The 96,424-nt window shown below is 42.2% G+C and carries 85 protein-coding genes, 1 tRNA gene and 1 other RNA gene; 44 read left to right on the top strand and 43 right to left on the bottom strand.

The genetic code is table 11. From position 1 onward, the window contains the following. Positions 1-367: 367 nt before the first annotated feature. Positions 368-1,531 carry a tyrosine-type recombinase/integrase gene (locus tag ACGF7G_RS07760; RefSeq protein ID WP_387464577.1) on the top strand — a complete coding sequence of 388 codons (1,164 nt, stop codon included), beginning with the start codon at positions 368-370 and terminating at the stop codon, positions 1,529-1,531. A gap of 15 nt (positions 1,532-1,546) precedes the next feature. On the opposite strand, the gene ACGF7G_RS07755 is transcribed toward ACGF7G_RS07760, so the two are convergent. Then, positions 1,547-1,623 (bottom strand) — tRNA-Arg (locus tag ACGF7G_RS07755). A 195-nt stretch (positions 1,624-1,818) separates the two neighbouring features. On the opposite strand from ACGF7G_RS07755, the gene folD reads away from it, so the two are divergent. Then, positions 1,819-2,694 (top strand): bifunctional methylenetetrahydrofolate dehydrogenase/methenyltetrahydrofolate cyclohydrolase FolD, encoded by an 876-nt coding sequence (folD, locus tag ACGF7G_RS07750; RefSeq protein WP_133816101.1) that lies wholly within the window; start codon positions 1,819-1,821, stop codon positions 2,692-2,694. Beyond that, a complete protein-coding gene (gene ybcJ, locus ACGF7G_RS07745) occupies positions 2,694-2,906 on the top strand; it encodes a ribosome-associated protein YbcJ (protein ID WP_387464574.1) in 213 nt (70 codons plus the stop codon). The genes folD and ybcJ overlap by 1 nt, the downstream gene beginning before the upstream one ends. 70 nt (positions 2,907-2,976) lie before the next feature. Here ybcJ and cysS read toward each other — a convergent pair whose 3' ends face one another. Next, entirely contained in the window at positions 2,977-4,362 is a 1,386-nt protein-coding gene (gene cysS / locus ACGF7G_RS07740; protein WP_133816099.1) for a cysteine--tRNA ligase, read from the bottom strand. Positions 4,363-4,631: 269 nt separating this feature from the next. Between cysS and ppiB the strand changes: the two genes are divergently transcribed. From ppiB to purK, 4 genes are all read left to right on the top strand, one after another. Continuing rightward, complete coding sequence (gene ppiB, locus ACGF7G_RS07735) at positions 4,632-5,126, top strand: peptidylprolyl isomerase B (RefSeq protein ID WP_387464573.1); 495 nt, start codon at positions 4,632-4,634, stop codon at positions 5,124-5,126. A gap of 10 nt (positions 5,127-5,136) precedes the next feature. Continuing rightward, positions 5,137-5,859, top strand: a complete 723-nt coding sequence (lpxH, locus tag ACGF7G_RS07730) for a UDP-2,3-diacylglucosamine diphosphatase (protein ID WP_387464571.1) — start codon at positions 5,137-5,139, stop codon at positions 5,857-5,859. A 148-nt stretch (positions 5,860-6,007) separates the two neighbouring features. Next, positions 6,008-6,538 carry a 5-(carboxyamino)imidazole ribonucleotide mutase gene (gene purE / locus ACGF7G_RS07725; protein ID WP_387464570.1) on the top strand — a complete coding sequence of 177 codons (531 nt, stop codon included), beginning with the start codon at positions 6,008-6,010 and terminating at the stop codon, positions 6,536-6,538. Beyond that, positions 6,535-7,602 (top strand): 5-(carboxyamino)imidazole ribonucleotide synthase, encoded by a 1,068-nt coding sequence (gene purK, locus ACGF7G_RS07720; protein WP_387464568.1) that lies wholly within the window; start codon positions 6,535-6,537, stop codon positions 7,600-7,602. The genes purE and purK overlap by 4 nt, the downstream gene beginning before the upstream one ends. Positions 7,603-7,704: 102 nt before the next feature. Here the strand turns inward: purK and ACGF7G_RS07715 are convergent, their stop codons facing one another. Continuing rightward, on the bottom strand, positions 7,705-8,328 hold the full coding sequence (locus tag ACGF7G_RS07715; RefSeq protein WP_387464566.1) for a riboflavin synthase subunit alpha: 624 nt from the start codon (positions 8,326-8,328) through the stop codon (positions 7,705-7,707). 268 nt (positions 8,329-8,596) lie between these two features. Between ACGF7G_RS07715 and ACGF7G_RS07710 the strand changes: the two genes are divergently transcribed. Then, positions 8,597-8,743, top strand: coding sequence for a hypothetical protein (locus ACGF7G_RS07710; RefSeq protein WP_387464565.1), 147 nt, complete (start codon positions 8,597-8,599; stop codon positions 8,741-8,743). Between the two features lie 195 nt (positions 8,744-8,938). Here the strand turns inward: ACGF7G_RS07710 and serS are convergent, their stop codons facing one another. Then, positions 8,939-10,207 (bottom strand): serine--tRNA ligase, encoded by a 1,269-nt coding sequence (gene serS / locus ACGF7G_RS07705; protein WP_387464564.1) that lies wholly within the window; start codon positions 10,205-10,207, stop codon positions 8,939-8,941. Positions 10,208-11,718: 1,511 nt separating this feature from the next. Between serS and ACGF7G_RS07700 the strand changes: the two genes are divergently transcribed. From ACGF7G_RS07700 to ACGF7G_RS07690, 3 genes are all read left to right on the top strand, one after another. Further along, on the top strand, positions 11,719-12,606 hold the full coding sequence (locus ACGF7G_RS07700) for an outer membrane protein OmpK (RefSeq protein WP_387464563.1): 888 nt from the start codon (positions 11,719-11,721) through the stop codon (positions 12,604-12,606). Positions 12,607-12,661: 55 nt separating this feature from the next. Further along, a complete protein-coding gene (locus ACGF7G_RS07695; RefSeq protein WP_387464561.1) occupies positions 12,662-13,936 on the top strand; it encodes a CynX/NimT family MFS transporter in 1,275 nt (424 codons plus the stop codon). Positions 13,937-13,997: 61 nt separating this feature from the next. After that, positions 13,998-15,053 (top strand): LLM class flavin-dependent oxidoreductase, encoded by a 1,056-nt coding sequence (locus ACGF7G_RS07690; protein WP_387464559.1) that lies wholly within the window; start codon positions 13,998-14,000, stop codon positions 15,051-15,053. A 105-nt stretch (positions 15,054-15,158) separates the two neighbouring features. Here the strand turns inward: ACGF7G_RS07690 and ybbP are convergent, their stop codons facing one another. Then, positions 15,159-17,591, bottom strand: coding sequence for a putative ABC transporter permease subunit YbbP (ybbP, locus tag ACGF7G_RS07685; protein ID WP_387464558.1), 2,433 nt, complete (start codon positions 17,589-17,591; stop codon positions 15,159-15,161). Then, on the bottom strand, positions 17,588-18,274 hold the full coding sequence (ybbA, locus tag ACGF7G_RS07680) for a putative ABC transporter ATP-binding protein YbbA (RefSeq protein WP_133816079.1): 687 nt from the start codon (positions 18,272-18,274) through the stop codon (positions 17,588-17,590). The genes ybbP and ybbA overlap by 4 nt, the downstream gene beginning before the upstream one ends. On the opposite strand from ybbA, the gene tesA reads away from it, so the two are divergent. The 5 genes from tesA to ACGF7G_RS07655 all read left to right on the top strand — a co-directional run bounded on the left by tesA (position 18,245) and on the right by ACGF7G_RS07655 (position 22,043). Then, positions 18,245-18,877 (top strand): multifunctional acyl-CoA thioesterase I/protease I/lysophospholipase L1, encoded by a 633-nt coding sequence (tesA, locus tag ACGF7G_RS07675; RefSeq protein WP_387464581.1) that lies wholly within the window; start codon positions 18,245-18,247, stop codon positions 18,875-18,877. The two genes, ybbA and tesA, sit on opposite strands and share 30 nt — an antisense overlap. 50 nt (positions 18,878-18,927) lie before the next feature. Next, a complete protein-coding gene (locus ACGF7G_RS07670) occupies positions 18,928-19,713 on the top strand; it encodes an SDR family oxidoreductase (RefSeq protein ID WP_021323825.1) in 786 nt (261 codons plus the stop codon). A gap of 71 nt (positions 19,714-19,784) precedes the next feature. After that, on the top strand, positions 19,785-20,642 hold the full coding sequence (locus ACGF7G_RS07665; protein WP_387464555.1) for a co-chaperone YbbN: 858 nt from the start codon (positions 19,785-19,787) through the stop codon (positions 20,640-20,642). Between the two features lie 22 nt (positions 20,643-20,664). After that, complete coding sequence (locus tag ACGF7G_RS07660) at positions 20,665-21,585, top strand: SPFH domain-containing protein (RefSeq protein WP_133816076.1); 921 nt, start codon at positions 20,665-20,667, stop codon at positions 21,583-21,585. Between the two features lie 2 nt (positions 21,586-21,587). Further along, on the top strand, positions 21,588-22,043 hold the full coding sequence (locus ACGF7G_RS07655) for an NfeD family protein (RefSeq protein WP_387464553.1): 456 nt from the start codon (positions 21,588-21,590) through the stop codon (positions 22,041-22,043). On the opposite strand, the gene cueR is transcribed toward ACGF7G_RS07655, so the two are convergent. Then, on the bottom strand, positions 22,037-22,438 hold the full coding sequence (gene cueR, locus ACGF7G_RS07650) for a Cu(I)-responsive transcriptional regulator (protein ID WP_387464551.1): 402 nt from the start codon (positions 22,436-22,438) through the stop codon (positions 22,037-22,039). The genes ACGF7G_RS07655 and cueR overlap by 7 nt on opposite strands. A 142-nt stretch (positions 22,439-22,580) precedes the next feature. On the opposite strand from cueR, the gene copA reads away from it, so the two are divergent. From copA to ybaK, 3 genes are all read left to right on the top strand, one after another. Continuing rightward, on the top strand, positions 22,581-25,316 hold the full coding sequence (gene copA, locus ACGF7G_RS07645; protein ID WP_387464549.1) for a copper-exporting P-type ATPase CopA: 2,736 nt from the start codon (positions 22,581-22,583) through the stop codon (positions 25,314-25,316). A gap of 185 nt (positions 25,317-25,501) precedes the next feature. After that, positions 25,502-26,305, top strand: a complete 804-nt coding sequence (locus tag ACGF7G_RS07640) for a TraB/GumN family protein (RefSeq protein ID WP_387464548.1) — start codon at positions 25,502-25,504, stop codon at positions 26,303-26,305. A 190-nt stretch (positions 26,306-26,495) separates the two neighbouring features. Further along, a complete protein-coding gene (gene ybaK, locus ACGF7G_RS07635) occupies positions 26,496-26,972 on the top strand; it encodes a Cys-tRNA(Pro)/Cys-tRNA(Cys) deacylase YbaK (RefSeq protein ID WP_387464547.1) in 477 nt (158 codons plus the stop codon). A gap of 59 nt (positions 26,973-27,031) precedes the next feature. Here ybaK and ushA read toward each other — a convergent pair whose 3' ends face one another. Further along, entirely contained in the window at positions 27,032-28,690 is a 1,659-nt protein-coding gene (gene ushA, locus ACGF7G_RS07630) for a bifunctional UDP-sugar hydrolase/5'-nucleotidase UshA (RefSeq protein ID WP_387464546.1), read from the bottom strand. A 255-nt stretch (positions 28,691-28,945) separates the two neighbouring features. Between ushA and ACGF7G_RS07625 the strand changes: the two genes are divergently transcribed. Both ACGF7G_RS07625 and ybaL read left to right on the top strand, forming a co-directional pair. Beyond that, entirely contained in the window at positions 28,946-30,163 is a 1,218-nt protein-coding gene (locus tag ACGF7G_RS07625) for an MFS transporter (RefSeq protein WP_387464544.1), read from the top strand. 241 nt (positions 30,164-30,404) lie between these two features. Further along, the gene (gene ybaL, locus ACGF7G_RS07620) at positions 30,405-32,111 is read left to right on the top strand and encodes a YbaL family putative K(+) efflux transporter (protein WP_387464542.1); all 1,707 of its coding nucleotides are present in this window, start codon (positions 30,405-30,407) and stop codon (positions 32,109-32,111) included. Positions 32,112-32,325: 214 nt separating this feature from the next. Here ybaL and ACGF7G_RS07615 read toward each other — a convergent pair whose 3' ends face one another. The 10 genes from ACGF7G_RS07615 to apt all read right to left on the bottom strand — a co-directional run bounded on the left by ACGF7G_RS07615 (position 32,326) and on the right by apt (position 44,370). Beyond that, entirely contained in the window at positions 32,326-32,937 is a 612-nt protein-coding gene (locus tag ACGF7G_RS07615) for a LysE family translocator (protein WP_387464541.1), read from the bottom strand. 967 nt (positions 32,938-33,904) lie between these two features. After that, entirely contained in the window at positions 33,905-35,215 is a 1,311-nt protein-coding gene (locus tag ACGF7G_RS07610; RefSeq protein ID WP_387464539.1) for an inosine/guanosine kinase, read from the bottom strand. Between the two features lie 96 nt (positions 35,216-35,311). Next, entirely contained in the window at positions 35,312-36,415 is a 1,104-nt protein-coding gene (wzz(fepE), locus tag ACGF7G_RS07605) for an LPS O-antigen length regulator Wzz(fepE) (protein ID WP_387464537.1), read from the bottom strand. A 163-nt stretch (positions 36,416-36,578) separates the two neighbouring features. Further along, on the bottom strand, positions 36,579-37,568 hold the full coding sequence (gene hemH, locus ACGF7G_RS07600; protein WP_387464535.1) for a ferrochelatase: 990 nt from the start codon (positions 37,566-37,568) through the stop codon (positions 36,579-36,581). Positions 37,569-37,745: 177 nt separating this feature from the next. Continuing rightward, positions 37,746-38,390, bottom strand: coding sequence for an adenylate kinase (adk, locus tag ACGF7G_RS07595; protein ID WP_387464534.1), 645 nt, complete (start codon positions 38,388-38,390; stop codon positions 37,746-37,748). Positions 38,391-38,574: 184 nt separating this feature from the next. Further along, positions 38,575-40,467, bottom strand: a complete 1,893-nt coding sequence (htpG, locus tag ACGF7G_RS07590; RefSeq protein ID WP_387464579.1) for a molecular chaperone HtpG — start codon at positions 40,465-40,467, stop codon at positions 38,575-38,577. A gap of 282 nt (positions 40,468-40,749) precedes the next feature. Further along, entirely contained in the window at positions 40,750-41,355 is a 606-nt protein-coding gene (gene recR, locus ACGF7G_RS07585; protein ID WP_387464532.1) for a recombination mediator RecR, read from the bottom strand. Then, complete coding sequence (locus tag ACGF7G_RS07580; RefSeq protein WP_021323842.1) at positions 41,355-41,684, bottom strand: YbaB/EbfC family nucleoid-associated protein; 330 nt, start codon at positions 41,682-41,684, stop codon at positions 41,355-41,357. The genes recR and ACGF7G_RS07580 overlap by 1 nt, the downstream gene beginning before the upstream one ends. A 55-nt stretch (positions 41,685-41,739) precedes the next feature. Continuing rightward, complete coding sequence (gene dnaX / locus ACGF7G_RS07575) at positions 41,740-43,722, bottom strand: DNA polymerase III subunit gamma/tau (RefSeq protein ID WP_387464530.1); 1,983 nt, start codon at positions 43,720-43,722, stop codon at positions 41,740-41,742. Positions 43,723-43,818: 96 nt separating this feature from the next. Beyond that, positions 43,819-44,370 (bottom strand): adenine phosphoribosyltransferase, encoded by a 552-nt coding sequence (gene apt / locus ACGF7G_RS07570; RefSeq protein WP_133816052.1) that lies wholly within the window; start codon positions 44,368-44,370, stop codon positions 43,819-43,821. 143 nt (positions 44,371-44,513) lie between these two features. Between apt and priC the strand changes: the two genes are divergently transcribed. Then, positions 44,514-45,056 (top strand): primosomal replication protein PriC, encoded by a 543-nt coding sequence (gene priC / locus ACGF7G_RS07565; protein ID WP_133816051.1) that lies wholly within the window; start codon positions 44,514-44,516, stop codon positions 45,054-45,056. A 21-nt stretch (positions 45,057-45,077) separates the two neighbouring features. Next, entirely contained in the window at positions 45,078-45,245 is a 168-nt protein-coding gene (gene rsmS / locus ACGF7G_RS07560) for a pleiotropic regulatory protein RsmS (RefSeq protein ID WP_074524823.1), read from the top strand. Positions 45,246-45,363: 118 nt separating this feature from the next. Here rsmS and ACGF7G_RS07555 read toward each other — a convergent pair whose 3' ends face one another. Further along, positions 45,364-45,801, bottom strand: coding sequence for a DUF1284 domain-containing protein (locus ACGF7G_RS07555; protein WP_387464527.1), 438 nt, complete (start codon positions 45,799-45,801; stop codon positions 45,364-45,366). A 125-nt stretch (positions 45,802-45,926) separates the two neighbouring features. Here ACGF7G_RS07555 and ACGF7G_RS07550 point away from each other — a divergent pair, with 125 nt between their 5' ends. Together ACGF7G_RS07550 and ACGF7G_RS07545 are read left to right on the top strand one after the other, a co-directional pair. Then, entirely contained in the window at positions 45,927-46,691 is a 765-nt protein-coding gene (locus tag ACGF7G_RS07550) for a hypothetical protein (RefSeq protein WP_387464526.1), read from the top strand. Between the two features lie 31 nt (positions 46,692-46,722). Beyond that, positions 46,723-47,628 (top strand): DMT family transporter, encoded by a 906-nt coding sequence (locus tag ACGF7G_RS07545; RefSeq protein ID WP_387464525.1) that lies wholly within the window; start codon positions 46,723-46,725, stop codon positions 47,626-47,628. On the opposite strand, the gene ACGF7G_RS07540 is transcribed toward ACGF7G_RS07545, so the two are convergent. The 4 genes from ACGF7G_RS07540 to acrR form a co-directional block, all read right to left on the bottom strand. Further along, positions 47,625-48,173 carry a biotin transporter BioY gene (locus tag ACGF7G_RS07540; RefSeq protein WP_387464524.1) on the bottom strand — a complete coding sequence of 183 codons (549 nt, stop codon included), beginning with the start codon at positions 48,171-48,173 and terminating at the stop codon, positions 47,625-47,627. The genes ACGF7G_RS07545 and ACGF7G_RS07540 overlap by 4 nt on opposite strands. A 38-nt stretch (positions 48,174-48,211) precedes the next feature. Continuing rightward, positions 48,212-48,841, bottom strand: a complete 630-nt coding sequence (locus ACGF7G_RS07535; protein WP_387464522.1) for an energy-coupling factor transporter transmembrane component T family protein — start codon at positions 48,839-48,841, stop codon at positions 48,212-48,214. Then, complete coding sequence (locus ACGF7G_RS07530; protein WP_387464520.1) at positions 48,838-49,512, bottom strand: energy-coupling factor ABC transporter ATP-binding protein; 675 nt, start codon at positions 49,510-49,512, stop codon at positions 48,838-48,840. The genes ACGF7G_RS07535 and ACGF7G_RS07530 overlap by 4 nt, the downstream gene beginning before the upstream one ends. A 414-nt stretch (positions 49,513-49,926) precedes the next feature. After that, positions 49,927-50,568, bottom strand: coding sequence for a multidrug efflux transporter transcriptional repressor AcrR (gene acrR / locus ACGF7G_RS07525; RefSeq protein ID WP_387464519.1), 642 nt, complete (start codon positions 50,566-50,568; stop codon positions 49,927-49,929). A 129-nt stretch (positions 50,569-50,697) separates the two neighbouring features. Between acrR and ACGF7G_RS07520 the strand changes: the two genes are divergently transcribed. From ACGF7G_RS07520 to ACGF7G_RS07510, 3 genes are all read left to right on the top strand, one after another. Further along, on the top strand, positions 50,698-51,891 hold the full coding sequence (locus ACGF7G_RS07520; protein ID WP_133816042.1) for an efflux RND transporter periplasmic adaptor subunit: 1,194 nt from the start codon (positions 50,698-50,700) through the stop codon (positions 51,889-51,891). Between the two features lie 18 nt (positions 51,892-51,909). Next, positions 51,910-55,059 carry an efflux RND transporter permease subunit gene (locus ACGF7G_RS07515; protein ID WP_133816041.1) on the top strand — a complete coding sequence of 1,050 codons (3,150 nt, stop codon included), beginning with the start codon at positions 51,910-51,912 and terminating at the stop codon, positions 55,057-55,059. Between the two features lie 1,058 nt (positions 55,060-56,117). Next, entirely contained in the window at positions 56,118-56,321 is a 204-nt protein-coding gene (locus tag ACGF7G_RS07510) for an HHA domain-containing protein (RefSeq protein WP_011147992.1), read from the top strand. Positions 56,322-56,400: 79 nt separating this feature from the next. Here the strand turns inward: ACGF7G_RS07510 and ffs are convergent. Then, positions 56,401-56,497: signal recognition particle sRNA small type (ffs, locus tag ACGF7G_RS07505), an RNA gene on the bottom strand. A gap of 130 nt (positions 56,498-56,627) precedes the next feature. Continuing rightward, positions 56,628-57,074 (bottom strand): YbaY family lipoprotein, encoded by a 447-nt coding sequence (locus ACGF7G_RS07500; RefSeq protein ID WP_387464517.1) that lies wholly within the window; start codon positions 57,072-57,074, stop codon positions 56,628-56,630. A gap of 251 nt (positions 57,075-57,325) precedes the next feature. Between ACGF7G_RS07500 and tesB the strand changes: the two genes are divergently transcribed. Continuing rightward, positions 57,326-58,189 (top strand): acyl-CoA thioesterase II, encoded by an 864-nt coding sequence (tesB, locus tag ACGF7G_RS07495; protein ID WP_133816039.1) that lies wholly within the window; start codon positions 57,326-57,328, stop codon positions 58,187-58,189. Positions 58,190-58,263: 74 nt separating this feature from the next. Here the strand turns inward: tesB and amtB are convergent, their stop codons facing one another. The 5 genes from amtB to ACGF7G_RS07470 form a co-directional block, all read right to left on the bottom strand. Beyond that, complete coding sequence (amtB, locus tag ACGF7G_RS07490) at positions 58,264-59,547, bottom strand: ammonium transporter AmtB (protein ID WP_387464516.1); 1,284 nt, start codon at positions 59,545-59,547, stop codon at positions 58,264-58,266. A 22-nt stretch (positions 59,548-59,569) separates the two neighbouring features. Next, on the bottom strand, positions 59,570-59,908 hold the full coding sequence (glnK, locus tag ACGF7G_RS07485) for a P-II family nitrogen regulator (RefSeq protein ID WP_133816037.1): 339 nt from the start codon (positions 59,906-59,908) through the stop codon (positions 59,570-59,572). Positions 59,909-60,085: 177 nt separating this feature from the next. Beyond that, entirely contained in the window at positions 60,086-61,870 is a 1,785-nt protein-coding gene (locus ACGF7G_RS07480; RefSeq protein ID WP_387464514.1) for a SmdB family multidrug efflux ABC transporter permease/ATP-binding protein, read from the bottom strand. Beyond that, a complete protein-coding gene (locus ACGF7G_RS07475; protein WP_387464512.1) occupies positions 61,863-63,632 on the bottom strand; it encodes a SmdA family multidrug ABC transporter permease/ATP-binding protein in 1,770 nt (589 codons plus the stop codon). Before ACGF7G_RS07475 ends, ACGF7G_RS07480 begins: the two co-directional genes overlap by 8 nt. Positions 63,633-63,718: 86 nt before the next feature. Next, positions 63,719-64,180 (bottom strand): Lrp/AsnC family transcriptional regulator, encoded by a 462-nt coding sequence (locus tag ACGF7G_RS07470; protein WP_133816034.1) that lies wholly within the window; start codon positions 64,178-64,180, stop codon positions 63,719-63,721. Between the two features lie 126 nt (positions 64,181-64,306). Here ACGF7G_RS07470 and ACGF7G_RS07465 point away from each other — a divergent pair, with 126 nt between their 5' ends. Beyond that, the gene (locus ACGF7G_RS07465) at positions 64,307-65,359 is read left to right on the top strand and encodes a PLP-dependent cysteine synthase family protein (RefSeq protein WP_133816033.1); all 1,053 of its coding nucleotides are present in this window, start codon (positions 64,307-64,309) and stop codon (positions 65,357-65,359) included. A gap of 32 nt (positions 65,360-65,391) precedes the next feature. Further along, positions 65,392-66,090: a 7-cyano-7-deazaguanine synthase QueC gene (gene queC / locus ACGF7G_RS07460; RefSeq protein WP_133816032.1), complete on the top strand. Its 699-nt coding sequence runs from the start codon at positions 65,392-65,394 to the stop codon at positions 66,088-66,090. Between the two features lie 28 nt (positions 66,091-66,118). Here the strand turns inward: queC and ACGF7G_RS07455 are convergent, their stop codons facing one another. The 9 genes from ACGF7G_RS07455 to bolA form a co-directional block, all read right to left on the bottom strand. Beyond that, the gene (locus ACGF7G_RS07455; RefSeq protein WP_021323860.1) at positions 66,119-66,526 is read right to left on the bottom strand and encodes a thioesterase family protein; all 408 of its coding nucleotides are present in this window, start codon (positions 66,524-66,526) and stop codon (positions 66,119-66,121) included. Between the two features lie 154 nt (positions 66,527-66,680). Further along, positions 66,681-67,055 carry a ComEA family DNA-binding protein gene (locus tag ACGF7G_RS07450; RefSeq protein ID WP_133816031.1) on the bottom strand — a complete coding sequence of 125 codons (375 nt, stop codon included), beginning with the start codon at positions 67,053-67,055 and terminating at the stop codon, positions 66,681-66,683. 150 nt (positions 67,056-67,205) lie between these two features. Beyond that, on the bottom strand, positions 67,206-69,077 hold the full coding sequence (ppiD, locus tag ACGF7G_RS07445) for a peptidylprolyl isomerase (RefSeq protein ID WP_387464508.1): 1,872 nt from the start codon (positions 69,075-69,077) through the stop codon (positions 67,206-67,208). A 177-nt stretch (positions 69,078-69,254) separates the two neighbouring features. After that, positions 69,255-69,530 (bottom strand): nucleoid-associated protein HU-beta, encoded by a 276-nt coding sequence (gene hupB, locus ACGF7G_RS07440; RefSeq protein ID WP_133816029.1) that lies wholly within the window; start codon positions 69,528-69,530, stop codon positions 69,255-69,257. A 229-nt stretch (positions 69,531-69,759) separates the two neighbouring features. Then, entirely contained in the window at positions 69,760-72,114 is a 2,355-nt protein-coding gene (gene lon, locus ACGF7G_RS07435) for an endopeptidase La (protein ID WP_133816028.1), read from the bottom strand. Positions 72,115-72,323: 209 nt separating this feature from the next. Continuing rightward, a complete protein-coding gene (gene clpX, locus ACGF7G_RS07430; protein WP_133816027.1) occupies positions 72,324-73,595 on the bottom strand; it encodes an ATP-dependent protease ATP-binding subunit ClpX in 1,272 nt (423 codons plus the stop codon). A gap of 138 nt (positions 73,596-73,733) precedes the next feature. After that, a complete protein-coding gene (gene clpP, locus ACGF7G_RS07425) occupies positions 73,734-74,357 on the bottom strand; it encodes an ATP-dependent Clp endopeptidase proteolytic subunit ClpP (protein WP_133816026.1) in 624 nt (207 codons plus the stop codon). Positions 74,358-74,630: 273 nt separating this feature from the next. Next, positions 74,631-75,935 carry a trigger factor gene (gene tig, locus ACGF7G_RS07420; protein WP_387464505.1) on the bottom strand — a complete coding sequence of 435 codons (1,305 nt, stop codon included), beginning with the start codon at positions 75,933-75,935 and terminating at the stop codon, positions 74,631-74,633. Between the two features lie 376 nt (positions 75,936-76,311). Continuing rightward, entirely contained in the window at positions 76,312-76,623 is a 312-nt protein-coding gene (bolA, locus tag ACGF7G_RS07415; RefSeq protein WP_046973837.1) for a transcriptional regulator BolA, read from the bottom strand. A gap of 246 nt (positions 76,624-76,869) precedes the next feature. On the opposite strand from bolA, the gene ACGF7G_RS07410 reads away from it, so the two are divergent. From ACGF7G_RS07410 to ACGF7G_RS07370, 9 genes are all read left to right on the top strand, one after another. Continuing rightward, the gene (locus ACGF7G_RS07410; RefSeq protein ID WP_387464503.1) at positions 76,870-77,448 is read left to right on the top strand and encodes a lipoprotein; all 579 of its coding nucleotides are present in this window, start codon (positions 76,870-76,872) and stop codon (positions 77,446-77,448) included. A 52-nt stretch (positions 77,449-77,500) separates the two neighbouring features. After that, complete coding sequence (ampG, locus tag ACGF7G_RS07405; protein ID WP_387464502.1) at positions 77,501-78,979, top strand: muropeptide MFS transporter AmpG; 1,479 nt, start codon at positions 77,501-77,503, stop codon at positions 78,977-78,979. 241 nt (positions 78,980-79,220) lie between these two features. Then, positions 79,221-79,982: an outer membrane protein OmpK gene (locus ACGF7G_RS07400; RefSeq protein WP_387464500.1), complete on the top strand. Its 762-nt coding sequence runs from the start codon at positions 79,221-79,223 to the stop codon at positions 79,980-79,982. A 364-nt stretch (positions 79,983-80,346) separates the two neighbouring features. Beyond that, on the top strand, positions 80,347-81,273 hold the full coding sequence (gene cyoA, locus ACGF7G_RS07395) for a cytochrome o ubiquinol oxidase subunit II (protein WP_133816021.1): 927 nt from the start codon (positions 80,347-80,349) through the stop codon (positions 81,271-81,273). A gap of 4 nt (positions 81,274-81,277) precedes the next feature. Further along, the gene (cyoB, locus tag ACGF7G_RS07390; RefSeq protein WP_387464499.1) at positions 81,278-83,269 is read left to right on the top strand and encodes a cytochrome o ubiquinol oxidase subunit I; all 1,992 of its coding nucleotides are present in this window, start codon (positions 81,278-81,280) and stop codon (positions 83,267-83,269) included. Further along, positions 83,259-83,873, top strand: coding sequence for a cytochrome o ubiquinol oxidase subunit III (locus ACGF7G_RS07385; protein ID WP_036842423.1), 615 nt, complete (start codon positions 83,259-83,261; stop codon positions 83,871-83,873). Before cyoB ends, ACGF7G_RS07385 begins: the two co-directional genes overlap by 11 nt. Then, positions 83,873-84,205, top strand: coding sequence for a cytochrome o ubiquinol oxidase subunit IV (locus tag ACGF7G_RS07380; protein WP_387464497.1), 333 nt, complete (start codon positions 83,873-83,875; stop codon positions 84,203-84,205). Before ACGF7G_RS07385 ends, ACGF7G_RS07380 begins: the two co-directional genes overlap by 1 nt. 13 nt (positions 84,206-84,218) lie before the next feature. Next, positions 84,219-85,103: a heme o synthase gene (cyoE, locus tag ACGF7G_RS07375; RefSeq protein WP_166295845.1), complete on the top strand. Its 885-nt coding sequence runs from the start codon at positions 84,219-84,221 to the stop codon at positions 85,101-85,103. A 154-nt stretch (positions 85,104-85,257) separates the two neighbouring features. After that, on the top strand, positions 85,258-86,616 hold the full coding sequence (locus ACGF7G_RS07370; protein WP_387464494.1) for an MFS transporter: 1,359 nt from the start codon (positions 85,258-85,260) through the stop codon (positions 86,614-86,616). Between the two features lie 152 nt (positions 86,617-86,768). Here ACGF7G_RS07370 and ACGF7G_RS07365 read toward each other — a convergent pair whose 3' ends face one another. Next, positions 86,769-87,260 (bottom strand): YajQ family cyclic di-GMP-binding protein, encoded by a 492-nt coding sequence (locus ACGF7G_RS07365; protein WP_387464492.1) that lies wholly within the window; start codon positions 87,258-87,260, stop codon positions 86,769-86,771. Positions 87,261-87,394: 134 nt separating this feature from the next. Here ACGF7G_RS07365 and panE point away from each other — a divergent pair, with 134 nt between their 5' ends. Continuing rightward, complete coding sequence (panE, locus tag ACGF7G_RS07360) at positions 87,395-88,309, top strand: 2-dehydropantoate 2-reductase (RefSeq protein WP_387464490.1); 915 nt, start codon at positions 87,395-87,397, stop codon at positions 88,307-88,309. Positions 88,310-88,383: 74 nt separating this feature from the next. Here the strand turns inward: panE and thiI are convergent, their stop codons facing one another. Beyond that, on the bottom strand, positions 88,384-89,832 hold the full coding sequence (gene thiI / locus ACGF7G_RS07355; protein ID WP_133816014.1) for a tRNA uracil 4-sulfurtransferase ThiI: 1,449 nt from the start codon (positions 89,830-89,832) through the stop codon (positions 88,384-88,386). Between the two features lie 196 nt (positions 89,833-90,028). Here thiI and xseB point away from each other — a divergent pair, with 196 nt between their 5' ends. The 3 genes from xseB to dxs all read left to right on the top strand — a co-directional run bounded on the left by xseB (position 90,029) and on the right by dxs (position 93,211). Next, positions 90,029-90,307, top strand: coding sequence for an exodeoxyribonuclease VII small subunit (gene xseB / locus ACGF7G_RS07350; RefSeq protein ID WP_387464488.1), 279 nt, complete (start codon positions 90,029-90,031; stop codon positions 90,305-90,307). Positions 90,308-90,311: 4 nt separating this feature from the next. Next, a complete protein-coding gene (ispA, locus tag ACGF7G_RS07345; protein ID WP_387464487.1) occupies positions 90,312-91,226 on the top strand; it encodes a (2E,6E)-farnesyl diphosphate synthase in 915 nt (304 codons plus the stop codon). Positions 91,227-91,345: 119 nt separating this feature from the next. Beyond that, a complete protein-coding gene (gene dxs, locus ACGF7G_RS07340) occupies positions 91,346-93,211 on the top strand; it encodes a 1-deoxy-D-xylulose-5-phosphate synthase (RefSeq protein WP_387464485.1) in 1,866 nt (621 codons plus the stop codon). 2,434 nt (positions 93,212-95,645) lie between these two features. On the opposite strand, the gene ACGF7G_RS07335 is transcribed toward dxs, so the two are convergent. Together ACGF7G_RS07335 and ACGF7G_RS07330 are read right to left on the bottom strand one after the other, a co-directional pair. Continuing rightward, on the bottom strand, positions 95,646-95,801 hold the full coding sequence (locus tag ACGF7G_RS07335) for a hypothetical protein (RefSeq protein WP_387464483.1): 156 nt from the start codon (positions 95,799-95,801) through the stop codon (positions 95,646-95,648). Between the two features lie 60 nt (positions 95,802-95,861). Then, positions 95,862-96,275 (bottom strand): hypothetical protein, encoded by a 414-nt coding sequence (locus ACGF7G_RS07330; RefSeq protein WP_387464481.1) that lies wholly within the window; start codon positions 96,273-96,275, stop codon positions 95,862-95,864. Positions 96,276-96,424 lie beyond the last annotated feature (149 nt).

Raw genomic sequence — 96,424 nt, 5'->3', positions numbered from 1 at the left:
ACAGAAATTCAAATTAATTATGTCTGATCATCAGAAGAAAAAAGCCAGCCCAAAAATCTGGCTTGCTCAGTATGTGAGGAATTTGCAGAGAAACTAAAGGAGTTAAAATAATGAGACTCATCACTGACAATTATGAGGTGGAAAGCATAACTCTATCCAGAAAAAAAGCCGCTGCTTTCATAGGGATTGATGTGGACACATTATCGCTGTGGTGCAAGATAGGTAAGATAGCTTATATAAAGAAAAACCCCACTAAACCAAACTCACCGTATTTATTTACACGTGTCGCATGTATTGCAGCAATCAACAATTCGATCAAAACTATGCATGTGAGCACGGTAGATGTGACAGAAAAAGGAGATAAACAATGTCAATCTTCCGTAGAGGAAATACATGGTATGGGAACTATACGACGCAAAGCGGCAAAAGAATTAAAGAATCTCTTGGGACAACGGACAAAAAGCAAGCTCAGGAGTTGCACGACAAGCGAAAGGCCGAGTTCTGGCGTATAGATCGCTTGGGTGACTTCCCTGATGTCACTTTTGAAGAAGCTTGCTTGCGTTGGATTGAAGAGAAGGCGGACAAAAAATCACTGGATGACGATAAAGGACGCTTAGAGTTCTGGCTAACTCATTTTGGGGGTTTTAGGTTAAAGGATATAACCGAAGCTAGCATTTATGCTGCGATTAGTAAGATGAAAAATCGTAAAGTTAAGGAACGCTGGGAAAACCGTGTAAAAGCCGCGCAGAAAAAAGGAAAGGAAATCCCTGCATATAAAGAAGTTTCGGTCTCAACGGCAACTAAAGCAAAGCATTTATCATTGATGAAATCTCTGTTAAGGGCAGCCGAACGGGATTGGAAATGGTTAGAGAAAGCACCCGTGATTAAGGTTCCAGCTGTCAGAGATAAGCGCGTCAGATGGTTGGAACCTCACGAAGCACAAAGGTTAGTTGATGAATGCCCGGAGCCGTTAAAATCAGTCGTTAAATTTGCACTGGCTACAGGTCTGAGGCGTTCAAATATCATTAATCTGGAATGGTCTCAAATTGATATGCAGCGCCAAGTTGCATGGATACACCCAGATCAAAGCAAGTCGTCTAGGGCTATAGGGGTAGCCCTAAATGAAACTGCTTGCAAGGCGCTACGTGACCAAATAGGAAATCACCATAAATGGGTTTTTGTCCACACAAAGTCATCAATCAGCCCTAATGGGGCGGTAATGCCGAAAGTCAGGAAGATGCGCGTCGATAATAACACAGCATGGAATGCAGCGCTAAAACGAGCCGGAATAGAAAATTTCCGCTTTCATGATTTAAGGCATACTTGGGCAAGTTGGTTAGTTCAATCCGGAGTTCCATTATCAATTTTACAAGAGATGGGCGGATGGGAATCAGTCGAAATGGTAAGGCGCTATGCTCATTTAGCACCCAATCATTTAACTGAGCACGCGAAACAAATAGATGCGCTTTTTGTTGATTGCGTCCCAAGTTCGTCCCAGTCAAGGAAAATGACAATTGCTAAGCGGGGCTAAGTTATTGAATTTAAATGGTACGCCCTACAGGATTCGAACCTGTGACCTACGGCTTAGAAGGCCGTTGCTCTATCCAGCTGAGCTAAGGGCGCATCTTGGGAGATGAGCTGCATCAGTAATGCTCTGATGCGGGGTGAGATTATACGGGGACAAACCCTTGAGTCAATGGCTTTTCTGCTTATAAATCTCCATCTGTCTATTTTCTGATTATCAATAAAACTGACAGCACGCTCATGTTCTGACAAAATAGGCGTATCCCAATGTTTGATTTATGGATTTATTAGTACATGCCAGCAAAAATTATTGACGGGAAAACGATTGCGCAGACAATCAGAAGGGAAGTCACTGAACGTGTTCAACAACGTGTCGCAGCGGGAAAACGTGCTCCCGGTCTTGCCGTTGTTTTAGTCGGGGAAAACCCCGCTTCTCAGATTTATGTCGCAAGCAAACGCCGTGCCTGTGAAGAAGTCGGGTTTGTCTCCCGTTCTTATGATCTGCCAGATACTACCAGTGAAGCAGAGTTACTGAACCTTATCGATCAACTCAATAATGATTCAGAAATTGATGGAATTCTGGTGCAACTCCCTTTACCTGCCGGTATCGATAATGTCAAAGTTCTGGAGCGTATCCAACCCGATAAGGATGTTGATGGCTTCCACCCCTATAATATTGGTCGTCTGTGTCAACGTGCTCCCAAGCTGCGCCCCTGTACTCCGCGCGGGATCGCAACGTTGCTTGAACGCTGCGAAATCAATACTTATGGTCTGAATGCCGTCATTATCGGCGCTTCAAATATTGTTGGTCGTCCAATGAGTCTGGAACTGCTACTGGCTGGCTGTACCACCACGGTGACTCATCGTTTTACCAAAGATTTACGCCACCATGTGGAACATGCGGATCTGCTGATTGTGGCTGTCGGTAAACCAAACTTTATCCCCGGTGAATGGATTAAACCAGGCGCTATCGTTATTGATGTAGGTATTAACCGTCTGGAAGACGGTAAGGTCATTGGGGATGTTGATTTTGAAACTGCATCAGAGCGGGCAAGCTGGATTTCGCCTGTTCCAGGGGGTGTTGGTCCAATGACAGTAGCCACGCTTATCCAAAATACCTTGCAAGCCTGCGAGGAATACCACAACGTGGAAAAAACTGAAGGTTGTTAATGGAAATTTTTCATTTAGAAGGCCATCCTCATGTGGAGCTGTGTGCTCTGCTGAAGTTTCAAGGATGGAGTGAAAGCGGTGCAGCCGCCAAAGCAGTTATTGCTGAAGGTCTGATTGAAGTCAATGGTCAGACAGAAACGCGCAAACGCTGCAAAATTATTGCCGGACAAGTTGTTACCTTCAACGGTGACTCTGTTTGCATCAAAGAATAACTAAAATAGGCTCCCCCCAAAAGGGAGCCTATTTTATAAAGTCAGTTCAGTGACTCAAAATATATCTAGCTTACTTACGACGCCAACTCGTTCCCTGCGGGCCGTCTTCCAGCTCAATTCCTATTTCATTCAACTGATTACGGGCAGAATCTGCCAACGCCCAATCTTTGTTTTTACGGGCATCATTACGCTGCTTAATCAGAGCTTCAATTTTGGTAATTTCTTCATCATCATCTTGAACGCCACTATGCAGAAATTGTTCCGGCTCTTGTTCCAACAAGCCTAAAATGCCTGCCAGTTTACGTAACTCAGCCGCCAGGCCATTCGCCGCAACCATATTTTCTGATTTCAATCGGTTGATTTCACGCGCTATATCAAACAAAACCGAATAAGCCTCTGGCGTATTGAAATCATCATTCATTGCTTCATTGAAACGTACTTCAAACACTTCACCCCCTGCCGGTTGTACAGAAGCATCCGTGCCACGCAGAGAAGTATATAGACGTTCAAGCGCAGTGCGCGCCTGTTTCAGGTTCTCTTCAGTGTAGTTAAGCTGGCTGCGATAATGGCCTGACAGCAGGAAGTAACGTACCGTCTCTGCATCGTAATATTCCAGTACGTCACGGATAGTAAAGAAGTTGTTCAGCGATTTGGACATCTTCTCTTTATCCACCATCACCATTCCAGAGTGCATCCAATAATTCACATACGGGCCATCATGGGCACAGGTAGACTGAGCAATTTCATTTTCATGATGCGGAAACATTAGATCAGCACCGCCACCATGGATATCAAAATGATTGCCCAACTGTTTGTTGTTCATGGCAGAACATTCAATATGCCAGCCAGGACGACCAGCTCCCCACGGCGATTCCCAGCTTGGTTCACCCGGCTTAGACATTTTCCACAATACGAAATCCATTGGGTTACGCTTGACATCGGCCACTTCTACTCGTGCACCTGCCTGTAACTGGCTGAGATCCTGACGGGAAAGTGATCCGTAATCCGGATCACTTTCGACGGAAAACATGACATCACCATTATCTGCCACGTAAGCATAATCACGCTTTATCAACGATTCTGTCAGTTCAATAATCTCTGGGATATGACGCGTCGCGCGTGGCTCCAAGTCAGGACGTAAAATATTCAACGTATCAAAATCCTTATGCATTTCTGCCAGCATACGGCTGGTCAGATCATCACAACTTTCATGGTTTTCCGCTGCACGTTTAATGATTTTGTCATCAACATCGGTCACATTGCGCACGTAGGTCAAATCGTATCCCAGATAACGCAGGTAACGGGCAACCACATCAAAGGAAACAAATGTTCTGCCGTGACCAATATGGCACAGGTCATAAATCGTGATACCACACACGTACATCCCTACTTTCCCTGGATGGATTGGCTTAAATTCTTCTTTCTGACGACTGAGGGTATTGAAAATTTTTAGCATCGGGATTTTCCGTAAATTCACTGTACGTGTGATTAAAAATAACGAATTGATAATTCTGGATTTATGCCCTTATCTCATAAATAAATACTCGATATGGCATAGTCCAATAAGATATTGAAACCTGATATTAAGCGCTTTGCAAGGTTGGCGGTCAATATAGCTTACTGAAATTAATAGGTACTGACTCATTATGGTAGATGTGATATAAAAGCCGCCTGGTCCAAATGCCCTAAACCGGGTTAATCAAAACTATTATTAGGATTTCAATTATGGTGACTTTCCATACCAATTTTGGCGATATCGTAATTAATACTTTCGCCGACAAAGCTCCTGTAACTGTTGAAAATTTCTTGAACTACTGCCGCAATAGCTTCTACGATAACACTATCTTCCACCGTGTTATTAACGGTTTCATGATTCAAGGTGGTGGGTTTGAACCTGGTATGAAACAAAAATCGACTGACGAGGCTATCAAAAACGAAGCCAATAACGGTCTGAAAAACAACCGTGGTACTCTGGCTATGGCACGTACCAATGATCCACATTCAGCAACTGCACAGTTTTTCATCAATGTCGTTGATAATGATTTCCTGAACTTCCGTTCTGAACGCCCTGATGGCTGGGGTTACTGTGTATTTGCAGAAGTAGTCGATGGTATGGATGTTGTTGATAAAATCAAAGGCGTATCTACCGGCCGCAGCGGTATGCACCAAGACGTACCACGCGAAGACGTTATCATTGAGAAAGTGACTGTCAGCGAGTAATTCACCACGTATGTGCACACTTTTTATCGCAGATTTACATCTCAGCGAACACGAGCCGGCAATCACTGCCGGTTTTCTGCGTTTTCTGCGTGAGGATGCTAGTCAGGCGGATAGTCTCTATATTCTTGGTGATCTGTTCGATTACTGGATTGGTGATGATGATGATAATCCTCTTCACAGTGAAATTGCCGTTGCATTAAAAACACTGAAACAACAAGGTGTTACCTGTTATTTTATTCATGGCAACCGTGATTTTCTAATCGGTTCCCGCTTTGCTAAAGAAAGTGGGATCATATTGCTACCACAAGAAAAGGTATTGGAACTGTATGGTAAGCGGGTGCTTATCCTACACGGAGATACTTTGTGTACTGATGACAAAGGTTATCAGCAATATCGTAAACGGGTTCATACCCCGTGGATCCAGCGCCTGTTTTTATTATTACCCCTGTTTATCCGTCAGAAAATCGCCGAAAAAATGCGGGCAAACAGCCAATCTATCAACAGCAGAAAATCCGAAGCAATTATGGATGTCAACCAGCAAGCCGTTATTGATGTTGTTGAGCAGTATCAAGCTGACTGGATGATTCATGGACATACTCACCGCCCAGCTGTACATAAAACTCTTCTGCATAACAAAATCGTCTACCGTGGTGTACTTGGTGCATGGCACCATCAAGGTTCAATGTTCAAAGTCACAGACAAATCAATCGATCTTATCTTTTTCCTATTCTGATCGATGGGAGAACACTCACATCCAGGTAGTACAATCAAAGCATAAAGCAACGCAATCGTTTTCCTTAGCTTGCGACCATGATATGATCCGCGGTCTTAAAGCGCTATTTTCGTTCTGGTGGACGTTAAAACACAGGAGCATTTGATTTATGATTGCCCGGCCTGATTCAGCAGGAACAACTCAACACAACGCCAAAATTGCAATCGTCATGGGGTCCAAAAGCGACTGGGCTACTATGCAGCACGCGGCAGATATTCTCACCGCCCTTGATGTCCCCTTTCATGTTGAAATTGTTTCTGCCCACCGTACACCAGATAAACTATTCAGTTTTGCCGAACAAGCTGAACAAAATGGTTTTGATGTCATTATCGCTGGCGCAGGTGGTGCAGCCCATTTACCCGGAATGCTGGCAGCTAAAACGCTGGTCCCGGTTCTGGGCGTACCCGTACAAAGTGCAGCACTTAATGGTGTAGACAGCCTCTACTCAATCGTACAGATGCCAAAAGGTATTCCCGTCGGCACACTAGCGATTGGAAAAGCAGGCGCGGCAAATGCAGCCTTGCTGGCAACACAGATTCTGGCTCGTCATGATAAAGATTTACTGAAACGCCTTACCTACTGGCGTGAAACACAAACTCAGGATGTACTCGATAATCCCGATCCACGGGAGGAAGCATGAAGCCAGTTTGTGTATTAGGTAACGGTCAGCTCGGCCGGATGTTACGTCAGGCAGGTGAGCCTTTAGGTATCACGGTTTATCCGGTTGGCCTGGATGCAGAACCCGAAGCTGTTCCTTACCAAAATAGTGTTATCACCGCCGAAATTGAGCGCTGGCCGGAAACTGCCCTTACCCAGGAACTCGCCCGCCATAAGGCTTTCGCTAATCGGGATATTTTTCCCCGCCTGGCAGATCGTCTGCCACAAAAGCAATTAATAGATAGTCTTGGGCTCGCAACTGCTCCGTGGCAATTACTGTCTGATATCCGCCAATGGCCGCAGCTATTCGCAGAACTCGGTAACTTCGTTATCGTTAAACGCCGTATCGGCGGTTATGATGGCCGCGGGCAATGGCGCATCCGCCCCGGAGATGAAACAGCGTTACCAACCGATATTTATGGTGAATGTATTGCCGAACAAGCGATTCCTTTCTCTGGTGAAGTTTCATTGGTCGGTGCACGCAATGAAAGAGGTGATTGTGTGTTCTATCCATTGACTCACAATCTGCATCAAGATGGTATCTTGCGGGCCAGTATTGCCTTTCCTCAGGAAAACTGCCATTTACAACAGCAGGCTCAGAACATGTTGTCAGCCATTATGCATAAGTTGAAATATGTCGGCGTAATGGCAATGGAGTGTTTTATCGTCGATGATCATTTACTGATTAATGAACTGGCACCACGGGTTCATAACAGTGGTCACTGGACTCAGAACGGCGCTTCCATCAGCCAGTTCGAATTACATCTCCGCGCTATTCTGGATTTACCTATGCCTCAACCAGAAGTTACCGCACCATCAGTCATGGTCAATTTGATCGGTACAGATGTAAATAATCAATGGCTCAGTTTGCCATTAGTACACTTGCATTGGTATGAGAAAGAAGTTCGTCCAGCGCGTAAAGTCGGTCACCTTAATCTTTCTCATTCAGATAAAAACGAATTAAAAGATACGTTGCGAAAACTAATCCCAATGCTGCCATCTGAATATCAGAGTGGTCTGGAGTGGATACAAGAAAAATTAAATTAGCTGTTTATCAGCTAATAGCCCGGAGTTAAATGTGGAAGCGGAAATAAAATAGTTTACCGCTCCACATTCCCACTCGTTCCGAATTATTTCATATTCCTTTGATTATTGTGTTAATTTATTAGCATTAATCGCTCTGGCTAGCGTATCTACAATAGCTCTCGTTGTTTGATCTATTTCATAATTCAGTAAATCGCCAATTTTAATATCACTAAGATTAGTTGCTCTTAATGTTTCCGGAATTAAATTCAATTCTATGGTTTTATTTTCTTCATTTATGCCATTTATTGTTAAACTACAACCATGAAGACCGATAAAACCTTTATGGAAAAAATATTTGATATTATTTTCAGGAATGCTAATAATTAATCGATAGGTTTCTCCAGTTTCGATAAAATCAACGACTTTTGCTACGCCTTCAATATGCCCATACAGACTATGCCCACCATTTTCTTTATGTATTTGATGTGATCTTTCAATATTAACTTTATCTCCCATGCCTAAAAATTTTAATGTGGTCACGTCAGCAGTAAAATCTGAAATATCAAAAGAAACAATATCATTTTTAAATTGTGTCACAGTCAAGCATGTGCCATTAATAGCGACACTCGCACCCACAGAAACATCGTCAAAGAAATGGTTAATATTACTTATGGTCAATGTGCTAAATCCATTTCTTTTATCAAGAGATAATACGGTTTCTTTTCCTTGCACAATTCCAGTATACATAATTACCCCATTTTATTAAATAAAAAAACCATTGAATAATAACTTTTATGTTATCTTGAAATATATTTCTGGTAAAGAGTTATTAATGGTGTTTTCACGACTTATTTTATCAATTTTTTATATATTTATTAGTCGAGTCTGCCCTATACATCATTTGTCAGAAATTTATCATGCAGGATTGCGAATTGACGAAATTCAATCTGAAATCCATCCATATTTACAGGAATTAGAGTTGATTGATTTTTGTAAGATGAATAGGATATCAATAATGGCACATACACCATTTGCTCAAGGAAGAGTTTTCATTGATGAGCGAATTAAAGAATTGTCTCTTATCTATAAAACGAATGAGGCTGGAATTGTTCTGTCCTGGTTTCATAACAATGGTATTATTCCTATTTTTAGCTCTAATTAAGATATTCATTTAAGAGAAAATTTTATGAATCATGCTATTAAGAATAACTCATTGAATAGTTACGATATTAACTATCTAAACTTAGATCTCAGATTGTGTAACGAAAAATCTGGGACTGAGTTTAAAAAATTACCGCAGGATATTCATATTGATTTCCTACGGCATAAATGGTTTTTTTATGCGAGGTAGATTAATTTATAAATACTCGCTATTTATATACTTTAGTAATACTTTAGGAATTTGAATTTGACCATTTTCTAGTTGGTTTTGCTCCAATATAGGTATAATGGCACGAGTCGTTATTCCGGTTGCATTCAAAGTATGGGGAAATGTTATATTTCCGTCACAATTTTTGTAGCGTATTTTCAAGCGTCGGGCTTGATAATCAGTACAGTTGCTACAACTTGTTAGCTCCCCCCATCCCCAACTATCTGAGCCACCTCTACCTAACATCCAAGCTTCCAGATCATATTTTTTGTATGCAGGAGCGCCTAAGTCTCCAGAGCATATTTTTATGACTCTAAAATACAAACCAAGCTGTTTAAAAATCTCAATTTCAAATTCAAGAAGTTGCTCTAACATGGCTGAAGATGTCTCTGGTTCGACGATGCTTACGAGCTCTACTTTGTGAAACATTTTATTTCTATATAGGCCAGCATCTCTTCGGCCACTTGCACCTTCACGTCTAAAACAAGGGGACAGAGCGGTCATACGAATAGGTAATATTGATTCTGGCAGTATACAATCTGAGAATTGTCCAATCAGGGGGATCTCTGCTGTACCTATCATGTATAAACCATCATTTTCAAGAGGAAATAATTCATTTCCTTCTTCGTTCCGCCTGGGGTTAAAGCCCAAACCTTGCATTATTTCAGCTTTCGCCATCAATGGAACACTGACTTGTTCGAATCCATTTTCGATAGCTTGATCTAGCACGAATCGCATCAAGGCGGTTTCTAAACGTGCTAAATTTCCGCGTAGTAATGGGAACCCTGCACCTCCTATTCGTGTACCGGCTTCAAAATCCATTCCTATTCTGGCACCTATTTTTATATGATCTAATGGCTCAAAATTGAATTTTGGTGTTTCGCCATAGACTTTGAATTCAACATTGTGGTCTTCGGTCTTCCCAATGGGAGTGTCGTCGGAATACAGATTGGGTAACCGTATAACGAGGTTATTATATTCGGAAGCAACTTTCTCAAAAATATTTTCTAAAATAGAGATTTCATACTTTAACTGCTTACCACGAATAATGCCTGCATCTCTTTCTGTATCAGGTAATTTTGCAAGATTTTGTGCAAGTTTTTTTGACTCTGCTCGTAATAATTCCAGCTCTTGCTGGATTTTCCTTTTACGATGGTCTAGGGCAATTATTTGGGAGACATCGAAATCAAGACCTCTGTTATTGCAGATTTGTTGGATAAATTCGGGTTTTTCTCGAATGAGTTTAATATCTAACACGATTATTCCTCGGGCATTTATAGGTAGACAGAGCATTCATATTTGTCAATTTTCCTATAGTTGTCAACACAAACGAGAATGTGTGAGTTTATGCCTTATAGGAGTATACGCTTTGCATCGTTTTTCACTGCTTATTCACAGCAATAACTGTGTAGGTAGTTGTCTATCTTAATTAAAGGTGTTTTCCCACTCCATGTTTTTCGGGGGCAGTTATTAAATGAATTTACCGATTTATTTAAACACCATTTGAATAGATGTCGATCGGTAAGCTGTTTTTTTTCGGTGATCCGTTAACTGAGGATAAAAAACAGGTATCCATTAATGCCAGATTTTTAAAAGGTACAGAATAACTAAAAACGGCTTATTCCCTATCATATTTAATGTATTTATCAACGATGTTATCCTTCGTTTATTTTACATTCACCTGTCCTGCTATAACCATTTAAAAGCACGAAAACAGATGTATTAAAGCTTTTATATAAAAGACGGATTTAACTATAAGTGCAGTTTTTTAAATGACATTAACCATTAACAGAAAACTTGAAATAAATCAGCGAGAAAAAGAATATTATCCGAAAAAACATAACGAGGTATCTTTATACCACCAAGCTATTTACGGATTGATTTATGAAGATAAAAGATTTATAAAAACTGTTCATAATTGCCAGTAAAACAACGCCAATAAAGATAAAAAGCGAATATGATTAACATTGGTTAAACGTGAAACACAATATACCATGATGATTAAACTTAATAAAAATAAAGTGTTAAAAGCAGTAAAAACAACGGCTAAAACTTTATTATACCAATTAAAACCAGAGGTTAAAAACCTACCCATCATAAATCTATCAGTGAAAATGAGAAAAAATATTGACTTTATTAATGCTTATATACCCGGTAAAAAGACACATAAGAATATATAATGGGTTATTCAAATAATATATTTAAAAAAAGAACCGGGTTTAATCACGTTTTCAATCAGAGAGTTAATTCTTTATCAGCTAGTTAAATAATTATTCGTGAAAAATAGGAATAACAAAATCCGCAAATAAATGATTTAATCGAATACGAACTTGTTTACTCGCAGAGTCATTATGTTGCATTCATTATGTTAATCCGCCCAATATTTAAATTGTAATTCACTACTGGCCTTAATTCCACTATGATATAGAAAATATTAATTCATTGTTGTCATTTCTATGACTATCTCTCATTATAAATAAAATCATAAAATTCAGTGACCTAAGTCACAATTACATAAATATTTCCACACAACAATAAATTAACAATATTCTTTCCGATCTGGAACAAAAAGTTAAATAAAAAAACATTGCTAACTAAATAATCAATATATTAGCGATACTAAAAAATAACTAAAGTTAGAATAATCTTATCTTTCTACACGGTTCACCATTCATCAATAAAATCAAATCTTCCTTTGACAAAACCGTCTCATTAGATCAATGCTATCGCTATTATTAGTCCTATAACGTATAAAAAGGGGAACCCTCGTGTTATTTGCCGGGAAAGCCCACCATCCTAAAAACTGCCCACCGTTTTTTTTCACTTTAGGGCTCTCTTCTCCATTTTCTTGTGCCGCTTATCTGGCAATGGCCTGGTATTGGATCAACACCAGATTAAAACAGAGAGAATTATCTTCAATATTGTTATTACTACCGGCAATCAATCAAGCTCAGGCAAGTGATTTTGTTAATTTTCAATCTGTTGATACCAGCCTTTATATGCAATTTGAAAACCGGGTCGATCCCAGAAAAACGATCTCACCCATTTTAGAGGCTTTCGGTGACTACAGTGTCGGAGATATGTACGTCTATAGTATTTGGCAAAATTCACTGCAAAGCGATTATACCGGTGATAAAAGCACCTACTATTACAAACTTGTACCAAGAGTGAGCTTTAGTAAAGTGACTGGTCATGACATTTCTTTTGGGCCGTTAAAAGATATTCTGTTCGCTCAATGGGTTGCTAAAACCAAAAGTATGGATTATGACTACTTTCCAGGTATCAGCATTGACTGGCAAGCAGACTGGATTAGCTGGTTACGTACAATTTTTTATTTTGAGAATAACGCCAAGGGGAGCTGGAACGATCAGCGAATTCATGTTGACTATGGAATTCCCTTCAATAATCGTTTAGGTGATTTCCGGGTTGTCGGGACTTTTGATTATACATTAGGCTTACATGGACAACCCGAAACTATCGATTTCAAACCCGAGTTGCACTATGATTTAGGAAAATTTCTAGGCAATCAACCAGGTCACTTATGGACTGGCATTGTCCTGAACCCAATAAAAAATAAATACAAAACAAAAGATACTCCTTATTATCGAACGGATCAATTTAGCTACGGGATCTTTATTCGATATAGTTTTTTCTGATACCGAAATAAAATATCAGAAATTTTTGATGACCTTTATCCATTATGGAGTCAAGATGCCCATTCAACACGACAGGTTCGGACGTACTTATCAGTGGCTCCTGCTGATACTTTTGGGTCTGGTTTATTTTTTGGTCACCGCAACGACATTTACCTCATTGGGCGTTGTGTTACCCAGCATGATCAAGGAATTACGCTGGAGTTGGACTGACGCAGGTTTGGGATTCACTTTACTTGGCCTGTCATGTGGGCTGTCCAGTTACCTTCCGGCGATACTTATTCGCCATACGAGTGTCCGGGCCACTTTGCTGATCGGTACGCTAATCTTCATCACTGGTTTTTACATCCTCTACAACACCCACAGTATCACCGCCTATTTCACCGGCACAACACTGCTGGGGATCGGTTTTAGCCTTATGGCTACTGTTCCCGGAACTTATGTCATTAGCCGGCTTTTTGAAAAACAATCGCTGGCCTTTGGTATCTATTTCACCATTGGTGGATTAGGTGGAGTGCTTGGTCCATGGATCTATTTCCTGGCAACAGTATTCTGGGGAAGCTGGCGCATGCACTGGGCGATTTCCGGGGTATTACTGACCCTGTTTAGCCTGTTGACTATTTTAGTGATGCGCGAAGGCAAAAAGGAACATGCCCATGCTGAACAAGTCAGTAGAAATCAACAAGATCAACCCCCTTCCAGCATCTATCGCACCAAGGAAATCTGGAATGCCCGGCAGGCACTGCAAACCTGGCAATTCTATGCCATTGCGGCAGCTTATACCTCTTTCTTACTGTGCGGAATAACCGTTAACAGTTTTGCTGTAGCCCATATCACTGAAAACGGATTCAGTGAGTCTGTTGCAGCCTCGTCACTCAGTATTCTGGCTTTTATCAATGCATTTTCAAGATTTGCCGGAGGAGCTGTTGGTGAATGGCTTGATCCCAAAAAACTGCTTATCGGCAGTCTGTCGATCATTATCTGTGGTCTTATCGCACTCAGTGCGGCCTCTTCATGGACATTTTTAATCCTATTTACTTTATGTATTGGCATCGGTTATGGCATGACTTTTCTGGCATCCAGCCTATTACTGTTCAATTACTTTGGGCGTAAGCCTTACCTGGAATTGTTCTCGGTGGTGAACCTGATATCCACTGTCGCGTGTTTCGCTCCTTTCCTGGTAGGAGCGATTAAAGATTATTCAGGTAGTTTTACACCCGCATTCTTTATTATTGCCATACCCGTATTTACCATTCTGATTATCACATTCACGATGCAACCACCTTCACAAATAGTGAAGAAACACTCTGATAACAGTACTTTGCTTAACTGAATTTAAAAACAAAATGGACCTGAAAAGGTATTCCTTACAACACAAAAACAAGGAATTGATGATGGCAAAAAAAGAATTCGGTGTATTTCTGCCCATAGCTAAAGGTGGGTGGATTATTTCTAAAAATACACCACCACTGGATGCTTCTTATCAGCAAAACCGTGAAGCCGCTATTCTGGCTGATCAAATCGGCCTGGACTTCATTATGTCCATGAGTAAGTGGCGTGGCTTCGGCGGTGAGACCGAACATTGGGGTTGTTCGCTGGAATCCGTCACGATGATGGCTGGCATTGCCGAAGTGACTCATCATGCCAAACTTATCGCGACCATGCACGCCGGTCTGCATAATCCCGCAGTGACAGCCAAGATGATCGCCACACTGGATCAGATTAGTCATGGACGCGCCGGGTTGAATATTGTTTCCGGTTCATTCAAAGATGAATTTGAACAAATGGGAGAATGGGATAGTGATTTAGATCATGATCAACGTTATGCAATGACTGAAGAATGGACACAATTAATCAAACGGCTTTGGTGCGAAAAGCAGGTTGATCATCAGGGCGAGTTCTTTAATTTGAAGAATTGTGTTTCTGAACCCAAACCTGTTTCCGTTCCACGTCCTTATTTGGTTTGTGCCGGTCAATCAGAACGTGGGCTGCGTTTTAGTGTACGTAATACTGATGTGTGTTTCATTGGCGGCAAAGATGAAGAAGAGACACAGCAAATAAGCCTAATGGCCAAACGTATTGCGGCAGAATACGGTACAACCACCAAAACCTTTTGTATGTGTACAATTATCTGCGCCGAAACAGATGAAGAAGCTGAAACTCTGGCTCAGTTCTATCGTGATGGCCTGGATATCGACGCAGTTAAAAGCATGATGCATAGTTTCGGCGTCGATGTTGGTGAAAAAAGCAATGCTATGGTTGAACGATCCCAAAATGCTTTTATGACCCACACGGCTATCGGCAACCCAGAAACTTGTCTCAGACAATTGTCAGATTTGCTGCGTGAATGCGAGCTGGATGGAGTGATGTTGATCTTCCCTGATTATGTCGAAGGTCTCACGACTTTCGGCGCAAAAATCCTACCACAACTCAGAACCGAATTTGCTTAAACAACGATAAACAGATCAGCAAATAATACGGTTTCTCCCCTGGGAATGGGTTCACCCCATATCGGCGATCTTACCCATTCCCCGGATGTTACAAATATCGCCTTTTTACCCCTGAACCCGCCGATGTAATCCCGTTCCCCGTAACAGCCGGATCCCCAGCCAACTACCACACAATGAAAGCAGCAGGCTGCTGATGATTGGCAGTAAGAGCCACATTTGCCACTCTGGTTGCCATGGAAAATCAAACACTTTTGTCTGCAATAACCAAAGCGCAACTTCAGCACCCAATGCCGCAGTAAAACCCGCCATTAGCCCAAGCAAAGCAAATTCACTCCAGAGAGTACGGCGCAGTAATTGCTTACCGGCTCCCAAGGTACGATAAACCACCAGCTCAAGTTGTCGTTGATGCATCCCTACCTGAACCTGTGCCAACAGGAGTAATGCGCCACATACCATAACCAGCCCAACCATGGCCTCAAGCGCCCGGCCTACTTGCTGCAAAATCCCCTGAATTTGCTTAATCACCGCACCGGTATCAAGCAGGCTCAACGTTGGAAACTGACGATTAAGGCTGGTTAGTAGTCGGCCATCTCCTTGATAATGGAAACTGGTCAACCAGGTTTGTTGCTGATTTTCCAATGCTTGTTTCGGGAAAATAAAGAAGAAATTTGGCCGAAAACTTTCCCAATCTACCTGCCGGATACTGCTCACTGTGGCGCTGAATTGCTGCGTATCGCCACTGAATGTCAGTTTATCGCCGATTTTAATTGCCAAACGTTCAGCAACCCCCTTCTCAATAGAAACTTCATCCTCTTTTGGTGGCCAATTTCCCTCGATCAGGGTATTAAATGGCGGCAATTCCTCTTTCCATGTCAGGTTCAATTCCCGTCGTACCGTGTTGCTGTCCGGCTCTCTGGCATCTGCCCAGGTTATTGCCGATTGCCCATTAATTTCCGTCAAACGGGCCAATACCACCGGATAGAATTCCGCCGGTTTAACCTGATACTGAGCCAACAAATGTTCTACCTGTGAAATTTGCTGCCCAGTCATATTAATCAGAAAATAGTTTGGGCTGTCCGCTGGCAGTTGTTGTTGCCAGCGATCAAGTAAATCTCCCCTGACCACCAACAACAACGCAAATAACATAAATGATAAAGAGAAAGCCGCCAATTGAGTTACAGACTGCAATGGCTGCCTCAATAATCGGTTAACCGCCAGACGAAAACTAAGTTGGCGAAATTTCAGATGACGTAATAGCCACAATCCTCCCCAACCGAGTACAGCCAGTGATACCGCAACAATCATCATGCCGGCAAGTAACGCCCATAACATTGGTTTAGTTCCAGCCAGCAGACTCAGCCCGCTAATCACCACCAGTGCCACCAACGGCAGGTAATAGCGCAACGGCCAGATGGGCGCGATAATATCATCACGCAGCACCCTTGATGGTTGGGTTGCCATTAATTGTTTATATGGACGTCCCCCCACCAGTAAAGCGATACCAGATAATGCCCCTAACACCCATATCCACGGCCAGAAGCCTGCTTGTGGTAACGTCTTCGGCAACATAGGTGCCAAAATCTGCACCAGCAGGTATTCGAACATCAATCCAAGAAGCGCCCCCACCAGCCCTGCCGCAATCAATATCACCAACCATTGACCAATCACCCATTTACGTAACGCCCAACGCCCCGCACCAAGTGTTTTAAGCACTGCGATCAAGTCATAGCGGCTACGGCAATAGTGAGTCATTGATACCGTTACCGCCGCCACAGCAAGTAATAATGTAAGCAAAGCCGATAACAACAAGAATTGCTGCGCCCTATCAATAGATTTTGCCAGCGCGCCACTATCCTGCTTCAAGGTATACCAACGCTGATCAGCCTTAAGTAGGGGATCAATTAGCTGTTGATATTGATAAACCACTTCTTTATCGCCAGAAAATAGATAACGGTACGTCAAACGGCTGCCAGGCTGAATCGCGCCGGTAGATTGCGCATCATCAAGATTGATCAAAATCCGTGGCGCAATCTGGAATGGATTGAAACCACTGTCTGGCTCCTGAATTAATTCTCCACTCACCTTAAGCGTGGTATCACCCACATCCAGATTATCGCCAACTTTAATTTTCAACAGTTCAAGCAAACGAGGTGCTACCAGCACCGTGCCCTTTTCTGCTTTCAAACCCGGAGGATTTGTTTCCAGCTCACCATATAACGGATAGTAACTGTCTGCGGCTTTGACACTGGCAAGTTGAGGAATATCCCCGGCATAAGTCATTGTGGAGAAAGAGAGCTGGCGGCTCAACTTTAGCCCAAGGTTTACCGCCTGTTGTAACCACCCTTCATCTACTGGGTAAGAGGCACGCAGAACTAAATCACCCGCCAGAAAATCCCGGCTCTGGTAATGAACACTTTGATCAATGCGATCACTGATCCTGCCCAATGCCAACACACAAGCCACGGCCAGCGTCAGAGATAACCAGACAATCAATAAAGCAGGAGTGCGCCATTCGCGCCAAAACCAGCGCCAAATCATTTTTCTTCCCTCAATTTACCATCGACCAACCGCAAGCAACGTTGGCAGCGGGCCGCAAGTTGGCTGTCATGAGTGACCAGAATTAATGTTGTGGCGTAATCACGATTGAGAGAAAACAGTAAATCTGCAATACGATCTCCCGTTTGTCGATCCAGATTCCCTGTTGGCTCGTCAGCAAACAAAATTTTGGGTTGGCTGCTGAATGCCCGTGCCAACGCCACTCGCTGTTGCTCACCACCAGACAGTTGTGCAGGCATATGTTTTAAACGCTTCCCCAATCCTAGTTGTTCAAGCAATGCAACCGCCCGTTTCTTGCTGCTACTTTCCGACTCGCCACGTAATAGAGCCGGAAGCTGGACATTCTCCAATGCATTTAACGTCGGAATTAACATAAATGATTGAAAGACAAAACCGACATTTTCAGCCCGCAGTTGTGCCCTTTGTTCTTCATTCATCCGGCTTAAATTATGCCCCAGCAGCCGAACCTCACCGTCACTGCCATCATCCAACCCGGCAATAATGCCGAGCAATGTGGATTTACCCGAACCCGATTCGCCCACTAAAGCAATCGTCTGTGCAGGCTCGACAACCAACCCGACTCCCTGCAATATAGTGATCCTATGTTCCCCCTGACCAACGTGCTTACTGAGATGCTGAACTTCAAGAATATTCCCCGTTACCATTTACTCTTCCTTTTACTGGTGGTGCTATTCAGCGCCAGAACGACTGCCGCTGATACCCTTTTGATTCTGGGTGATAGCCTTAGCGCTGGTTACCATCTGCCGGTTGAACAGTCATGGCCTGTTTTAATGGACAAAAAGTGGCAAAAATCCGGCAATAAGATCACTGTGATCAACGGCAGCATCAGCGGTAATACCGCAGCTCAGGGCCTTGAAAGGCTGCCCGAATTACTTAAACAGCATAAACCCCGTTGGGTCCTGATAGAGCTTGGGGCCAATGATGGATTACGCGGTTTTCCTCCACAACAAACAGAACAGGATCTGCAACAGATCATCACTTTAGTGAAACAAGCCAATATTCAGCCTTTATTGATGCAGATCCGGCTGCCACCAAACTATGGCCGCCGTTATACCGAATCTTTTGCCAGGATTTATCCCAAACTGGCAGAACACAATCAAATTCCCCTGCTGCCGTTTTACATGGAACAAGTCGCTATTAAACCAGAATGGGTACAACAGGATGGATTACATCCCAATCTGGCCGCTCAACCGTTTATCGCCGACTGGATATCTGACATATTATTAGTACACCTTAATCATTCTTAAGTAGTAAACCATCAGTTTTTACAAATTGATGTATATAAGCAGGTAAAGTTATGCAAAAGTCAGTTCTTATCACCGGCTGTTCCAGTGGAATTGGTCTAGTGGCGGCCAAAACACTCCATCAACGGGGCTACCGAGTATTAGCAGCCTGCCGGAAACCCGAGGATTTACAACATATGCGCGAATTGGGGCTGGAACCTATCGCATTGGATCTTGACGATAAAATCAGTGTCGAACGTGCCGCTGCCGAAGTTATCCGATTAACCAATGGTCGCCTTTACGGACTGTTTAATAATGGCGGCTTTGGTATTTATGGTCCATTAAATACTATCAGCCGTGAACAACTGGAACGCCAATTCTCTACCAATCTGTTTGGTACACATCAACTTACCTGTTTATTACTCCCGGCAATGCAGCTTCATGGTGAAGGCCGTATTATCCAAACCAGTTCAGTCATGGGACTGATTTCAACTCCAGGCCGCGGTGCTTATTCTGCCAGTAAATATGCTTTGGAAGCATGGTCAGACGCATTAAGAATGGAATTGGCAGGAACAGGAATTAAATCTTGTTTAATTGTACCTGGCCCAATAAAAACACGTTTTGCAGAAAATGTGAATCAAACCCAACGCGATAAACCCGTTGTAAATTCTAGGATCGCCCGCCATTTCACTCTGACACCCGAGGCCGTTGTGCGCAAACTAATTCATGCGTTGGAAAGTCCGAATCCTAAATTACGTTATCCGGTGACTTGGATAACCCATGCTGTAACTATTATGCGCCGGTTTTTGCCGGGAAGATTAATGGATAAAATACTGAGTAAACAGAGCGGTACAACTTGAAAGTCAGGAAAATAACCTCATCTGTCTAATAAGACCCTGCGACAACCGAATTAATTTAAGAGACTAATTATATGCTACCAACCACGACTGGAATTAACGTTAACGAAAGTAACCTGCATCAAACCGTCGAACAGTCTATGACTGTACCTGTTTTATTTTATTTCTGGTCTGAACATAGCCCCCACTGCCAGGAATTGGGCGTAATTCTGGATAAACTGGCAGCAGAATATGCAGATCAATTTATATTGGCAAAAGTAGATTGCGATAAAGAGCAAATGGTCGCTTCACAGTTTGGCTTACGGGCCATTCCTACTGTTTATATGCTGCAACAAGGCAGGCCAGTCGATGGTTTTCAGGGGCCACAACCTGAAAGCGCGATCAGAGAAATGCTTTTGCGCGTATTACCCAAACCGGAAGAGTTGAAAGCCGCCCAAGCCGAAGAACTTATCGCGGAAGGGAAACCTCAAGAAGCACTGCCACTGTTGAAAGAAGCCTGGCACTTAGCCCCTAAAAACAGTGAAATTGCACTGATGTTGACCAAAGTGCAAATTATGCTCAATAATATAGAAGAAGCTCAGGAAATTCTGAATCTTATCCCACTACAGGATCAAGACACGCATTATCATAGTTTACTGGCTCAAATTGAGTTACAAAAGCAAGCGGCGGATACACCGGAAATCCAGCAATTGCAACAAGAATTCTCCACTCAACCGGAAAATGCAGAACTGGCAGTTAAGCTCGCTCTGAAACTGCACGAAGTCAACCGTAACGAAGAAGCTCTGGAATTATTACTGGGCTTCCTGAAAAAGGATCTTTCCGCTGCTAATGGTGCAGTACGGAAAACCATGATGGATATTATGTCTGCAATGGGAACCGGTAACGCTCTGGCTTCAAAATACCGTCGCCAGGTTTATTCGCTGCTTTACTGATTTATTTGATTAAGGAATTGCTATGGACTTATTTGCTTTTGGTGCCGTCCCTATTCTGATATTTATCGCTGTAGTTATTGTATTTACTTGCGTAAAAACAGTGCCACAGGGTTATCAATGGACAGTAGAGCGCTTCGGCCGTTATACCCGAACTTTATTACCGGGCCTGCACATTATTATTCCTTTTATCGACCGCATTGGCCGTAAAATTAATATGATGGAACAAGTGCTGGATATTCCTTCACAGGAAGTGATTTCCCGCGACAACGCTAATGTTACCATTGATGCAGTCTGCTTTATTCAGGTTGTCGATCCCGTTCGGGCCGCCTATGAAGTCAGCAACCTTGAGCTGTCCATCATCAACCTGACTATGACGAACTTCCGTACCGTTCTGGGTTCAATGGAGCTGGACGAAATGCTGTCACAGCGTGATTCCATCAACAGCCGTCTATTACATATTGTTGATGAAGCCACTAACCCATGGGGCGTGAAAATTACCCGTATTGAAATCCGTGATGTGCGCCCACCAAAGGAACTGATTTCTGCCATGAACGCCCAGATGAAAGCAGAACGTACCAAACGTGCTGATATTCTGGAAGCGGAAGGTATCCGTCAGGCGGCGATTCTGAAAGCCGAAGGGGAAAAGCAGTCTCAGATTCTGAAAGCGGAAGGGGAACGTCAGTCCGCGTTCCTTCAAGCAGAGGCGCGTGAACGTGCCGCCGAAGCGGAAGCCCGCGCAACCAAAATGGTTTCTGACGCGATTTCTGACGGTAATATGCAAGCCATTAACTACTTTGTTGCCCAGAAATATACCGATGCGCTGACCAGCATTGGTGCCTCCAATAACAGCAAAGTGATTATGATGCCTCTGGAAGCCAGTAATCTGATGGGCGCTATTGGTGGTATTGCGGAACTGATTGGCGAAAGCAAAAAAGGTAAATAACCATGATTGCACAACTTGCGGCTCAAACAACCTGGCTTTGGTTCTCTTTCGGCGGTTTACTGTTAATCGCAGAGCTTCTGGGAACCGGCGGCTATCTGTTATGGACTGGTATAGCCGCTCTCGTTGTTGCGTTTATCACCTGGTTACTGCCAGGAATAGGCTGGGAATTGCAAGGTATTCTGTTTGCAACGCTGACGCTGCTCTCTGCGGTGTTATGGCGCTACTGGTTACGTAGCCGCCCGTCAAAAGGCAGCGATACACTGAACCAGAAAGACCACCAGCTCATCGGTACCCAGGCTAAACTGACTGCGGATACCGAAAATGGTTACAGCCGGATCAAGCTTGCAGATGGAAGCTGGCGAGTTCACTGTGATAGAGAACTCTCCGCCAATACCGAAGTAGAAGTCATTGCTGTTGATGGCATTACATTGAAAGTAAAACCCGTCGATTCTCAATGATGAGAACAGCAACCAGACAAATGATCTATGATGGGGCACACTGCCCCGTCATCTCCTGGGCACTCTTGCGCCAAAGATAACAATTTACTTCTGATTTCCTGTAACTCTTTAATCGTCTTTTCTATCTCTGCCACTTTATGCAACGTTGCCGCTTTTATATCGGCACTGTGACGGTTGGGATTGCGAAATAACACCAAAAACTCACGACACTCCTCAAGCGTAAAACCGATCTGTTTTGCCTGACGCAACAATATTAATTCATCAATATGTTTCTGCTGATAATAACGGTAGCCATTATCACCTCTTTCCGGCGGTGTGATCAGCTCCTTTTCTTCATAAAACCGAATAGCTTTACTGGTCAAGCCGGTTCTTTGGGCAATTTCACTAATGTTCATTTTTTCCCCTTGACCTTACCCTTGCGGGAAGGTTTAACCTTCGCAACAAGTCAGAAATTCACTTGGACTGTGTAGATATCATCATCAATTATCACACCGATGTGAAGAATAATTATATCACTATGTGTTAGGAGGTTTTTTTATGTCACATACCACTATTTTAACATTACAGGGGCTCTCCTGTATGCACTGTGTTAACCGTGTGAAAAAAGCACTGGAAAATCGTGCCGATGTAGAGCAAACAGATATTACTATTGCTTACGCTAAAGTAACCGGAGAAGCCTCTCCTGAATCTTTAATCGAAACGATTAAAGAAGCGGGTTACGAAGCCGCCATTGCCTGCCAACCTGATGTCGAACTGGCACTTTCTGGCCTGAGCTGTATGCATTGCGCAGGTACTGCACGTAAAGCACTGGAAGCCGTAGATGGCATTATCGCCGCAGATGTGAATACTGAAACCGCTAAAGTTTACGGTAAAGCCGATACCGATACGTTGATTGCCGCCATTGAGCAAGCGGGTTATAACGCAAAACTGGCTGCTAGCCAAAACTCCCCAAAATCTAAGCCGCTGACAATATCTGCTTCAAACAGACCGGAACCTTTGGCAGCGGCAACCCCTTCTGTTCCGGTCGAAAAAACGGATGTATTCCTGGTCAGTGACAGTGATGACAGTATCCAGTTGCTGTTGGATGGTATGACTTGCGCCAGCTGTGTGAACAAAGTTCAGAAAGCATTGCAAAGTGTTGCTGGCGTGGAAAATGCCAGAGTGAACCTTGCGGAACGCAGCGCTTTGATTACCGGTAGCGCATCACCTGAGGCGCTGATTCAGGCAGTGGAAAAAGCAGGATATGGTGCTGAACTGATCCAGGACGAAACTGAGCGTCGTGAACGCCAGCAACAAGTTTCTGAAACCAATATGCGCCGTTTCCGCTGGCAATCGGCATTAGCCTTGGTCGTCGGTATTCCCGTCATGGTATGGGGTATGATGGGCGATAATATGGTGCTCACCCCGGAAAACCATAACATCTGGCTGACTATCGGGATTATCACGCTTGCCGCGATGATTTTTGCTGGTGGTCATTTCTATCGCAACGCGTGGCAAAGCCTGAAAAATGGCAGTGCCACAATGGACACATTGGTAGCATTAGGAACAGGTGCCGCCTGGTTTTACTCCATCAGTGTCAACCTGTGGCCGGATATTTTTCCACCACAAGCCCGTCATCTTTATTACGAAGCCAGTGCCATGATTATCGGTTTGATAAACCTGGGACATGCTCTGGAACAACGCGCCCGCCAGCGTTCCTCAAAAGCACTGGAACGCCTGCTGGATCTGACACCACCGACCGCCCGTGTGGTGACAGAAGTTGGTGAAAAAGAGATCCCTCTGGCCGATGTTAAACCGGGAATGATATTGCGTTTGACGACGGGTGATCGTGTTCCGGTTGATGGTGAAATCATTCAAGGTGAAGTCTGGATAGATGAGGCGATGCTGACCGGTGAACCGATTCCACAGCAGAAATCCAGAGGCAATAACGTTCACGCGGGTACAACTGTGCAGGATGGCACCGTGCTGTTTACTGCCGCCGCAGTCGGCAGCCAGACGACATTAGCGCGGATTATCAAACTGGTACGTCAGGCGCAAAGCAGTAAACCCGAAATGGGTCAGTTAGCAGATAAAATCTCCTCCGTGTTTGTTCCGGTCGTTGTGGCGATTGCCGTGATTGCCGGTGCCATTTGGTATTTCGTTGGTCCGGCACCACAGATTATGTATTCATTGGTCATTATTACCACGGTGCTGATTATTGCTTGTCCCTGTGCTCTTGGGCTGGCAACCCCTATGTCGATTATCTCGGGTGTTGGCCGCGCCGCAGAATTTGGAGTTCTGGTTCGGGATGCCGATGCTTTGCAACAAGCCAGCACACTGGACACCCTTGTTTTCGACAAGACCGGTACGTTGACTGAAGGTATGCCACAAGTTACTGATATCCATACTTTCAACGGATACAGTGAACAAAATGTATTGATTTGGGCAAGCGCACTGGAAAGTGGTTCTAACCATCCATTAGCCAAAGCAATTCTTGCCAAAGCCGAAGGACTGGAATTACCACCAGTTGAACAATTCCGCACTCTGGCTGGACTGGGTATCAGCGGTGAGGTGAATGGTATGGCACTGTTGCTGGGTAATCAGGCATTGCTGGAACAAAATCAAATTGATACACAGGAATTAAAACCGCTGATTGCTCAACAGGCAGAAAAGGGCATCACGCCGGTTATTCTGGCGGCAGGCGGCAAAGCGGCGGCAGTGCTGTCAATTCGTGATCCATTGCGTGAAGACACCCTTAGCGCACTGAAACGATTGCATCATCAAGGCTACCGTTTGGTGATGCTGACTGGAGATAATCCGGTGACTGCCAATGCAATTGCCAAAGAAGCAGGTATTGATCAGGTGATCGCCGGTGTCCTACCCGATGGCAAAGCTGAAGCTATTCAGAAACTTCAAGCAGCAGGCCACAAGGTTGCTATGGTGGGGGATGGTATTAACGATGCTCCCGCACTGGCACAAGCTGATGTTGGGATAGCAATGGGCGGCGGTAGTGATATCGCCATTGAAACCGCAGCAATAACATTGATGCGTCACAGTCTGCATGGTGTGGCTGATGCGGTTGCACTGTCCAAAGGAACTCTGCACAATATGAAACAGAATCTGTTGGGCGCATTTATTTACAACACATTAGGGATCCCAATTGCTGCCGGCGTGCTCTATCCCTTTACCGGAACATTATTAGATCCGGTGGTAGCCGGTGCAGCTATGGCGCTTTCTTCAATTACGGTGGTAAGTAACGCTAACCGATTACTGAGGTTTAAGCCTAAATTCTGAATCACCAGAGAAATGAGTCCGCTTTAATGATCTACCCCAGCACCTTCTCATACAGAGATGAGGGGAAATCTCCTTGTATACTGACAGTAGTAAAGAAACATTCAATGGAAATGAATAAAGGTACAGCTGTAATATTAACCTGAAAATAGTTAGCCTAAAAAATATATGCCGAAACTGGAGTTCAAATGGGACGACTGATTAAACACCTTGCCAATATACTGGGGCTGAACTCATCCCACCACCGGTATCCTTATCCAGCTTGTGATATTACACTGGCAGGTGGCCGACATCTGCATCTGGTAGGCAGTATTCATATGGGCACGGAAAACATGTTTCCGCTTCCAGAAATATTAATAGAGCAGCTTAATCAATCCGATACATTAATTGTGGAAGCAGATATTACTCAGGCAAGTTTCCCATTTCATAATGACGAGGTTCAATCGTATTCCCGTATTGAACAACGTCTATCTTCTGAAATGTATCAGGATTTTCAGCGCTGCTGCAATGAAATCCGGCAACAGGAAGAATGGCTTAATTTATTACCCTCATGGCAAATCGCTTTAATTTTACAGTCTGAACAAGCGCAAAATCTTGGATTGTACTCTCACTATGGTATCGATTATCAGCTACTGAATGCAGCCAAAGCACGAGGGAAAACAATTATCGAACTGGAAGGTACTGAATCACAGATTAAGTTACTCAATCAAATACCGAATAACGGCCTGCCACTACTGGAAGATACATTAACCCATTGGTACGCCAATGCCCGCGCTTTACAAACGATGATAAGTTGGTGGATGGATTATCAGCCTGAACATGCTTTACCAACAACTTTCAGTGAAGAAATATATCAACTGCTGATGACTGAACGTAATAAGCAATGGGATCAGCGCTTACGGGAATTACCTGCCGGCCGGTATTTGATCGCTGTCGGAGCTTTGCACTTATATGGTGAGGGTAATTTGCCTCAGATGCTGGTGGAAGAGTAGAGTTAAAAAAAGGCCAATATTTCTATTGGCCAGTCAAAAAGAGGAATAACCTATTATTTTCGTTATTCTTATTATTAAGGGGTATTACCCGTTTGTATACAGGTAACAGAGCCGAGAGTTAGAATATCAATTTCACAATTCTATTTCATCCGTTATCCTAGATTATAAAATTACCCTCTGTAATGAAATCATGACACCGGCGATCATTTTATTAGAAAAACAAAAAGTTAACTTCACGCTTCATACCTATGAACATGATACCAATGAGCATAACTTTGGTGATGAAGCGGCTAAGAAGTTAGGATTAAATGCCGGACAAGTGTTTAAAACGTTGCTGGTCGCACTTAATGGTGATGCTAAAAATTTAGTCGTCGCCGTCACCCCCGTCTCAGGTCAACTGGATTTGAAAAAGGTCGCCAAAACCTTTAAAGCCAAAAAAGCAGATATGGCTGATCCATACATAGCCCAAAAAATCACGGGTTATCTGGTCGGTGGGATCAGCCCGTTAGGACAGAAAAAACACTTGCCAACAGTTATTGATAATCAGGCGCAACAGTTCCCGACTCTGTTTATCTCTGGCGGTAAACGGGGATTAGATATTGAACTGGCACCTGCTGATCTGTGTCGTTTGCTGAATGGTACTTTTACCGATATAGCAAAAGTTTAATCTCAGTAAAAAAGGGCCGCCAAATTGGCAGCCCTTTCAATTCATCACGTTGTCAGGGATTAGTGATAAACAATTTCACCTTTTGGCTCATAATCAGCCGCTTTCAGTGGTGAGTGCTTCTCGATATAGCCTTTTAGAACTTCTGCATCAACAAAACCGGTGTTGACATAGGTTGGGTAATTATCAATACGTGGGTAACCATCACCACCAATAGCGTTAAAATCAAGCATTGCCATGCGGTAAATTTTATTTGGCTCTAATGGTTTACCACCAATTTTTACCTCTTTAACATGTTTACCATCAGCAACCAAGCTGACATTCACGAACTGAGCATAAGCGCCAGAGTCAACTTTCATATTTGCAATCGTCGCCAGATATTGCTCAATTTCGCTGCCTTTCATCTCAACGTAAACCAATGTGTTAGCAAATGGATGCACTTTCAACACATCTTTATAAGTGATGTCGCCTGATTCAATTGAATCACGAATACCACCACCACTCATAATCGCGAAATCAGCATCAGCGCGTTCCATCATGGCAGAAAGAACAACATGGGCCATATTAGTCTGAACAAAACGAACTTTGCTGCGATCACCTTCCAATTTACCGTCAATAGAACCCACTTTTAAACCAAGCTGTTTATCACCTTTATCCTGATAAGGCGTCAGCAACTTCATCATTTCCGGGTTTTGAGCAATTTCATGAGTGTAGTAAACTCGTTCAGCAGAACCCTCTTCCTTTTGCACTTTCTTCTTGAGATTAATGGGGATCAACTGATAGTGAGTCAGCTTTAATTCACCATTACGGAACTGGAAATCAGCACGACCAACATATTTGCCCCACTCGTGAGCCTGAACAATCCAAGTGCCATTCTGGCGATCAGGCGAACATGGCGTTCCTGGTACATAATCGATCTGTTTGTAATTTTTATTTTCCGCAGACATACAGACCGGATCTTGTGAGTGACCACCTACAATCATATCCAGATAACCCGCCGGCAAACTGCGTGCCATTTCAACATCACCCGGTGCGTTGGAGCCATGATTACCGTTGTCATAGTGTCCCATATGCGTTGCCGCAATAATGACATCGGGTTTTTCATTTCTTTTCAGTTCCTCAACCACCATTTTAGCTTCTGTAGCGGGAACACGAAATTCAACATCAGGGAAATTAGCAGGATTGCCGATTTTTACCGTATCATCAGTCGTCAAACCGATAACCGCAATTTTCACACCCTGTTTATCAAAAATGGTATAAGGCTTGAACAAACGTTTACCGGTGCTGGTCTTGTAAATATTGGCCGCAAGGAATGGAAAATTTGCCCATTTTTCCTGTTGACGCAACACTTGCAAAGGATTATCAAACTCATGGTTACCCAACGCCATTGCATCATAGCCCACCAGGTTCATACCTTTAAAATCAGGCTCCGCATCTTGCAAATCGGACTCTGGTACGCCGGTATTAATGTCTCCGCCGGAGAGCAGTAATACACTACCGCCTTTTTTAGCGATTTCCTGACGAATTTCATCAACTACCGTTTTTTGCGCAGCCAAACCATATTCGCCGTAGTCGTTATGCCAAAAATGACCATGATGGTCATTTGTGTGCAAGATAGTAATGTCATAGGTTTTGTCTTTCTCCCATGCATTTGCCATTGCTGGAAGTAGTGTCATAGAAACAACCAAAGCACAAGCTGAGGTTTTAAACGAAAACGTCATGGTATATCTCCATGTTTTTTTTAGTGAATTGCCATGCAAAAACAGCTTCAGAAGCTAACAAGGCGGGATTAATTGATCATCCTATGGGATAGGTCACTTAATGTGATTATTAGAACATGATTCGTTTCATCTTTTCGAGCATCTTATCAAACTATTATCTGGGATAGTAAAAAATCAACTATCAGCCTAATATATATTTCAGTGCAACAAATAACCAATGAACTTACTTCCAAATGAGACAGGCTGGCAGTTAATATGAGTGAACAAAGCAACACCACCATAGTTCCACCTCATGCAAGAAAAACCAAGAATACCGTTTTTACTATTCTTGGTGCGATCAGTATTTCACACTTGTTGAATGATATGATCCAATCGTTGATTCTGGCGATTTATCCTTTACTGCAATTAGAGTTCAACCTGAGTTTCGTGCAAATCGGCATGATCACGTTAACCTATCAGATTACTGCGTCTTTATTACAACCACTGATAGGTCTTTATACTGATAAACATCCACAGCCCTATTCATTACCCATTGGGATGAGTTTTACCTTATCCGGCCTGTTACTGCTAGCCTATGCTGACAGTTTCCCAATAATCTTATTAGCATCTGCATTAGTTGGCACCGGCTCTTCAGTATTCCACCCTGAATCGTCGCGCGTAGCACGCATGGCATCCGGAGGTCACCACGGGCTGGCTCAATCTCTTTTTCAAGTCGGCGGTAATTTTGGCACTTCCCTCGGGCCTTTGCTGGCGGCTGCGTTTATCGCACCTTATGGTAAAGGCAACGTCGGCTGGTTCTCTCTGGCTGCGTTACTAGGAATTGTCGTGTTGTTGCAGGTCAGTAAATGGTACAAGGCCCAAAATCATACCAAAAAAAATCAAACCAAAACTGCCCCGGCGGTTAAAGTTTTATCAAGAAAAACAGTGATCATTTCTCTGTCTATTTTGCTGATCTTAGTATTTTCCAAATATTTTTATCTCACCAGTATCAGCAGCTATTACACTTTTTACTTAATACACAAGTTTGGCATTTCCGTACAAAACGCCCAGTTTCATCTGTTCATCTTTTTATTTGCAGTTGCAGCAGGGACCATCATTGGCGGACCTGTTGGTGATAAAATCGGCAGAAAGTACGTTATCTGGATCTCAATCCTTGGTGTTGCACCTTTTACATTGATTCTGCCTTATGCTTCTCTGTACTGGACAAGCATTCTGTCAGTGATTATTGGTGTGATTCTGGCATCCGCGTTTTCTGCAATCCTGGTATATGCTCAGGAGCTTATTCCGGGTAAAACCGGGATGATATCCGGCCTGTTTTTCGGACTAGCTTTTGGTATGGGAGGTATTGGCGCCGCGGTACTGGGTTACATTGCGGACAGGACAAGTATTGAACTGGTTTATCAGATTTGTGCTTTTCTGCCGTTACTTGGAATATTTACCACACTATTACCTAATATAGAAGATAAGAACTAGAAAAATCGCCAAACTGCACCACATAAAATTTATTTTTTATGTGGGCATGACCTTTATATACCTCATAAATGTTCAAACAAATTAATAAAAATCGATGTTACGGGTAATTTAATCCTTTCAATCCATATTTTTTGATGTTTTATTCATTTTTTTAGCGAATTTACCTCGAATTATCTATAAAATACGGTTACACCTACCTCTTCACTATTCTATTTAATAGCCTCAGTAAGAAGGAGTTTTAATGGAGCATTCGACACCACTTATCACCACTCTCGTTGGCGGGTTCGTCCTCGCTTATCTGCTTGGTATGCTGGCACAACGTCTAAAAATCTCACCACTGGTTGGTTATCTTACCGCCGGTGTACTCGCGGGTCCTTTCACCCCCGGTTTTGTCGCTGACGCATCACTGGCACCGGAACTGGCCGAAATTGGTGTTATCTTACTCATGTTTGGTGTCGGACTGCATTTTTCACTCAAAGATCTGCTGGCAGTAAAATCCATTGCTATCCCCGGCGCTATTGCACAAATACTGGTAGCAACACTGCTTGGTGTCGGGCTATCGGCAATACTGGGTTGGGAGTTATTTAGCGGGATTGTCTTTGGTCTCTGCCTGTCAACCGCCAGTACTGTCGTTCTGTTACGAGCGCTGGAAGAGCGTCAACTGATCGATAGCCAACGAGGTCAGATAGCTATCGGCTGGCTGATTGTTGAAGATCTGGCTATGGTACTAACGCTGGTATTACTGCCTGCGGCTGCCGGTATTCTGGGTAATCATGACGCCAATGTCGGGCAGTTGATTATGGAACTCGCCATTACCGTCGGAAAAGTTATCGCGTTTATTCTGCTGATGATTGTTGTTGGCCGCCGTCTAATTCCGTGGCTACTGGCAAAAACTGCCAGTACCGGCTCCAGAGAACTATTTACCCTTGCCGTACTGGTTATCGCCCTCGGTATCGCTTATGGTGCCGTTACGCTATTTGATGCCTCATTCGCGCTGGGTGCATTCTTCGCCGGTATGGTACTAAACGAGTCAGAACTCAGCCACCGTGCTGCTCAAGATACACTGCCACTCAGAGACGCTTTCGCTGTTCTATTCTTCGTATCCGTTGGTATGCTGTTTGATCCGATGGTACTGATTCAGCAACCACTTGAGATACTGGCAACACTGGCAATTATCATTATCGGTAAATCTGCCGCTGCAATGTTGCTGGTAAAGATGTTCGGTCATTCACGCCGTACGGCGCTGACGATTTCGGTCAGTCTGGCACAAATCGGTGAATTTGCCTTTATTCTGGCTGGTCTTGGCGTTGCACTTGGCCTGCTTGACGGAAATGCCCGTAACCTTGTTCTGGCTGGCGCGATTGTTTCTATCATGCTGAACCCAGTTCTGTTTAGCCTGCTGGATCGTTATTTGGAAAAAACAGAAACCATTGAAGAACAGCTATTGGAAGAAACGCTGGAAGAAGAGACGCAAATTCCTGTCAATATCTGTGGTCACACTATTGTTGTCGGTTACGGACGCACGGGTAGCTTGCTATGCCAACGCTTGCAGGAAAATGGGTTCCCTCTGGTTGTTATTGAAAATACCAGAGCCAAATTTGAGGAACTGGGTGAACAAGGTATCAGTGCAGTCATGGGTAACGCGGCCAGCAAAGACATTATGTCACTGGCGCGCCTGGACTGTGCTTGTTCCTTGTTATTGACCATCCCTAATGGTTATGAAGCAGGTGAGATTGTCGCCAGTGCAAGAGAAATCCGCCCGGATATTAATATTATTGTCCGTGCTGACTATGATGACGAAGTTACCTATATCACGGAGCGCGGAGCTAGCCATGTGATTATTGGCGAACACGAAATTGCCAAAACAATGGCAAATGTGCTGATAAACGGTGAGCAAGGTTATCCGGTTGAACCTCCGCCAGTATCGCCCTTTTTTCCATCACTGTGAGGAAATAGCCGTCGATAGCTGACAATGGAATAATTTCCTATTCATAACCGAGTTGGGTCATGACCTTTATCATATGATATATTCCATGACCCATTTTATTCAAATTTAAAACAGAAAAAATCAAACACAAATTCAACAGCCTCCAATATCTTCTTGAATAAATATTCTTTTTCAAAAAATTAATAGGAAAACAATATCAAATCTCAATATTACATCAGAGATATAACATACCCTTAATTGAGGAGTAAAACATGGAGAATGAGAAAACGGATAGTACTAAAGAAGCAAAACGATAAAACAGATTAGGTTTTAAACGACCAGCTTCCTGTCCTTCCCGATATAATATTTTTCCTACTCCCGTCCAAATCAGGGAAACGGGTAACAATGCACAAACAAAAGTTGTCATGGAAAAGATATAATCTACCCACTGAGTGAACGCAGTAAAAGGCAAGACATAGGTAGCAAATACAAAAGCCTTGGGATTAAGCAAAGTGGTAAACAACACAATACTGAAACAGACTTTCACCCCATTTTTGCTTAATGAAAAATGCCAGACTTTAAAAGCTAAATAAGCAATGTATGTTGAAGCACAAAGCTTTAAAACTAATATCAACCATATGAAAGTCTGAGGAATTATGGATAACAATAATCCCCATAAACTAATTGCGGTTAGATAACCCAACATCTCAGCCAATACCAACCTGAGTGTGCTAATAAAACCATGTGAATATCCAGATAATACTAAAAGGGTATTTGTCGGCCCAGGCATCATTAAGACCATTGTCAACATACCAGCAATTTTCACATAATCATAATAACTACTCATAGTATCCTTAGATAATAATTTATCATTTAAAGTATATATAGAACCCTTAGTATAAGTTCTATCATATACTTCTTTTTTTAAAAATTAACAATATAAAATCATGGTCATTAAATGCTATTACTTTCTCATTCCAACTATTAACCAATACTAAAAATATATTTATCAGCCATGAAATGGCTAAGTCCATAATCACCATCCTGTCAATTTTAATATAAAAGAACAACCTCTAATAATATCTTTATACAATAATTCATCATTCAAATTATATATAAAACCCTTAGTGAAAACCCCATTATATAATAATTTTTTCTAAAGTTAACAATATGAAATTATAGTTATTAAATGCTTTATTTTCTCTTAACAGCTATTAACCTCATCTTTTGTTCGAATGTTAATAATCTCAATGATTTCAACTCAACAACAAACAAGGCTGAAAAAAACCTTTCCCAATATCGGCATAAAAGTCAAATAATTACAACAGACAATAAATATTTTTCTGAATGATCTTTATAAATTACTAAGGCATATCTAAAGCTGCCCATCGAAACTAGAATAGAAAAAATCTAATCCATGTACTGATACTATGCGTAAAATATGAAATGAAGAGTTGCATTATAGAATATCTCATCTCCAATCCATATATAACTAATATCATTTCAATATATGACTCACAAAGGAATAATTCCTATCCGATTATTTTGATTCTAATTAGTAAAATCAATAATTGAAAGATCAACCACTAATAATTTTAAAAATTGTGATTTTAGTTAAGGTTCACCTTTAGCCAATCCCCTCTGAAATAAGTAGTAAGATTAAGGAGATACATTCAAAGAAAAAACCATTATCTTTAATAAAGTAATTCTTGCCTACTATTCACAATTGTACCAAATGATTTCATACCTAAATTTAAATGCACCGCATTAACTTATACGGTGCTGAAATATAATATATTAATATGATTTAAATATTACCGTTCCCAGTAAGACTCTTCCAAACTATCTTCTTTTTCTGGTAAACCACGGCTTAATCGTGGCGAATGCTGACTCAATACCTGATAACTCACTCTGTTTGCATATTTACAAACCTGAGCAAGTGATGAATATGTCAGGTAAGTACGAATATGCTTACTGGAATTAGGCACATTCATTCTGTGATGGTTGTTAGCGGTTATATCATGCAATAAAGCAGATAAAGCACCATCACCCGCACCATTAGTATTCATAATTTTTTCTGGCCCCCCCATATAAGGTTCAATATGGGAGTAAACTTTCATTGGAGTTTGGCAATCAGATTTTCGCATAGCGCGGCTAAATTCATAACGGTTAAATTCAGCAATAGCACCTGGCAGCAGTGGGTGAGTTGTCTGACGCTTATAATCTTTTTCCGTATACCCCGCCATATATAATCCCGCAGGACCCGCGGTACACAAAACTAAATCGACCCAATCCAGAGCCATATCTGACGCCAATAGCGGATCACTGAAACCAGTAAGCTCATAAGCTTCATCTTCATTCATTGCCAGAACAGAAATATTCTCAACCAGAAAATCGCGCCACCATTGTGGATCATCAGCAATAACATATTTTGTCCCCAAAGTCAGAACAACAGGTACACTGTGTTTTTTCGCATATTCGATGGCTTTCATTGTCGCTTCTGGCATTGGTTCCCCAGGCTTGCAACGAACCAAATAAGCGGTTAATACCAAGGCTGAAGCTTCAGCGATAATCTGCTCAGGAATACTCTCCGGTTTTAGTTGGTTCATTTGTCCAGGACTAATGGCAAAAGTCCGTTCACCATTTTCTGTCACCAGCGTAAAACAGCGGCCAATTGCGCCGTCCACACCTTGTAAATAATTTAGATCAGTTCGACTAGAGGTGTTACATAAGTAGCGGTAAGCATAGCTGCCAATCTGAATGTTATTACACATCGCGCCCAGTAAAACGGAGCGATCATCAGCCAGCACTGAATAATTATGTAAAGTATTACCGATCGTGCCACCAGCAAATTCGTGGCTGATAAGATTGTTATCCGTCAGTTCTCTATACAAGGTTTCAGCTACATCATCTTCAATAACTAATGAATGTCCCTGGCTGAGGTGATAACGCCGGATAAAATCTTCGTCTACTTTCGCCTCAATATCCACTAATGTCTGATCGATACCAACAATATAAGCTCGGTTATTCTCACCATCCATCATTTCTTTAATTGGCTGGAGTAAAGGATCACGCAGACTGACAGGAAAATAGTGTTTTGATTTACGTTTACCAGGGAATTTCATATTTGATTAATGCTATAACGCCAAAAGATGCAGCATGTTAGCACAATAAAAACTGACAGGCAGCAAGTGTCATTGCAACACCGGCTGCCAGAAAGATTAAGCCACTTGCTGACGACTGCGCGCCACGTGACGAATCAGAACAAACATTACCGCCAGGATCAAACCGATAAAGGCACTGCCTACCAAGATAAGCAGACGTTTAGGCGAATCTTTCTTCGTTGGTTCATAAGGTGCCTGCATATATTTAAATGGCTGGAAGTTAACTTTATCTATTTTAAGTGATTTAAGTTCGTTTATATAGAACATGCGGTTACGTAAATCACCATCAATCAAGGATGGATCTTTGATCTCTTCTGTAATTTGCAGCTTACGTTGTAATGCATCAGCGCCCAAAGCAATGGAATAATCTGGATCGTCTTTGATCATTGCTCCTTCGCTGGAAATAGGCTTTTTAATTCCTGCTGAATTGGCGATAGATAATGAATATTTCAATCGCTCAATATTAGCTCTTTGTATATTTTGAACACGGTTCAAATCAACTGCATACAAACCTTCAGAGTAGGCAAGCTTCTGTTTAACCATATCTCTCAATTCACTTTCCAACCGCTCATGAACAACAGATGACACATACCCGATATAGCCATTTAGCAGGTTATATGCATCCTCAGCGGTTCCGGCACTGAAAGTCAGTTTAGTTTCACCATTTTCATCATCTTTTTCCACTTTTGAAGAAGATGAAATATTATTATTTACAATCTTTTCAATAAGTTTTCTTTTTGCAAGTGGTGAATGATCATCTGATTCAGCTATCAGATTTTTAAAATATTCTGTATTAATCAGATATTCTTCCCGTAAAACACGTGAATTAAAATTATTTAAAAAATTATTATACAGTAATGATGAAGTTACCGATGGTTGTAAACTTAAAACCTCAAATTTAGTCAGGATATTTTTAAGTGGCTGTATTTCTTCAAGTTGAGGTTGAATAACTGAAGCTGAACTAGTCCATTTTTGTGGCATAAAAAATGCCGTTGTAAAACCAATGACAGCAAAAATGATAGTAACAGCAATAATCAATAACTTTGATTGAAATAAAACAGAGAATAACTCAAACAAATCAATTTCATCGTCTTGTTTTGAATTATAATAATTAAAATATTCTTCACTAGAGTTAGGGCTTTTAATCGGTTTAATACTCATTATTTATGTCCAAATTCAAATATGACTGTTGCTAACTATTCTACAAAACATCATCCCACAGAGCCCTCAGTTTATATCCTGAAAAACCGGGCGAAACAGCTCGGATAGATAGACTCCCACATGAGAATATATCATTAAAGAGTCATTTAATCCTAATGATAGATTAATTGTATATACTATTCGTTTTGCTTCCAACAAGCCCGCTCACCAACGCTTCCAGCAGAAAAATATGATTACTATTGTCGTTAAGCGCAGGAATATATTCACATTTCTGCCCACCAGCATTAAGAAATATCTCTTTATTCTGCTGTTTTATCTCTTCCAACGTTTCCAGACAATCGGACGAAAAGCCGGGGCAAAGTACCTGAATATGCTTTATTCCCTGATCAGGTAATGATTTCATGGTTTGATTAGTGAATGGCGTCAACCAAGGTTCACGACCAAACCGCGACTGATAAGTCATCATTACCTGCTCTGCCGGATAGTTAATTGTCTGCTTTAGCAACCGGGTTGTTAACTCACACTGTTCAGAATAAATATCACCTGTATCAACAAAACGCCGTGGAATACTATGGTAGGAAAATAGTAGTCTGTCCGGTTTGCCATGTTCATGGAAACTCTGCTCAATAGTCTCTTTCAATGCAGAAATATAAGCAGGATGGTCAGCATAACTACGGATAAAGTGAATTCCAGGAATAGTGCGGTATTTCTGCAATACTTTGCTGACACCATCAAACACAGCCGCAGATGTAGAACAGGAATACTGAGGATAAAGCGGCAAGACAATCAATTGCTCAACACCCTGTTTGAGCAGATTGTCAATTGCCTGCTCAAGCGATGGAGAACCATAACTCATTCCCAATTCAACAGGAATTTCTGCCAGTTTTTTTGCCAACAATTTCTGCTGACGACGGCTATATACTAACAGAGGAGAACCTTCATCAGTCCAGATTTTCTGGTACAACTTTGCCACACGTGAAGAGCGGAAAGGCAAAATAACGCCATATAGTATTGGAATCCAGATAAACCTGGAAAAATCGACAACCCTTTTATCGCTCAGAAACTCAGCTAAGTAACGCTTTATAGCCACCGTTGTCGGCTCATCAGGAGTGCCAAGATTAACTAATAAAACGCCATATTTACCGCTGCTCATTATGCCGATTCCCTATTGTCTTCTCTGGTGAGAACCCTAACACAATAAAATACAGATGAAAATCATGTTTATCCATCAAGACAATAAATAAAAACCAACTGATTTACCTGAAATAGTAAAGAAATAATATCAGATAAGGCAGCTTACAAGCCGCCTTTTAAACATCACTAAGGTTGATTAATCCAGAATTTTGACTAATTCTTCACTAACTTCAGATACCTTGCGAGTACCATCAATTCTGAAATATTTAGTATCACCTGCTTCAGCTTCTTTCTGGTAATAAGATACCAAAGGAGCAGTCTGTTGATGATATTCAACTAAACGTTTACGCACGATATCTTCATGATCGTCTTTACGAATAGTCAGATCTTCACCGGTAACATCATCCTTATTTTCCACTGCCGGTGGATTAAATTTGAGGTGATAAACACGGCCAGATGGCGCATGTACACGGCGCCCAATGATACGTTCGATAATCAGTTCATCAGGAACATCGAATTCCAAGACATAATCAACATGAATGCCGGCCTCTTTCATTGCATCAGCCTGAGGAATGGTACGAGGGAACCCATCCAACAAGAAGCCATTGTGACAATCATCTTGTTTGATGCGCTCTTTTACCAAAGCAATAACCAGTTCATCAGTAACCAGCTTACCATTATCCATCAATTCTTTGGCTTTTAAGCCCAATTCTGTGCCAGCCTTAACCGCAGTGCGCAACATATCACCGGTAGAAATTTGAGGGATCCCATATTTCTCCATGATAAATTGCGCCTGAGTCCCTTTACCGGCGCCCGGAGCGCCCAGCAGAATAATACGCATTGCGTAAGTCCCCTTGCTAGTTAGTTTTTATATTTGTCAGAAAACGAGTCACCATACCATTTGGAATGGGGTTCGCTCAAGAAAACAGGGAAACGATTTCGTGATATTTTTTTGCAAAAAATAAACCACGCCCCATCTCACTATCAGAGGCGTGGTTTACAATCATTACCAAAAAATAATTAAATCAAGCTTTTTCAGACAGTAATAGCTGATTCATACGGCGAATAAACTGGTTTGGATCTTCCAATGTGCCACGTTCAGCAAATAATGCCTGATCGAGCAGCAGTTCAACCCAATCCGAGAATTGAGCTTCATCATTGATATCAGCAGCCAGTTTTACCAATTGATGATCAGGATTCAATTCAAAATTGTATTTAACGTCCGGCACTTGTTGACCAGCCGCAGCAAACAATTTCGCCATCTGAGTACTCATTTCATCCGCATTTGTTGTCACAATTGCCGGAGTATCTGTCAGACGGTGAGTCAATTTAACCTCTTTTACCCGGTCGCCAAGTAATGTTTTCACACGCTCAACAAACGGCTCCAGCTGTTTATCAATTTCTTCCTGTTCAGCTTTGTCTTCATCTGCCAGTTTATCCAGAGATTCATCAGCTTTACTGACTGACTGGAATTTCTTGCCATCAAACTCAGTAAGGTATCCCATCATCCATTCATCAATACGCTCTGACAGCAGCAAAACTTCAATACCTTTCTTACGGAACAGCTCCAGATGAGGGCTATTTTTCGCCGCAGCATAACTGTCCGCAGTGATGTAGTAAATCTTATCCTGACCTTCGGTCATCCTACTGACATATTCTTCCAAAGAAACTGTTTGCGCAGAACTGTCATTATGAGTAGAAGCAAAGCGCAACAATTTAGCGATAGCTTCTTTATTTGTATTATCCTCTGCCGGACCTTCTTTCATCACCAGACCAAACTGCTGCCAGAATTGCTGATATTTTTCTGCGTCATCTTTCGCCAGCTTATCCAGCATCTGCAATGCCCGTTTGGTCAACGCATTACGTAAATTACGGGTAATAGAATTATCTTGCAGAATTTCACGGGAAACGTTCAGCGGCAAATCATTGGAATCAATCAGGCCACGAACAAAACGCAAATAATTTGGCATAAACTGTTCTGCGTCATCCATGATAAACACGCGCTGGACATACAATTTCAGCCCGTGCTTATGCTCACGGTTCCACATATCCCACGGTGCCTGGGAGGGAATATAGAGCATACTGGTATATTCCTGTTTACCCTCTACGCGGTTATGGCTCCAGATCAACGGATCAGTAAAATCATGAGAAATATGTTTGTAGAACTCTTTATATTCTTCATCTGTAATTTCAGATTTACCACGAGTCCACAAGGCCTGAGCTTTATTAATCTTTTCCCAGGTTACTGTATCTTCTTCGCCCTCTTCTTCGCTCTTATTTTTAGTTTCAATTTCAACTGGCAGAGCAATATGGTCAGAGTATTTACTGATAACAGAACGCAAACGCCAGTCATTCAGGAAATCATCTTCCCCTGCACGTAAATGAAGGGTGATCTCTGTACCACGAGTTTCTTTTTCAATATCAGCGACAGTGTAATCGCCTTCACCAGCGGATTCCCAAAATACACCCTGATCAATTGAAGCACCGGCAGCACGGGTACGTACCGTGACTTTATCAGATACAATAAAGGCAGAGTAAAAACCAACACCAAATTGACCAATTAACTGGCTGTCTTTAGCCTGATCTGAACCAATAGACTCCAGGAAAGCTTTTGTTCCTGATTTAGCAATAGTGCCAAGATTGTCGATGACTTCATCACGGGTCATACCAATGCCATTATCACTGATCGTGATAGCTCTCTTTTCTTTATCAAGAGAGAGGCGAACGCGCAGTTCACCATCACCTTCATAAAGTTCTGGAGCAGATAATGCGCGGAAACGTAATTTGTCAGCCGCATCAGAAGCATTTGAGATTAACTCACGAAGGAAAATCTCTTTATTGGAATAAAGTGAATGGATCATTAATTGCAGAAGTTGTTTTACTTCAGACTGAAATCCACGGGTTTCCTGACCTTTCATACTCATTTGTTACCTCAATCTAAATCCAGTTCAGACAGATAAAATCAGACGATAGTATGCAGATGGGGATAAATAAGCCGGGTTTCAAGTTTGATTATTCAAAAGAGTATCAAATAATGCGAATAAGTTAGATATTTAAATAGGTTATAACCATAGCGGAATGAATTGAGAGGCGAGCGCCACATAAATGCAGCGCCTCAACGTCTTTACGATTTAATCTATACGGGGTATACAACCGTATTCTTTTCCAGCCAGATAAAACGGTAAGACATTGACAGAAAATCAATACGTAATCTTCTGCCGCCCAGCAAGTGAATGCGACAAAGTTGTACCATCTACCATTTCAAGCTCACCACCAACCGGTACACCATGAGCAATGCGGCTTGCTGTTACACCATACTGAACGCATATTTCTGCGATATAATTAGCCGTCGCCTCTCCCTCCACTGTCGGATTAGTCGCCAGAATCACCTCTGAAATCTCTTCTGTAGAGAGACGGTCTTCAAGACGATCCAAACCAATATCCATCGGGCCAATGCCATCCAATGGAGATAGATGCCCCATCAGCACAAAGTAGCGCCCGGCAAACTGCCCAGTTTGTTCAATAGCATGAATGTCCGCAGGGCTTTCAACCACACAAATCTGGTCATTTTGCTGACGGCGTGGATTAGCGCAGATCGTGCACTGCTCCTGCTCGGTAAAAGTCCGGCAATATTTACAGTGTCCAATTTCCGACATCGCCCTTGTCAAGGCCTGAGCCAAACGCATTCCACCACTGCGATCACGCTGTAACAGATGAAAAGCCATCCGCTGCGCAGATTTGGGGCCAACTCCTGGCAAGCAGCGTAATGCTTCCATCAAGGATTCAAGGAGAGGACTGGTTTGCATCAGAATGGCATCTTAAAACCTGGTGGCAGTTGCATTCCGCTGGAAACACTCGCCATTTTCTCTTTCTGAGTTTCTTCAATACGGCGGGCTGCGTCATTGAATGCAGCCGCAATCAGGTCTTCCAGCATCTCTTTGTCATCTTCCATCAGGCTTGGATCAATCTCAACACGACGGCAATTATGAGCACCATTGATAGTCACTTTAACCAGACCTGCGCCAGATTCACCTGTCACTTCCAGATTGGCAATCTCTTCCTGCATTTTCTGCATCTTGTCCTGCATTTGTTGGGCTTGTTTCATCAAATTGCCCAAACCACCTTTACCAAACATAGTTTTCTCTCTTCGCTATGGCTACATCGTACAACAGGTACAGATTGCAGCGCGGTTAGACCGGCCGGATACTCTCTTCATCCAGTGCAGCATCAAATACCTGCCGCAATGTCTGAATCGTCTTATCCGCAATAATTGATTGGCGAGCTTGTGCCAATTTTTCTTCATAAATGGCTTGTCGCCACTCCAGTGGAGTTTTCTCCTCCGGATTATCATCTTCAATAATGCTGAATTCAATCGTCACACCGTACAACTCGCTTAAAGCCTCCGCTAATGATTTTTGTGCAAAAGCGGAATTAAGATGACGCTGATTCGAACGCAGGTGTAAACAGATATTATTAACACTAATCTGCTCTTTAAACGCATTTAATGCTAATTGTTGCACCAGTTTAGGAATTTTAAGTTTATCAACTTCCGCAGCCCATGCATCTCTTTGTTTGGACTCTTCAGCTAATTTTTCTGCCAGCTCCTGCGTTTTTTCATGCTCCAGAGCCGTCCTTAAAGCCTTTGGCGTAGCGACATGGGTTTCTGGTTTTTCTTCAATATTCTTGGCTCGCCAACGGTAAGCCTCTTTTTTCTCAGGTTTTTCTTCCTGTATTTTATTAGCTATTGATGACTGAGGTCGCTGCCCTGACACTGCGGCAATCCGTTCCAGTGCCGAGGTTGCCGGCCTCGCCTTAACAGACGTAGCCGGTTTAGGCTTTTTTGGTGGCGTTTGCTCTTGTTGCCGGGATAACACACTCCTTGCTTTCAGCAACTGCGCTGTCGGGCTTGATGCAAGTGCCTGAGGTATCTGAGGTTCTGGCTGAGAAACGCTGTCCACCGGTACTGGCTCATCAATAGGGTAAGCGGATGGCGTATTGCCCTGATTATGTTGCGGCTGTGCTGCAACTGATGGGATAGCCGCAGGATGTCCATGCACAACCGGTGCAGCAACCTCTTCAATGACTGTTTTTGGATGAAATGCCAAAGCCCTGAACAGCGCCATTTCAACACCCATCCTGCGTTCCGGTGCATACGGCAAGTCTCTACGACCAATCAATAGAGTTTGATAATAAAGTTGCAAATCTTCCGGTGAAATTGCTTTTGCCAATATTCGCAAACGGCCTTCAATTGAAGAGGAAGCGATTTCTGATTGAGAAGGTAATAGTTGGATCATTGCAATACGATGCAATAATGAAAGAATCTCTACCAACAAATTCTCCCAATCAGCCCCCCGTGAAGCAGCTTGTTCCACCAACGCCATAACCTGTTGACCGTCAGCCCGAATCAATGATTCTATAATTGATAACGGCTGTTCATCATCCAACGTTCCCAACATCAAGCTGACTATTTCAGTTGTTACCTGTCCTTGTCCCATCGCGATAGCCTGATCTGTCAGACTCAAAGCATCACGCATACTGCCATCAGCCGCACGAGCCAGAAGCTGACGGGCACGGCTGTCACTCTCCAGATGTTCAGCTTTAAGAATATGTTCGAGCTGATCGCTTATCTGATCAACATTCAGCGCTTTGAGGTGAAACTGCAAACAGCGGGAAAGGATAGTTACCGGTAATTTTTGCGGATCAGTGGTTGCCAGTAGAAATTTCACATGCTCAGGTGGCTCTTCCAGCGTTTTCAATAATGCATTGAAGCTGTGGCGGGAAAGCATATGCACTTCATCAATCAGGTAGACTTTGAAACGCCCACGAGCTGGAGCATATTGTACGTTATCTAGCAATTCGCGCGTATCTTCAACTTTAGTACGAGAAGCTGCATCAATCTCAATGAGATCGACAAATCGCCCTTGTTCAATTTCAAGGCAATTAGCACATTTACCACAAGGCTTATCAGTAATACCTATTTCGCAATTTAACCCTTTGGCAAACAAACGGGCAATCGTCGTTTTCCCGACACCTCTGGTACCGGAAAATAGGTAGGCATGATGGAGCCGGCCATGGGAAAGACCATTAGCCAGCGCAGTCAAGACATATTCCTGACCAATCACATCAGAAAATATTTGTGGACGCCACTTACGGGCAAGTACCTGATAGCTCATTGATACCGGGAAAATTGAATATAATTGGGTACCATGCTAACACAGCCCCACTACAGACAGCGAGGCCGATATATCAGTAATACGAAAATAAGCAGATTAATGACCAGGGAATTCCAGTAGAGTGAAGCTGTTCACGCCTTGTTTTTGCAGGCGTTCACTCCCCCCCAAATCAGGTAGACCAATAACAAAGGCAGCTTCAAAAACTTCACCATCTAAATGACGAATTAAGCGAACAGTTGCCTCAATAGTGCCACCCGTTGCCAGCAAATCATCAATAACCAACACCTTATCACCTTCTTTAATGCTGTCCTTATGTATTTCCAGTGTATCGGTGCCATACTCTAAATCGTAAGTTTCACTCAATGTTTCACGAGGTAATTTGCCTGCTTTACGGACAGGGATAAAACCAACACCGAGACGCAATGCAACTGGCGCTCCGAATAGGAAGCCACGCGCCTCAGTGCCAACAATTTTTGTGATGCCTTTGTCCTGATATCGCTCTACCAGAAGATTAATTGTTGCCTGGTAGGCAAGAGGAGTGTCCAATAAGGTCGTGATATCACGAAAAAGAACCCCCAGTTTAGGATGATCAGGAATAGTTTCAATACTGTCTTTAATAAATTGCAGTTGCTGCGCGTTTGCGGTCATAATCGGTGCCGGTAAGTAGAACACGAGAGTGCTAAAATCTATGCAAACTGATAAAAAAAAGCAACCGATGAACATGCATCAACCTATTTTTTATCGTTTCTGGTTAATTCTTCTTCACAAAACATAACCATTGTAGGGTATAAATGAGTACGCAACCGTTATTAAATTTACTCGAAAAACAAGTCAATATACTGGCGGAAGAGCTCACACCTTTGGCAGACATCCCATTTTTTACTGCCCGGTTTGATCAAACTTTATTTAACCGGCGCAGCGATAAACTCCGTGGTTATCTGCAAGAAGTCAGACATAACATGGAACAACTCAAAGAGTGTGTTCAAGATAACCGAACGGAACAAGTCGCATTTCTGACCGAGCGTTTAGTTGCTCAAATGGAAGCATTAAAGCGTGAATTGTCTACTCAATCACTGCGAAAAAAAGAGAGCAGATTCGAACATAAACAACAAGCTACTGACCTGTATCACAAACTGGCTGAACATCAGGATTATGAGCGCCGTCTGCTCGCAATGATCAATGATCGAGAGCTAAGATTGAATCAACAAACTACACTGAGTAATCAACAAAAAATACAGAAAGAAATCGCAGCATTAGCCGGAAGGCTAGCACGTTGCCGCCAATCTCTGACGCGAATTGAAAAATCAATCGAATATAAAGAGAACATGGATTAACGACTCAGATGAGGAAGTTTTATGTCAGTCGAACACGCACCACCTGAAGTTCAGCTTGCTGTTGATCTGATCTATCTGTTGGAATGCAATGAAATTGCGCCCGAAATTGCACTCGCTGCACTGGAAATAGTCAAACACGACTATCAAGCTAAGTTAGCGAAGCAGTCACAATCTACGAAGGAATATTGAGCGATTTATTACAAACACCTCGTAGATACTTTGTCGATACTGTAAAAGATCTACATTAGTTAGTCTTAGAATTTGCTCTCACGCACTCGATCAGCCTTTGCAAAATGGCTTGATGTCGTCATTCATTCTTTCCATTGCTGAGTTTAAGAAACGTTGAAGCATAATCGTCCGCAGCGATTCGAGTGCAAAGCTGCTCCCATTCACAGCCTACACAGGCAGCTCTTACGATCCTGCGGTTAAAAGCCCATCTAGCTTGTTTTAAATAGGTTTCGTCGAGCCTCAGTGTATGACCTACTTCAACTGGTCGGCCCATCAGAGCACCAACAGCCTCCAAAGCATGACTATCCCGGATAATAACGCTCTTTCCCAAACAATGAGGCTCATCTTCTCCAAGCAAAGGAGCACAGATGTCGTCCGGTCCTTCCACAATCAGAATATCTTCGTTCTGAATTCGAGGAATAATCTTATTGTAGTTTTCAATAAAGCCGGGGGAATATCCATTGCCCGCATAGGTAAGAATACACAAGAGGTGATGCCCCCTCAGAGATATTGTCATTGTTGCGTTCCTGAGTGTGGAGTGCAGCCAAGTGTTGTATTATTATACAATTAATGTTATATGATTGACACTGACCTTCAATAGATCAATTTTTCTAATATAAAATGGGCTAGGAATCGGCAATTATGTCGTCAAGGTGGGCATCAAACGAGCTTGTCAAATTATCATCAGAAAGCTTGCAGGCAATCATGGATAACAAGATTCCGGCGGTAATGATAGATAATTTCGCAACTACAGAGGAATCAGTACAGCTTTCTGCGGCAATACTGAGCATGAAGGCAAAACAATATGAATTCGGAAAGCCAGGATTTTATTTGGGAAATCCACTCACTCATTATCGTGATCGCCCAAAAGAAGAATATTTTGCTCAAGTTGTCGCCGCTGAACAAGAACGCGCTCATGTGATCAATCAAGCTTTTGATCCGGTTGATAGGTTCATACGACGCATCAATCACGATACAAATTTCAGCATTTCGATCGCGCAAGAACCAGGGCTTGGCCCCTATTTTGCCGGTATCGTTCGTATTATCTCTGGTGGTTCAGATCTGCATGTGGACTACGCCCCCACTTTTGCAAAAGGAAATTTGGCCATTGGTGATGTATCAACGCAACTCGCCTGGAACCTCTATGTTTTGTCTCCCTCACAAGGAGGGGAAACAGTAATCTATAATCAACCATTCAAGAGTACTATCGTTGATAAAACATATAAGCCATATGATAGTTCGCTATTGGCTGATTGCGAATTTTTCACTTTCCGACCTCAAGTTGGTTCTGTCGTCATTTTTAACACCTGTAATCCTCACATCGTCCTGCCTGCGAACGGCAATCGGATTGCAACCGGCTCCTTCATCGGTCTGTTAAATGAGAAAAATCTGATCTTATGGTCGTGATATATTTCAATAAGGTGCTTGGAATCTGAGCATGAAGATCGCTTTTTCTTACTCTACCGTTGTTCTATATGTTGTGACGATCATCACGGGGGGAACATCCTGGTATGCAGCAAAACTGCAATTAACTGATGTTTCACCGGTAATATCCCTGATTTACCGTTTTGGATGTGCGTCGGTATTGTTACTTCTGATTACCGCTATTTCACGGGAGAGACTCACATATACCTGGCGTGAACACCTCTCTTTCGCTGCACTTGGCGCGTTCGGGTTCGCTGTCGCATTCTTACTGATTTACAAGGCTGCGGCTTTAATCACCACCGGACTAATCGCCCTTACCTATTCTTCGGTCATATTATTCAACTCTGTCAATGCAATTCTCTTCCTACGGCAATCAATTTCATGGTCAGTTCTAGTAGGTGCTATGGCCGGTCTGACTGGGATAATTTTGGTCTTCAGCCCGGAGTTTTTAAATAATGAATGGAATTGGACGGGATTTGGTTACGCTATCGCAGCAACTCTCGCATTCTCATTCGCCAACATTTCCGCAGTTCAGTTACAGAGAAAGGGGGTCACGGTTCTCCCAATGACAGGTATTTCTATGGGATATGGCGCCGTATTCTTGTTCAGTTATGCCTTTTTAACCAAACAAACGTTTGACTTTGATCTATCTCCAACCTACGTAACATCTCTGTTCTATTTAATCCTGTTTCCTTCGGTAATTGGGTATACAACATATTTCGCCGTCGTCGGTCGTTTGGGTGCAGAACGAGGAGCCTATACAATGCTTCTCGTTCCGCTTGTAGCCTTAGCAATCTCCAGTGTCACAGAGGGCTATCGTCCAACCATTTGGGCCATCATCGGTACAACCATGATACTTGGCGGCAACTATTGGGTGATCACCGCCAAGTATCAGCCCACCGTAAAGACTGACACCTAAGAACGTGGTTCAAGAGTCGGGTAAGCCCGACGAACAGTTTTCGCAATTAAAATAACCAGTACGATTTTGATAATATCCCCCGGCATGAACCCAATCGAACCTATGGCTGCTTGCCAAAAGCTGATTTTGGCAAATGCTGCAACCCACGGAAGACCGATCGCGTAAACAATCACAATGCCACCAAAGACAAGAAATACAGCTTCTTTAAAGGCATTTAGCTTTATAAGATTCCACTCATACAAATAGCCGATAACAAAAGCTGCAATCGGCCATGCCAAAACAAAGCCGCCGCTTGGACTGAAAAATACCCCCAATCCCCCCATACCTCCAGCCATTACCGGTAATCCAACTGCAACAAGAACACAAAAGAGCAACAATGCCAGCCCACCCCGTTTCGCACCAGCAATAGCGCCGGCAAGCATTGCTCCCATTGATTGTGCTGTTATCGGAACACCCACAACGGGAAGTGCCAGTGGTGGGAATAAACCCAGTGCTGCCGTTAGCGCGGCAAATAGTGCTATATAAACAATATCTTTCGTGGACATTTAATCCCCCTTTTTTCGATAAAGCCACAAACCAGGCTTTATTTGCTGCTCGATTTCTTTCTCTCAAACCCTGGATCGTAGGACCGGGCTTCAATAGCAGCAGAAATATCGTCTGCCATTTTGAGAGTTCGCACGATAACGGGAACGGCTATTGCTATGACACTCTTATCGAGACCTCTTGCTTTCTGCGCCTCCCGGACTTCTTCTGTAATTGACACGAGAACAGGGATAAACCGCAAAGCAAGCGATAGAGCCAAACTCACTTTTCCTGGATTGATTCTAAAATAGTACAACCACCAAAGCCCCTTTTCCAATGCGTAGATCATGTCAGAGGAACGAGTAGTAAGGGTGACAAGCGAGGCTAACAGCAAGAGTGAGGCAAGGCGAACTACCACAAGTACACCTATTGTCCAGTGATGTAGAAGCGCTTGGACTATAAAAATAAGCGCGAAGATCCACATCGCCGGTCGTAACTGTGCCCAGACAGTTCTTAATGAGATTCTGGCTAACAAGTATAAAAGTACGATACCTGCCAACGCTGCAATAGAAAGATCGATACGCGGAACGATAAAGAGTAATGTTCCCAGAATGAGCAAAGAAATAATTTTGAATCCAGGACTCACTCGATGCACAAATGATGAACCAGGTTCATAACCAGACAGGCTCATGACATCATCCTTACATATTCAGGAATAGCCACAGAGGGAATGTCATCGACAACCACTTGGCCATCATCAAAAACGAGCACGCGGTCAAACCCCGCCAAAAACTCAAGGTCATGAGAAACTACGATCACAGTTTGAGATAATTTATCGATTGCTTCAGCAACACGGCGCTTGTTTCGTAAATCCAGTAAAGTCGTAGGCTCATCGAAAATGATGTAAGCGGGCTCCATCACGAGAACACCAGAAATTGCAAGGAGTTGTTTCTGGCCGCCACTTAAAAGATGGGCTGGATGCTCCCTAAATTCAAGTAAGCCATATCGTGAAAGCGCCTCTTGCGTTCTTTGTTGAATTATTTCCTTGGTAAAACCGAGATTTTTCATTCCAAAGGCCAAATCTTCTTCAACAACTGGAAAAACAATCTGATTGTCAGGATTTTGGAATACAAAACCAACCTTGCGCCGGATTGCTTTACCCTCCGTTCTGGTGTTCAGCCCATCCACCAAAACATCACCACATTTCGGTACCAACAATCCATTAAGAAGACGCGCAAATGTGCTCTTGCCGCAACCATTGCTACCTATGATGGCAATTCGCTTTTCCTTCAGCTGCAAATTTAGCTCTTTCAATACCACACGCTCACCATAAGCATGTGTTACATTTCGTATTTCCAGCATAGGTGGTTATCCCTCAACAATTGTGACCAGCTATATAACACGGTACCAACTCAGCACTCTATCTGACTGCAAAATCCGTAGGACAAATTCAACCAACGCACTGACTTCAATACTTTAAAACAACACAACTCATTGATATTAAATAATTTAATCCACTTACACTGAATTTAAATAATACATTTTACTTAGACAAAATCTTCAAAATTTGCTTTAAGTTATAGTTTTTTGGTCACTATCCTACAAGGCCAGCAACAACAATATTCGATATTAGAAACAATTTCGGCCCAGTTCCTAAACTTTATTCCTTGTATATATGAAGTAGATAAACAAAAGAGCATAAGATAATGACTTTTAACCATTACCCGCATTGTTAGCAATTACCAAAATAGAATTTAACTCTATTATTCTGGTTTTTCATTTTTCTGTGATTTTCATATGCTCACTACATTTAAGCATATCAATAAAACTATCCACTAACGATTCCGCTTCTTTCTGAATATCAAAACTATCTGGTGCAAATAACCAATTCTCCAGCAAACCCGTTATCAATCCTCTCAGCATGATAGCAGCTCGCCGCAGATTAAGATTATAAGGAAGCTGACCTGATGCAATACAGCCGGAAAGTGACTCTTCAATACGAACATAGTCTGCAACACACAGCTCTTGACGAACTGCCACCAAAGCAGACATTTCACCAACAAACTCACATTTGTGGAAAAAAATCTCCATCAATAGCCGGTTCTTCGGGTCGTCAACGACCGATGTCAGGATATGAATTATTAAAGTTCTTAAAATCAGGAGTGGATTATTAGGATATTTTCCTTGATACTCTTTTTCTAATTGGTCAATCTTGGAATCTGTTATTCTACAAGCTTCGGAAAACAGGTCTACTTTATTTTTAAAGTGCCAGTAGATTGCACCTCGGGTTACTCCAGCCGTTGTGGCAATATCTGTCAGTGAAGTAGCAGAGACACCGCGCTCAGAAAACTCTTTTATAGCTGCGTCTATAATCTGTTGCCGGGTCTCCTCAGCCTGTTGTTTAGTTTTTCGTGCCATATACTCTGTTTTTAACCTGAAGCTGATTTACATACATTCATGTATGTTTGTATTATAGCATGCTGCTATTAATGGAGTAGCGGTTTTACGAATTGAAAGGTCAACATCTAAAAATATTGAGGTTTACTTATGCGAATAAACAGGGGAGTTTTGCCTCTGGCTACAGTACTGGTACTCTCAGGCAGCTTAGCTCTTTCAGGATGTAACGACAAAGACTCTCAGCAAGTTGCTGAAAATCAACAAGCCCCTGAAGTCGGTATCGTGACGCTGAAAACTGAACCTCTGATGGTCACAACTGAACTGCCAGGCCGAACATCAGCCTTCCGTATTGCAGAGGTTCGTCCACAAGTAGGTGGCATAATTCTGAAACGAAACTACAAAGAAGGAAGTGATGTAAAAGAGGGGACTTCTTTATACCAGATAGATCCAGCGACTTACCAAGCTGCCTATGACAGTGCTAAAGCTGATTTGGCTAAAGCTCAGGCTAATGCAGAGATAGCACGCCTGACAGTGAACCGCTATAAGCCACTGTTAGGTACAAACTATGTCAGTCAGCAGGAGTTTGACAAGGCCAGTGCTGACTCTGCACAAGCGAATGCTGCCGTACAAGCGGCAAAAGCGGCTGTAGAAACTGCCCGTATTAATTTGGCATACACCAAAGTTACGGCACCGATTAGCGGTCGTTCCGGCAAATCGACTATCACTGAAGGCGCTTTGGTTTCTGTTGGTCAACCAACAGCACTGACAACGGTTCAACAGTTGGATCCAATTTATGTGGATGTCACTCAGTCAAGTGATGACTATCTGCGTCTTAAAAATGAAATCACCAGAGGTATTGTACAGAAAGAAGGTAGTAAAGCTAAAGTTCACCTGGTTATGGAAGATGGTAAAAATTATAGTGAAACAGGCTATCTGGAATTCTCCGATATCACTGTAAATGAAACAACGGGTTCTATCACCATCCGTGCAATATTCCCTAACCCAAATGAAAAATTACTACCAGGTATGTTTGTTCGCGCAAAACTGGAAGACGGTATTCGTCGGGATTCAATACTGGTTCCTCAGCAAGGAATTACCCGCACACCTCGTGGCGAAGCTACTGTCATGGTGGTCGGTAAAGACGAAAAAGTCGAAACACGCGTTATCACGGCAAACCAAGCTATTGGCGACAAATGGCTGGTAACTTCCGGTCTGAAAACCGGTGATCGGGTTATCGTTACTGGTTTGCAAAAAATTCAACCTGGCATACCAGTTAAAGCAGAAGAAGTGGATTTAAATGCAAAACCTGCTACGAACCAAGCTGAGCCTGCAAAAAAGTCTTAATTAAGGAGTCGGTGATTCATGCCTAAGTTTTTTATAGATCGGCCAATCTTTGCATGGGTAATCGCAATTATTACCATGCTGGCTGGGCTGCTGGCAATTATGAAATTACCCGTGGCGCAGTACCCTACTATCGCACCACCGGCGATTTCTATCTCCGCAACTTATCCCGGCGCAGATGCCACGACTGTGCAAAACACAGTTACTCAGGTTATCGAACAGAATATGAATGGTATCGATAATCTGGTTTATATGTCTTCCGACAGTGACTCTGCTGGCAACATGAATATCACGCTAACCTTTGAAGCGGGTACTAATCCTGACATTGCACAGGTACAGGTACAGAACAAGCTGCAACTGGCTATGCCTCTGTTACCACAAGAAGTACAGCAGCAAGGGATACATGTGGATAAGTCCACAAGTTCTTTCCTAATGGTTGCAGGGTTCATTTCTGAAGATGGATCCATGTCACAGGAGGATATCGCTGACTATGTTGGCGCAAACGTCAAAGACCCATTGAGCCGTGTAACTGGTGTAGGTGATTCAATGCTGTTTGGTAACCAATATGCAATGCGCATTTGGTTGAATCCTGACAAGCTCGTTGACTACAAAATGACGACTCTGGATGTAATAAATGCAATCAAAGCACAAAATAATCAAATAGCCGCCGGTCAGTTAGGGGGAACCCCTCCCGTTCCAGGTCAACGGTTGAATGCTTCGATTATTGCCCAAACACGTCTGACTTCACCGGAAGAGTTCAGCAATATTCTTCTGCGCGTTAATACTGATGGTTCTCAGATCCGTCTGAAAGATGTGGCAAAAGTGGAGTTAGGGGCAGAAAGTTACAATATCATTGCCCGCTTTAACGGTAAACCAGCTGCTGGTGTCGGTGTCAAACTGGCAACAGGTGCTAACGCTCTGAATACGTCAAAAGCAGTAAAAGAAGCGCTAAAAAATATGGAGCCTTTCTTCCCGCATGGGCTGAAAATCGTCTATCCATATGACACCACACCATTCGTTAAAATCTCTATTAACGAAGTAGTGAAAACACTGGTTGAAGCAATTATGCTGGTGTTCGTGGTCATGTACCTATTCCTACAAAACTTCCGAGCAACACTTATTCCAACTATTGCGGTTCCAGTCGTACTACTCGGAACATTTGCAATACTCGCCACATTTGGTTATTCAATAAATACATTAACTATGTTTGCCATGGTTCTCGCGATTGGCTTACTGGTAGATGATGCCATTGTTGTGGTGGAAAACGTTGAACGTGTTATGCAGGAAGAGGGTCTATCGCCGAAAGAAGCAACCAGGAAATCGATGGGGCAAATCCAAAGCGCCCTTGTTGGTATTGCCATGGTGCTGTCTGCTGTATTTGTTCCAATGGCCTTCTTCGGCGGTTCAACCGGTGCGATTTACCGTCAATTCTCAATCACCATCGTATCTGCAATGGTACTATCTGTACTGGTAGCATTAATCCTGACACCTGCTCTGTGTGCCACCATGTTGAAACCCATTGCTAAAGGCAGCCACGGTAAACAGACCGGGATCTTTGGCTGGTTTAATCGCATGTTTGATAAAAGTACCCACCACTATACTGACAGTATCGGCCGTATTCTGCGCAATACAGGCCGCTATCTGGTGATTTATGTATTGCTGGTTGCTGGTATGGCTGTCATGTTCACTCGTCTGCCATCCTCCTTCCTTCCTGAAGAAGATCAAGGGGTATTGCTGACAATGGTTCAATTACCTTCAGGTGCAACACAGGAACAGACACAGAAAGTTCTGGATAAAATAAGTGACTACTTCAATACAGAAGAAAAAGATCTTGTGGTTTCTGTATTTACAGTAAGTGGCTTTGGTTTCAGTGGTCAGGGGCAAAACACCGGTCTGGCATTTATAAGCCTGAAAGACTGGAGTGAGCGCTCTGATGCAGAGAACAAAGTACCTGCCATTGTTACCAGGGCAAGTGCTCACTTCCAGAAAATCAAAGAAGGTATGGTTTTTGCCTTTAACATTCCAGCAATTGTAGAGTTAGGTTCAGCAACTGGTTTTGATTTTGAATTAATTGACAAAGCGAACCTTGGGCATAACAAACTGACCGAAGCACGTAACCAATTGCTTGGCATGATACAAAAACATCCAGATATGTTAGTAGGTGTTCGCCCTAATGGCCAGGAAGATACCCCTCAGTATCGGATTAGGATTGATCAGGAAAAGGCAGAAGCTTTAGGTGTTTCCATCTCTGATATCAACTCGACACTAAGCACGATGTTTGGTGGCAACTATGTGAACGACTTTATCGACCGTGGTCGTGTCAAAAAAGTTTATGTTCAATCAGAAGCACCTTATCGTATGCTGCCAGGTGATATCTACAAACTGTATGTCCGTAACAAACAGGGTGAAATGGTTCCATTATCTGCCTTTGCAGATATGTCTAAAGAACCATGGACCTATGGCTCGCCACGTTTGGAACGTTATAATGGTTTGCCATCAATGGAAATTCTGGGTGAAGCAGCTCCAGGTAAAAGTACCGGTGATGCAATGGCTCTGATGGAAGAATTAGCATCCCAGTTACCAAATGGAATCGGTTTCGACTGGACAGGCATGTCTTATCAGGAACGCCTGTCAGGTAATCAGGCACCTGCTCTTTATGCACTGTCATTGATAGTGGTATTCCTCTGTCTGGCTGCACTGTATGAAAGCTGGTCAATTCCATTCTCAGTTATGCTGGTAGTACCACTGGGTATCATTGGAGCCTTGTTAGCAACAACATTCCGAGGCTTGGATAACGATGTTTACTTTAAAGTCGGCTTGTTGACTACCATCGGCTTATCGGCAAAGAACGCAATCTTAATCGTTGAGTTCGCTAAAGACCTGATGGAAAAAGAAGGAAAAGGGTTGATAGAAGCTACTCTAGATGCCGTAAGAATGCGTCTTCGCCCAATCCTAATGACATCACTGGCATTTATGCTGGGTGTTATCCCTCTGGTACTGAGTAATGGTGCAGGTTCCGGCTCTCAAAACGCAGTAGGTACTGGGGTATTGGGCGGAATGATTGCAGCAACCTCGCTGGCTATCTTTTTCGTACCTGTGTTTTTTGTCGTTATCAAACGACGTTTTAGTAAGAAAGCGGAGGAGATTGAACCTGCGTCAGAATCTCACTAATCACTAATGCAACTAAACAATAATCAAAAAAGGCCGTTAAAACGGCCTTCTTAAATATAATAGTTGTCTGCATCAGGCAAGATTCCGATCATTAATCTACCTGCTGAACTCTTACATAAATTCGTTTAAATTTAATTAAAATTACCACTTATGAGTAAAAAATATCTTTAAAAATCCAAGCATTACTGACTTTAATAAAATTAACGGGAAAATTGTTGGACAAAAGCTGCTTTATCTTTTTTTACACTAAATGACAAAAAACAATACCAGCACATAGTGACTTATGTAATAATGATGTTATATTCATTGATTATTGTAGCCATCAGGCTATAATCTGCTGTTACCGGTATCTGAGGATAATACTGTTTTATATAAGCCCACATATTTACTCGCATATACCAGTCATATTTATAGTTTATTACGTTAAGGTATGAGTTTTTGTTTAAGGGGCGATTCTGCTTTACTAAAAGCAAATCAGGGTTTCCTGTAAAAAAGATAAATAATCCCAAAGAACGATTATAGACACATAATAATAATCTCTCGAAAAAAAATTTCTATAATACGTGCATATGTTTAGTGTTTGACTCAAATTAAGTAATACCATACATATACGGGAGAGATACATAACATGGATAAATATTCACTAGGATGACATGACATTGCTGAATTAAAATGCTGATGTGAGAATCTAAGGCAAGAAGCACATCTAGTGACAGAGTACATTGAGACTGGTTGTGTAAATAATTCTTACGTCTCAGAATAATTTAAAGCTAAATGAATTGATTGAGTACATATCAATTTTAGTTTAGCACTTTAAAATAAAATATTCTGATGATTTCGACCTTCTCACTTGAATTGATAAATTTTTTTGATAATACATATACTTATACTTTGTTTGGAAGCGAATGAGATTAGCTTTTATAAACTTACGGAATGGTAAAAAACTAATGAATGTTTAACCAGTATTCTGTTACACGATTTAAATTGCTCCCTGAGCAAAATTTGATTGAATATTTTACTAAATAATTTTTTATATATCTTAAATAAGAAAGGCGACTATGACTAAAACTGATTATCTGATGCGTTTAAGAAAATGCACCACAATTGATACACTGGAACGTGTGATTGAAAAGAACAAATATGAACTTTCAGGAGACGAACTTGAACTATTCTACTCTGCTGCGGATCACCGACTAGCTGAGCTGACCATGAATAAACTGTATGACAGAATTCCACCTTCTGTGTGGAAATACGTTCGCTAAAATAGTTTTCATCAGGTAGAAAGTGATCCGGGCCGGTAAAGTGCTATCGGCTTATTGGATTATTAATAATTGGTGAGGGCTCTGCCAGCGACATCCCGGCACACACATCCCCTGCTATGGCTGCTTCCTTCCGGACCTGACCAAGTTAACAAGTTAGCGTTGCGGGAGAACCAACAGAGCCCCCATTGACGTGTTGCTTTAACTTCAAAGCCGCGCCATTATCATTCATACCTATCTAAATAGCAAGACAAGCAAATCCGAATGATGTTTTATTGCACATTACGAGTAAATACACAAGGAAATGTATTATCTAACCGCTTTCAACGTAATTTCGATATCTTTAGTCTGCCCATTATTAATCACCTCATATGCAGTATCTGTAACAAACATCAAACGATTATGCAGCGAAACAGAAGCACTGACGACAATACGTGCATATGGCTTAATTTCGTTTTGCCGGTAAGGCAGAACAAAATGGAAAGGTGATTGTTTCCCACCCAAACGTTCTACCTTCTTAGACAGAGTAACTGAAGGTGCATCAGCCAAAGATATATCAGATAAAGTTACTGTCAGAACTGCATCCGCTGGCAACGCAATACGCTGCAATATATTAATATTGCCTTCAACAAAAGAGCGTTCTACCGGATTTTCAATCGCTTCCACCTGAGTATCTACTATTTCAGGGCCTTTACCATTACACCCAACCAAAGCAACCGCCAGTAATACGCTAGCAGGGATCTGCCATAATTTCATACACACTCCTCCACTATTAACTAATCTATATAAATAATAAAATAAATTGAAATATCAAACCGTTAAATCTAAACCGTCTGGATTATAGATTAAAAATTTGAATATAAAACTTCAATTAATCTCATATTCTTTGTTGCACGACTATCAGGACTTAAAACATTTACAATTTAGTTATTTATTTATCATCTATTAATGGGACAATAATCATCTCTTGTACTCTCTGATAACCAGATAGAAAACAAAGGCATATTATGAGCAAGTCATTAAAGAATCTGATAAATTTGATGAACTTAGAAAAAATTGAGGAAGGTATTTACCGGGGGCAAAGTAAAGATTTGGGCTTTCCTCAGGTTTTCGGGGGACAAGTGATTGGTCAGGCACTTTATGCTGCCAAACAAACCGTTGTTGATGACCGGATGAGCAACTCTTTCCATAGCTATTTTTTACGTCCCGGTGACAGTAACAAACCCATCGTCTATGATGTTGAAATCCTGCGCGACGGGGGCAGCTTCAGTGCCCGGCGAGTCAGTGCGATTCAGAATGGTAAGCCTATCTTTTATATGACCGCCTCATTCCAAAGTCATGAAGAAAGTTTTGAACACCAGAATATAATGCCGGATGTCCCCTATCCAGAAGAACTTATCCCTCAGGACGAAATTGTGAAAAAAATGTCGCATCTACTGCCGCAGAAAATGCAGAATATTTTTCTCCGCCCCTGCCCGTTGGAAATGAGACCAGTAAAATATTACAGCCCATTCAATTGCCCACCAGAAGAACCAGTACGCTATGTTTGGTTCCGCAGTAATGGCGATATGCCCGCAGATCCTTTTATGCATCAATATCTACTCGGCTATGCTTCTGATTTTAACTTCCTGCCAACAGCGCTACAGCCACATGGTGTTGGGTTCCTTGAGAAAAATATTCAGATAGCAACTATCGACCACTCTATGTGGTTCCACCGCCCATTTAAACTAGACGACTGGTTACTCTATGCTATAGATAGTCCATCAGCTTCTGGTGCCCGTGGTTTTGTTCGTGGACAGATTTATAATCATCAAGGTGTACTTGTTGCTTCCACTGTACAAGAAGGACTAATTAGGAAACGGAACAGATAAAATAATAAGGGCAGCCAATAAGAAGCCAACATCACACTCTTATTGGTCTTATTGCTGCCTGTTTATATCACAGATTAATTATAAGCACTCTCTCCATGAGAATTAATATCCAGACCTTCTCTTTCAATTTCAACAGTAACCCTCAGCCCTACCAGCAGATCGGCTATTTTGAAAGCAATAAAAGAAACAATTACTGACCACACCACACAGATAAATATACTAAGAGCCTGAATACTCACTTGTTCCAACATGGTTATACCCTCTGCATAACCGGTTCCGCCCAATGATTTCGCCGTGAAAACGCCGGTTAGGAGGCAACCCACGATCCCACATATGCCATGTATACCAAATACATCACATACATCATCAACGCGTAACCACCGTTTTAACACCACCACTCCCCAAAGCCCGGCAAAACCCGCAATTAAGCCTATAATTAGTGCACCACCAACACCAACCATTCCTGCTGCGGGTGTAATACCAACCAGTCCGGCAATACAACCTGAACATGCCCCTAAAAGAGAAGGTTTATTACGGAAAAGCCATTCTGCAAAAACCCATGACAGAATAGCGGCGGCAGTCGCCACAATTGTATTCAAAAACGCCAGAGCAGCGATCTCATTAGCAGCCCCAGCAGAACCCGCATTAAAACCAAACCAACCGATATAGAGCACAGCAGTACCGATAAAGACCATCGGCAAGTTATGCGGTTTAAATGCCTCTTTCCCAAAACCAGTGCGTTTTCCCAGTAAGTAAGCACCAACCAATCCAGCTACAGCCGCATTAATATGTACAACTGTGCCACCAGCAAAATCCAACGCACCATCCTGTGAAAGAATACCACCGCCCCAAACCATATGCGCCATAGGCAAGTAAGAAAACGTCAACCACAGCACACTGAAAATTAACAAAGCCGGAAAGCGAATACGTTCCCCTAACGCGCCAATAATCAAAGCGACGGTAATACAAGCGAAAGAACCCTGAAATGCCACATGAATTAACTGATAGAAACTGCCGCTTAAGCTCGTGAGTGCCAAATTCTTTAACATTATTTGACTAAAACCACCAAAAAAACCATTTCCTAGTTCAAAAGCCAGACTATAACCGTAGATCACCCACAATACACACACCAAAGCAAAGCTCACCATAACCTGAGCCATCAACGATAAAACGTTTTTGCTCCGCAACAATCCACCATAAAATAGAGCAATTCCAGGAATTGTCATAAACAGCACAAGTACTGTACAAATCATCATAAAAGCATTATCAGCACTATCAGCAACGCCTTCCGCTGCCTGAGATAATGACGGAAAGAAACTGGCCACAATACCGGTAGCCACAGAGAATTGTCTTTTCATATATATCGTCTCTATCAGTGAATTACAGTGCCGCATCGTTAACCTCACCTGTTCTGATACGGATAGCCTGTTGTAATTCGATGACAAAAATTTTACCGTCGCCAACTTTTCCGGTGAAAGCCGATTGCTGAATTGCATGAATTACCTCCTCAACTAACTCATCTGCTACAGCAATATCTATCTTTACTTTAGGTAAAAAATTGACGCTATATTCAGCTCCACGATAAAGCTCCGCATGCCCTTTCTGACGACCAAATCCTTTTACCTCTGTTATAGTCATCCCTTGAACACCAAGATCAGAGAGAGATTCCCTAATATCCTCCAATTTGAATGGTTTTATAATTGTCGTAATGAGCTTCATATATCCCCCGCCATCCAGCTATTATGTTTGCAATAAGGAAATAGCAAGAGGTGTGCCAGAAATTAAAAATATATAAAAATCAAGTAATAATAGAGTAAATAAAAACCACGGAGAGAAGAAGAGAGGAGAGCAACGAATGTACCCTCCGGTTAGCGCACCAAATTAGTGCAAATATGCTTAGATCACCATCTCTTTCTCAGAGATTGTGCCACATTCATTTAATGTATCGCTTACTTGTTGTAACTGATACATCTGATAGTAACGTCCACGTCTCACCAATAATTGTTGATGGCGTCCTTGTTCAACAACTGCACCACGATGCAGCATCAGAATAGTATCAGCCTCCACAATAGTGGACAGGCGGTGAGCAATCACGATCAGTGTTGTTTGCTGACGAATCAATCGTAAAGCCTGTTGTACTGCTTGTTCCGTACCAGAATCAATATTTGCTGTCGCTTCATCAAGGATCAAAATTTGCGGTGCTTGCACTAACACTCTCGCCATAGCAAGCAATTGTTTTTGACCGGCTGACAACGTATTGCCCTGCTCTCCCAAGATAGTATGAAGGTCATCAGGAAACGTACGCACTAACTTAGCTAATTGCACAGTTTCCAGTACCTGCCAAACTTTCTCTTCTGAAATATTCCGACCAAGCGTAACATTGTTAAAGAAAGAATCAGCAAGAACAACAGGATCCTGCTGAACCATTGCCACACCATTGCGCAATACCGAATGAGACAAAGATGATACAGGCCGACCATCAAGGTAAATCTCCCCTTTCTGCCACGGGTAATATCCCATCAGTAAATTTGCCAGCGTACTTTTTCCACTACCGGTATGACCAACTAAAGCAACAAAACCATAAGCCGGAACCTGTAAGTTAATATCTTGTAAAACTATTTTGTCATCACGGTAGGAAAAACTGACATTTTCTATATCAATTCGACCACTGGATAGGGGTTGACTATCCATGCCATAACCTTGTTGAGGACGATCCATTAATTCAAATATCCTCTCACCAGAAACTACAGCCTGTTGCAGGATTGATTGCTGAGAAGTCAGTTCGATTAGTGGTTCATTCAACCGCCCCAGATAATTGATAAAAGCATACAATACCCCGACACCGATCACTCCTGCTCCACTGAACCCAAACAACACAATAAGACCGCACAACACCATAGTAGACAATAAACTCAGTAATGGACGTAACAACATCCCATCTAATCGCAGTGCCTGCATTCTTGCTTTAAAATGAGCACGATTTGTTGACAACATCCGTTCACCAAAACGAGCCTGCTGCCGGAACTGCTGAACAACACTCATGCCATTGATGACCTCATTAAAATTATCATTAATATCAGCTAAATAACTGCGTACCCGCCGGACAATTGGCGTACTTAGATGCTGATATATCGCCATGACAATCAACACGATAGGAAAAATAAGCATTGCAATCAGTGCCATACGCCATTCCAACACAAACATAGCAATCAGCATCGTACCAATCAATGCAATGCTGCGGAATACCGCAGGAACCACATTGACATAAAGATCTTTAATGACCTCAGTATCGTTCGTTACACGGGAAATCAATTGCCCTACCGGTTGATTATCAAAAGCACTCAGAGGCTGACGTAATGCTGCATTCATCACATCAGTACGAAGTTGCTGAACCACATCAACTGACACTTGATTGAACACCAAAGCCTGGAAATAGTGTAATGCGGCCGTAATCAGTTGCAGAGCAATAAAGGTTACAGACAGCCCAATAATCACCCTTGTTGGCATATTACCCGTTGCAACCATATTATCGATAAAGTAACTAATCAGAATCGGACCACTCACTTCCGCAATTGCAGCCCCCCACAGCATGAGTACCGCCAGCCCCAACGGCTTACGATAATTTTTTCCATAAACCAGCAAACGTTTCAGAGACGGCCACAATCGGTGAACCTTAGTCATCTTTCTCTCCCTCGGTGGTTTCCTCGTCATCCAATGCTGCTTCAAGCTGCTGATAATGGTACATATCACGATACCATCCTGGCTGCTCCACCAGTTGCTGATGCTGCCCTTGATGTATAACAGAACCTTGCTGCATCACCAGAATATTATCAGCATCAGTTAATGCAGACAGGCGGTGGGCACTAATAATAACCGTGCGTTGTTGTCTCCACTGGCTGAGGTTTTGTAAAATATTGTGTTCAGTTTGCCCATCAACCGCAGATAAAGCGTCATCCAGAATCAAAATCTCTGCATCTAAAAGCAATGCTCTTGCAATAGAGATGCGCTGCTTCTGCCCACCAGAAAGCATCACTCCACGTTCGCCCACTTCCGTCTGATACCCTTCAGGTAAACGAAGAATATCTTCATGAACATTAGCAAGACGGGCAACTTCTTCGATCTGTTCCTGTGTTGCCTCAGGACGTCCCAAAGCAATATTCCCAGCAACTGTATCTGAAAATAAAAAAGGAATTTGATTGACAACGGCAAATCGTGCTCGCCATTCATCTAACCGGATATCTGCAATTTTAATCGACTGGAAAAGAATTTCCCCATCAGTCACATCAAACTGTCTCTGTATCAACGCAAATAGTGTGCTCTTACCGGAACCAGTTGGGCCACATATCCCCAGTAACTGCCCAGGTGATAAGCAAAAGTTAATCTGGCTCAGAATTGTTTTGTTACTTTGCGGATAATGAAACGCTTTGATATTCACATTCAGAATACTACGCTCAGGAGATAAATGACGGTTACCATCCGCAATAACCGGAGGCTCCTGCAATAAGCTACGGATACGGCTGTATGCAGCACTTCCCCGTTCAACGATATTAAACATCCAGGCTAGCGCTAACATTGGCCAAATCATCAGGCCAAGGTACATCACAAAGCTAGTAAGCTCCCCAAGAGTCAAAACACCATTCAGCACCATCCAACTACCACCACCGATAGCCAGAAAGTTTGACATACCGATAGCAATAAAAATTGTCGGATCAAATCGGGCATCCACCCTAGCAACATACATATTCTTACGACCAGCTTCCACAGCAACCTGTTCAAACTGATTTGATTGCAGATCTTCAAGACCAAACGCCTTGATCATGCGAATGCTGGTCAGACTTTCCTGAGCCTGGTTATTCAGAGCAGAAAAGGCACCTTGTGCAGATTTAAAGCGATGATGAAGTTGATCACCATATCGTTTAATGATGATTGCCATAATCGGCATAGGTAACAAAGACAATAAAGTTAACTGCCAACTAATTTGTACACTCATCATAATCAGCACTGCGCAACCCATAACCAACGAATCAACTAAAGTGAGCACCCCCTCACCCGCAGCAAATACCACACGGTCCACATCATTAGTCGCACGGGCCATCAAATCACCCGTACGGTGACGCAGATAAAACTCAGGGGTTTGTCGGCTAAGTTGCCGGTAAAAATTATTCCGTAATTTAACCGCTAATTGATATGACGCCCCAAACAACCACAAGCGCCATATATAACGCAGAATATAAACAATCAATGCAATGACCAGCATAACACCAATCCACACCATCAGTTGGTGAGATGACATAGAACCAGCACGGATGCCGTCAACAATAACGCCCACCAGATATGGAGGAACCAGTAGCAGAATAGAGATGATAATAAGCAGAGTCACTGCACCAAGATAGCGACGCCACTCGCTGCGGAAGTACCAGCTTAATTGAGAAAATAATCTCACACGCGTATATCCTGAAATAAAAATAGATAGTATAAATGTTGAACGACATTCAGAATAATGAAGTTAACTCATTGAGTAATCATTAGTTAATCTGGTATCGGTAATGCTGTAGTGTACTTGATTTTTTCCATTGCAAAGCTGGATGTAACATCAATCAATCCCGAAACACCATTAACCATGCGCTTGTAGAAGAGATCATAGCTTTTCATATCCACAACTTCTATATGCATCAGATAATCACATTCACCGGCCATACGGTAAAAAGCCAAAACTTCTGGCATTTGCTTTATAAATGCAACAAATTCCTCATACCAACTACTGTTATGCTGCTGAGTTCTGATCATGACAATCACTGTCAACCCTAACCCTAATTTTTCACTATCAAGCAAAGCAACTTTGCCAACGATATAGCCTTCGTCTTCAAGCCGTTTTAAACGTTTCCAGCAAGGAGTAGAGGTAAGATTAACAGCTTCCGCCAATGCATTCAGAGACAAGCTACAATCTTTCTGTAGTAATTTAAGCAATTTGCGGTCTGTTTTATCTAACATAGCCACCTCTTATAGAAAATTTTTCCATAAAGAAACCACATATTAAAAAAAATAACAATCCATTTCTCTCAGTATAAAGTTAATCTATTCATCATCAATCATATTCTAATTCAGAGTTAACAATTTATGTCGCACCGCTGGACAACCAAAGCAATCAAAGAGATTCAGGCAGATTACCAACGCAGTTCTGATACTCATCTCATCCGCCTTAATTTACCGGCTTTTCCAGGTATCCATTTATATCTGAAAGATGAAAGTACCCACCCGACCGGCAGTCTAAAACACAGGCTTGCCCGTTCTTTATTCCTTTACGCACTTATCAATGGCTGGATCAAGGAAGGTACTCCAATTATTGAATCCTCATCTGGTAGTACTGCTGTATCTGAAGCCTATTTTGCCCGTCTACTTGGATTACCTTTTATTGCTGTTATGCCTTCATACACCGCAAAACGTAAAATTCAAGAAATTGAATTCTACGGCGGTAAATGCCATTTTGTTAATCATTCAGCGCAAATCTATGACGAATCTGAACGACTAGCAAAAGAATTAAATGGTCATTATATGGATCAATTTACTTATGCTGAACGTGCAACAGACTGGCGGGGTAATAATAATATTGCTGAAAGTATTTTCCGCCAGATGAAAATGGAACCATTTCCTGAGCCAAATTATATCGTTATGAGCGCTGGCACTGGCGGGACTTCCGCAACATTAGGACGCTATATCCGTTACCAGGGGTATAACACCAAGCTGATTGTTGTTGATCCAGAAAACTCCGTATTTTATGACTGCTACCGTCAAAATTGTTGTGATATTCGTGGCAATTACAGCAGCAAAATTGAGGGTATTGGCCGTCCCCGTGCAGAGCCTTCTTTTATTCCTACAGTTATCGATGACATGATACAAATACCAGATTGCGCCAGCATTGCAACGATTTACTGGCTGGAAACATTACTGGGCAGAAAAGTTGGAGCATCTACGGGGGCCAATGTTTGGGGTACACTCCTGCTTGCCAATCAAATGCATGAACGTGGAGAACAAGGAGCAATAGTCACCTTACTGTGTGACAGTGGTGAACGTTATCTCGACACTTATTACAACCCAGATTGGGTAAAAAATAATATCGGCGATATCTCACCTTACCTCAAGCAGCTACCCAATCTCCAGGGTTATAAGTAACATAACCGTTTTATTCCAATGAGGATGTTACAATGAAACGAGCTGTTGTTGTATTCAGTGGTGGGCAAGATTCCACTACATGTCTGATTCAGGCAATTAATCAATATGATGAAATACATTGTGTCACTTTTGATTATGGTCAACGCCATCGTGCCGAAATTGATGTTGCATGTAATATCAGCCATTCTCTTGGTGTTATTGCACATAAGATAATTGATGTCACATTACTTAACGAATTGGCTCTCAGCAGTCTGACTCGTGATAACATCCCTGTCCCCAACTATAGTGAAAGTAAAAAAAGCACCCTACCCAGTACATTTGTCCCTGGCCGTAATATTTTGTTCCTGACACTGGCTGCTATATATGCTTACCAAGTTGAAGCTGAAACAGTTATCACTGGTGTATGCGAGACTGATTTCTCTGGCTACCCTGATTGCCGTGATGAATTTGTCAAAGCACTGAATAAAGCTGTAAGCCTTGGCGTTGCCCGTGATATCCACTTTGAAACCCCATTGATGTGGCTCAACAAAGCTGAAACTTGGGCATTGTCCGACTACTATCAGCATTTAGATTTCGTCCGTAGCCAGACACTGACTTGTTATAACGGCATCCAAGGTAATGGGTGTGGTACATGTGCAGCTTGTCATCTCAGAGCTAGCGGACTGGAACAATATCTGAATGCGCCTGAGAAAATAATGACTGAAATGAAAGCAAAAACACATTTAGCCTAACTTAAAGGACAATGAGAACATTCTCCTCTCATTGTCCCGTTTTCATCAAAGCTCCCATTATTTCACGTAATTCACCTTCAATAGACAATGCTTTTTGCGTTTTCCTATCAATCCACACAAATGTGGTTTTAGCATCTGTAATGAGTTGATTATCCCTCTTACGTATTATTTCCTGCGAAAATACACCACTTCTGTTTCTCAACTCAGTCAATCGGCAATCCACTTCCAATTCATCACCGAGAACGGCTGAACTACGATAATTAATATTCATGTTAACCACCGCAAACCCAACATTATTTTTCTGTATCCATTCCACCACAGAATGCTTATATAGCCATTCCCATCGAGCACTTTCCATAAACTCCAAATAACGGGCATTGTTTACATGTTGAAATAAATCGATATGATAACCATGAACTTTTATAATTGAACTCATAATATTGCCTTAATGTTAATTTCACTCATCTGACCAGAGGCAGTTAACAATAGCAAAACAAAAAATTTACACGAATTAAAGTGATTTATTTGCAACCCCGATCACAACATCCTCACTCACAAAATAAATCGTGAATGAGGATGCTGGATGACTACTAATAACTCAACTTATTTCTGTTTCGTTCAATAAAAACTGGCCCTATTCCCTGAACCTCCTGTAACTGTTCCACAGCAGTAAATGAGCCATGTTTTTCACGATACTCAACAATTCCCTGTGCTTTTTTTACTCCAATACCATTCAGTGCTTTTGCTAACTCTTCTGCACTTGCAGTATTAATGTTCACTTTTCCCTTTTCTTCTATTTTCAAAGCATCTGGCTGCTGTAACTGCTTTTCTGATGAAGAATTACTTGTAGTACTGGCTGTTTTAGCTACTTTATCTTTTACTTGTTCAGCGGCGATTGCAAATTGCCCTCCACACGTATAAAGCAAGCCAGCAAGCAAAACAGATAAAATTCCCGATTTTTTCATACTCATTCCTCCATGTTTTATTGGTACAAAAAAGATTGCCACAGATAAACTTGAGCACAATAGATGAGTATCAGATATGCGAAAGGCCGCGAAAGCGGCCTTTATGAGCAAGATAATTACAAAAATATTTGCGATATTCCCCGCAAATTTTTATTCAATATGACCTAACTTAATTTTGGCTTTTTCACGCAAGCTAATCAGTAATGACTCCAGCATCGCATTACCTATTTCACTCTGGTAACCATCAGTCATGCTTTTAATTTGTTCTCCGGATACAACACCTGGAGTCACTTTATCCAATTGAATCAGAACAATGTCATCCAAACTATTTTTTGCTAAACCATACTCTGCCTTAACTTCTTTTGGCTGTGGTAAAGCGAATACCGCATCAACCAATACATTATTCTGAGGTATACGCTGAATAACCTGAGATTCACCAAAATGAATGCCTGCATCTTTCAGAGCTTGTTCACCTTTACCTTCTTTTAAGGCAGCAAGTAATCTCTCACTTTCAATTTGAAGCTGTTTTTCAGCTTTCTGACGCTTAACTAGTTCGATAACCTGTTCTTTAACTTTCTCAAATGGCTGCACTGTTTCTGGCTTGTAATTATCTACACGCAGAACAAATGCACGATCACCTTCAACTGAGATCACATCAGAGTTAGTACCTGTTGGCCCTTGCCCATCAACAAGATTACCTTCAAAAATTGCATGAATAACAGAACTAAAATTAATCTCTGCCGGCACATTATTGCGATCAAACCAATTAGTCGTCACAACTTTAATACCTGAAACTTCCTCAGCAGCAGCTAAAGATTCATTATCGCTGGTAGCCGCATCACTGACCTTCTGTTGCAGAGCATAGAAAGCATCTACCGCTTTTTCCTGCTTAACTATTTTCTCAATTTCAGGACGAACCTCAGACAAAGGCTTAGTTATCTGAGGCCTAACATCATCTAAATGGAAAATAGCGAAACCATTAGGAACTTTAATCACAGAAGAAGTTTGGCCTTTCTCTCTTAAGTTAGCTTTCTTCATCTCTTCAGGAAGAGAATCCGCTTCCATCCAGCCAATATCGCCATGATTTTTCGCTGAAAACTTATCTGTGGATTTTTTAGTCGCCAATTTACCAAAATCGACACCTTTATTCAGCTCATCAAGCACTACTTTGGCTTCAGCTTCGGTTGCAAGCTGAATCAGACTGTACTTTTTCTGCTCTGATTGAGTATAACGCTTCAAGTTGTGCTCATAGTAAGTATCAATATCAGCGGATGTGGCTGAAACTTTGTCCATTTCGTCTACAGCATCCATTTTTAGATAACTGACTTTTACTTCTTCAGGAGCAATAAAGCTGTTCTTATTTCGAGTGTAATAATCCTGTAAATCTTTATCTGTCACTTCTTGCTGCGCCTGAATTTTCTTCATTTCCAGTGTAGCCAGACGGACTGTCCTCTTTTGCAAAAGCAACTCAGCATTGAGTTTTGCCTCACCAGGCAATGCTATTTCACTACCAGAAAAAGCCATAACTAATTGCTGATTAATTAAATTCTGGCGCGTTTGTTCAGCAAAAATATCCGGACTCTGATTGAAACGGTTGAGTAGTTCCAGGTATTTGTTGTTATCAAATTTACCATTTGTCTGAAAATAAGGGGTATTTCGGATAGAATCCTTAACTTGCTCATCACTGGCAGATAGACCCAATTCACGGGAATATTGCTCAATCAACGCGTTATTAATCAGACGTTCCAAAGCTTGGCCACGAATCTGCTTCATACTTTGTTCGTCACTTGCCAACACAGAGAATTTATCTCCCAGTTGTTCTTGCAACGTGTTTCTCTCTTGCTGAAACGCCTGCTCCAATTGAGCACGACTGATAGTCTGACCATTCACTTCGGCAGCATAACTACCCGTTCCACTTGTCAAGTAGCCCCCAACCCCCGTCAGTACAAAAGATAGGATAATGAGAGCCAGCACGATTTTAAGCACAGGACTGTTTGCCGCCGTGCGTAGGTTGTCCATCATAAAGAGGCAAAACTCCGCTTTGGTGAAATAGAAAACGCCATATTACGTTAATTCAAGCGTCAAGAGAAAAAAAGCGCACCAATCAATTGATGCGCTTCTATTTTAGCTTACCAAATCTGTCTCGTCAGTCTATGTTTACCAATATAACAGACGTTAACAAAGAATATTTGGTTTGTGTTACTCGTTAACCGCGTCTTTCAAACCTTTACCTGGACGGAAAGCAGGTACTTTAGCCGCAGCAATTTTGAGCTCTTTCCCCGTTTGAGGGTTACGACCAGTACGAGCAGAACGTTCACGAACAGCAAAAGTACCGAATCCCACCAGAGCAACATCATCGCCATCTTTCAATGCACCCGTTACAGAAGAAATGAATGCATCTACTACACGCCCTGCAGCTGCTTTAGAAATATTAGAGTCAGCAGCAATTTTGTCGATCAGTTGTGATTTATTCACTCTTATTCATCCCCATATAGTATTTTACTATCGCATCAGAATCCTAACGGATAACCCGATAGCAGTGCCGTTATATCAATCCTTTCCGATATTGGCAAGAAATCATAAAACAGCAAAATATTTATTAAACAATTCATCCAAGTTAACAATATAAAAAAGCTGGTAAGCCTAAATTCACTTACCAGCCTATATTTCATCCATAGTTCTTGAGATCGTTCACTATTTTATACTATTTAACTGACACTAATTCCACACCAAACGCAGGATCTTGCAATGTTATAGCTAAAACATCTTCAATACGCTTAACCGGATGGATCTGTAGATCCGCAATGATGTTTTGAGGAATTTCTTCCAGATCACGTTTATTCTCTTCCGGAATCAAGACTGTTTTAATACCACCTCGATGCGCAGCCAATAGTTTCTCTTTCAAACCACCGATTGGCAGAACTAAACCACGCAGAGTAATTTCACCCGTCATAGCAACATCAGCCCGAACTGGATTACCGGTTAGACAGGAAACCAATGCTGTACACATAGCAATACCTGCACTTGGGCCATCTTTTGGTGTTGCGCCTTCCGGCACGTGGACATGAATATCCCGCTTTTCATAGAAATCAGAGTTGATACCCAGTTTATCAGCCCGGGCACGGACAACGGTCAATGCAGCCTGAATCGATTCCTGCATAACCTCACCTAATGAACCGGTATAGGTCAGCTTACCTTTCCCTGGAACACACGCGGTTTCAATGGTCAATAAATCACCACCAACCTCAGTCCATGCAAGTCCTGTGACTTGACCAATACGGTTTTCTGTATCTGCACGACCATAATCCACACGTTGAACACCCAGATAATCCTTCAGATTATCTGCATTGATCTCAATGTGTTTTAAGCTCTTATCCATGAGCAATGTTTTCACCGTCTTACGGCACAGTTTAGAAATTTCTCGTTCTAAACTACGCACTCCGGCTTCACGGGTGTAATAACGGATAATGCCAATAATGGCACTGTCATCAATAGTTAATTCATCTTTTTTCAGGGCATTACGCTCAATCTGCTTAGGCAGCAAATGACGTTTGGCAATATTTAGTTTTTCGTCTTCGGTGTAACCGGAAAGACGAATAATTTCCATACGATCCAGCAATGGTGCTGGAATATTCATAGAGTTGGATGTTGCAACAAACATGACATCTGACAAATCATAATCAACTTCCAGATAATGGTCGTTAAATGCCACGTTCTGTTCCGGATCCAAAACTTCCAATAAAGCAGAAGCTGGATCACCACGCATATCAGATGACATCTTGTCGATTTCATCCAACAGGAACAATGGATTTTTCACCCCAACTTTGGACATTTTCTGAATCAATTTACCCGGCATAGAGCCAATATAGGTACGGCGATGACCACGGATTTCCGCTTCATCACGAACCCCGCCCAGAGCCATACGCACATATTTCCGTCCGGTTGCTCGTGCAATAGATTGGCCTAAAGAAGTTTTACCCACACCTGGAGGCCCAACCAGACATAAAATCGGTCCTTTAATTTTACTGATCCGGCTTTGTACTGCCAGATACTCAAGGATACGCTCTTTAACGCGCTCCAAACCATAATGGTCGGTATCCAAAGTTTCTTGGGCTTTAACCAAATCTTTTTTAACTTTACTGCGGACAACCCACGGAACCTGTACCATCCAATCAATGTAGCTACGGACAACCGTCGCTTCCGCCGACATAGGAGACATCATTTTCAGCTTTTGTAATTCAGCTTCCGCTTTTTCATGGGCTTCTTTTGGCATTTTTGCCGCTTCAATTTTGCGCTTGAGAGTCTCATACTCATCAGGCGCATCATCCATTTCACCCAACTCTTTCTGAATCGCTTTCATCTGTTCATTCAGGTAGTACTCGCGCTGGCTCTTTTCCATTTGTTTCTTCACGCGATTACGGATGCGTTTTTCTACCTGTAACAGATCAATTTCTGATTCCATCATTGCCATTAGATATTCAAGGCGCTCAACAATATCAGACATTTCCAGAACAGTCTGTTTGTCACTGAGTTTCAAGGGCATATGAGCAGCGATTGTATCAGCTAATTTAGCAACATCTTCAATATTGTGCAGTGAGGTCAAAACCTCCGGCGGGATTTTTTTATTGAGCTTAATGTAACCTTCAAACTGATTAATAGCCGTTCTGATCAGAACTTCCTGCTCACGCTCATCAACGATTGGTGAATCAAGATACTCAGCCTGAGCAGAAAAATGCTCGCCATTGTCAGTCAGAGTCGTAATACGGGCACGTTTCAACCCTTCGACAAGTACTTTTACGGTGCCATCTGGCAATTTTAACATCTGTAAAATAGAAGCTACTGTACCAACGGAAAAAAGGTCATTAACCCCTGGCTCATCAGTTGAAGCTTCTTTTTGCGCAACCAACATGATCTGTTTGTCATGATCCATTGCTGCTTCCAGGCAGTGAATAGACTTTTCACGCCCTACAAACAGAGGGATCACCATATGCGGGTAAACCACGACATCGCGCAGAGGCAATACAGGGGTTTCTATGCGTTCGGAACGCTCAGGATTCATAGAGCTCTCTCTTCGTTTAGCTTTCGCCAGTTTTTAAGGAATCTCGTGAAACACGGTTATCACGAGTTTCACTTCATAGAATATAAAATATATGGGGACAGGAATTTGACATTCAATGGTATGATACTTTAATTAAAAACAAAATGAGGGCAACCCCCTCATTTTATTCAATAATATCTCGTTTAGTGAATTCCCTGTCCTGGCCTTAATTATTCACCAGAAACTTGGGCATCCGGCTTGCTGTAAATCAGTAATGGTGCAGATTGACCATTAATAACAGATTCATCTACAACAACTTTCCCAACATTGTCCATTGATGGCAGATCGTACATCGTATTCAGCAATGCGCCTTCAACAATAGAACGCAGACCACGGGCCCCTGTCTTACGAAGCACCGCTTTCTTAGCAATAGCGATCAGAGCTTCATTTCTGAACTCCAGATCGACACCCTCAAGGTTAAATAGAGCCTGATACTGCTTAGTCAGCGCATTTTTAGGCTCTTTTAGAATCTGAATCAACGCTTCTTCACTCAGTTCAGTAAGCGTAGCAACAACAGGTAACCGCCCAATAAACTCAGGGATAAGACCAAATTTGATCAGATCTTCTGGTTCAGCCTGTGCAAACAATTCGCCTTCAGTCGCCTTTTCTGACTCACCTTTGACTTTCGCACCAAAGCCAATACCAGTACTAGTATTTAGACGCTGGCTAATCACTTTATCCAGACCGGCAAACGCCCCACCACAGATAAATAAGATTTTAGAGGTATCTACCTGTAAAAACTCCTGCTGTGGATGTTTACGCCCGCCCTGAGGAGGAACCGCCGCAATTGTACCTTCAATCAATTTCAGCAGCGCTTGCTGTACACCTTCCCCTGAAACATCCCGGGTAATTGACGGGTTATCAGATTTACGTGAAATTTTGTCAATTTCGTCAATGTAAACAATACCGCGTTGAGCTTTCTGCACATCGTAGTCACATTTTTGCAGTAATTTCTGAATAATGTTTTCTACATCTTCGCCCACATATCCCGCTTCGGTCAGCGTCGTCGCATCAGCCATGGTAAAGGGAACATCAAGATAACGGGCCAGTGTTTCAGCCAACAGTGTCTTACCACTCCCTGTCGGCCCAATGAGCAGAATATTACTTTTACCTAATTCAACACCGTTATTGGTATCACCATTACGTAACCGCTTGTAGTGATTATAAACAGCAACTGCTAACACTTTTTTCGCCGTTTCCTGGCCGATAACATAATCATCCAGATGCTGACGAATTTCATGAGGAGTTGGTAATGCACTACGCTCACGATGTGGTACAAGCTCTTTAATTTCTTCGCGAATGATGTCGTTACATAAATCCACACATTCATCGCAGATATACACTGACGGGCCAGCAATCAATTTCCTCACTTCATGTTGGCTTTTCCCGCAGAAAGAGCAATACAGCAGCTTTCCTGAACCGTCTTTGCGCTTATCTGTCATCAGTCACAACCTCACTTTAATCAACTGCCACCCCAGATTCATCTGGCAAAGCAGGAAACTCTGCTATTACCCCGAACGACATAACCTTACCAAACTAGTAAGGCGAATATTTATATTATAGCTTCCGGGAATAATAAATTAATCGCGATGGGTGAAAATCTTATCAACCAACCCATACTCTACGGCTTCACTTGCTGACAAGAAACGATCACGTTCTGTATCTTTCTTGATTTCTTCAAGTGTTTTTCCCGTATGTTTTGCCATCAAATCATTCATACGCGCTTTAACTTTAAGTATTTCCTGGGCATGGATCTCAATATCTGTAGCCTGCCCTTGGAAACCACCTAATGGTTGATGGATCATGACTCGAGAATTTGGCAGACAGATACGTTTTCCTTCTGCGCCGGCAGTCAGCAAGAATGCCCCCATTGAACATGCCTGCCCCATACAAATGGTGCTAACATCCGGTTTAATAAACTGCATCGTGTCATAAATGGACATGCCCGCAGTAATCACACCACCTGGTGAATTAATATATAAGAAAATATCTTTTTCCGGATTCTCTGCCTCAAGGAACAACATTTGGGCCACAATCAGGTTTGCCATATGATCTTCAACCTGACCGGTCAGAAAAATAATACGTTCTTTTAACAGGCGTGAATAGATATCGAACGAACGTTCTCCACGTGCAGTCTGTTCAATTACCATCGGCACCAAAGCCATATGAGGCACATATTGATCCCGCTTGTCGCTATATGACATTTCCGTCTCCTAATAGAATTCATGTTGGTGCCATTCATAACCGATTCTACTTGAGATAAGCGATGATGACCATGATTCAAAAGTTAATCAATCAAAAGAGGATTACCCCTGAAAAATCTTGCAATCATATACATAATGTAGAAAAGGATCTGGGGTTAAACCCACTTTTTTCAAGAAAAATTTTGCCTTTTATTCATAAAAAAACCCGCAGATAAATCTGCGGGTTCAATTTCACAGAGATGATAAATTCGTTATCTCAAGCAAAGCCAACGCTTATGCCATTTGATTCTGATTCATTAACTCATTAAAAGTTGTTTCTTTTTCAGAAACTTTTGCTTTATCCAGAAGAACTTCAACAGCTTGTTCTTCCAGAGCAATATTACGAACATTGTTCATCAATTCCTGGTTCTTACCATAGAACTCGATCACTTCCTGAGGATCTTCATAGGCAGAAGCCATTTCCTCAATCAGTCTTTTAACACGCTCTTCGTCAGCTTTCAGTTCATTGCTACTGATAACTTCACCTAATAACAGGCCAACAACAACGCGACGTTTAGCTTGTTCTTCAAACAGTTCACGAGGCAAATCCAACGCTTGTTTTTCATTACCACCAAAACGCTGGGCAGATTGACGACGCAGAACATCAATTTCGCCATCAACAACAGCGGCCGGAACTTCGATTTCGTTAGCTTTAACTAAGCCATCGATAACCTGAGATTTAATACGGTTACGAACTGCATTTTTCAGTTCACGTTCCATATTCTTACGTACTTCTGCACGCAGGCCGTCAACTGTGCCATCAGCAATACCGAAACGTTTGATGAATTCTTCAGTCAACTCCGGCAATTCACGCTGTTCCACTTTTTTCAAAGTGATTTCAAACTTAGCGGCTTTACCTTTCAGATTTTCAGCATGATAATCTTCTGGGAAGTTCACATCAATAGTGAATTCTTCGCCAGTTTTATGACCAACAATGCTCTCTTCGAAGCCTGGGATCATACGGCCCTGGCCCATAGCCAGAACAAAGTCAGAAGCTTTACCGCCTTCAAACTCTTCACCATCAACAGAACCGTTGAAGTCAACAGTAATACGATCTTCTGCACTAACAGCTTCTTCGGTTTCTTTCCAGTCAGCCTGCTGCTTACGCAATGTTTCCAGCATTGCATCGACATCTTCGTCTTTTACTTCAACAACGGGTTTTTCAACTTCAATAGCTTCCAAGTCTTTCAGCTCAACTTCCGGATACACTTCAAATTCTACAGAATAAGTGAAATCTTCACCGTCGTTGAACTGCTCTGGCGCATAGCTTGGCGCACCCGCTGGATTGATTTTTTGTCCGATGATTGCATTAACAAAGTTACGTTGCATCAGATCACCCAGAACATCCTGAATAACAGAAGCACCATAACGTTGTTTAATGATGTTCATAGGCACTTTGCCTTTACGGAAACCATCAACACGAACTTTTTTTGCTACATTGACCAACTCACTGCTAACTGCCTTTTCAACATCGGCAGCAGGAACGGTGATTGTCACACGACGCCCAAGGCCTTGAGTGGTTTCAACAGAAACTTGCATCTTTTTACCTCAAAAAAATCATAGTGCTCGGTCAACTCCAGAGACCGTACAACCGGCAGATGTTCTATGTGCCAATCGCAACACTCTCTAAGAACCGGGGCGGTCGCATTTAAAAACCGAGAATCCCTGATGTCAGAAGCATCCCGAAACCATTCTAAAAATTAGACGCAGCATTATAGCGATGCAGACGGTGTGAGTCGAGAATTGCTAACAAAAGCCCGAGGTATTCATCAATTTCATGCAACAACGATTTTTTAGCTATCAGAATTGCGTTCAAAATATGTCACATATAAAACGCAAAAACGGCCCAAAGGCCGTTAACCAAGTACATTCTATTTTGATATCGCAATTTCAGGAGAATGTCCCAATTCAGTACTCAGGCCACATTACCACCCCGACAAGCCGGTGAAGCTAAAACAGTATCCTGCAATTCATTCCACTCTTTCTCGGTATAGGTATGTAACGCCAAAGCATGAACACCGGCGGCCAGTTCTGCCGATAATGTGCCGTAAACAGAACGATGGCGATTCAACATACGTTCACCAACAAATTTATTACTGATGATTACAACCTTAAAATGGCTTTCAGAACCTACGGGTACATTGTGACGATAACTTTCATCAATAACCTCAAGATATGATGGGTTAAATGCAGCCTGTAATTTCTCTTCTATATCCTGGTACACCATAACCATTCTCCTTATAACTACACAGCAATCGTACTGCCAACCATATTAATGATTTTAGTCTATTCTTCATGAGTTATAGCACCAGCGTATTAAAATATCTTTTAATCAAACCCCACATCAAAAGGTTTTTATACACGTTTACCTCATCTGGGATATGCCATGATCAAAGGCAGTGCTATTATTGGCGTAGTTTATGCTTATTGATAAATATTACTGGACATCCTTATCACTGATGAGAACATCAACATGTTGAAAAGAATATTACTCCCGCTTATTGCCCTTTTTCTTCTTGCTGGTTGTGCTGTTCCCAGCAATACCCTGACCATCGAACCTAAAATTACACTGCCAACAGCAGACCCAACTATGGGAGCTATTACCATCAGCATCAGTGGTGCCGACAATCGCCAATCTCAGACTCTCGCTCAAATTAACCGTAATGCAAAGCTGGAAATACTGAAACCGTCCCGTGATCTGCGTTTTCTGCTCCAAGAAATCCTGGAAAAACAGATGGCCGCCCGTGGTTATATGATTGGCTCACCAGCCAATGCTAATCTGCAAATTATTGTGAACAACCTGTATGCAGATGTTAAAGAAGGCAGCTTACGTCATAATATTTCAACAAAAGCCGATATTTCCATTATCAGTGCAGCACAAAACGGAAGTAAACAAGTTAAAAACTATCGCACCAGCTACAATGTGCAAGGCCCTCTCGGAGCAACCAATGAGAAAATTGCTGATGCGGTAAATACTGTACTATCTGAAGTCATCGCAGATATGGCTCAGGATCCTTCCGTCAGTAATTTCATCAAACAAAATGCCCGCTAATTAAGGATTAATTACTTACTCTGTCCGCCAAGGACAGAGTTTTGGGAGACTCATGCATTATCGTTATCTCACTGTTTTTACTCAACATAACTCACGTATCCTGCTTTTACTTGGCTTTGCTTCTGGTTTACCTCTCGCACTGACCGCTGGCACCTTACAAGCGTGGATGACCGTTGAAGACGTCGATCTTAAAACTATTGGCTTCTTTTCCCTTGTCGGCCAGGCATATGTTTTCAAATTTCTTTGGTCCCCTTTTATGGACCGCTTTACCCCCTCTTTCCTTGGGCGCCGCCGTGGTTGGCTACTTGTTACACAGTTATTACTGATAGCCAGTATTGCTACAATGGGTTTTCTCCAGCCATCTCAACATTTATGGTGGCTGGCTACACTGGCAGTCACCGTCGCTTTCTGTTCTGCGTCACAGGATATCGTCTTTGATGCTTATAAAGCAGATTTACTCAGTAGCGAAGAACGAGGTGCAGGTGCTGCTGTTTCGGTACTTGGTTATCGGTTGGCAATGTTAGTTTCAGGCGGGTTAGCATTATGGATCGCAGACCGCTATATAGGCTGGCAACACACATACTGGTTGATGGCTGGATTGATGCTGATTGGCGTCTATGCAACGTTAAGAGCCAGAGAACCCGAAATTAACATACCTCCACCCAAAACACTCCAGCAGGCCGCAATAGAACCATTAGCTGATTTTTTCAGTCGCAATAACGCGTGGCTGATACTGCTATTAATTGTCATGTATAAAATAGGCGATGCCTTTGCTGCCAGTCTCAGCACACCATTTCTTATCCGCGGTATTGGTTTTGATGCTGGTGAAGTCGGTATGATCAACAAAACACTGGGATTAACCGCAACTATCGTCGGTGCATTATATGGTGGTTATTTGATGCAACGATGGAGTTTATTTCGCTCACTCATGATATTTGGCATTCTTCAAGCCATCTCTAATACTGGATACTGGCTGTTGTCCATCACTGACAAAAATATCTACACTATGGGCAGCGCCATTTTTCTAGAAAATATCTGTGGTGGAATGGGAACCGTTGCATTTGTTGCCTTGCTAATGGCTTTATGTCACAAATCATTCTCCGCAACACAGTTTGCTTTATTATCTGCCTTATCAGCTGTTGGACGAGTATACGTCGGACCGATTGCTGGTTGGTTCGTGGAATTACATGGCTGGTCAAACTTCTATCTGTTTTCTATAGCAGCCTCTGTTCCAGGTTTATTCCTATTATTTATCTGCCGCCAGACGCTGGCTTACACCCAACGAACTAACGATTTTATGCCACGTACTGAGTTCAACAATTTCTATCGTCTGGCTCTTGGCTTACTATCATTAGCAAGCCTCCTTTTTATACTTTGGTTATTTACCATAATCACCAATGCTCTCAACTGGGCTAATGTACCTGATCTGGCCGAACAATTGCTATTATGGGGAGCACAGATCGGTATCGCCGGCATCATTCTGGGTAGTTTTCTGGATTATCTCGCATTAAGAAGGAACAAATTGGCTTAATAAAGTGAAAATATTAAATTAATTTATTAAAGGTTGACTACGGTCAGCCTTTTTATACCCAGCTAAAAACTAAGTGACAACGATCACATTTCAGATAGCCATTTATCTAAAAATGCTATTTTTGAGTAATTATTGGATTGTTCAATATTCATATCCGCGTAAAATCAAGCTACCCTTTTAAGGCTTACTATAATAGCTTTAAAATTAAAAACCTCTTTTCATGGATGCGTTAGAGAAATTTATGAGAAAAACCATTCTAGCTACTGCCTTATTTACCACGGTCTCAGTTCCAGCTTATGCTGAATATCAATGGGGCTTTGCTAATATCAGCATGAACTACCTTGACTGGACCAGCCACACCACACACAAATCAGGGCAAACCTCTCATAAAGACGATTTTGCCTATGTGGAACTGGAAGGTGGAACCGGATTTGACTGGGGTGAATTATATGGGTTCTTTGATCTGGAAAATGCGTTCAACAGTAAACATGCTCAACCAGGGGATAACCAAAGATACACCTTTAAAACAACCGGACGCTTCTATCTGGCTGATACTGGTTTCAATCTCTATGGCCATGTTTACGGTACTTACTCCCTTCCAGGTAAAGCACATGGCGGGAATTTCCATGAGGTAAATACCCTGTATGGCATTGGCTACAACACTGATATTGCCGGTGTCTGGCTAAAACCGTTCGTTGCATTACATTATGTTGATCAAACTTTCTACTCTGGTAATAACGGCTATGTTGTCGGCTGGGTGGCTGGTTATGATTTTCAGCTCTGGCAGGAAAAATTCAGTATAACCAACTGGAATGAAATAGAACTTAACCGGAATGAACGCTACGGCAATGGCGGGCGGGACGGTATTAATGGCGCAGTAGCGCTGTGGTGGACACCTCACCCATCTTTCACCACCGGCGTTCAATATCGATATGCCGATCATAAATTAGGTGAAGATTTCTGGCAGGATGGGATTGTCTACACCATCAAATATAATTTCTAATTATTGATGTTAACTGTGAGCTACTACTTCTGGTGGCCCACAGTTAATTTTATTCTTAAATAAAATTGTCGTTGTGGAAATCTTTAAAGTAAATTTTTATATTTTTCCTTCCACAGAAAATATAGGAATATTTTAATATAAATTAATATTTCCATTACATTTCAATCACACATCGTTAAGCTTAAATAACCTTTTCAAGCTAACTCTTGCCGTGTCTTCCATTTACATGTGATCCCACTAACATAAAGGGTCAACAACCTCTCAACTAACTATTACAAATGTTTACACTCCTGTGACCTTACCGTAGAATGCCCACACTGATGAAACGACAATAGAGCTTTTGTTATTTGGGGTCGTTAGACTTATGAAATACAATAAAAGTATTGGGATATTGTCATTACTGGCAGCCACTCTTATGTTGAATGGTTGTGATATGGTATTGATGAATCCTAAAGGCGCTATCGGCGCTGAACAAAAAACGCTAATACTCACAGCTATTGGCCTGATGCTTATCATTGTTATTCCGGTAATCATCATGGCATTTACCTTTGCCGTGCGTTACCGCGAAGCCAACAAAAACGCTACCTATCGCCCTAACTGGGCACACTCAAATAAAATTGAGCTGGTAGTGTGGACTGTTCCTATCATTATCATTATCATTTTGGCAACTATTACTTGGAAAACAACCCACGAGCTTGATCCCTATAAGCCACTGGTCAGCGACGAAAAACCAGTGACAATTGAAGTAATCTCTCTGGACTGGAAATGGCTGTTCGTTTACCCGGAGCAAGGTATCGCTACCGTTAACGAAATTGCTTTCCCTACTGGTGTTCCTGTTAACTTCAAAATCACCTCTGATTCAGTGATGAACTCATTCTTCATCCCTCAGTTAGGTGGTCAAATCTACGCGATGGCGGGTATGCAGACTAAACTTCACTTAATTGCCAATGAACCTGGCACTTATAAAGGTTTATCCAGTAGTTATAGCGGGCACGGCTTCTCTGGCATGAAATTTACTGCCACAGCTACCCCAGATCGTGAAGGTTTTGAACAATGGGTCCAAAAAGTGAAAGCCTCTCCCAAAACCCTGGATACCATGCAGGCATTTGATGAGTTAGCCAAACAAAGCCAGAACCATCCGGTTGAATACTTCTCAAGCGTTAAGCCTAACCTGTATCAAGACATTATTGCCAAATTTATGGGCGACATGAATATGCATGGCGACCACGGTACAACGACAGGTCATAACATGAATATGAGCAAAATTGCTCATGCCGGAGTTGAGGAATAAAGTAATGTTGGGAAAATTAACACTTGATGCAATCCCATTACATGAGCCCATTATCATGGTCACTCTTGCAGGGATTCTCTTCGGAGGGCTCGCCGTTGTCGGAGCCCTAACCTATTTCCGTAAATGGAAATGGCTGTGGAGCGAGTGGTTAACCAGCGTTGACCACAAAAAAATCGGTATTATGTACATCGTCGTGGCACTGGTCATGATGCTCCGTGGCTTTGCCGATGCCATCATGATGCGTGGTCAGCAGGCTGTCGCTTCCGCTGGTGAAGCAGGTTTCCTGCCGCCACATCACTATGACCAGATCTTTACCGCCCACGGCGTCATCATGATTTTCTTCATGGCAACACCTTTCGTTGTCGGCCTGATGAACATCGTGGTTCCACTACAGATCGGTGCCCGTGACGTTGCGTTTCCATTCCTGAACTCACTGAGTTTCTGGTTCTTCGTCGTTGGTGTCGCACTGATTAACATCTCTCTGGGTGTGGGTGAATTCGCTCAAACTGGCTGGTTAGCCTACCCTCCACTCTCAGGCATAGAGTATAACCCTGGCGTTGGGGTCGATTACTGGATATGGAGTCTCCAGATATCCGGTATCGGTACGTTGCTAACAGGCGTTAACTTCTTTGCCACGATCCTGCGTATGCGTGCCCCCGGCATGTCTATGATGAAAATGCCTGTATTCTCATGGGCAGCATTGTGTACTAACGTACTGATCATCGCAGCATTCCCGATTCTGACTGTGACCATTGCCTTGCTGACTTTAGACCGCTACATGGGCACCCATTTCTTCACTAATGATATGGGCGGCAACATGATGATGTATATCAATCTGATATGGGCCTGGGGTCACCCTGAGGTTTATATTCTGGTATTGCCGGTCTTTGGTGTCTTCTCTGAAGTTACAGCAACGTTCTCGAAAAAACGACTGTTTGGCTATACTTCCCTGGTATGGGCAACCATTGCCATCACCGTGTTGTCGTTTATCGTATGGCTGCACCACTTCTTTACAATGGGCTCCGGCGCGAACGTTAACGCCTTCTTCGGCATAGCCACCATGATTATCTCAATTCCGACTGGGGTTAAGATCTTCAACTGGCTGTTCACGATGTATCAGGGCCGTATTGAGTATAAAACACCGATGTTGTGGACTGTCGGCTTCATCGTCACCTTCTCGATCGGTGGTATGACTGGGGTTCTGCTGGCGGTTCCAGGTGCAAACTTCGTTCTACATAACAGTTTGTTCCTGATCGCACACTTCCATAACGTCATCATCGGCGGTGTTGTCTTCGGTTGTTTCGCTGGTACCGCTTACTGGTTCCCGAAAGCATTTGGCTTCACACTAAATGAAAAATGGGGTGTCCGCGCATTCTGGCTCTGGCTCATCGGCTTCTTCATTGCCTTTATGCCAGTTTATGCCCTCGGCTTCATGGGGATGACCCGTCGTATCAGCCAGGATATCAACCCTGAATTCCATACTTTGCTGGTTGTCTCCGCAATCGGTGTTGCACTGATTGCCGTTGGTATCCTGTGCCAGGTCATTCAATTCTACGTCAGTATCCGTGACCGTGACCAAAACCGTGACCTGACGGGTGACCCTTGGGGCGGTCGTACCCTTGAGTGGGCAACATCTTCTCCACCACCATTCTATAACTTTGCTGATGTTCCACATGTTCAAACCCGTGATGCATGGTGGGATATGAAAGAAAAAGGCACAGCTTATAAACGTCCTGCTCAATATGAAGAAATTCATATGCCTAAAAATGCCGGTGCCGGGGTGATTATTGCTGGCTTTAGCTTGGTATTTGGTTTCGCTATGATCTGGCATATCTGGTGGATGGCTATCGCAGGCTTCGCTGGCATGATTATCACTTGGATCGCAAAAAGCTTTGATGACGATGTTGATTACTACGTACCCGTTGCTGAAGTTGAGCAAATTGAAAATCAACACCATGAACAAATTAGCAAGGCAGGTCTGAACCATGTCAACTGAAACTATGACTAACCACAATCATGCCCATGAGGATCATGGGCACCACGATGCGGGAGCCACTAAGGTATTTGGTTTCTGGATCTACTTGATGAGTGACTGTATTTTATTCGCATGTCTGTTTGCAACTTATGCAGTGCTGGTTAACGGAACCGCAGGTGGCCCATCGGGTAAAGAAATTTTCGGCCTCTCTTTTGTACTGGTTGAAACTTTCCTGCTGTTATTCAGTAGTATCACTTATGGCTTTGCCATGCTGGGCATGAATAAAGGCAAAATCGGCCAGGTTAACGCCTGGCTCGGTATGACTTTCCTGTTCGGCCTTGGCTTCGTGGCCATGGAACTGTATGAATTCCATCATCTGATTGCAGAAGGCTACGGACCTGACCGCAGTGCGTTCCTGTCTGGATTCTTCGCACTGGTCGCCACTCATGGTATCCACGTTACCTGTGGTCTGGTCTGGATTATCATCATGATGATTCAGGTAACACGCCGCGGCTTAACCGATGTTAATAAAACCCGTCTGAACTGCCTGAGCTTATTCTGGCACTTCCTTGATGTGGTGTGGATCTGTGTGTTTACCGTTGTTTATCTGTTAGGAGCTATGTAATGAGTCATTCAAATACAGCTCATACTGGAGCTAGCCACGGTAGCCTGAAGTCTTATATTATCGGCTTTTTTCTTTCAGTCATCCTGACAGTGATTCCGTTCTGGATAGTAATGGATGGTTCCGCCTCCCATACCACTATCCTGACAACGGTAGTCGGTCTGGCTGTTGTGCAGATTCTTGTTCATTTTATCTACTTCCTGCACATGAACACCTCGTCAGAAGAGCGCTGGAACTTAGTCGCCTTGCTGTTCACTATTTTGATTATCGGTATTGTTGTTGTTGGCTCGCTATGGATCATGTACAACCTCAACATTAATATGATGGTTGATTAAAGAGCTGCATATTATGATTAAGCAATACCTGCAAGTAACTAAACCAGGAATTATTTTCGGCAATTTAATTTCTGTGATCGGTGGTTTTCTACTCGCCTCGAAAGGGGTGATTGATTACCCTTTGTTCATCTCGACTCTGTTCGGCGTCTCATTAGTCGTGGCTTCTGGTTGTGTATTTAACAACTACATTGACCGTGACATCGATCGGATCATGGAAAGAACAAAAAACCGCGTCCTTGTAAAAGGGCTTATTGATCCGAAAATCAGCCTGATTTATGCATCAATACTGGGTATTGCTGGCATGGTGCTGCTCTATGTAGCAGCCAATGCCTTAGCAATGCAATTAGCGATTATCGGTTTTGTCGTATATGTAGGGGTTTACAGCCTCTACATGAAAAGGAAATCTGTCTATGGCACGTTGATCGGCAGTTTGTCCGGCGCTGCACCTCCGGTTATCGGTTATTGTGCAGTGACTGGTCAGTTTGACACAGGCGCGTTGATCCTGTTACTGATTTTCAGCCTGTGGCAAATGCCGCACTCCTATGCCATTGCTATTTTCCGTTTCAAGGATTATCAGGCAGCGAACATCCCTGTACTCCCCGTGATTAAAGGCATATCTGTGGCGAAAAACCATATTATCCTTTATATCCTGGCATTTATGATTGCAACCCTCATGTTGGCAATCAGCGGTTACGCTGGTTACAAATATCTGATTGTTGCAGCAGCAGTCAGCATCTGGTGGCTGGGAATGGCATTATCCGGTTATAAAACGGCTAATGACCGCGTTTGGGCCCGTAAGTTATTTGTCTTTTCCATTGTGGCAATCACCTCCCTGAGCGTCATGATGTCTGTTGACCCAAATGTGTCCTCAGGAACCTTTCTAACTTACGTCCGATAATTCTCCCTGATGGCCGTGGCATACGCCTCTGCCATCAGTTTCCTCTTTATATCCTCCCCCTCCCCTTATACTTCAATATTATTAATTCAATTAACTATTTACCGCTTATCAAAAACCTATCTACAATGGCACATCTAAATATTTCGAGGTAACCATGAACGATAATAAAATGACGCCACTTGAGCTTCGGGCGACATGGGGTTTAGGCTCAGTTTTTTCTTTGCGTATGCTAGGCATGTTCATGGTCCTTCCTGTCTTAACAACCTATGGTCTTGATCTAAAAGGTTCTACCGAAGCACTTATTGGCATTGCTATTGGCATTTATGGTTTAACTCAAGCAATTTTCCAAATCCCTTTTGGTCTGCTTTCTGACAAAATTGGCCGTAAGCCCTTAATTGTTGGTGGGCTATTGCTCTTCGTTCTTGGTAGTATCACGGCAGCTCTCAGTGATTCTATCTGGGGCATAATCGTTGGGCGAGCGCTCCAAGGCACTGGGGCTATATCCGCCGCAATTATGGCTCTGCTTTCTGATTTGACTCGCGAACAAAACCGAACTAAGGCAATGGCATTTATTGGCATTAGCTTTGGAGTCACTTTCGCCATAGCAATTGTACTTGGCCCAATTCTTACTCATGCCATTGGCTTAAATGGCCTGTTTTGGGGTATTACCGTTCTAGCTGGTTGTGGCATTCTGATAACATTATTTGCTGTTCCTTCCACAGATAAACACGTTCTTAACCGTGAATCAGATATTGTTCGTCACAGTTTCCGTAAAGTTTTAGCTGATAGCCAGCTGCTAAAACTTAACTTTGGCATTCTCAGTTTGCACGCTTTGCTAATGGCAAGCTTTGTCGCCCTGCCTCTGGTTATGCAACAAGCGGGATTCCCAGCCCAACAGCATTGGAAAGTTTATCTGATCACCATACTGATTTCATTCTTATCTGTCTTGCCTTTCATTATCTACGCAGAAAAAAAGCGCCGCATGAAACAAGTGTTTCTGTTGTGTATCACTCTGCTATTTATCGCTGAAATTGTATTGTGGTCAGCGGGACACCATTTGTGGACAATCTTTGTTGGCATACAAATTTTCTTTATTGCTTTCAATATAATGGAAGCTATCCTGCCATCACTGATCAGCAAAGAAGCGCCGGCGGGTTATAAAGGTACAGCAATGGGAATTTACTCCACCAGCCAGTTTTTAGGTGTAGCTTTGGGTGGTAGCCTTGGTGGCTGGTTATATGAATTAAAGGGAGCATCGCTGGTATTTATGGCAGGTATCGCTCTGACAATTATTTGGTTTATTATCAGCACGACAATGAAACAGCCCCCTTATGTCAGCAGTATCAGAATTTCGCTGCCAGAAAATATAGTCAATAAGACATTGCTGGAACAAAAAATTCTTGTTCAACCAGGTGTTCGCGAAGTTGTTATTGTGCCGGAAGAGTATAGCGCTTACATAAAAGTAGATATTAAGCAGACGAGCAGAGCACAACTTGAGCAATTGATAGCATAACTTACAGCGGCTTTCGCTAACAAAACCCCCTCATTCCGGTTAGATATTGAAGGGAAATTGGGGATGGAATTCCCGCTCAGGAATATCCCACCCCACATTAAGCCCGATATGTTAATACATTAAGCGACGCTAGTTAGCCAATACGAGAAAAATCAATCCCGGAAATTAGTAAACTGGAATGGCTGTCCTAATTCTGCTCCACGAACCAATGCCATAACACTCTGCAAATCATCACGCGCTTTACCGGTTACCCGCACCTGCTCACCCTGAATCTGAGCCTGCACTTTCAATTTACTATCCTTAATCAGCTTCACGATCTTTTTCGCTGTAGGGGTATCAATCCCCTGTTTCAGAGTCGCTTCAACGCTATAAGTTTTACCACTGTGCAACATATCATCAGGGACATTTAGTGCAGCTCCATCAATACCACGTTTAGCCAGTTTTTCACGTATAATATCAACCAACTGATTTACCTGAAAATCTGACTCACTGGCAATCTTGATAGATTCACTTTTTTCATTTAATTCAAAACTGGCGCTGACATTACGGAAATCCCAGCGTGTAGCAAGCTCACGCTGTGCGTTTTCTACCGCATTGCGAACTTCATGTATATCAATTTCTGAGACAATATCGAAAGATGGCATTATCCGTGACCTCCTGATAATCAATAAGTTGGCATGATAACCGCTTTCCATTGTCAGCAAAAGCTCTATACTCAGATTAGCGGGATCTTGCTATTTCCATTCAATATTACAACGTCTTGCAACAAGGGTATATTATGAAGATAACCGTTCTTGGCTGTGGCGCTATAGGAAAACTGTGGCTGGCAGCATTATCACAACGAAAACACCAAGTACAAGGTTGGCTAAGGATCCCCCAGCCTGATTTACCTGTTCATATTGACGAAATTAATGGAGAAGCATTTGACCAGCCGATCCCAACTAATGACAATGACCATCTTGCCAACAGCGAATTACTGATTGTCTGCCTGAAGGCCTGGCAAGTATCTGATGCGGTTAATAATCTACTCCCCAAACTTTCATCTGATTGCCCAATCTTATTACTACACAATGGCATGGGTTCCCAAGAAGAATTGTTATCTGCGCCTAATCCAATACTCCTTGGCATCACGACTCACGGCGCATATCAGAATGACCAACAGGTTTATCATACGGCTTCTGGACTAACACATATTGGCTCTGCAACATCAAATGCAACTGCACTTAGCTCTCTGGCCGATATTCTGCATCAGGCTTTACCGGACGTTGCATGGCATAATGAAATTCTCTCTATTAGTTGGCTAAAACTCGCGGCTAACTGTGTCATAAACCCACTCACTGCGATTTATGAATGCCGGAATGGCGATTTGCTTCGCTACCCGGAACAACTAAATGTTTTGTGTGAAGAAATCATTCAGGTTATGGAGCGAGAAAACATACATACTTCCATCAGTCACCTAACTGCCTATATCTACGATGTTATTGAGCGCACAGCAAAAAACTACTCTTCAATGTTGCAAGATATCCGCGCAAAACGTCACACTGAAATTGACTATATCACTGGATATCTATTGCGCCAGGCCCGTGCTCATGGCCTGCCTGCTCCTGAGAATACTCGTCTATATAACCTGATAAAATGTAAGGAAGGTGATTATGAACCATTCAGCCCTCATCTGCCTGGTTCATGGCAGTGAAAAAGTAAACAAAAGCGCCCTGCTTCAGACTCATCATTGAGGCTCCCCTGATGGGAAGCCTCTAAGTATCGTCATTAAGGCCGATAAACTTTCACATTATCAAACCCCTGCTCACACAAATAAAGCGCCTGCAAACGGCTCATCACTCCGCGTTCACAATAGAGCAGATAGGTTTTCTCTTTGGGTAAATCGCCAAACTGGCTGCTTAATTTATAAAACGGCAGTGATTTGATTTCTACGCCATTCATCTGCAATGGCCGATCATCCTGCTCATCAGGTGAACGAATATCCAGTAATACATCAGTTGGCGCGAATTCAGTGACTGTTTCAACTTCGACGACTTGCTCACTGCTTTGTTCTGCGATCTGGCGGATATCAATATTCTGAGCTTCACTGATGACTTTTTCCAGAATATCAAAATCGAAATTAGCCTCTTCCGCTTCAATTTTGGCTTTAACCGCTTTTACAGTCGGACTTTTTGAAATAACACCACAAAATTCAGGCATCGTACGGGCAAAATCTTCCGTGCCAATTTCGCGTGCCAGTTTGATAATGTGCTCTTTATCATGAGAAATCAGCGGCCTCAGAATCAAAGTGTCCGATGCATTATCAATCAAACGCAGATTGGTCAGCGTCTGGCTGGAAACCTGTCCCAACGCCTCACCGGTAACAATAGCCTGCACGCCATAGCGTTCTGCAACTTTAGATGCCGCCCTTACCATCATTCGTTTAAGCACCACCCCCATTTGGCCGTCATCAACTTTTTCTAGAATTTCAGCAACGACAGGTTCAAAATCCACGGCAACGAAACGAACTTTATGGGAGCGACCAAAGCGGTTCCAAAGATAATGAGCAACCTGCTTCACACCAATTTCATGAGCAGAACCACCAAGATTGAAGAAACAATAATGAACACGGCAGCCACGGCGCATCAACATATAGCTGGAAACACCAGAATCAAAACCACCAGAAATCAGAGACAGCACATCTTCCTGCGTTCCGATAGGAAAACCGCCAATGCCTTCATAACGGGCTTTCACCAGAATCAGTGTATCCTGCTCAATTTCCAGATTAACAGTAACATCAGGATGAGTCAGTTTTACTTTCGCAGATTCAATGTGCTGGTTTAAACCACCACCGACATAGCGCTCTACTTCATTTGAAGTAAACACATGTTTACCACGGCGTTTAACCCGTACACAAAATGTTTTGTTGTGGAGCAATTCGCCATAAGCCTCATAAGCTTGTTCAAAGATATGATGCATATCACGAAATTCACATTCTTCCACTTGCAGAATATGGTGGATACCGGGGATACGTGTCAGCGCATCACAAATTTGAGAGCCAAGGTTTTCATCTTTAGTACGAACTTCGATATTATCCCAATGGCGAACTACTGCAATATTATCCCCCAAGGCTTTGAGCACATTGCGAATATTACTGGTAAGAATTTTAATAAAGCGCAAACGGACAGTTTGGCTCTTAATCGTGATTTCTGGGAATAATTTAATAATAAACTTCATAGTGAGTTATAGTAGTCGTTAGGAGTTTTGATAAATGAAACTGACATCATGTTCTGGTAGTAAAATCAAGCTGCGGAGTATAGCACTATCTCACGACATAGCGCGCAAAAAATACAAAACCAGTTAAGGATTTGTTTGCACCAACATAATAGGATAGTCTGCAACCCTCAGGCGAACTCTAAATAGTAAAAAGATTATGCCAAAGAAAAACGCAACATCAGAAAGCCCAGACAGTACACCAGAAACCACACCAGCAATGACATTTGAAAGCTCATTAAAAGAGTTGGAGCGCATTGTCGTCCGTCTGGAATCCGGTGAACTGGCACTGGAAGAAGCCTTGAACGAGTTTGAGCGTGGTATTCAGTTAGCCCGTCAAGGGCAACAGACGTTGCAACAAGCAGAACAGCGGGTGCAAATTCTTCTTAACGATGACGCCCAATCTCCGCTAAATAACTTCTCCCCGGATACTGAGTGAGCCTATGTCTGAACAAAACCCAATTCAATTCAAAGAACAGCTTAAGACCTGTCAACAACGCGTTAATAACGTTCTGACAAACACATTATCTTCATTAGTATTTGCCAACCCACTGGTTCAGACAATGCAATATGGTGCTTTACTTGGTGGCAAACGTCTGCGTCCATTTTTAGTTTATGCCACAGGTGACATGTTCGGATTATCTGCCAATAATCTGGATGCACCAGCCGCAGCAGTCGAATGCATTCATGCTTTTTCGTTAATCCATGACGACTTACCCGCAATGGATAACGATGATTTACGCCGTGGGCAACCAACTTGCCACATCAAATTTGGTGAAGCTCACGCTATTTTGGCGGGAGATGCATTACAGTCTCTGGCATTTGAAATCTTATCTAAAAGAGAAATGCCAGATGTGACAGCAACTGATCGCCTTAAAATGCTTTCTGAGCTGGCAACAGCCAGTGGTATCGCCGGTATGTGTGGCGGTCAAGCCCTGGACTTAGAAGCTGAAGGCAAACAGATTGATCTTCATGCGTTGGAACAAATTCATCGTCACAAAACGGGGGCCCTTATCCGTTGTGCTATCAGAATGGGAGCCTATGGCGCGGGCCAGAGTGGACATGATGCCTTACCTGAATTGGATCAATACGCCCAAGCTATTGGCCTCGCTTTCCAGGTTCATGACGATATTCTTGATGTCATTGGCGATACCGAAATGATTGGGAAGCGTCGGGGCAGTGACCAACAATTAAGAAAAAGTACCTACCCGGCATTGCTGGGGTTAGAACAAGCACAGAAAAAAGCGCACGAGCTGTACCAAGAAGCGCTAGAAGCATTGAATAAACTGGAAGAAAAATCCTATAACACAACAATGCTACGTGCACTTGCCAGCTTCATCATTGAACGTAACAACTAATTGCCTATCCCAATAGGCGTTATTGTTGCATAAAATAGCCTAATGGGATGGGCTCTAAGGCCGTTGGTAAATTTATCCGCCAGCAGTTCTATTAATAAACACTTCTTAACGAGCATCAAATGAGCATTGATATAGCCAAATACCCAACATTGGCATTAGCGGAAAATCCTGAAGAACTTCGTATGTTGCCAAAAGAGAGCCTGCCGAAGTTATGTGATGAACTTCGGCAATTCCTGCTAAACAGTGTCAGTCGCTCCAGTGGTCATTTTGCCTCCGGTCTTGGTACCGTTGAGCTGACTGTGGCATTGCATTATGTCTATAAAACGCCTTTCGATAAACTAGTATGGGATGTTGGTCATCAGGCTTATCCGCACAAGATCCTGACAGGACGCCGGGATCGTATTGATACTATCCGTCAGAAAAATGGACTTCATGCCTTCCCTTGGCGGGATGAAAGTGAATACGACACCTTGTGTGTCGGGCACTCATCTACCTCTATCAGCGCTGGATTAGGTATGGCAATTGCCGCTCAACGCGAAGAAAAAGGCCGCCGCACAGTCTGTGTTATTGGTGACGGCGCTATAACAGCGGGTATGGCCTTTGAAGCGATGAACCACGCGGGGGATATCGACCCGGATATACTGGTCATTCTTAATGACAACGAAATGTCTATCTCAGAGAACGTCGGAGCGTTAAATAACCATCTGGCTCAACTTCTTTCCGGTAAGCTTTATACCACACTGCGGGAGGGTGGAAAAAAGGTCTTTTCTAACCTGCCACCCATTAAAGAATTACTGAAAAAAACCGAAGAACATATCAAAGGGATGGTCATTCCCGGCACGATGTTTGAAGAACTAGGCTTTAACTACATAGGGCCGATTGACGGGCATGATGTGCTGACGTTAACTCAGACGCTGAAAAACATGCGTGAGCTGAAAGGGCCACAACTCCTGCATATCATGACCAAAAAAGGTCGTGGCTATGCACCAGCCGAAAAAGATCCTATCAGTTGGCATGCAGTGCCTAAATTTGATCCGGCTAGCGGTACATTACCCAAGAGTTCAGACAACCGCCCAACTTTCTCCAAAATATTTGGAGACTGGCTATGTGAAGAAGCCGCTAATGATAAAAAACTGATGGCAATCACCCCGGCTATGCGTGAAGGCTCCGGTATGGTGCGATTCTCCCGCGAATATCCGGATCAATACTTTGATGTCGCTATCGCAGAGCAACATGCCGTGACTTTTGCCGCTGGTCTGGCAATTGGTGGCTACAAGCCAATTGTCGCTATCTATTCAACATTCCTGCAACGGGCTTATGACCAAGTTATTCATGATGTCGCAATCCAGAATCTGCCTGTATTGTTTGCAATAGACCGTGGCGGTATCGTTGGCGCAGATGGTCAAACACATCAAGGCGCTTTTGATCTCTCATTCCTTCGTTGCATTCCCAACATGGTGATTATGGCACCGAGTGATGAGAACGAATGCCGCCAAATGCTGCATACCGGCTATCATTACCAGCAAGGCCCGGTAGCTGTACGCTATCCACGAGGAGCAGGAACTGGCGCAGAATGCCAACCATTTGAACAGTTGCCCATGGGTAAGGGTGTTATTCGCCGTCAGGGTAAAAAGGTAGCAATTCTGAACTTTGGCACTCTGTTACCCGATGCAATAACAGCAGCAGAATCACTGGACGCGACTGTCGTTGATATGCGTTTTGTTAAGCCACTGGATAAAGAGCTGGTTCTGCAAATGGCTGGCAGCCATGATTTACTGGTCACTTTGGAAGAAAACGCGGTTATGGGCGGTGCCGGCAGTGGTGTCAATGAACTGCTGATGCAGGAAGGTCAGCTTGTGCAAATTCTGAATATCGGCCTGCCTGACCAATTTGCGCCACAAGGCAGCCAGGAAGAAATCAGAGCGGATTTAGGGCTTGATGCCGCAGGTATTCAAAATAGTATCAATAAAAGGCTATTTTCCTGAGTGTATAGGGATAATAGGATATTTATCCTATTATCCTCAGACCTGAATCAAACTAAACTGCTGGCCTTCAAACATTTTAAGTAAATTAGCAGAAAAAAGTACGAAAAAGTTCAAAAAACATTAAATAAATGAGTGTGGTATCTAATACCATTAACAGAGAATTGAAAAGAAATCAGTAGATAAAAGAACATTATCTGAATAAATGGGTATGCAAAAGCTTTCTAGCCGTTATTTTACGAAGTAAGCCATAAAGAAATAGCGCAATAAAAAATGGATAAAAAGGTTAATTCGGTAAGGTTTAAACTCTGAAAAAAGCTTGGAAAAATAACGATATGAATTGATTTTAGCGTTAAATCATATTTAAGGTATAAAAAGAGACATGGTTTAAATCAAACGGTAGAAAAACAATGCTATTAAACGGGATAAAATAGTGTAAAACAAGTTTAAACCGGTGTATTTAATGTATCGTTTTTTTGCATAAAAAATGCAGCATAATAACGATTAAAATAACCCAGTTCGTATTCGGTTAAATCATGTGTTTTCGGGTTTTGTTATTCAGGTTTTCTATGAAAGATTATTTAACTGGTTTGTGAAAAAGTTTACCCCCCGGTTGAAAACTTTATTAAATTCGATTCATTTTGGAAAATAGGTTGTGATTAACCGATTAATATTCTTATTTATCCTTTTTTACCGAGTGTATAAGCATTAATAAAGCCAATTGTTTTTCTCATTTTTGCTGATAGGTTTATGATGGGCAGGTTTTAAACCGTTATTATAAAGCCATTTTTTTAACCTCTGGGTTTAATCGGTATAATAAGGTTTTAACCGTTGTTTTTACTGCTTTTAACACTTGCTTTTTATTAAGTTTAATCATCATGGTATTTTACATTTAATCAACGTTAATCATACTCACTTTATCTTTATTGACGCTGTTTTACTGGCAATTCTGAGCCGTTTTTATAAGTCTTTTATCTTCATAAATCAATCCGTAAATAGCTTGGTGGTATAAAGACACCCCTTTATGTTTTTTCGGATAATATTATTTTTATCGCTGATTTATTTTAAGTTTTATGTTAATGATTAATGTCATTTAAAAAACTACACTTATAGTTAAATCCGTCTTTTATATAAAAGCTTTAATACATCTGTTTTCGTGCTTTTAAATGGTTATGGCAGGTTAGGTAAACGTAAAATAAGCGAAGGATAACGTCGTTGATAAATACATTAAACATGATAGGGAATAAGCGGTTTTAGTCACTCTGTACCTTTTCAAAATCTGGCATTAATGGATACCTGTTTTTTTATCCTCAGTTAACTAATCATCGAAAAAAACAGCTTACTGATTGACATCTACTTAAATGATGTTTAAATAAATCGGTAAACTCATTTAATAATGGGTATTTAAGCGTTAATAGATCACGGAAATAGCTTGGAAAAATAACGATATGAACTGATTTTAGCGTTAAATCACATTAAAGCATAAAAAGAGGCATGATTTAAATCAAACCGCAGAAAAGCAATGCGATTGGACGGGCTAAAATAGTGTAAAACAAGTTTAAACCAGCGCATTTAATGCATCGTGTTTTTGCATAAAAAAATGCAACATAATAACGTTTGAAATAATCCAGTTCGTATTCGGTTAAATCATGTGTTTTCGGGTTTTCTATGAAAGATTATTTAACTGGTTTGTGAAAAAGTTTACTCCCCCGGTTGAAAACGTTATTAAAGTCGGTTCCTTTTAGAAGGTAGATTGTCTGATTAACCGATTAATCTTTTTATTTGTCTTTTTTTACAGGGTATATAAGCATTAATAAAGCCAACTTTTTTCTTATTTTTCATTGATGGATTTATGATGGATAGGTTTTAAATTGTTATTAAAATCCATTTTTTAACCTCTGGATTCAATCGGTATAATAAGGTTTTAACCGTTGTTTTTACTGTTTTTAACACTTTCTTTTTATTAAGTTTAATCATCATGGCATTTTACATTTAATCAACGTTAATCATACTCGCTTTATCTTTATTGACGTTGTTTTACTGGCAATTCTGAGTCGTTTTTATAAGTCTTTTATATTCATAAATCAATCCGTAAATAGCTTGGTAGTATAAAGACACCTCTTTTTTTACGGAAAATATTCTTTTTCTTGCTGATTTATTTTAAGTTTTCTGTTAATGATTAATGTCATTTAAAAAACTGTACTTATAGTTAAATCCTCCTTTTAAAAATCTGGTATTAATGGATACCTGTTTTTTTATCCTCAGTTAACTAATCACCGAAAAGAAAACGCTTGCCGATCGCTAAAAAAGGGAAAACAAGTAAAAAGAGAAAATGCATCATGTTAAAAAAATGACAAATCTGTAAAGTGATTCTCATTTCGAGTATTGTAGTGATATTACTCAATGGATCCCAAATAGGATATATCCAGTCAATCAGTTATAACGACACCTGTTCTATATCGAATAGTTTTACTGCTTGAATTTTCATTGAGTTGTTGAATGTTTTCTCCGGTGTTATTGCCGCTAATTTAGCGACCAAAATACCCAAGGTTAAATGGCCTGAGTCCAGTGGAGTTCCAGACTCAGATATCATTAGTTGCTTAGTGTAACCTGTCCAACTTTATGGGTCAGTTCACAAGGGCAAGCGCTTTTTTTAACGTAACCAAAATGGTGGATCGTCTGGGCTTAAAGCATCGTATTCTTCAAGGGGGCGATCTTTATCATCTATATAATGTGGTACATCAGTTATCCCTATTTTAAGTGGCTGATAAATTCCCCAGCTACTATAAAATAACTTGGCTGATTCTATACATGTGTCAATCCCATCAAGATATTTTATAAAATACACGTCAGAGTCAGTCAAAAAATCATCTCTTATTTCTTTTACTAAAAAAGAAATTTTTTCAAGCTCATATTGCCTTATATATTTCTTATAAAGCCTATCCAATATTTTTTGACTTTCACAATCATTGACTTTGCTATATAAGAAAGTGAAAAAATTGATCATATCTGAAGGTGAATCAAGTTCCACCATAGAACTTCCCCCCATAAAGCCTACATGTTTCACATTAAATTACCTCTTAAATTGTATGTCTGTTGGTTTAATTATTCCGCCCGACTTTTGAACAACCCCTCTAATAATGGCATCTTCTTGAGCCGCAGAAACAATCTGCCCACGAACATCAATGATGACTCGTTGTTTCATCCCCGCAGGTA

This window comes from Photorhabdus sp. RM323S, from assembly GCF_042879375.1.
In the GTDB taxonomy this organism is placed as follows: Bacteria; Pseudomonadota; Gammaproteobacteria; order Enterobacterales; family Enterobacteriaceae; genus Photorhabdus; species Photorhabdus tasmaniensis.
This window is presented reverse-complemented; position numbering and strand designations above follow the sequence as displayed.

Bases quoted from the DNA above. Each gene is read 5' to 3' on its own strand.
- ACGF7G_RS07760 (WP_387464577.1), top strand. From the start codon at position 368: ATGTCAATCTTCCGTAGAGGAAATACATGGTATGGGAACTATACGACG.
- folD (WP_133816101.1), top strand. From the start codon at position 1,819: ATGCCAGCAAAAATTATTGACGGGAAAACGATTGCGCAGACAATCAGA.
- ybcJ (WP_387464574.1), top strand. From the start codon at position 2,694: ATGGAAATTTTTCATTTAGAAGGCCATCCTCATGTGGAGCTGTGTGCT.
- cysS (WP_133816099.1), bottom strand. From the start codon at position 4,362: ATGCTAAAAATTTTCAATACCCTCAGTCGTCAGAAAGAAGAATTTAAG.
- ppiB (WP_387464573.1), top strand. From the start codon at position 4,632: ATGGTGACTTTCCATACCAATTTTGGCGATATCGTAATTAATACTTTC.
- lpxH (WP_387464571.1), top strand. From the start codon at position 5,137: ATGTGCACACTTTTTATCGCAGATTTACATCTCAGCGAACACGAGCCG.
- purE (WP_387464570.1), top strand. From the start codon at position 6,008: ATGATTGCCCGGCCTGATTCAGCAGGAACAACTCAACACAACGCCAAA.
- purK (WP_387464568.1), top strand. From the start codon at position 6,535: ATGAAGCCAGTTTGTGTATTAGGTAACGGTCAGCTCGGCCGGATGTTA.
- ACGF7G_RS07715 (WP_387464566.1), bottom strand. From the start codon at position 8,328: ATGTATACTGGAATTGTGCAAGGAAAAGAAACCGTATTATCTCTTGAT.
- ACGF7G_RS07710 (WP_387464565.1), top strand. From the start codon at position 8,597: ATGGCACATACACCATTTGCTCAAGGAAGAGTTTTCATTGATGAGCGA.
- ACGF7G_RS07695 (WP_387464561.1), top strand. From the start codon at position 12,662: ATGCCCATTCAACACGACAGGTTCGGACGTACTTATCAGTGGCTCCTG.
- ACGF7G_RS07690 (WP_387464559.1), top strand. From the start codon at position 13,998: ATGGCAAAAAAAGAATTCGGTGTATTTCTGCCCATAGCTAAAGGTGGG.
- ybbP (WP_387464558.1), bottom strand. From the start codon at position 17,591: ATGATTTGGCGCTGGTTTTGGCGCGAATGGCGCACTCCTGCTTTATTG.
- ybbA (WP_133816079.1), bottom strand. From the start codon at position 18,274: ATGGTAACGGGGAATATTCTTGAAGTTCAGCATCTCAGTAAGCACGTT.
- ACGF7G_RS07670 (WP_021323825.1), top strand. From the start codon at position 18,928: ATGCAAAAGTCAGTTCTTATCACCGGCTGTTCCAGTGGAATTGGTCTA.
- ACGF7G_RS07665 (WP_387464555.1), top strand. From the start codon at position 19,785: ATGCTACCAACCACGACTGGAATTAACGTTAACGAAAGTAACCTGCAT.
- ACGF7G_RS07660 (WP_133816076.1), top strand. From the start codon at position 20,665: ATGGACTTATTTGCTTTTGGTGCCGTCCCTATTCTGATATTTATCGCT.
- ACGF7G_RS07655 (WP_387464553.1), top strand. From the start codon at position 21,588: ATGATTGCACAACTTGCGGCTCAAACAACCTGGCTTTGGTTCTCTTTC.
- cueR (WP_387464551.1), bottom strand. From the start codon at position 22,438: ATGAACATTAGTGAAATTGCCCAAAGAACCGGCTTGACCAGTAAAGCT.
- copA (WP_387464549.1), top strand. From the start codon at position 22,581: ATGTCACATACCACTATTTTAACATTACAGGGGCTCTCCTGTATGCAC.
- ACGF7G_RS07640 (WP_387464548.1), top strand. From the start codon at position 25,502: ATGGGACGACTGATTAAACACCTTGCCAATATACTGGGGCTGAACTCA.
- ybaK (WP_387464547.1), top strand. From the start codon at position 26,496: ATGACACCGGCGATCATTTTATTAGAAAAACAAAAAGTTAACTTCACG.
- ushA (WP_387464546.1), bottom strand. From the start codon at position 28,690: ATGACGTTTTCGTTTAAAACCTCAGCTTGTGCTTTGGTTGTTTCTATG.
- ACGF7G_RS07625 (WP_387464544.1), top strand. From the start codon at position 28,946: ATGAGTGAACAAAGCAACACCACCATAGTTCCACCTCATGCAAGAAAA.
- ybaL (WP_387464542.1), top strand. From the start codon at position 30,405: ATGGAGCATTCGACACCACTTATCACCACTCTCGTTGGCGGGTTCGTC.
- ACGF7G_RS07615 (WP_387464541.1), bottom strand. From the start codon at position 32,937: ATGAGTAGTTATTATGATTATGTGAAAATTGCTGGTATGTTGACAATG.
- ACGF7G_RS07610 (WP_387464539.1), bottom strand. From the start codon at position 35,215: ATGAAATTCCCTGGTAAACGTAAATCAAAACACTATTTTCCTGTCAGT.
- hemH (WP_387464535.1), bottom strand. From the start codon at position 37,568: ATGAGCAGCGGTAAATATGGCGTTTTATTAGTTAATCTTGGCACTCCT.
- adk (WP_387464534.1), bottom strand. From the start codon at position 38,390: ATGCGTATTATTCTGCTGGGCGCTCCGGGCGCCGGTAAAGGGACTCAG.
- htpG (WP_387464579.1), bottom strand. From the start codon at position 40,467: ATGAAAGGTCAGGAAACCCGTGGATTTCAGTCTGAAGTAAAACAACTT.
- recR (WP_387464532.1), bottom strand. From the start codon at position 41,355: ATGCAAACCAGTCCTCTCCTTGAATCCTTGATGGAAGCATTACGCTGC.
- ACGF7G_RS07580 (WP_021323842.1), bottom strand. From the start codon at position 41,684: ATGTTTGGTAAAGGTGGTTTGGGCAATTTGATGAAACAAGCCCAACAA.
- dnaX (WP_387464530.1), bottom strand. From the start codon at position 43,722: ATGAGCTATCAGGTACTTGCCCGTAAGTGGCGTCCACAAATATTTTCT.
- apt (WP_133816052.1), bottom strand. From the start codon at position 44,370: ATGACCGCAAACGCGCAGCAACTGCAATTTATTAAAGACAGTATTGAA.
- priC (WP_133816051.1), top strand. From the start codon at position 44,514: ATGAGTACGCAACCGTTATTAAATTTACTCGAAAAACAAGTCAATATA.
- rsmS (WP_074524823.1), top strand. From the start codon at position 45,078: ATGTCAGTCGAACACGCACCACCTGAAGTTCAGCTTGCTGTTGATCTG.
- ACGF7G_RS07555 (WP_387464527.1), bottom strand. From the start codon at position 45,801: ATGACAATATCTCTGAGGGGGCATCACCTCTTGTGTATTCTTACCTAT.
- ACGF7G_RS07550 (WP_387464526.1), top strand. From the start codon at position 45,927: ATGTCGTCAAGGTGGGCATCAAACGAGCTTGTCAAATTATCATCAGAA.
- ACGF7G_RS07545 (WP_387464525.1), top strand. From the start codon at position 46,723: ATGAAGATCGCTTTTTCTTACTCTACCGTTGTTCTATATGTTGTGACG.
- ACGF7G_RS07540 (WP_387464524.1), bottom strand. From the start codon at position 48,173: ATGTCCACGAAAGATATTGTTTATATAGCACTATTTGCCGCGCTAACG.
- ACGF7G_RS07535 (WP_387464522.1), bottom strand. From the start codon at position 48,841: ATGAGCCTGTCTGGTTATGAACCTGGTTCATCATTTGTGCATCGAGTG.
- ACGF7G_RS07530 (WP_387464520.1), bottom strand. From the start codon at position 49,512: ATGCTGGAAATACGAAATGTAACACATGCTTATGGTGAGCGTGTGGTA.
- acrR (WP_387464519.1), bottom strand. From the start codon at position 50,568: ATGGCACGAAAAACTAAACAACAGGCTGAGGAGACCCGGCAACAGATT.
- ACGF7G_RS07520 (WP_133816042.1), top strand. From the start codon at position 50,698: ATGCGAATAAACAGGGGAGTTTTGCCTCTGGCTACAGTACTGGTACTC.
- ACGF7G_RS07515 (WP_133816041.1), top strand. From the start codon at position 51,910: ATGCCTAAGTTTTTTATAGATCGGCCAATCTTTGCATGGGTAATCGCA.
- ACGF7G_RS07510 (WP_011147992.1), top strand. From the start codon at position 56,118: ATGACTAAAACTGATTATCTGATGCGTTTAAGAAAATGCACCACAATT.
- ACGF7G_RS07500 (WP_387464517.1), bottom strand. From the start codon at position 57,074: ATGAAATTATGGCAGATCCCTGCTAGCGTATTACTGGCGGTTGCTTTG.
- tesB (WP_133816039.1), top strand. From the start codon at position 57,326: ATGAGCAAGTCATTAAAGAATCTGATAAATTTGATGAACTTAGAAAAA.
- amtB (WP_387464516.1), bottom strand. From the start codon at position 59,547: ATGAAAAGACAATTCTCTGTGGCTACCGGTATTGTGGCCAGTTTCTTT.
- glnK (WP_133816037.1), bottom strand. From the start codon at position 59,908: ATGAAGCTCATTACGACAATTATAAAACCATTCAAATTGGAGGATATT.
- ACGF7G_RS07480 (WP_387464514.1), bottom strand. From the start codon at position 61,870: ATGACTAAGGTTCACCGATTGTGGCCGTCTCTGAAACGTTTGCTGGTT.
- ACGF7G_RS07470 (WP_133816034.1), bottom strand. From the start codon at position 64,180: ATGTTAGATAAAACAGACCGCAAATTGCTTAAATTACTACAGAAAGAT.
- ACGF7G_RS07465 (WP_133816033.1), top strand. From the start codon at position 64,307: ATGTCGCACCGCTGGACAACCAAAGCAATCAAAGAGATTCAGGCAGAT.
- queC (WP_133816032.1), top strand. From the start codon at position 65,392: ATGAAACGAGCTGTTGTTGTATTCAGTGGTGGGCAAGATTCCACTACA.
- ACGF7G_RS07455 (WP_021323860.1), bottom strand. From the start codon at position 66,526: ATGAGTTCAATTATAAAAGTTCATGGTTATCATATCGATTTATTTCAA.
- ACGF7G_RS07450 (WP_133816031.1), bottom strand. From the start codon at position 67,055: ATGAAAAAATCGGGAATTTTATCTGTTTTGCTTGCTGGCTTGCTTTAT.
- ppiD (WP_387464508.1), bottom strand. From the start codon at position 69,077: ATGATGGACAACCTACGCACGGCGGCAAACAGTCCTGTGCTTAAAATC.
- lon (WP_133816028.1), bottom strand. From the start codon at position 72,114: ATGAATCCTGAGCGTTCCGAACGCATAGAAACCCCTGTATTGCCTCTG.
- clpX (WP_133816027.1), bottom strand. From the start codon at position 73,595: ATGACAGATAAGCGCAAAGACGGTTCAGGAAAGCTGCTGTATTGCTCT.
- clpP (WP_133816026.1), bottom strand. From the start codon at position 74,357: ATGTCATATAGCGACAAGCGGGATCAATATGTGCCTCATATGGCTTTG.
- tig (WP_387464505.1), bottom strand. From the start codon at position 75,935: ATGCAAGTTTCTGTTGAAACCACTCAAGGCCTTGGGCGTCGTGTGACA.
- bolA (WP_046973837.1), bottom strand. From the start codon at position 76,623: ATGGTGTACCAGGATATAGAAGAGAAATTACAGGCTGCATTTAACCCA.
- ACGF7G_RS07410 (WP_387464503.1), top strand. From the start codon at position 76,870: ATGTTGAAAAGAATATTACTCCCGCTTATTGCCCTTTTTCTTCTTGCT.
- ampG (WP_387464502.1), top strand. From the start codon at position 77,501: ATGCATTATCGTTATCTCACTGTTTTTACTCAACATAACTCACGTATC.
- ACGF7G_RS07400 (WP_387464500.1), top strand. From the start codon at position 79,221: ATGAGAAAAACCATTCTAGCTACTGCCTTATTTACCACGGTCTCAGTT.
- cyoA (WP_133816021.1), top strand. From the start codon at position 80,347: ATGAAATACAATAAAAGTATTGGGATATTGTCATTACTGGCAGCCACT.
- cyoB (WP_387464499.1), top strand. From the start codon at position 81,278: ATGTTGGGAAAATTAACACTTGATGCAATCCCATTACATGAGCCCATT.
- ACGF7G_RS07385 (WP_036842423.1), top strand. From the start codon at position 83,259: ATGTCAACTGAAACTATGACTAACCACAATCATGCCCATGAGGATCAT.
- ACGF7G_RS07380 (WP_387464497.1), top strand. From the start codon at position 83,873: ATGAGTCATTCAAATACAGCTCATACTGGAGCTAGCCACGGTAGCCTG.
- cyoE (WP_166295845.1), top strand. From the start codon at position 84,219: ATGATTAAGCAATACCTGCAAGTAACTAAACCAGGAATTATTTTCGGC.
- ACGF7G_RS07370 (WP_387464494.1), top strand. From the start codon at position 85,258: ATGAACGATAATAAAATGACGCCACTTGAGCTTCGGGCGACATGGGGT.
- ACGF7G_RS07365 (WP_387464492.1), bottom strand. From the start codon at position 87,260: ATGCCATCTTTCGATATTGTCTCAGAAATTGATATACATGAAGTTCGC.
- panE (WP_387464490.1), top strand. From the start codon at position 87,395: ATGAAGATAACCGTTCTTGGCTGTGGCGCTATAGGAAAACTGTGGCTG.
- thiI (WP_133816014.1), bottom strand. From the start codon at position 89,832: ATGAAGTTTATTATTAAATTATTCCCAGAAATCACGATTAAGAGCCAA.
- xseB (WP_387464488.1), top strand. From the start codon at position 90,029: ATGCCAAAGAAAAACGCAACATCAGAAAGCCCAGACAGTACACCAGAA.
- ispA (WP_387464487.1), top strand. From the start codon at position 90,312: ATGTCTGAACAAAACCCAATTCAATTCAAAGAACAGCTTAAGACCTGT.
- dxs (WP_387464485.1), top strand. From the start codon at position 91,346: ATGAGCATTGATATAGCCAAATACCCAACATTGGCATTAGCGGAAAAT.
- ACGF7G_RS07335 (WP_387464483.1), bottom strand. From the start codon at position 95,801: ATGATATCTGAGTCTGGAACTCCACTGGACTCAGGCCATTTAACCTTG.